The 111727-nt window shown below is 60.9% G+C and carries 107 protein-coding genes and 1 riboswitch (1 of these 108 cut by a window edge); of the genes, 29 read left to right on the forward strand and 78 right to left on the reverse strand.

Features of this window, described 5'->3' with window-relative positions:
* Window positions 1–535: 535 nt before the first annotated feature.
* From ACP7CZ_RS16695 to ACP7CZ_RS16870, 36 genes are all read right to left on the reverse strand, one after another.
* The gene (locus ACP7CZ_RS16695) at window positions 536–739 is read right to left on the reverse strand and encodes a cold-shock protein (protein WP_294167003.1); all 204 of its coding nucleotides are present in this window, start codon (window positions 737–739) and stop codon (window positions 536–538) included.
* A 782-nt stretch (window positions 740–1521) separates the two neighbouring features.
* On the reverse strand, window positions 1522–2658 hold the full coding sequence (gene flhB / locus ACP7CZ_RS16700; protein WP_054920172.1) for a flagellar biosynthesis protein FlhB: 1137 nt from the start codon (window positions 2656–2658) through the stop codon (window positions 1522–1524).
* 3 nt (window positions 2659–2661) lie between these two features.
* Window positions 2662–3447, reverse strand: coding sequence for a flagellar biosynthetic protein FliR (gene fliR / locus ACP7CZ_RS16705; protein WP_034126792.1), 786 nt, complete (start codon window positions 3445–3447; stop codon window positions 2662–2664).
* Window positions 3448–3451: 4 nt separating this feature from the next.
* Entirely contained in the window at window positions 3452–3721 is a 270-nt protein-coding gene (gene fliQ, locus ACP7CZ_RS16710; RefSeq protein ID WP_003192936.1) for a flagellar biosynthesis protein FliQ, read from the reverse strand.
* Window positions 3722–3725: 4 nt separating this feature from the next.
* Window positions 3726–4469 (reverse strand): flagellar type III secretion system pore protein FliP, encoded by a 744-nt coding sequence (fliP, locus tag ACP7CZ_RS16715; RefSeq protein ID WP_003192937.1) that lies wholly within the window; start codon window positions 4467–4469, stop codon window positions 3726–3728.
* Entirely contained in the window at window positions 4469–4903 is a 435-nt protein-coding gene (fliO, locus tag ACP7CZ_RS16720; protein WP_294166987.1) for a flagellar biosynthetic protein FliO, read from the reverse strand. The genes fliP and fliO overlap by 1 nt, the downstream gene beginning before the upstream one ends.
* A 1-nt stretch (window position 4904) precedes the next feature.
* Window positions 4905–5372 carry a flagellar motor switch protein FliN gene (gene fliN, locus ACP7CZ_RS16725; RefSeq protein WP_003192941.1) on the reverse strand — a complete coding sequence of 156 codons (468 nt, stop codon included), beginning with the start codon at window positions 5370–5372 and terminating at the stop codon, window positions 4905–4907.
* A 43-nt stretch (window positions 5373–5415) separates the two neighbouring features.
* A complete protein-coding gene (gene fliM, locus ACP7CZ_RS16730) occupies window positions 5416–6384 on the reverse strand; it encodes a flagellar motor switch protein FliM (RefSeq protein ID WP_014719344.1) in 969 nt (322 codons plus the stop codon).
* A 9-nt stretch (window positions 6385–6393) separates the two neighbouring features.
* The gene (gene fliL / locus ACP7CZ_RS16735) at window positions 6394–6894 is read right to left on the reverse strand and encodes a flagellar basal body-associated protein FliL (protein WP_019818373.1); all 501 of its coding nucleotides are present in this window, start codon (window positions 6892–6894) and stop codon (window positions 6394–6396) included.
* A 262-nt stretch (window positions 6895–7156) separates the two neighbouring features.
* Window positions 7157–8461: a flagellar hook-length control protein FliK gene (locus ACP7CZ_RS16740; RefSeq protein ID WP_197901372.1), complete on the reverse strand. Its 1305-nt coding sequence runs from the start codon at window positions 8459–8461 to the stop codon at window positions 7157–7159.
* A gap of 84 nt (window positions 8462–8545) precedes the next feature.
* Window positions 8546–8893, reverse strand: a complete 348-nt coding sequence (locus tag ACP7CZ_RS16745; RefSeq protein ID WP_014719347.1) for an Hpt domain-containing protein — start codon at window positions 8891–8893, stop codon at window positions 8546–8548.
* A 30-nt stretch (window positions 8894–8923) separates the two neighbouring features.
* Window positions 8924–10642, reverse strand: coding sequence for an ATP-binding SpoIIE family protein phosphatase (locus tag ACP7CZ_RS16750; protein ID WP_197901371.1), 1719 nt, complete (start codon window positions 10640–10642; stop codon window positions 8924–8926).
* Entirely contained in the window at window positions 10639–10944 is a 306-nt protein-coding gene (locus tag ACP7CZ_RS16755) for an STAS domain-containing protein (RefSeq protein WP_034126788.1), read from the reverse strand. The genes ACP7CZ_RS16750 and ACP7CZ_RS16755 overlap by 4 nt, the downstream gene beginning before the upstream one ends.
* 183 nt (window positions 10945–11127) lie before the next feature.
* On the reverse strand, window positions 11128–11577 hold the full coding sequence (gene fliJ, locus ACP7CZ_RS16760) for a flagellar export protein FliJ (RefSeq protein WP_003192954.1): 450 nt from the start codon (window positions 11575–11577) through the stop codon (window positions 11128–11130).
* A 3-nt stretch (window positions 11578–11580) separates the two neighbouring features.
* A complete protein-coding gene (fliI, locus tag ACP7CZ_RS16765) occupies window positions 11581–12939 on the reverse strand; it encodes a flagellar protein export ATPase FliI (protein WP_034126786.1) in 1359 nt (452 codons plus the stop codon).
* Window positions 12929–13693: a flagellar assembly protein FliH gene (fliH, locus tag ACP7CZ_RS16770; RefSeq protein WP_054920178.1), complete on the reverse strand. Its 765-nt coding sequence runs from the start codon at window positions 13691–13693 to the stop codon at window positions 12929–12931. The genes fliI and fliH overlap by 11 nt, the downstream gene beginning before the upstream one ends.
* A gap of 10 nt (window positions 13694–13703) precedes the next feature.
* Entirely contained in the window at window positions 13704–14720 is a 1017-nt protein-coding gene (gene fliG / locus ACP7CZ_RS16775; RefSeq protein ID WP_003192957.1) for a flagellar motor switch protein FliG, read from the reverse strand.
* Entirely contained in the window at window positions 14713–16488 is a 1776-nt protein-coding gene (gene fliF, locus ACP7CZ_RS16780) for a flagellar basal-body MS-ring/collar protein FliF (RefSeq protein WP_014719351.1), read from the reverse strand. Before fliF ends, fliG begins: the two co-directional genes overlap by 8 nt.
* Before the next feature lie 16 nt (window positions 16489–16504).
* Window positions 16505–16834: a flagellar hook-basal body complex protein FliE gene (gene fliE / locus ACP7CZ_RS16785; RefSeq protein WP_003192959.1), complete on the reverse strand. Its 330-nt coding sequence runs from the start codon at window positions 16832–16834 to the stop codon at window positions 16505–16507.
* A gap of 261 nt (window positions 16835–17095) precedes the next feature.
* On the reverse strand, window positions 17096–18472 hold the full coding sequence (locus tag ACP7CZ_RS16790; protein ID WP_070415488.1) for a sigma-54-dependent transcriptional regulator: 1377 nt from the start codon (window positions 18470–18472) through the stop codon (window positions 17096–17098).
* 7 nt (window positions 18473–18479) lie between these two features.
* The gene (locus tag ACP7CZ_RS16795; RefSeq protein ID WP_096143465.1) at window positions 18480–19691 is read right to left on the reverse strand and encodes a sensor histidine kinase; all 1212 of its coding nucleotides are present in this window, start codon (window positions 19689–19691) and stop codon (window positions 18480–18482) included.
* Between the two features lie 110 nt (window positions 19692–19801).
* Window positions 19802–21274: a sigma-54 dependent transcriptional regulator gene (locus ACP7CZ_RS16800; RefSeq protein WP_034126784.1), complete on the reverse strand. Its 1473-nt coding sequence runs from the start codon at window positions 21272–21274 to the stop codon at window positions 19802–19804.
* 169 nt (window positions 21275–21443) lie between these two features.
* Entirely contained in the window at window positions 21444–21740 is a 297-nt protein-coding gene (locus ACP7CZ_RS16805) for a flagellar protein FliT (protein ID WP_034126783.1), read from the reverse strand.
* Between the two features lie 25 nt (window positions 21741–21765).
* A complete protein-coding gene (gene fliS, locus ACP7CZ_RS16810) occupies window positions 21766–22170 on the reverse strand; it encodes a flagellar export chaperone FliS (protein WP_054898643.1) in 405 nt (134 codons plus the stop codon).
* Window positions 22171–22309: 139 nt separating this feature from the next.
* Entirely contained in the window at window positions 22310–23701 is a 1392-nt protein-coding gene (fliD, locus tag ACP7CZ_RS16815; protein ID WP_060764474.1) for a flagellar filament capping protein FliD, read from the reverse strand.
* 80 nt (window positions 23702–23781) lie between these two features.
* Window positions 23782–24132: a flagellar protein FlaG gene (locus ACP7CZ_RS16820; protein WP_060764473.1), complete on the reverse strand. Its 351-nt coding sequence runs from the start codon at window positions 24130–24132 to the stop codon at window positions 23782–23784.
* Window positions 24133–24206: 74 nt separating this feature from the next.
* Window positions 24207–25682 (reverse strand): flagellin, encoded by a 1476-nt coding sequence (locus ACP7CZ_RS16825; protein WP_060764472.1) that lies wholly within the window; start codon window positions 25680–25682, stop codon window positions 24207–24209.
* A gap of 398 nt (window positions 25683–26080) precedes the next feature.
* Entirely contained in the window at window positions 26081–27010 is a 930-nt protein-coding gene (locus tag ACP7CZ_RS16830; protein ID WP_003192977.1) for a ketoacyl-ACP synthase III, read from the reverse strand.
* 276 nt (window positions 27011–27286) lie between these two features.
* Window positions 27287–28891, reverse strand: coding sequence for a flagellar hook-associated protein 3 (locus ACP7CZ_RS16835; RefSeq protein WP_057976938.1), 1605 nt, complete (start codon window positions 28889–28891; stop codon window positions 27287–27289).
* 14 nt (window positions 28892–28905) lie between these two features.
* A complete protein-coding gene (gene flgK / locus ACP7CZ_RS16840) occupies window positions 28906–30951 on the reverse strand; it encodes a flagellar hook-associated protein FlgK (protein WP_294187728.1) in 2046 nt (681 codons plus the stop codon).
* A 10-nt stretch (window positions 30952–30961) separates the two neighbouring features.
* Window positions 30962–32221: a flagellar assembly peptidoglycan hydrolase FlgJ gene (flgJ, locus tag ACP7CZ_RS16845; RefSeq protein ID WP_054898649.1), complete on the reverse strand. Its 1260-nt coding sequence runs from the start codon at window positions 32219–32221 to the stop codon at window positions 30962–30964.
* A 4-nt stretch (window positions 32222–32225) separates the two neighbouring features.
* Window positions 32226–33335 carry a flagellar basal body P-ring protein FlgI gene (locus ACP7CZ_RS16850; protein ID WP_161793221.1) on the reverse strand — a complete coding sequence of 370 codons (1110 nt, stop codon included), beginning with the start codon at window positions 33333–33335 and terminating at the stop codon, window positions 32226–32228.
* Window positions 33336–33341: 6 nt separating this feature from the next.
* Window positions 33342–34037: a flagellar basal body L-ring protein FlgH gene (gene flgH / locus ACP7CZ_RS16855; RefSeq protein WP_034126774.1), complete on the reverse strand. Its 696-nt coding sequence runs from the start codon at window positions 34035–34037 to the stop codon at window positions 33342–33344.
* A gap of 53 nt (window positions 34038–34090) precedes the next feature.
* Complete coding sequence (gene flgG, locus ACP7CZ_RS16860; RefSeq protein WP_003192986.1) at window positions 34091–34876, reverse strand: flagellar basal-body rod protein FlgG; 786 nt, start codon at window positions 34874–34876, stop codon at window positions 34091–34093.
* A gap of 62 nt (window positions 34877–34938) precedes the next feature.
* Window positions 34939–35679, reverse strand: a complete 741-nt coding sequence (locus ACP7CZ_RS16865) for a flagellar basal body rod protein FlgF (protein ID WP_003192988.1) — start codon at window positions 35677–35679, stop codon at window positions 34939–34941.
* Between the two features lie 700 nt (window positions 35680–36379).
* A complete protein-coding gene (locus ACP7CZ_RS16870; protein ID WP_003192990.1) occupies window positions 36380–37945 on the reverse strand; it encodes a sigma-54-dependent phenylalanine hydroxylase transcriptional regulator PhhR in 1566 nt (521 codons plus the stop codon).
* A 256-nt stretch (window positions 37946–38201) separates the two neighbouring features.
* Here ACP7CZ_RS16870 and phhA point away from each other — a divergent pair, with 256 nt between their 5' ends.
* From phhA to ACP7CZ_RS16885, 3 genes are all read left to right on the forward strand, one after another.
* Window positions 38202–38993 carry a phenylalanine 4-monooxygenase gene (gene phhA / locus ACP7CZ_RS16875; protein ID WP_294187713.1) on the forward strand — a complete coding sequence of 264 codons (792 nt, stop codon included), beginning with the start codon at window positions 38202–38204 and terminating at the stop codon, window positions 38991–38993.
* Window positions 38994–39091: 98 nt separating this feature from the next.
* Window positions 39092–39448, forward strand: a complete 357-nt coding sequence (locus ACP7CZ_RS16880; protein ID WP_003192995.1) for a 4a-hydroxytetrahydrobiopterin dehydratase — start codon at window positions 39092–39094, stop codon at window positions 39446–39448.
* Window positions 39448–40641: an amino acid aminotransferase gene (locus tag ACP7CZ_RS16885; RefSeq protein ID WP_294187705.1), complete on the forward strand. Its 1194-nt coding sequence runs from the start codon at window positions 39448–39450 to the stop codon at window positions 40639–40641. The genes ACP7CZ_RS16880 and ACP7CZ_RS16885 overlap by 1 nt, the downstream gene beginning before the upstream one ends.
* A 179-nt stretch (window positions 40642–40820) precedes the next feature.
* On the opposite strand, the gene ACP7CZ_RS16890 is transcribed toward ACP7CZ_RS16885, so the two are convergent.
* Window positions 40821–41630, reverse strand: coding sequence for a UDP-2,3-diacylglucosamine diphosphatase (locus ACP7CZ_RS16890; RefSeq protein ID WP_014719368.1), 810 nt, complete (start codon window positions 41628–41630; stop codon window positions 40821–40823).
* Between the two features lie 137 nt (window positions 41631–41767).
* On the opposite strand from ACP7CZ_RS16890, the gene ACP7CZ_RS16895 reads away from it, so the two are divergent.
* Both ACP7CZ_RS16895 and ACP7CZ_RS16900 read left to right on the forward strand, forming a co-directional pair.
* On the forward strand, window positions 41768–42517 hold the full coding sequence (locus tag ACP7CZ_RS16895) for a helix-turn-helix domain-containing protein (protein WP_294187701.1): 750 nt from the start codon (window positions 41768–41770) through the stop codon (window positions 42515–42517).
* Between the two features lie 100 nt (window positions 42518–42617).
* Entirely contained in the window at window positions 42618–43499 is an 882-nt protein-coding gene (locus ACP7CZ_RS16900) for a DMT family transporter (RefSeq protein ID WP_054898654.1), read from the forward strand.
* Window positions 43500–43501: 2 nt separating this feature from the next.
* Here the strand turns inward: ACP7CZ_RS16900 and ACP7CZ_RS16905 are convergent, their stop codons facing one another.
* Complete coding sequence (locus ACP7CZ_RS16905) at window positions 43502–43789, reverse strand: SelT/SelW/SelH family protein (RefSeq protein WP_014719371.1); 288 nt, start codon at window positions 43787–43789, stop codon at window positions 43502–43504.
* A gap of 83 nt (window positions 43790–43872) precedes the next feature.
* Here ACP7CZ_RS16905 and ACP7CZ_RS16910 point away from each other — a divergent pair, with 83 nt between their 5' ends.
* Window positions 43873–46062, forward strand: coding sequence for a patatin-like phospholipase family protein (locus tag ACP7CZ_RS16910; protein ID WP_034126768.1), 2190 nt, complete (start codon window positions 43873–43875; stop codon window positions 46060–46062).
* Window positions 46063–46192: 130 nt separating this feature from the next.
* Here ACP7CZ_RS16910 and ACP7CZ_RS16915 read toward each other — a convergent pair whose 3' ends face one another.
* A complete protein-coding gene (locus ACP7CZ_RS16915) occupies window positions 46193–46627 on the reverse strand; it encodes a MarR family transcriptional regulator (RefSeq protein ID WP_294187698.1) in 435 nt (144 codons plus the stop codon).
* A gap of 121 nt (window positions 46628–46748) precedes the next feature.
* Complete coding sequence (recQ, locus tag ACP7CZ_RS16920; RefSeq protein ID WP_014719373.1) at window positions 46749–48878, reverse strand: DNA helicase RecQ; 2130 nt, start codon at window positions 48876–48878, stop codon at window positions 46749–46751.
* A gap of 276 nt (window positions 48879–49154) precedes the next feature.
* On the opposite strand from recQ, the gene ACP7CZ_RS16925 reads away from it, so the two are divergent.
* The 3 genes from ACP7CZ_RS16925 to ACP7CZ_RS16935 all read left to right on the forward strand — a co-directional run bounded on the left by ACP7CZ_RS16925 (window position 49155) and on the right by ACP7CZ_RS16935 (window position 53736).
* Window positions 49155–49742 carry a YecA family protein gene (locus tag ACP7CZ_RS16925; protein WP_034128344.1) on the forward strand — a complete coding sequence of 196 codons (588 nt, stop codon included), beginning with the start codon at window positions 49155–49157 and terminating at the stop codon, window positions 49740–49742.
* Between the two features lie 20 nt (window positions 49743–49762).
* Window positions 49763–50146 (forward strand): YbaN family protein, encoded by a 384-nt coding sequence (locus ACP7CZ_RS16930; RefSeq protein WP_019818414.1) that lies wholly within the window; start codon window positions 49763–49765, stop codon window positions 50144–50146.
* Between the two features lie 119 nt (window positions 50147–50265).
* Window positions 50266–53736, forward strand: a complete 3471-nt coding sequence (locus ACP7CZ_RS16935; RefSeq protein ID WP_294187691.1) for a hybrid sensor histidine kinase/response regulator — start codon at window positions 50266–50268, stop codon at window positions 53734–53736.
* A 124-nt stretch (window positions 53737–53860) separates the two neighbouring features.
* On the opposite strand, the gene rmuC is transcribed toward ACP7CZ_RS16935, so the two are convergent.
* A complete protein-coding gene (rmuC, locus tag ACP7CZ_RS16940; RefSeq protein WP_169918249.1) occupies window positions 53861–55225 on the reverse strand; it encodes a DNA recombination protein RmuC in 1365 nt (454 codons plus the stop codon).
* 175 nt (window positions 55226–55400) lie between these two features.
* Window positions 55401–55724: a hypothetical protein gene (locus ACP7CZ_RS16945; protein WP_034128342.1), complete on the reverse strand. Its 324-nt coding sequence runs from the start codon at window positions 55722–55724 to the stop codon at window positions 55401–55403.
* A 457-nt stretch (window positions 55725–56181) separates the two neighbouring features.
* Here ACP7CZ_RS16945 and ACP7CZ_RS16950 point away from each other — a divergent pair, with 457 nt between their 5' ends.
* The 4 genes from ACP7CZ_RS16950 (at window position 56182) to ACP7CZ_RS16965 (ending at window position 59339) form a co-directional block, all read left to right on the forward strand.
* Complete coding sequence (locus ACP7CZ_RS16950) at window positions 56182–56487, forward strand: hypothetical protein (protein WP_034128341.1); 306 nt, start codon at window positions 56182–56184, stop codon at window positions 56485–56487.
* A gap of 443 nt (window positions 56488–56930) precedes the next feature.
* Window positions 56931–57155, forward strand: coding sequence for a hypothetical protein (locus ACP7CZ_RS16955; protein ID WP_034128340.1), 225 nt, complete (start codon window positions 56931–56933; stop codon window positions 57153–57155).
* Window positions 57156–57433: 278 nt separating this feature from the next.
* Entirely contained in the window at window positions 57434–57916 is a 483-nt protein-coding gene (locus ACP7CZ_RS16960) for a hypothetical protein (RefSeq protein WP_054899027.1), read from the forward strand.
* Window positions 57917–58061: 145 nt separating this feature from the next.
* Complete coding sequence (locus ACP7CZ_RS16965; protein WP_003193026.1) at window positions 58062–59339, forward strand: OmpP1/FadL family transporter; 1278 nt, start codon at window positions 58062–58064, stop codon at window positions 59337–59339.
* Between the two features lie 64 nt (window positions 59340–59403).
* Here the strand turns inward: ACP7CZ_RS16965 and ACP7CZ_RS16970 are convergent, their stop codons facing one another.
* The 13 genes from ACP7CZ_RS16970 to cobO form a co-directional block, all read right to left on the reverse strand.
* Window positions 59404–59955 carry a glutathione peroxidase gene (locus tag ACP7CZ_RS16970; RefSeq protein WP_294187684.1) on the reverse strand — a complete coding sequence of 184 codons (552 nt, stop codon included), beginning with the start codon at window positions 59953–59955 and terminating at the stop codon, window positions 59404–59406.
* Window positions 59956–60105: 150 nt separating this feature from the next.
* Window positions 60106–61314 (reverse strand): MFS transporter, encoded by a 1209-nt coding sequence (locus tag ACP7CZ_RS16975; RefSeq protein WP_014719382.1) that lies wholly within the window; start codon window positions 61312–61314, stop codon window positions 60106–60108.
* Between the two features lie 54 nt (window positions 61315–61368).
* Window positions 61369–61773 (reverse strand): MarR family winged helix-turn-helix transcriptional regulator, encoded by a 405-nt coding sequence (locus ACP7CZ_RS16980; RefSeq protein ID WP_034128336.1) that lies wholly within the window; start codon window positions 61771–61773, stop codon window positions 61369–61371.
* A gap of 42 nt (window positions 61774–61815) precedes the next feature.
* Window positions 61816–62544 carry an adenosylcobinamide-GDP ribazoletransferase gene (locus tag ACP7CZ_RS16985; protein WP_054920193.1) on the reverse strand — a complete coding sequence of 243 codons (729 nt, stop codon included), beginning with the start codon at window positions 62542–62544 and terminating at the stop codon, window positions 61816–61818.
* Between the two features lie 2 nt (window positions 62545–62546).
* Window positions 62547–63122, reverse strand: coding sequence for an alpha-ribazole phosphatase family protein (gene cobC / locus ACP7CZ_RS16990; protein ID WP_294187681.1), 576 nt, complete (start codon window positions 63120–63122; stop codon window positions 62547–62549).
* Window positions 63119–64174: a nicotinate-nucleotide--dimethylbenzimidazole phosphoribosyltransferase gene (gene cobT, locus ACP7CZ_RS16995; RefSeq protein WP_294187678.1), complete on the reverse strand. Its 1056-nt coding sequence runs from the start codon at window positions 64172–64174 to the stop codon at window positions 63119–63121. The genes cobC and cobT overlap by 4 nt, the downstream gene beginning before the upstream one ends.
* Window positions 64171–64692 (reverse strand): bifunctional adenosylcobinamide kinase/adenosylcobinamide-phosphate guanylyltransferase, encoded by a 522-nt coding sequence (gene cobU, locus ACP7CZ_RS17000; RefSeq protein WP_060764462.1) that lies wholly within the window; start codon window positions 64690–64692, stop codon window positions 64171–64173. The genes cobT and cobU overlap by 4 nt, the downstream gene beginning before the upstream one ends.
* 550 nt (window positions 64693–65242) lie before the next feature.
* Window positions 65243–66694 (reverse strand): cobyric acid synthase, encoded by a 1452-nt coding sequence (locus tag ACP7CZ_RS17005; protein ID WP_294165457.1) that lies wholly within the window; start codon window positions 66692–66694, stop codon window positions 65243–65245.
* Window positions 66691–67680 (reverse strand): threonine-phosphate decarboxylase CobD, encoded by a 990-nt coding sequence (gene cobD, locus ACP7CZ_RS17010; protein ID WP_294165455.1) that lies wholly within the window; start codon window positions 67678–67680, stop codon window positions 66691–66693. The genes ACP7CZ_RS17005 and cobD overlap by 4 nt, the downstream gene beginning before the upstream one ends.
* The gene (gene cbiB / locus ACP7CZ_RS17015) at window positions 67673–68581 is read right to left on the reverse strand and encodes an adenosylcobinamide-phosphate synthase CbiB (RefSeq protein WP_034128329.1); all 909 of its coding nucleotides are present in this window, start codon (window positions 68579–68581) and stop codon (window positions 67673–67675) included. Before cbiB ends, cobD begins: the two co-directional genes overlap by 8 nt.
* Window positions 68578–69228 (reverse strand): 5,6-dimethylbenzimidazole synthase, encoded by a 651-nt coding sequence (gene bluB, locus ACP7CZ_RS17020; protein ID WP_034128328.1) that lies wholly within the window; start codon window positions 69226–69228, stop codon window positions 68578–68580. Before bluB ends, cbiB begins: the two co-directional genes overlap by 4 nt.
* Complete coding sequence (locus ACP7CZ_RS17025) at window positions 69225–70607, reverse strand: cobyrinate a,c-diamide synthase (RefSeq protein ID WP_103299625.1); 1383 nt, start codon at window positions 70605–70607, stop codon at window positions 69225–69227. Before ACP7CZ_RS17025 ends, bluB begins: the two co-directional genes overlap by 4 nt.
* On the reverse strand, window positions 70604–71215 hold the full coding sequence (gene cobO / locus ACP7CZ_RS17030) for a cob(I)yrinic acid a,c-diamide adenosyltransferase (RefSeq protein WP_034128326.1): 612 nt from the start codon (window positions 71213–71215) through the stop codon (window positions 70604–70606). The genes ACP7CZ_RS17025 and cobO overlap by 4 nt, the downstream gene beginning before the upstream one ends.
* Window positions 71216–71294: 79 nt before the next feature.
* Window positions 71295–71541: riboswitch (cobalamin riboswitch) on the reverse strand.
* A gap of 99 nt (window positions 71542–71640) precedes the next feature.
* Here cobO and ACP7CZ_RS17035 point away from each other — a divergent pair.
* The gene (locus ACP7CZ_RS17035; RefSeq protein ID WP_054920198.1) at window positions 71641–72954 is read left to right on the forward strand and encodes a PQQ-dependent sugar dehydrogenase; all 1314 of its coding nucleotides are present in this window, start codon (window positions 71641–71643) and stop codon (window positions 72952–72954) included.
* A gap of 123 nt (window positions 72955–73077) precedes the next feature.
* Here the strand turns inward: ACP7CZ_RS17035 and ACP7CZ_RS17040 are convergent, their stop codons facing one another.
* The 5 genes from ACP7CZ_RS17040 to ACP7CZ_RS17060 form a co-directional block, all read right to left on the reverse strand.
* Window positions 73078–73617: a C40 family peptidase gene (locus ACP7CZ_RS17040; protein ID WP_003193049.1), complete on the reverse strand. Its 540-nt coding sequence runs from the start codon at window positions 73615–73617 to the stop codon at window positions 73078–73080.
* Window positions 73618–73761: 144 nt separating this feature from the next.
* On the reverse strand, window positions 73762–74391 hold the full coding sequence (locus tag ACP7CZ_RS17045; RefSeq protein ID WP_003193051.1) for a C40 family peptidase: 630 nt from the start codon (window positions 74389–74391) through the stop codon (window positions 73762–73764).
* Window positions 74392–74600: 209 nt separating this feature from the next.
* A complete protein-coding gene (gene hda / locus ACP7CZ_RS17050) occupies window positions 74601–75305 on the reverse strand; it encodes a DnaA regulatory inactivator Hda (protein WP_014719395.1) in 705 nt (234 codons plus the stop codon).
* A 205-nt stretch (window positions 75306–75510) separates the two neighbouring features.
* The gene (locus ACP7CZ_RS17055) at window positions 75511–76584 is read right to left on the reverse strand and encodes an AI-2E family transporter (protein WP_003193054.1); all 1074 of its coding nucleotides are present in this window, start codon (window positions 76582–76584) and stop codon (window positions 75511–75513) included.
* 55 nt (window positions 76585–76639) lie between these two features.
* Window positions 76640–77680, reverse strand: coding sequence for a DUF2066 domain-containing protein (locus ACP7CZ_RS17060; protein ID WP_070415432.1), 1041 nt, complete (start codon window positions 77678–77680; stop codon window positions 76640–76642).
* Window positions 77681–78021: 341 nt separating this feature from the next.
* Here ACP7CZ_RS17060 and purM point away from each other — a divergent pair, with 341 nt between their 5' ends.
* The 7 genes from purM (at window position 78022) to ACP7CZ_RS17095 (ending at window position 86449) form a co-directional block, all read left to right on the forward strand.
* Complete coding sequence (purM, locus tag ACP7CZ_RS17065; protein WP_014719398.1) at window positions 78022–79080, forward strand: phosphoribosylformylglycinamidine cyclo-ligase; 1059 nt, start codon at window positions 78022–78024, stop codon at window positions 79078–79080.
* The gene (gene purN, locus ACP7CZ_RS17070; RefSeq protein WP_003193061.1) at window positions 79080–79730 is read left to right on the forward strand and encodes a phosphoribosylglycinamide formyltransferase; all 651 of its coding nucleotides are present in this window, start codon (window positions 79080–79082) and stop codon (window positions 79728–79730) included. The genes purM and purN overlap by 1 nt, the downstream gene beginning before the upstream one ends.
* Before the next feature lie 8 nt (window positions 79731–79738).
* Window positions 79739–80452: a DUF3108 domain-containing protein gene (locus ACP7CZ_RS17075; RefSeq protein ID WP_014719399.1), complete on the forward strand. Its 714-nt coding sequence runs from the start codon at window positions 79739–79741 to the stop codon at window positions 80450–80452.
* Window positions 80453–80815: 363 nt separating this feature from the next.
* Window positions 80816–81004 (forward strand): hypothetical protein, encoded by a 189-nt coding sequence (locus tag ACP7CZ_RS17080; protein WP_003193064.1) that lies wholly within the window; start codon window positions 80816–80818, stop codon window positions 81002–81004.
* 186 nt (window positions 81005–81190) lie between these two features.
* Window positions 81191–83116, forward strand: a complete 1926-nt coding sequence (locus tag ACP7CZ_RS17085) for an IucA/IucC family protein (RefSeq protein WP_054920200.1) — start codon at window positions 81191–81193, stop codon at window positions 83114–83116.
* A complete protein-coding gene (locus ACP7CZ_RS17090; protein ID WP_054920202.1) occupies window positions 83106–84326 on the forward strand; it encodes an MFS transporter in 1221 nt (406 codons plus the stop codon). Before ACP7CZ_RS17085 ends, ACP7CZ_RS17090 begins: the two co-directional genes overlap by 11 nt.
* Before the next feature lie 2 nt (window positions 84327–84328).
* On the forward strand, window positions 84329–86449 hold the full coding sequence (locus tag ACP7CZ_RS17095; RefSeq protein ID WP_294165431.1) for a TonB-dependent receptor: 2121 nt from the start codon (window positions 84329–84331) through the stop codon (window positions 86447–86449).
* Window positions 86450–86515: 66 nt separating this feature from the next.
* Here the strand turns inward: ACP7CZ_RS17095 and ACP7CZ_RS17100 are convergent, their stop codons facing one another.
* The 7 genes from ACP7CZ_RS17100 to ACP7CZ_RS17130 all read right to left on the reverse strand — a co-directional run bounded on the left by ACP7CZ_RS17100 (window position 86516) and on the right by ACP7CZ_RS17130 (window position 94298).
* Window positions 86516–87061 carry a DUF2058 domain-containing protein gene (locus tag ACP7CZ_RS17100; protein WP_014719402.1) on the reverse strand — a complete coding sequence of 182 codons (546 nt, stop codon included), beginning with the start codon at window positions 87059–87061 and terminating at the stop codon, window positions 86516–86518.
* A gap of 25 nt (window positions 87062–87086) precedes the next feature.
* Window positions 87087–87920, reverse strand: coding sequence for a nucleoside triphosphate pyrophosphohydrolase (gene mazG, locus ACP7CZ_RS17105; RefSeq protein WP_034128320.1), 834 nt, complete (start codon window positions 87918–87920; stop codon window positions 87087–87089).
* Between the two features lie 153 nt (window positions 87921–88073).
* The gene (gene relA, locus ACP7CZ_RS17110; protein WP_003193076.1) at window positions 88074–90317 is read right to left on the reverse strand and encodes a GTP diphosphokinase; all 2244 of its coding nucleotides are present in this window, start codon (window positions 90315–90317) and stop codon (window positions 88074–88076) included.
* A 120-nt stretch (window positions 90318–90437) separates the two neighbouring features.
* Window positions 90438–91790, reverse strand: coding sequence for a 23S rRNA (uracil(1939)-C(5))-methyltransferase RlmD (gene rlmD, locus ACP7CZ_RS17115; protein WP_034128319.1), 1353 nt, complete (start codon window positions 91788–91790; stop codon window positions 90438–90440).
* Window positions 91790–92692, reverse strand: coding sequence for a cysteine synthase CysM (cysM, locus tag ACP7CZ_RS17120; RefSeq protein WP_034128318.1), 903 nt, complete (start codon window positions 92690–92692; stop codon window positions 91790–91792). The genes rlmD and cysM overlap by 1 nt, the downstream gene beginning before the upstream one ends.
* A 105-nt stretch (window positions 92693–92797) precedes the next feature.
* Window positions 92798–93397 carry a tRNA-uridine aminocarboxypropyltransferase gene (locus tag ACP7CZ_RS17125; RefSeq protein WP_054920205.1) on the reverse strand — a complete coding sequence of 200 codons (600 nt, stop codon included), beginning with the start codon at window positions 93395–93397 and terminating at the stop codon, window positions 92798–92800.
* Window positions 93398–93404: 7 nt separating this feature from the next.
* Window positions 93405–94298, reverse strand: coding sequence for a LysR family transcriptional regulator (locus ACP7CZ_RS17130; protein WP_014719406.1), 894 nt, complete (start codon window positions 94296–94298; stop codon window positions 93405–93407).
* Between the two features lie 303 nt (window positions 94299–94601).
* Here ACP7CZ_RS17130 and speB point away from each other — a divergent pair, with 303 nt between their 5' ends.
* Together speB and ACP7CZ_RS17140 are read left to right on the forward strand one after the other, a co-directional pair.
* Window positions 94602–95552: an agmatinase gene (gene speB / locus ACP7CZ_RS17135; RefSeq protein ID WP_034128315.1), complete on the forward strand. Its 951-nt coding sequence runs from the start codon at window positions 94602–94604 to the stop codon at window positions 95550–95552.
* Window positions 95553–95715: 163 nt separating this feature from the next.
* Complete coding sequence (locus ACP7CZ_RS17140; protein ID WP_089041935.1) at window positions 95716–97098, forward strand: sodium:solute symporter; 1383 nt, start codon at window positions 95716–95718, stop codon at window positions 97096–97098.
* A 189-nt stretch (window positions 97099–97287) separates the two neighbouring features.
* Here ACP7CZ_RS17140 and ACP7CZ_RS17145 read toward each other — a convergent pair whose 3' ends face one another.
* Together ACP7CZ_RS17145 and ptrR are read right to left on the reverse strand one after the other, a co-directional pair.
* On the reverse strand, window positions 97288–97410 hold the full coding sequence (locus ACP7CZ_RS17145; protein ID WP_003193089.1) for a PA1414 family protein: 123 nt from the start codon (window positions 97408–97410) through the stop codon (window positions 97288–97290).
* Window positions 97411–97552: 142 nt separating this feature from the next.
* Window positions 97553–98446: a putrescine utilization regulator PtrR gene (gene ptrR / locus ACP7CZ_RS17150; RefSeq protein ID WP_069557109.1), complete on the reverse strand. Its 894-nt coding sequence runs from the start codon at window positions 98444–98446 to the stop codon at window positions 97553–97555.
* A gap of 104 nt (window positions 98447–98550) precedes the next feature.
* Here ptrR and ACP7CZ_RS17155 point away from each other — a divergent pair, with 104 nt between their 5' ends.
* Complete coding sequence (locus ACP7CZ_RS17155; RefSeq protein WP_054897829.1) at window positions 98551–99729, forward strand: MFS transporter; 1179 nt, start codon at window positions 98551–98553, stop codon at window positions 99727–99729.
* Here the strand turns inward: ACP7CZ_RS17155 and ACP7CZ_RS17160 are convergent.
* Together ACP7CZ_RS17160 and ACP7CZ_RS17165 are read right to left on the reverse strand one after the other, a co-directional pair.
* Window positions 99673–100071, reverse strand: coding sequence for a DUF2177 family protein (locus tag ACP7CZ_RS17160; RefSeq protein ID WP_072447469.1), 399 nt, complete (start codon window positions 100069–100071; stop codon window positions 99673–99675). The two genes, ACP7CZ_RS17155 and ACP7CZ_RS17160, sit on opposite strands and share 57 nt — an antisense overlap.
* A 159-nt stretch (window positions 100072–100230) precedes the next feature.
* Window positions 100231–101067 (reverse strand): CvfB family protein, encoded by an 837-nt coding sequence (locus tag ACP7CZ_RS17165; protein WP_054897831.1) that lies wholly within the window; start codon window positions 101065–101067, stop codon window positions 100231–100233.
* A 323-nt stretch (window positions 101068–101390) separates the two neighbouring features.
* Here ACP7CZ_RS17165 and ACP7CZ_RS17170 point away from each other — a divergent pair, with 323 nt between their 5' ends.
* The 3 genes from ACP7CZ_RS17170 (at window position 101391) to ACP7CZ_RS17180 (ending at window position 103438) form a co-directional block, all read left to right on the forward strand.
* Window positions 101391–101570, forward strand: a complete 180-nt coding sequence (locus ACP7CZ_RS17170; RefSeq protein WP_003193095.1) for a hypothetical protein — start codon at window positions 101391–101393, stop codon at window positions 101568–101570.
* Window positions 101571–101782: 212 nt separating this feature from the next.
* Entirely contained in the window at window positions 101783–102505 is a 723-nt protein-coding gene (locus tag ACP7CZ_RS17175; protein WP_057976196.1) for a TorF family putative porin, read from the forward strand.
* A 66-nt stretch (window positions 102506–102571) separates the two neighbouring features.
* Window positions 102572–103438 carry a DUF6279 family lipoprotein gene (locus tag ACP7CZ_RS17180; RefSeq protein WP_294165282.1) on the forward strand — a complete coding sequence of 289 codons (867 nt, stop codon included), beginning with the start codon at window positions 102572–102574 and terminating at the stop codon, window positions 103436–103438.
* Here ACP7CZ_RS17180 and copD read toward each other — a convergent pair.
* From copD to ACP7CZ_RS17205, 5 genes are all read right to left on the reverse strand, one after another.
* On the reverse strand, window positions 103435–104316 hold the full coding sequence (copD, locus tag ACP7CZ_RS17185; RefSeq protein WP_003193101.1) for a copper homeostasis membrane protein CopD: 882 nt from the start codon (window positions 104314–104316) through the stop codon (window positions 103435–103437). The genes ACP7CZ_RS17180 and copD overlap by 4 nt on opposite strands.
* Window positions 104313–104699 (reverse strand): copper homeostasis periplasmic binding protein CopC, encoded by a 387-nt coding sequence (copC, locus tag ACP7CZ_RS17190; protein ID WP_003193103.1) that lies wholly within the window; start codon window positions 104697–104699, stop codon window positions 104313–104315. The genes copD and copC overlap by 4 nt, the downstream gene beginning before the upstream one ends.
* 49 nt (window positions 104700–104748) lie before the next feature.
* The gene (locus tag ACP7CZ_RS17195) at window positions 104749–105576 is read right to left on the reverse strand and encodes a copper resistance protein B (RefSeq protein ID WP_294165460.1); all 828 of its coding nucleotides are present in this window, start codon (window positions 105574–105576) and stop codon (window positions 104749–104751) included.
* A 10-nt stretch (window positions 105577–105586) separates the two neighbouring features.
* A complete protein-coding gene (locus tag ACP7CZ_RS17200; RefSeq protein ID WP_294165273.1) occupies window positions 105587–107302 on the reverse strand; it encodes a copper resistance system multicopper oxidase in 1716 nt (571 codons plus the stop codon).
* Window positions 107303–107427: 125 nt separating this feature from the next.
* Window positions 107428–107817: a hypothetical protein gene (locus ACP7CZ_RS17205; protein ID WP_034128303.1), complete on the reverse strand. Its 390-nt coding sequence runs from the start codon at window positions 107815–107817 to the stop codon at window positions 107428–107430.
* A 153-nt stretch (window positions 107818–107970) separates the two neighbouring features.
* Between ACP7CZ_RS17205 and ACP7CZ_RS17210 the strand changes: the two genes are divergently transcribed.
* Window positions 107971–108240 (forward strand): hypothetical protein, encoded by a 270-nt coding sequence (locus tag ACP7CZ_RS17210; protein WP_054920226.1) that lies wholly within the window; start codon window positions 107971–107973, stop codon window positions 108238–108240.
* 106 nt (window positions 108241–108346) lie between these two features.
* Here ACP7CZ_RS17210 and ACP7CZ_RS17215 read toward each other — a convergent pair whose 3' ends face one another.
* A complete protein-coding gene (locus tag ACP7CZ_RS17215; RefSeq protein WP_003193110.1) occupies window positions 108347–109693 on the reverse strand; it encodes a DEAD/DEAH box helicase in 1347 nt (448 codons plus the stop codon).
* A 192-nt stretch (window positions 109694–109885) separates the two neighbouring features.
* Between ACP7CZ_RS17215 and ACP7CZ_RS17220 the strand changes: the two genes are divergently transcribed.
* Window positions 109886–111178 (forward strand): mechanosensitive ion channel family protein, encoded by a 1293-nt coding sequence (locus ACP7CZ_RS17220; protein WP_054920228.1) that lies wholly within the window; start codon window positions 109886–109888, stop codon window positions 111176–111178.
* Window positions 111179–111193: 15 nt separating this feature from the next.
* Here ACP7CZ_RS17220 and ACP7CZ_RS17225 read toward each other — a convergent pair whose 3' ends face one another.
* Window positions 111194–111727 carry the 3' portion of a TetR/AcrR family transcriptional regulator gene (locus tag ACP7CZ_RS17225; RefSeq protein WP_034128300.1) on the reverse strand. It continues 33 nt past the right edge of the window, so 534 of the gene's 567 nt are visible here — the last part of the coding sequence; its start codon lies off the right edge, out of view — the gene reads right to left on this strand; it ends in the stop codon at window positions 111194–111196.

The raw sequence follows: 111727 nt of genomic DNA on the forward strand, positions 1-111727 counted from the left end.
CGGTTCCCTCGATCATTCCCACGCTCTGCGTGGGAATGCCGCCTGGGACGCTCCGCGTCCCGAGCCAGGCGCACGACTTGAGCACTCTGCAAGGGTGACGCAGAGCGTCACGCGATGCGTTCCCCACGCGGGAGCGTGGGAACGATCAAGAGGCTTGATACCTGAGGCTAGAACAATAACGCGGTTCCCTCGATCATTCCCACGCTCTGCGTGGGAATGCCGCCTGGGACGCTCCGCGTCCCCAGCCAGGCGCACGACTTGAGCACTCTGCAAGGGTGACGCAGAGCGTCACGCGATGCGCTCCCACGCGGGAGCGTGGGAACGATCAAGAGGCTTGATACCTGAGGCTAGAACAATAACGCGGCTCCCTGGATCATTCCCACGCTCTGCGTGGGAATGCCGCCTGGGACGCTCCGCGTCCCGAGCCAGGCGCACGACTTGAGCACTCTGCAAGGGTGACGCAGAGCGTCACGCGATGCGTTCCCACGCGGGAGCATGGGAACGATCAAGCCAGCTCCCACATGTGATTCAGTTTTTAAACTGGCCGCACATTCTCAGCCTGAGGGCCTTTAGGCCCTTGCGTGATGTCAAATTCTACTTTTTGGTTTTCCTCCAGGATTTTTTGCCCCTGCGACTGGATTGCCGAGTAATGGACGAAAACGTCATCCCCGCTATCCTCCAGGGCAATAAAACCAAACCCCTTCTCCGCGTTAAACCATTTCACAGTACCCGCTGCCATTGCCGATCTCCTTACACTCACTCAGAACCCAACCCACCCCGGTGATGCACCCTGACGGGCAACGCATAGATGCCCTTGGGCCGATGGACCATTTGAAACCTCAGTTGCTTACCCACCGACAGCGCTGTGCAACGCCAATCCTTGCGATTGATAAATACCTCTTCTGCCTCATCATCCAATTCGATCAGCCAATCGCCCCTGACCCAGTCATAGGATTTGACAGTTCCTGTAGCCACCTTCAATCCCGCTCTCCCTGCATCTCGTTTACTACATACGCGCAGTGTTTGGTTCAGTCATAGAACAACGGGAAACATCCTTTGGCTACTGTCAAAGTTGACAGGTAGACGTGAGCTGCCGATGGGTGGTAGCGGTGGAACAGCAGAAGATTCATGCATCCGAGGGTTTCTTGCGCTTGCGGGGTTTTCGCGGTTTGGGAGGGGTGGGTGGAACGTTACCGTGTTGAGCGCCTGTCGACTGAACGGCAACCTCGTTGCCATCGCGATCCCGGGCAATAAAGCCGATGCCTTTGACCGCATCAAACCACCTGACCGTACCCCTATCCATCACCGCCTCCCGAGTCGTGCAGAGCTGCACGCCTCATCGCTGTATCAAACAGTGAAGGCGGCGTAATGGCTACTGTCAAAGTTGACAGGTAAACAGCACACCACTGTAGGAGCGAGCTTGCTCGCGAAGGTGGGTAACGATAACGCGGTAAGTCAGGATGAACGCGGCGACGGTGAGTTTTTCGCGAGCAAGCTCGCTCCTACAGTGAGCAGCAGCGTTCAGGAATCGCGACGCAGGTCCGGCGGGATCGGCAAATCCTTGAGCGGATCAGGCCGCTTGCCCTTGCCGGCGCGGTATTGACGGATTTGGTAAACGTAGGCCAGTACCTGTGCAACGGCCAGGTACAAGCCGGCCGGGATTTCCTGGTCCAGATCGGTGGAGTAGAAAATCGAGCGCGCCAATGCTGGCGACTCCAATAACAGAATGTCGTTGGCCACCGCGATTTCGCGGATTTTCAACGCGGTAAAATCACTGCCCTTGGCCAGCAGCATCGGTGCGCCGCCCTTCTCCGGGTCGTACTTAAGCGCTACGGCGTAGTGAGTCGGGTTGGTGATGACCACATCGGCGTCGGGCACCGAGGCCATCATCTTGCGCTGGGACATTTCCCGCTGCAGTTGGCGGATGCGTTGCTTGACCTCGGGGCGGCCTTCCTGGTCCTTGTGCTCGTCGCGCACTTCCTGCTTGGTCATCAGCAGTTTCTTGTGGCTTTCCCACAACTGGATCGGCGCATCCACGGCGGCGATGAGGATCAGCCCGGCCGCCATCCATAGCGCACTCCAGCCCACCACTTGCACGCTGTGGATGATCGCTGATTCCAGCGGCTCATGGGCAATGCGCAGCAAATCGTCGATGTCGGACGACAACACCGCCAGCGCCACGAACAGAATCAGGAAAAACTTGGCCAGGGCCTTGAGCAATTCCACCAGGGCCTTGGCGGAAAACATGCGCTTGAGCCCCGCCCCCGGGTTCATGCGGCTGAACTTGGGCGCCATGCTGCCCGCGGCAAACAGCCAACCGCCGAGGGCCACCGGGCCGATCAGCGCGGCCAGCAACAAGGTGATCAGGATCGGCTGCACCGCCAGCAGCGCGATTTTGCCCGAGTGCAGCAGGTACTGGCCCATGGCATCGGGGTTGAGCAACACTTCGCGCGGCAAGCTGAAGTTGTGCTTCATCATCTCCAGCAGGTCCAGCGCCAGGCCACCGCCGTAGATCAGCAAGGCGCCTGCACCGGCGATCATGGTGGCGAAGGTGTTGAGCTCTTTGGAGCGCGCGATCTCGCCCTTTTCCCTGGAGTCCTTTTTACGTTTCTCCGTGGGGTCTTCTGTTTTGTCCTGACCACTCTCGCTCTCGGCCATGGCTCAGCGCGCCCGTGCCAGGTCACGTAAGAACTGCAAGGCATCGGTGGCCAGCGGTTGATACTGATTGAGAATGTCAGCCAGGCCGACCCAGAAAATCCCCATACCCAACACCAGGGTCAGCGGGAAACCAATCGAGAAGATATTCAGTTGCGGCGCCGCACGGGTCATCACGCCGAAGGCGATATTGACCACCAGCAGCGCAGTGATCGCCGGCAGCACCAGCAACAGCGAAGCCCCCAGTACCCAGCCGAGGCGCCCCACCAGCTCCCAGAAATGGTTGACCACCAACCCCGAGCCCACCGGCAAGGTGGTGAAGCTTTCGGTCAAGACTTCGAACGCCACCAGATGACCGTTCATGGCCAGAAACAGCAAGGTCACCAGCATGGTCAGGAACTGCCCGATCACCGCCGCCGACACGCCGTTGGTGGGGTCGACCATGGACGCGAAACCCATGCCCATCTGGATCGAGATGATTTGCCCGGCGATCACAAACGCCTGGAAGAACAGCATGAGGGAAAACCCCAGCATGGCGCCGATCAGAATCTGTTCGGCAATCAGCAGCAAGGCGCTCAGGTCGAGGGCGTTCACCGGCGGCATCGGCGGTAGGCCAGGCACGATTACCACGGTGATCGCCACCGCGAAATACAGGCGTACACGACGCGGAACCAGGGTGGTGCCGAACACCGGCATGGCCATCAGCATCGCCGTGACGCGAAACAGCGGCAGGATGAACGAGGCCACCCAGGTACTGATCTGGGTGTCGGTCAAGGCCAGCAACGATTGCATCGGCTCAGCCGATCAACTGCGGAATACTGCCGTACAACTGCAGGATGTATTCCATGAAGGTTTGCACCAGCCACGGGCCGGCAACGATCAGGGTCACCAGCATCACCAGCAGGCGCGGCAGAAAGCTCAGGGTTTGTTCGTTGATCTGGGTGGCCGCCTGGAACATCGCCACCAGCAGGCCCACCAACAGGCTCGGCACCACCAGCACGGCGACCATCAGGGTAGTCAGCCACAGCGCTTCGCGGAACAGGTCGACGGCGACTTCTGGCGTCATAGCGCTATACCCCTCCGAAACTGCCGGCCAAGGTGCCAATAATCAGCGCCCAACCGTCCACCAGCACAAACAGCATGATCTTGAACGGCAACGAGATGATCAGCGGCGACAGCATCATCATACCCATGGCCATCAACACGCTCGCCACCACCAAGTCGATGATCAGGAACGGGATGAAGATCATGAAACCGATCTGGAACGCGGTCTTCAATTCGGAGGTGACGAACGCGGGTACCAGGATGGTCAGCGGTGCCTGGTCCGGGGTGGCGATGTCGGTGCGCTTGGACAGGCGCATGAACAGCTCAAGGTCGCTGGAGCGGGTTTGCGACAGCATGAAGTCCTTGATCGGGCCCTGGGCCTTGTCGATGGCATCCTGGGCTGTGAGCTTTTCCGCCAGATAAGGTTGCAGGGCTTGCTGGTTCACCTTGTCGAACACCGGCGCCATGATGAACAGTGTCAAAAACAGTGCCATGCCGGTGAGGATCTGGTTCGACGGCGTCTGCTGCAGGCCCAGGGCCTGGCGCAGGATCGAGAAGACGATGATGATCCGCGTAAAGCTGGTCATCAGCATGACGAACGCTGGGATGAAACTCAGCGCCGTCATGATCAGCAGGATCTGCAGGCTGACCGAATATTCCTGGGCGCCCGCCGCGTTGGTGCCCAGGGTGATCGCCGGGATCGACAACGGGTCGGCGCCCAGGGCCATCGGCGCGGCCAGCAACAGCATGAGCGTCAACAAAACGCGCATTACTTCTTATCCTTCTGATCCTTGCCCAGCAACTCCATCAGGCGCTGGGCGAATTCTGGCGTGGCGGCTTCGGTCTTGACCGCGTCCACCGGGGTCTTGAGTACATGCAGCGGGATGATGCGGCCGGGGGTGATGCCGAGCAGGATCTGCTCTTCGCCCACCTGCACCAGCACCAGCCGATCACGCGGGCCGAGGGCGCGCGAGCCCACCAGCTCTATCACTTGGCCGTTGCCCGGGCCGATGCGCTGCACGCGGCGCATCAACCAGGCCAGCAGGAAGATCAGGCCGATCACCAGCAACAGGCCCAGCACCAGTTGCGTCAACTGCCCGCCGACGCTGCCGACCGCTGGCGCCGCAGCCACCTGCGCCACCGGCTCAGCCGCCAAGGCGCTCAATGGCAGCGCCAGCAACAGTCCCGCCATCGAGTACTTCATCTCAGCGCAACTTCTTGATGCGTTCGCTCGGGCTGATCACGTCGGTCAGGCGGATGCCGAACTTCTCGTTGACCACCACCACCTCGCCATGGGCAATCAGGGTGCCGTTGACCAGCACGTCCAATGGCTCGCCGGCCAGGCGGTCCAGTTCGATCACCGAGCCCTGGTTGAGCTGCAAGAGGTTGCGGATGTTGATTTCGGTGCTGCCCACTTCCATGGAAATCGACACCGGGATGTCGAGGATCACATCCAGGTTCGGACCATCGAGGCTCACCGGGTCGTTGTTCTTCGGCACGCTGCCGAATTCTTCCATGGCCAGGCGGTTGCCGGCCGGCGCGGTGGCGGCGTCGGCGGCCAGCAGCGCGTCGATGTCGTCCTGGCCAACATCGCCGGTTTCTTCCAGGGCCGCAGCCCACTCGTCAGCCAGGGCCTGGTCTTCGGCGGAAGTGTTTTCGTGTTCGGTAGCCATTACATGTCCTCGGCGCAGCAAACAATCATGAATTGGGGTTGAATCAGCGGCGGTTGATCGGCTCAACCACTTGCAGCGCCAGGTTGCCCTTGTGGGAACCGAGCTTGACCTTGAATGACGGCACGCCGTTGGCGCGCATGATCAACTCTTCCGGCAAGTCGACGGGGATGATGTCCCCAGGCGCCATGTGCAAAATATCCCGCAGGCGCAACTGACGGCGGGCCACGGTGGCGCTCAGCGGCACGTCGACGTCCAGCAGGTCTTCGCGCAGGGCCTTGACCCAGCGTTCGTCCTGATCGTCGAGGTCGGACTGGAAGCCGGCGTCGAGCATTTCGCGCACCGGTTCGATCATCGAGTAAGGCATGGTCACGTGCAGGTCGCCGCCACCGCCATCGAGTTCGATGTGGAAGGTCGACACCACAATGGCCTCGCTGGGGCCGACGATGTTGGCCATGGCCGGGTTCACTTCCGAGTTGATGTACTCGAAATTGACTTCCATGATCGCCTGCCAGGCTTCCTTCAAGTCGATGAAGGCCTGCTCCAGCACCATGCGTACCACCCGCAGTTCGGTGGGGGTGAATTCACGCCCTTCGATCTTGGCGTGACGGCCGTCGCCACCGAAGAAGTTGTCCACCAGCTTGAACACCAGCTTGGCGTCGAGGATGAACAGCGCGGTACCGCGCAACGGCTTGATCTTGACCAGGTTGAGGCTGGTGGGCACGTACAGCGAGTGCACGTACTCACCGAACTTCATCACCTGCACGCCGCCCACGGCCACGTCCGCCGAGCGGCGCAGCATGTTGAACATGCTGATGCGGGTGTAGCGGGCAAAGCGTTCGTTGATCATCTCCAGGGTCGGCATGCGTCCCCGCACGATGCGATCCTGGCTGGTCAGGTCATAACTTTTGACGCTGCCGGGTTCGGCAGCCATTTCGGTCTGTACCAGACCATCGTCCACGCCATGCAACAGCGCGTCGATTTCATCCTGGGACAGCAGGTCTTGCACGGCCATGTCGTGATCCTACTGCAATACGAAGTTAGTGAAGAGCGCCTGCTCGACCACGACTTTGCCGAGTTCTTTCTGGGCCACTTCCTGCACGCTGGCAGTGACCTTCTGGCGCAACATTTCCTGGCCGACTGGCGTGGCCAGGCTGTCGAAGCTCTGCCCGGAGAACAGCATCACCAGGTTGTTGCGGATCACCGGCATATGCACCTTGAGGGCATCCAGGTCCGCCTGGTTGCGCGCCAGCAAGGTGATGCTCACCTGCAGGTAGCGTTGACGACCATTCTGGTTGTAGTTGGCGACAAAGGCCGGAAGCATCTGCTCGAAGATTGCCGGTTGCTTGACGTTCGTGGCAGTTTCGGCGGTGGGCGCCGGTTTGCTCGCACTGCTGTGCATGATGTACCAGGTGCCGCCCACCGAGGCACCGATCGCCAGGAGCAGGCCCAGCACAATCAACAGGATCAGCTTGAGCTTGCCTTTGCCTGCGGGGGGAGTTGCTGCGTCGTCGCTCTTCGCCATGCCAATAATCCGTCACTATTCGGGGATTCGTAGATCTATGGCAAGGCAAGAGCAAGTGTTATGCCAGAGTTGTCTGGCAGGCGCAGGAAGATGATCGTTCCCACGCTCTGCGTGGGAATGCATCTTGTGACGCTTCGCGTCACCGTGCGCAACGGTCGAAAACATCGCCGACTTCGGGACGCGGAGCGTCCGGGGTGGCATTCCCACGCAGAGCGTGGGAACGATCAGCCAGCTCCCACATTGACCGGGTTTGAGCAGGAAGTCAGGCGTAGTAGTCGACGGCGCTGGAGCCGATCACGCTCTGGCTCACGGGCGCTGCCACTTCGGCCACATCCACAGGGCCACCGGCGTCGCCGCTGTCAGCGCGCCTGCCGCTGCTACTGACGCCTCGCGCCTGGCTCTGCTGTTGCTGCTGGTCCTGGCCCCGCGACTGGTCGGAGACATTCACATCCACCTGCCCCATGCCCTGCTGGGCAAACATCTCGCGCAAACGGCCAGACTGGCTTTCCAGCGCTTCACGCACCACCGCATGGCCGCTCATGAAGTTGACCTGGGCCTGCTGGTCCGCCGTCATGTTGACCTTGATGTCCAGGCGCCCCAGCTCAGCGGGCTGCAACTGGATCTCAGCCGACTTGAGGTTGGCGCTGGACAGATACATCACGCGGTTGACCACCTCCTCGGTCCAGCCGCTCTGGTGCATGGCCAGGGGCGCATTGGGGACGGGCGGCAAGGCATTCGCGGTTTTCGGCGTGGCCGCCTGGGTCAGCGCAGCCAGGCGGTTGGCGAAGTCATCCACACGGGTGTCGCTGCTGGCGTTCTTGAGGTCCTTGAGGCCGTCATCGATCAGCGCGCCGAAGGCCTTGTCGCCTCCCTGGTCGGTGCTGTCCTTGGTGGCTTGCTGGTCGACCATGTTGGCCAGGCCGGCGGCAAAGCTCTGCGCGGCGGTCGGCTGGTCCTGAGTGGTGGGCGCGGCTTTCTGCGGCGCCTGGCTGCTGGCCGAGACATGACCGCCCTGCTCCATCGCCAGGCGCACGGCCGGCATCGAATCCAGCGGGTCGGCCTCAGGGTCGAAGGTTGGCTGCTTGGGCTCCTCGGTTACCGCGATGAGCGGCTGGGCGTTGTCATCTGCGGCCGTGACGGCAGGCGCTTGTACGGGCACAGGCACCGCCGCAGGCGTCACGGTAGCAACCAGCGCCGGGTCGGCAACCGGTTGCAACGCCAGGGACGGGTCGGCAGGTTGCTCGCCTTCACTGTCAGCGTGGTCGTCGCTCTTGGCCGGCTTGGCAGGCAAGGGATTGCCGCTATCGGCAACCGCTGGCGAGCTGGCGGCAGGTTTATCGTCGCCGGCGGCCGGTTTGGCGCTGGCATCAGAAGCCTTGTCGCGCACCGGTTTGGCTGGCGCGTCGTCGCTCTTGGCCTGCGGCTTGGCAGCTTGTTTGGCAAACACTTGAGCGAAGCCAGCGCCCTTGTCCCGCGGAGCCGCAGGCGCTACCGCAGGCGTGGCGGCAGGCGCTTGAGGCTTGGCCGCAGCGGCAGCCTGAAGAAGCGAATTGGGGGCGACTGGCATAAGTAAGGGTCTCCACTGCATGGGGTCGGGGATGCAGTCTGTGGAGGTAGAGCAAGAGTCGGGCCAAGTCAGGCCGATAAAATATCAAACCCCAGAAAACCGCTCCCGTTCATGCTCATAAAGCGGCCGAACCAGCGCAAACTCACGATCAATCTGATCCACCAACGCCCCCAAGTCGGAAGCAGACTTGAAGGACTCGGTCTCCAACCGCTCACACAACGTTGCCAACCGCAGCGCCCCCAAGTTGCCACTGCTGCCCTTGAAGCTGTGTGCGATGCGCCCCAACGTCTTGGCGTCGTCCCGCGCCTTGCGCAGCGCTTGCACGCGCTCTTCAGAATCATGCAGAAAGGTGTCCAGCAGCGTGGGGTATTCGCTTTCCATGACTTCCTGCAAACCCGACAACACCTCGGGGTCCATATGAATCTCAGCCACTTGCTCGCTCCTTGATCAAGAATCGGCGGATTATGCCAGAGCCGCCCAACAAAACTCCACGCAGACAGTGCGCCCGCCATCGGACCAGCCTACAGCGCTGCTCAGTTGACGCACCAAGCTCAGTCCCCGACCAGACAGACGGTCGATGTCCACGGGGCGCGCCAGCTCTTGCTCCACATCAAAACCCTGCCCGCTGTCTTCGAGGCGCAAGGTCAGTTTGCCGCCCTTGTCGGTGGGCACCACCTGCATATGCACGCGCACATAGCCGCTGTCCAACTGCGCCAGGCGCTCATGGCGCTGGCGATAATACTGCGCAAACCCTTGGGCATCGCGCTTGAGGCGTGAGTCCAGGCCCAGCACGCCATGCTCCAGCGCGTTGGAATACAACTCGGCCATCACACTGTAAAGCGCTCCGCTCTGCTCGCGCAGGCCGTGGATCTCCAACAGCAGCTGCAGCAGGTACGGCAGCGGGTTGTAGGTCCTGAGCGTCTGGGCGCGGAATTCGAAACTCACCGACCAATCCAGCGGGCATGACTGGCCGCTGTCGGCATACATCGGTTCTGCCGCCCGCAAGGGTTGGCCCGCCTGCAACGTGATCTCGACCATGCTGACGTCATCGCGCGCCTGGCCGCGAAAGGCCGCCAGGGCCTGCTCGATGTCCTCGAACAGGCGGTCGGGCTCGCGGTTGGCGGCGAACACCCGCTGCAAGCGCTCGGCACCGAACAGTTGATCGTTGGCGTCAGCGGTGTCCAACACGCCGTCGGAGAGCAGGAATACCCGGTCGCCCAACGCCATGGGCCAGACCTCGGTGCTGTCATCGAACGCCTCTGCCGACAACACCCCCAAGGGCAGGTGCCGCGACATCAATGGCGTGCGCCTGCCCGTGGCGACTTCATGCACATAGCCTTCGGGCATGCCGCCGTTCCACACCTCCACCGCACGCCGCTGGGCGCTCAGGCACAGCAAGGTGGCACAGCAGAACATGTCTACCGGCAGGATACGCTTGAGCTTGGCGTTCATTTCCCGCAGGGTCTGCGTGAGGCCATAGCCCTTGGCGGTCATGCCGTAGAACACCTCGGCCAGGGGCATGGCGCCGATGGCGGCCGGCAAGCCATGGCCAGTGAAATCCCCTAGCAGCACGTGCATATCGCCGGACGGTGTGTAGGCCGCCAGCAACAGGTCACCGTTGAACAACGCATAAGGCGATTGCAGGTAGCGGATATTCGGCGCGGCGTTGATGCAACCGGAATGGGCGACCTTGTCGAACACCGCCTTGGCCGCCCGCTGCTCATGCATCAGGTGTTCGTGATGCCTGGCGATCAGGTCACGCTGTTGCAAAACCGTGGCTTGCAGGCGGCGCAGGCGGTCCATGGCGTTGATCTTGGCCGCCAGGATCAAGGGGTTATAGGGCTTGGGCAGAAAGTCATCGCCGCCGGCGTCCAGGCACTGGGCCAGGGCTTCGCTTTCGCGCAGCGACGTGAGGAAGATGATCGGCACCAGCGCCTCCCCCGCCAGTTGCTTGATCTGCCGCGCGGCTTCAAAGCCATCCATGACCGGCATCAGTGCGTCCATCAACACCAGTTGCGGACGCTCGCGGGCAAACACCTCAATCGCTTCGGCGCCATTGCTGACAGTCAGCGCCTGATGGCCCTGGCGGCGGATGATGCTCGCCAGCAACAGGCGGTCGGCGGCGCTGTCTTCGGCGATCAGGATGGTCAGCGCCTCCAGGACAGGGGCCAGGACGCTCAATTGATATCGAACAGTTTGTCGAAGTTGGAGATGGCGAGGATCTTGCGCACGTCGTTGCTGCTGTTGATCACTCTGACTTCGGCGTCATCACCGCCGGCATGATCCCGTAGCAACAGCAGCATGCCTAGGGCTGAACTGTCCATATAGGTGGCATCCTTGAGGTCGACGATATAGGTCTCGGGGACCTTGTAGAAACGCTCGTAGGCTTCCCGAAACGCCTGGTGACTGCCGAAATCGAACCGGCCCTTGATTGCGATCGTCAACTTCTTCCCGTCCAGGGATACTTCTGACTCGACTGACATGTGACTGCTTCCTTGTCATTGCACTAGACACAAGGTGTAGCAGTTGAAGCGCATCTGAGCAACACAGTGAATCAACTGTGGGAGCTGGCTTGCCTGCGGTGGCGGCGTGTCAGCCACTGAATCTTTAACTGAACCACCGCCATCGCAGGCAAGCCAGCTCCCACACTGGATTTGTGGTGCCGGTTAGAACTGTTCTGGGCGGGGAAGGCGCTGGGACAATTCATCGAGCAGTTTTTGCTCGCGCTTGTCTTCGATGGCTCGCGCTTCGTCGATGTAGCGCTGCACCAGCTTGCGCAGCCCCTCGACCCGGGCAAACGCCTGTTGCCAGGCCTCGCGGGCTTTGTCGAGGTTGGCCTCGTGCCAGGCCAGGCTCTGGCGTTGCTGGCCGACGGCGGTTTCAAGCTGATTGAGAAAGCCCTGGTACCCCATCAACCACTGGCCGGAAACACCCTGGCTGCCGCGCTCGATCCACTGTTGTTGGTACTCGCCACGAAAACGCTCCAGGTCGCCCAGCTTGCTTTGGGCCAACCGCACCTGGCCCTGGAAGTAACCCAGGCGCTGTACGGCGGCTTTCTCGGCCTTTTCGGCCATGTCCACCACCGGGGCCAGGCGTGCGGCGCGGCTGTTGGCCATGGCTTAGCCGCCCGGCGCCGGGGCGAAGATGGACTGCAAGTGCGACTGGCTCTCGCCCATGGTGATCTTGTCGTTGAGACCCTGGCGCAGGTAGGTCACCAGTTGCGGCTGCAAGGCGATGGCCAGGTCGGTGTCGCGGTCGCCACCGGCCACATAGGCGCCGACGCTGATCAGGTCACGGCTTTGCTGGTAACGCGACCACAGCTGCTTGAACTGCTGGGCACGGGCCATATGCTCCGGCGTGACCACCGCCGGCATCACCCGGCTGATGGACGCTTCGATATCGATGGCTGGGTAATGCCCCTCTTCCGCCAGGCGCCGCGACAGCACGATGTGGCCGTCGAGCACACCCCGGGCCGAGTCGGCAATCGGGTCCTGTTGATCGTCGCCTTCAGACAACACGGTGTAGAACGCGGTGATCGAGCCGCCGCCGGCTTCGGCATTACCGGCACGCTCTACCAGCTTGGGCAGCTTGGCAAATACCGACGGGGGGTAACCCTTGGTCGCGGGCGGCTCACCGATGGCCAAAGCGATCTCGCGCTGGGCCTGGGCGAAACGCGTGAGCGAGTCCATCAGCAACAGGACGTTCTTGCCCTTGTCGCGAAAATATTCGGCGATGCGCGTGCAGTACATCGCCGCACGCAGGCGCATCAGCGGTGCATCGTCTGCCGGAGAAGCGACGACAACAGAACGCTTGAGCCCTTCTTCACCGAGGCTGTGCTCGATGAACTCCTTCACTTCGCGGCCCCGCTCGCCGATCAGCCCCACCACAATGATGTCGGCCTCGGTAAAGCGCGTCATCATGCCCAGCAATACCGACTTACCCACGCCGGTACCGGCGAACAGGCCCAGGCGCTGGCCGCGACCGACCGTCAATAAACCGTTGATGCTGCGAATGCCCACGTCCAGCGGCACGCTGATGGGGTTGCGCTTGAGCGGGTTGATGGTAGGGCCGTCCATCGGCACCCAGTCTTCGGCCTTCATGCCGCCCTTGCCGTCCAGCGCACGACCGGCCCCGTCGAGTACGCGGCCCAGCATGCTCATGCCCATGGGCAGGCGGCCAGTGTCGGCCAGCGGCACCACGCGGGCGCCGGGGGCAATGCCGGTGAGGCTGCCGACCGGCATCAGGAAAATCTTGCTGCCCGAAAAGCCCATCACCTCGGCTTCGACTTGCACCGGGTGGTAGCTGTTGTCGTTGATCACCAGGCAGCGGCTGCCCATTGCGGCGCGCAGGCCTTCGGCTTCGAGAGTCAGGCCGACCATGCGCAACAAACGCCCTTCAAGAACCGGCTGGCCGGGCAACTCAGTGGCCTCGGCGTAGCTGCCCAGGCGCTTGGCGAAGCTCGTGCGATCAAGGCGCATCGGTGGCGTCCAGGTCAACGCTCAGGTCAGGCTCGGCGGGGTGCAGGGCTTGTTCATGCAGTTGATCGAACAACTTGGCCATGATCTGGCTGATGCGGGTTTCCACCGTTGCATCGATGCGGCTGTGCTCGGTTTCGACACGGCAACCACCTGGCTGCAACGAAGCGTCTTCGACGATGCGCCAGGTTTCTTCATGGCGCTCGCGCAGGGCTTTGACCTGTTCGAAATCCTGGGGGTTGATGTACAGCCGCACATTGCCGACGCCCAGGGGCAGCAGCTTGAGGGCTTCGCGCATCACGCCTTCGATCTGGCTGGAATCGAGCACCAGTTCGCGCTGGATCACTTGGCGCGCGATGTGCTGCACCAGGCCAACCATGGATTTTTCCAGCTGCGAGTCCTGTTCGGCGATAGGGTCGAACAGGTTGCCCATCAAGCGCTCCAGGCTACCCAGCTTGGTGGCCAGCGCCGCCTCGGCTTCCTGGCGAACCTTGAGGGTGGTGCTGCGAAAACCGTCTTTTTCCCCCGCCGCGAAGCCTTCGTTGTAGGCCTCCTGACGAATGGTTTCCAGCTCTTCGAGGGTCAGTGGCTGGACTTCATCCAGTGGCACTTCTTCCATCTCTGCCGGAGGTTCTTCAACCGGTTCAGGCTCGGGCTCCGGCACATGGGGGTCGAAACTGGGCAGCGACCAGATGTCGAAGCCGCCGACATCCCGCGCGCGAATCAGATCGCTGGGCGCCTCATCTTTAGTCGACATGCAAGGCGCCTTAGATCATTTCTTCGCCGCCCTTCCCGCCGAGAACGATTTCTCCGGCTTCGGCCATACGGCGGGCAATGGTGAGGATTTCTTTCTGGGCGGTTTCCACGTCGCTGACGCGCACCGGGCCCTTGGCTTCCAGGTCGTCGCGAAGCAATTCGGACGCACGCTTGGACATGTTCTTGAAGATCTTTTCTTTGACGTTTTCGTCCGAGCCCTTGAGCGCCAGCACCAGCACGTCCGAGGACACTTCGCGCAGCAGCGCCTGGATGCCACGGTCGTCGACATCGGCCAGGTTGTTGAACACGAACATCAGGTCTTCGATCTGGCCGGACAGGGTGTCGTCGATCTCGCGGATCGAGTCCATCAACTGGCCTTCGACCGAGCTGTCGAGGAAGTTCATGATGTCGGCTGCGCGCTTGATGCCACCCAGGGTGGTGCGCGAGGCGTTGGAATTGCCGGAGAACTGCTTCTCCAGAATGGTGTTGAGTTCTTTGAGCGCCGCCGGTTGCACAGTGTTCAGCGACGACACACGCAGGATGATGTCCAGGCGCACTTTATGGTCGAAGTGGCCAAGCACTTCGCCGGCCTGGTCCGGGTCCAGGTAGGCCACCACGATCGCCTGGATCTGCGGGTGCTCGTAGCGGATCACGTCGGCCACTGCCCGCGGCTCCATCCACTTGAGGCTATCCAGGCCGCTGGTGTTGCCACCCAGCAGGATGCGGTCGATCAGGCCGTTGGCCTTGTCTTCGCCCAGGGCCGAGGTGAGCATCTTGCGAATGTAGCTGTCGGATCCGACGCCCAGGCTGGTCTGGTCGCCGACGATCTCGACGAACTCGCTCATCACCTGCTCGACTTGCTCGCGGTGCACATTGCGCATCTGCGCCATGGCCACGCCCACTCGCTGGACCTCTTTAGGGCCCATGTGGCGCAGCACTTGAGCAGCGTCGGTTTCACCCAGGGACAGCAGCAGCACGGCGGCTTTGTCGACCCGGGACAGCTTGGCCACAGCGGCTCGATCATTCATCTGCGTTAATCCACTCTTTCACGACCTGAGCCACACGGCCCGGGTCTTCTGCCACCAGACTCTTGATTGCGTTCAACTGAGCGTCATAGCCTTCGCTCGGGCTTGGCAACAGGATGCTTTGCGGGCCGCCGAGGCTGACGCGGTCGTTGGCCAGTTCGCCGTCCAGGCCGCCCATGCCACCCAACTCGACGTCGCCACCGGCCAGCGCCAGTTGCTTCTTGCCGCCGCCAGTGATGTTGTTGAGCACCGGGCGCAATACACCAAACACCAGCACCAGGATGAACAGCACCCCCAGCACTTGCTTGACGATGTCCCAGAACCACGGCTGGGTGTAGAACGCCGGGTCAGCGATCACTTCACCGCGCTCGGCGGAGAACGGCATGTTGATCACGCTGACGCTGTCGCCACGGCTGGCGTCGAAGCCAACAGCGTCCTGCACCAGACGAGTGAAGCGCGCCAGTTCGTCAGCCGTCCAAGGCGCACGGGTCACCGCGCCGTCCGCAGGGTTGACCTTGACCTGGTCATCGACCACCACCGACACCGACAGGCGATTGATCTTGCCCTGCTGCTGCTTGGTGTGGCTGATGGAACGGTCGAGTTCGAAGTTCTTGGTGGACTGGTTACGCTTGTCCGCAGGGTATGGCGCAAGCATCGGCTGGCCGGTGGCCGGGTCCATGATCTGCTGGCCGTTGGCGTCCAACAGCGGCTGGCCAGGCTGGATCGCGCCAGCCGTGGCGGCGGCGCCACCAGTGGTTTGCGGTGCCGAGGCCGGCGCGGGTGGCTGGTTGCTCAGGGCGCCTGGCACACCTTGGGGGCCATTGCTGGCGGTGCGTTGTTCGCTGGTGGACTGCTCGCTGCGCAGGGCCGGCTGGTCCGGGTTGAACTGTTCGGAGGTGGACTCGACGGCGCTGAAGTCCACGTCGGCCGACACTTCAGCCTTGTAGCGGTCGTTGCCCAGTACCGGTTGCAGGATGTTATGCACGCGCTGGGTGAGCATGCTTTCCATGCGGCGGCTGTAGTCGAACTGCTTGCCGGCCTGGGTCAGCGCGGAGTTTTCGGCCATGTCGGACAGCAGGTTGCCCTTCTGGTCCACCACGGTGATTTGCGACTTGCTCAATTCGGGAACACTGGTTGCCACCAGGTTGACGATCGCCAGTACCTGGCCAGGCTCCAGGGAGCGGCCAGCAAACAGCTCGACCAAGACCGAGGCGCTGGGCTTGCGTTCGTCACGCACGAACACCGAGCTTTTCGGAATCGCCAGGTGCACACGGGCGGCCTTGACGTTATTGAGGCTGGAAATGGTGCGCGCCAGTTCGCCTTCCAGGCCACGACGATAGCGGGTGGCTTCCATGAACTGGCTGGTGCCCAGACCCTGGTCCTTGTCGAGGATTTCAAAACCAATGTTACTGTCGGACGGCGCCACGCCAGCGGCGGCCAGTTTCATCCGCGCGCGGGCTACGTCATCAGCCTTGACCAGCAAGGCGCCGGAGTTGGGCTCCACGGTGTAGGCGATGTCGGCGGCGGCGAGGGTTTCCATGATCTGCTTGGAATCCATGCCCGACAGGCTGCCGTACAGGGGGCGGTAATCGGGTTGCTGCGACCACAGCACCACGGCAAAACCAATCGCCACGCTGGCGGCCAGGCCCACCATCAGGCCCACCTGACGCAGCATGGTCATTTCCGAGAGGTTTTCCAGGAACGACAGGCCAAACAACGGCGGTTTGCCGTCGGCCTTGGCGGGGAGGTTGTCGGAGACTGCTTCAGCCATGACTTAAATCTCGTCCTTAAACCGGCATCTGCATGATGTCTTGATACGCCTGAACCAGCTTGTTACGTACTTGGGTCAAGGCTTGGAAGGACACACTGGCCTTTTGCGAGGCGACCATCACATCGGTGAGGTCCACGCCGCTTTTACCGATCTCGAAGGCCGTCGCCAACTGGCTGGACGCCTGCTGGGTATCGCTGACTTTATTGATTGCCTGACCGAGCATGTCGGCAAAATTGCTTTGGCCCAATTCCGGCGCTGGCGCGACGGATTTCGGTTGAGCCATGGCATCCATTTGCATGGCGCGCATATCCAACATCAACCGATTGAACTCAATACCCTGGCTCATGACCTTCTCTCTCCGACGACCCGCAATTTTTTGACACTACGCAGCGGTTACTAGGGGTGGTAGCAACAAGGGTGCCAGCTCTGGAGCAACTCGTAAGAAAAGGCGACAAAGCTTGTCGAACTTGTTACCGCACGTTTTTGGTAGGAGCGAGCTTGCTCGCGAAGAACTCATGGACGCCGCGAGCATCCAGGAAGCACGCGTTATCGTTGACGTTTTTCGCGAGCAAGCTCGCTCCTACAAAAAAACGGTATGGGCGCGAAGTCAGGTGGCGAACAGATAGGCTTCCACATCCATACCGGCGTCGCGCATCTGCGCCAGCTTGTAGCGCAAGGTACGCGGGCTGATGCCCAGGCGCTCGGCCGCTTCTTTGCGGCGGCCACGTTCAGCGCGCAGGGTGTCGATGATCATCTGGAATTCGCGGCGGCGCAGGTCATCGCCCAAGGCACCGGCTGATTCAGCCTCGACGACCACTGGAGCCGGGGCCAGGCTCGGCAACGGCGCAGCGCCATTGCCCATGGCCAGGCAGAAATCCTGCGGCTGGATCAAACCGCCCTGCTGCAAAATCAGCGCACGCTGGATCGCGTTGTCCAACTCGCGCACGTTGCCCGGCCATGGGTAACTGACCAGGCACGCCTGCGCCTCGGGCGATAAACGCGCCTGGGCATGCTTCATTTTTTTGACGTGGTTGTTCAGCAGGCGCTCGGCCAGGGGAATGATATCCGCCGGGCGCTCACGCAATGGGCGCCAGGCCAGCGGGAACACCGACAACCGGTAGAACAGGTCTTCACGGAAGCGCCCCGCCGCCACTTCACCCGCCAAGTCGCGGTTGGTGGTGGCGACCACGCGGATATCCAGCTGGATCGGCTTGCGTGCGCCCACGCGCTCCACTTCACGCTCCTGCAATACCCGCAGCAACTTGGCTTGCAGGCCCAGGGGCATTTCCGAGATTTCGTCGAGCAGAATGGTGCCGCCGTCGGCTTGTTCGAACTTGCCGGCCTGGGCCGCGATGGCGCCGGTGAACGAGCCCTTTTCATGGCCAAACAAGGTGGCTTCCAGCATGTTGTCGGGGATCGCCGCGCAGTTGATCGCAATGAACGGTTGTTTGGCACGGCCCGATTGCTGGTGGATATAACGCGCCAGCACTTCTTTACCGGTGCCGGACTCGCCGGAAATCAGCACAGTGGAATCACTGCGCGCCACCCGCGCTGCCAGTTCCAGCAATTGCGCGCTGGCCGGCTCAAAGGCAATCGGGCCATCGCCGTCGGCTGCGGGCATCACGCCCAGGGCATGCCGGGCGACCAGTTCGATCAACGCCTTGGGTTCGAACGGCTTGACCAGGTAATCCGCCGCGCCCTGACGCATGGCATCCACCGCCCGCTCCACCGCGCCATGGGCGGTCATCAGCAGCACCGGCAGTTGCGGCTGGCGCACCCGCAGCAGGCCGAGCAACTGGTGGCCGTCCATGCCGGGCATGTTGACGTCGCTGACCACCAGGCTGAAGGTTTCCTGCTCGACCGCCTCCAAGGCTTCCTCGGCAGAGCCGACCGCACGGTAGTCATGGCCCGCCAACAGCAGCGTGTCAGCCAATGCTTCACGCAGGGCGCGATCGTCTTCCACCAATAAAACCTTGATAGCCATCATCCTCTTACTCCGCGCTTGCCGCGCTGGAAAACAGCGGCAAGGTCATCAATGCACAGGTGCCACGCCCCAGGCGCGAACGCAGCTGCAATTGTCCCTGATGGGCACGGGCCACTGCCTTGACCACGGTCAGGCCCAGGCCAGTGCCGTTGGTCTTGGTGGTAAAAAACGGCTCGCCCAGGCGCTGCAGCACCTGCGGGGCGATACCGCTGCCGCTGTCGCTGACGCACAGACGCAGGGTTTGTCCGCGGCTATACAGGTGCACTTTCAGGCGCGCCCCGGGGCCACTGGCCTGGGTAGCGTTTTCGATCAGGTTGAGCAGCGCGCCCACCAGGGTGTCGCGGTTGCACAGCAATTCGCCCTGGTGGCTGTCGCACTGCCAGCGCAGGTTGGCCTCCTGCACATGGGTCGCCGCTGCCGCTTGCAGCGACTGCATCAAACCGGCAGGGGTAACGCGATCGGTCAGCGGCAGTTCGCCGCGGGCAAATACCAGCATGTCACGTACTTGGTGTTCCAACTCATGCAGGCGCTCCTTGAGGCGCCCGGCAAAGCGTTGGTGGGTGGCCGCTGGTAATTGCTCGTCAGTCAAATGGCTGGCGTAGATCAATGCCGCCGACAACGGCGTACGAATCTGATGCGCCAAGGAAGCGACCATCCGCCCCAGGGACGACAGCCGCTCATGGCGAGCCAACTGATCTTGCAGGTGCCGGGTTTCTGTCAGGTCATTGAGTAGCACAAGCTGGCCTGGCTCGGCGTCCAGGGAACGGGTCGCAATGGACAGCCGGCGCCCGTCCTTGAGGGAGACTTCGTGGCCGTCGTCTTCACGGGGGGCAAAACAGCGGGTGATGACTTCACGCCACAGCTCGCCTTCCAGCGGCAAGCCAAGCAGGTCGCAGGCCGCCGGGTTGGCTTCGCGAACGCGGCCTTGGTCGTCGATGACGATCACGCCACCGGGCAACAGGTCCAGCAAGTTTTGCAGACGGTTGGCCAGACGCTCTTTCTCGGCCAGCTCTTGCATGCGCTGGGCGCTGACCACCGCCAGTTCGCCTTTAAGCTCGGAAACCCGGGCCTCAAGCAGACTGTAGGAGTCGGTCAGCTGGCTCGACATCTGGTTGAACTGCGAGAGCGCGTGCTCCAGGCCCTGGCGGGTCGGCGGCTCTACAGGCGAAACCAGCCCCTGGATGGCAGGGGCCGAAGATAGTTGGGCGGCGTGGGGCATGATGCTCTCTCGCTTGGCTGACCGTCAGTTAAACGGAACGTTGCGAGGGCTGTAGCAATACCCGTGCCGAAAAAAAACCACCTATAAATCAGGTAGTTGAAAAACAGGCGTCAATCATCCGCCTGTTCATCACCTTCTTTGCGGCTCATACCGTACTTGCGCATCTTCTCCACCAGGGTGGTGCGACGGATACGCAGGCGCTCGGCGGCCCGGGCGACGATGCCGTTGGCATCATCCAGCGCCTGTTGGATCAGGCCTTGTTCCAGGTTGCCGAGGTAGTCCTTGAGATCCAGGCCTTCGGGCGGCAACATCGCGCTAGCGCCGAAGTCTGGAGTATGGCCGTTGATTGCCACGCGCTCTTCCATGTCGCTGCGCAGGCTGTCCATCTGCTCGTCCTCGTCGTCGACGTAGCGGAATTTCTTCGGCAACTCGACCACGCCGATCACCCCGTACGGATGCATGATCGCCATGCGCTCCACCAGGTTGGCCAGCTCGCGGACGTTGCCCGGCCAGCCGTGGCGGCACAGGGACATGATTGCCGCGGAGTTGAAACGAATGGAGCCGCGCTTCTCGTGCTCCATGCGCGAGATCAGTTCGTTCATCAGCAACGGGATGTCTTCCACGCGCTCGCGCAGCGGGGCCATCTCGATGGGGAATACGTTAAGGCGGTAGTACAGGTCTTCGCGGAAGCTGCCAACCTCGATCATGCTTTCGAGGTTCTTGTGGGTGGCGGCAATGATGCGCACGTCCACGCTCTGGGTCTTGTTGCTGCCCACGCGCTCGAAGGTGCGTTCCTGCAATACGCGCAGCAGCTTGACCTGCATCGGCAACGGCATGTCGCCGATTTCGTCGAGGAACAGGGTGCCGCCATTGGCCAGCTCAAAGCGCCCGGCACGGCTGGTGATCGCCCCGGTAAAGGCGCCCTTCTCGTGGCCGAACAATTCGCTTTCCAGCAGCTCGGCCGGGATCGCCCCGCAGTTGACCGGCACAAAGGGCCCGTCGCGACGCTTGGAGTGATAGTGCAGGTTGCGCGCGACCACTTCCTTGCCGGTGCCCGACTCGCCGAGGATCAGCACGCTGGCGTCGGTGTCGGCCACTTGCTGCATCATCTGGCGCACGTGCTGGATGGCGCGGCTGGTGCCGACCAGGCTGCGGAACAGGTTGGGTTCACGGTGACGGCCGCGCTCGCGGGCCTGGTCGTACATCTCGCGATAGACCTGGGCACGGTGCAGGGAATCGAGCAATTTGCTGTAGCTGGGCGGCATTTCCAGGTTGGATAGCACGCGGCGGCGCTGGTCTTCCGGCAGGTCCACGGAAGAAATATCGCCCATTAGCAACACCGGAAGGAACTCATCCCAGGTAGACAGTGTCTTTAACAGGCCCAGAACTGCGCCAGGAGCGTTTACCGTCCCGATCAATACACAAATGACTTCACGGCTCGACGACAACGAGCTGACCGCCTGCTGCCAATCGTGGCTGCCGCAGGGCAAATTTTCTTCACCGAGAAAATTTAAAATCACCGCTAAATCGCGGCGGCGGACGCTATCGTCATCGATCAGCAGAATTTTGGTTTCACGCCACATGCAATAGCAACTTCCCTAGTAAAACTTCCTGCCCCGGAATGAGGGCAATCAAGACGTCTGTAAGATTTCTTACCTTCTAGACGTCTGAAATCTGAAAACAGCACTAGTTAAGTCAAAAATGATGGCATAGTCAAATATATGACGCGCCGTTCGGATTAACTGCGCCCTTTCAACCGAACAGATGGTAAACCTTTGACGCATTTTTCGCTTGGTTGATCTGCGACATCTCTTCGAAAATCGCCTGGCGCTCGCCGGTCGTCACCTCAAGCAACTGCTGGTAAACCGCCAACAGGCTTTCCAGCTTTCCACGCAGCGCATCCTCATCCACCGGCGCTTCGCTCAGCACCTGATCGATCACACTGCGGCAGCCCAGGTCGAGCTCGCTGATGGCATCCCAGTTGCGCGCAGCCAGCGCGTCGACCAGGGCTTCACGGGTTTCATCAATGCGTTGCAGTGCGTGGCTCATGACGAGTTCCTCAAGGCCCGTGGCCTTATTCTGCTGCGCCTTGTGGCGCGCCGATAGCATCCCAGCCTTCTTTTACGGTAATCATCAAGCGAGCGACTTCGTCGATGATCTCGGCGTCGTTTTGTTGGTTAGCCTCCATCAACCGGTTGGTCATGTACACATAAAGGCTTTCCAACTGCTGAACATAAGCCGGGTTATCACTCTTTTCAGCGTCCAGGCCATCGCGCAGCCCGATAACGATGTCGATGGCCTTGCCGAGCATCAAACCCTTCTGTGCGATGTCACCACGCGCCAGGGCGCCCTTGGCCTGGGACATGCGATCCAGGCCGCCTTCCATCAGCATCTGCACCAGGCGATGCGGGCTGGCTTCGGAGATCTGTGCGTGGGAATTGACCTTCTGGTATTGGCGAAGGGCTCGCATAGGGTTCATGTTTCTACCTCGTGACAGGCGACAGCGAAAAGGATTCTAGTAACCAATATGTCGACTGGGCCGCAAAAAGCTTTAACACCGGTCGTCTTTCGGTACGAAAAGGCCAGGCAGGTTGCCTGGCCTTTTGCGTGAGTGGCGATCAGTTATTGGTTTTAGGGTTGTTCAAGGCATTGAGCGTGGTCATGACACTGGTGCTTTGCTGGCGCAGTTGGGCAACCAGGGTGTCCATGGCGTTGTATTTGGCGGAGAGGCTGTTGGTCAGCAGTTCCATGCGCTCGTTCAGGGTTTCCTGCTGCTTTGCGATGTCCTTGAGACTGTCGGTCAACGAGGTAGAACGCGTTGCCAGAACCCCGGTAGAGGCCTTGGCAAAGTCATCCGTTGCACTTTTCATGCGCGCCAACATGCCGTCTTTGCCGCTGAACATACTGTTGATGTCGGCTGCATTAGTCTTGACTGCAGCGTCCCACTTTTTGTCATCGATTGTCAGCAAGCCGGTGGTAGAGCTTGTGCTCACGCCAAATTGAGCCAACGACTTGAAAGTGCCAGTCCCCGAAAGGGTATTGAATTCATTGCGGATCGCCGCCTGCAGCGAACGCATGGTCGAGTCACCCGTCAATGCCGCAGCCGTTGTGCTGCCGTCAAGATTCTTGGTGACCTTGGTTTCGGCATTCATTGCGGAGATCAAAGCATTGTAGGTATCAACGAAGCCTTTGACCCCGGACTTGAGCGCCGTGTTGTTGGTACTGACGGTGATCAGCGTAGCGTTTTTATCGCCAGAGGTGCCCGTCTTGTAAGTCGAAGGCGCCACCAGCTTGATGTTCACACCACTGAGCGCGCCCTCGATACTGTTGGTCTTGGACACAGACGCAACACCATCAATGCTGTACAGCGCATCCTTGGGCAGATCGACGACCGTTGAACCCACATCCAGGCCGGAGGTGCCGGAAAGCGTAAGGTCGGAACCGGTACCCATGGTGGTAGAGGTCAGGATCAATCGGGAACCATTGGAGTCGGTCTGGATATTGGCACTGAGCCCGGAAGTACCAAACTGGGTATTGATCGAATCCCGCACCTGCTGCAAGGTCGCGCCGGCTGGAACATTGACGCTGTAATCCTTGCCCGACTGAGAGATGGTCAAGGTGGTCGGCTTATCCGTAGCGTTCACCACAGAAGAGGTGCCACCGGAGAAGTTCTTGCTGGATAATTTTGACGCCTGGGCCAACTGGTCAACGATCAGTCGGAAGCTGCCGTTCGAAGCTGTGTTATTGGCAGTCATGGTCGCCGTTTTTTCATCCGAGGACGAGCCGGTCAATCCGGTGAAACTACTGTCTTTGGTCATGGCGTCCAAAGCACTACGAAACGCATCCAGTGCCGCCTGAATCTTGCCGATCGAAGACAGCGTGGTGGTCGCCTTCTGGGACGCGGTATTGATCTGCGTCTGCTTGGGCACCTTTTCGGCGTCCACCAAGGACTTCACGATCGCTTGCGTATCGATGTTCGAACCGATACCACTTACCGTTGAACCCGCCATCATCTATCTCCTGTTCGGTGGCTGCCGTTATCTTGACTTATTACGCCTCAAGACCTGACAGCAACAAATTTCATGCCAGCTCACACCTTGTCGTCAAACAACACGTTGCTTGCGCTGGAAAGGTTCTGTGCCAGTTTCAACGCCGTTTCCGACGGAATCTGACGGATCACTTCACCACTGTCGGTGGCAATGACCTTGACCACGACCCGGTGGGTCGAATCGTCAATGGAAAAATCCAGGCTGCGCTGGGCAGCCTGGACGAATTCGCGAATGTCGGTTACTGCTTTTTCCAGGTCCGCGCGCTCAGGCTCTTTGCCGGTTGCCGCTACTTCCTGAGCCTTGCTGCTGTTTTGATCGGCAGTTGCCTTGGGAGGCGCGCCTTGAGGGGCAACCGGCGGATAAGACTGGTTCAGCTTTACACTCATGTCCATGTCCAATCTCCTCTAAACCGAAAAAACGGAAGGGCACGTAAACGCGCCCTTCCGTTAGTTACCAAGCGCGCTGATTACTGAAGCAGTTTCAGTACAGCGGATGGCAGTTGGTTAGCCTGCGACAGGATCGCGGTGGAAGCCGACTGCAGGGTTTGCTGCTTGGTCAGTTCCGCGGTTTCGGCAGCGAAGTCGACATCCTGAACGGTGGAACGCGCAGCGGTAGAGTTTTTCTGGATGTTCTGCAGGTTGTCTGCAGTGGTAGTCAGACGGTTCTGGGTGGCACCCAGACCCGAACGAACGCTGTCGATGGTGCCGATGGCCTTGTCGATAACCGACAGTGCGTTTTGAGCCATATCAGCGCTGGTCACATCAGTATTGGCGATGGTGGTTTTGGTGGAAGCAGCAGTGGTAGCCGCAGCTGCACCGAACAGCCCCCCAACACCATCCCCCGACAAGGAGTAACCCTTGGAGGAATCCAGCGATACTTGGCCGGTGGCAGTCATCTTGGTTGTATCGGACAGAGCGGTGCCTGCGCCGGTAGGGTATGCACCGGAACCATCTTTGGATTTGATAGTGATAGCGGCCGCACTGGCAGCGCCGGCTGCAACAGCACCAAACTCGATGTTCTCACCAGTATCGGACTTGACCGAAAGCGTTTTCTTGGCTTCGTCGAAGTTGACACTGATACCCAGCTTGGCGGCGTTGGACTTCAATTGATCAGCCAAGCCAGCCTGGCTAGTTACGCCCGTCATTGTGACAGTCTGGCCATTGACAGTCATTGAAAACGTGGCAGCAGCGGCAGGTGTAGCGCCCGTGGTAAACGCGGCATTATCAACTTCAATCTGAACTTCAGTGCTCGCGGTAGCTGTGAGGCCGCCAATTGCACCATTCATTTTGCTGGCGATACTCTGCGCCGAAGCACCAACCGGGACAGCAATTGCACTGCTCACCTGGCCATTACCGGTCACGGTAATAGTGCCAGCTGCACTGCCGATACCATTCTCGGTAGGAGTAATTGCAACACTCTTGATCTGCTGCGAACCAATATTGTTGGCGGCAACGTTTTCCAGGCTCAGGTTGATGGTTTCGTTAGCATTGGCACCCACTTGGATAGCCTTGGTGCCATACGAACCGTCCAACAGTTTCTGGCCACCGAAAGTGGTGGTTTGCGAGATACGGGTCAGTTCTGCGGTCAGGGCCTGGTATTCGTCGTTGTTCGACTTACGGTCGTCGGCGCTCAGGGAGCCGGTAGCCGAGGACAGGGCCAGGGTACGCATTTTTTGCAGGATGTCGGTCGAAGCCTGCATCGCGCCTTCAGCGGTCTGAGCGATGGAGATGCCGTCGTTCACGTTTTTTACAGCTTGGCCCAGGCCGTTGATTTGGCTGGTCAGGCGGTTAGCGATCTGCAGGCCGGCAGCGTCGTCTTTAGCGCTGTTGATACGCAGGCCGGAAGACAGGCGCTGCATGGAAGTGGCCAGGGCGCCGCCAGCTTTGTTCAGGTTGCCCTGAGTCGTGATGGAAGCAATGTTGGTGTTTACTGTTAAAGCCATGACGAAATCCTCGTTGGATGGATACTGCGGCTTCCGGCCCTGGCAACCGCCGGGTGTGGCCTGAGAACCTACGTAATAGTTATCGTCGTGGTAGCCGGTTGCTTGAGGGTTTTTTTGATTTTTTTTACTAGCCCTGTGCCAGCCCTTGTATTTCAACGGCTTATAGAGGCGTGAAACGCCAGTAATCACGGGTTACTGGCGCCAAAACTCCGCCTTCAAGACGCCCCCCCAGGTAGGAGCGAGCTTGCTCGCGAAGAACGTTAACGATGACGCGGGCATTCAGAATGCACGCGGCGCCCTCAGGTTCTTCGCGAGCAAGCTCGCTCCTAAAAAGGGGGCGCAAAAAAAACGCCGATGATCATTCGATCATCGGCGTTTTTCATGAAGCCGCTAAAGCATCACGGACGATAGAGAATCGCCGAGCCCCACGACAGCCCCACACCAAAACCGCTGATTGCCACGCGCTTCCAGGTGGCGTCCATCACGTGTTTTTCCAGCAGCAACGGAATGCTCGATGACACGGTATTGCCGGTCTCGACCATGTCCTTGATGAACTTGTCCACCGGCGCTTCTTCAAAGCGGCGCGCCACGGCGTCGACGATGGCCGCGCTGCCCTGGTGGATGCAGAACGCATCAATGTCATCTGCCTTGAGGTCCGACTCATTGAGCAGCTCGTGCAAGTGTGCCGGCACCTTGAGCAAGGCGAAGTTGAACACCTGGCGGCCGTTCATGAAGAACACACCATCGCTGACCTTCAAGTGCGGCGCGCCGGAACCGTCGGTACCAAACTTGGATTTGCCCAGCAACCACGGCGCGTCCTCGCCCATCCAGGTGGCGGTGGCAGCATCGCCGAACAGCATGGTGGTGTTGCGGTCTTCCGGGTCGACGATCTTGGAATACGGGTCGGCGGTGATCAGCAGGCCGTTTTTCAGGCCGGCGGCTTCCATGAAGCCTTTCATCGCGTAGATGCCGTACACGTAGCCGGAGCAGCCCAGGGAAATATCGAAGGCGGCAACGTGAGTCGGCAGGCCCAATTTGTCCTGGACGATGGCGGCGGTGTGGGGCAAGCCCTCTTCATCGCCGTTCTGGGTGACGACGATCAGCGCGTCGATGGACTCGCGCTTCAAATCCGGGTTGTTGGCAAACAATGCATTGACTGCTTCGACGCACAGGTCGGAAGTCTCCTGTGCAGCTTCCTTGCGCGGCAGGAACGCCGAACCGATCTTGCCGATGATGAACTCTTCATCCTTGGCGAATTTGGCACCCTGGGCGTAGTTATCGATCCCGTCTGCCGGCACGTAACTGGCGATGCTTTTTATGCCAATCATTGTGGCTTCCCAATACTAAATAGCTGGAGAACACCCCTCGGACTACGCCGGGAGTGCTGACAATAAAGGGGATAACCCCATGAAAATCTCGCTGAAAGCCGCCCGATAAAGGCCCTGTGACGACTTATCCTTTTCACACGATACAGTGAAGATGCGCTTTATGACTCACAGGTCACTCAATTTTGCGCGCTTTGTGCAAAAACCGGCAACATTTCCAGGCCAGAAACGACAACGGCCTCCCCTGTCGCCAGGGGAGGCCGTTGTTCATTGCGACGATTACATGCGACTGAACAGGTTCAGCTGGGAGATTTTAACGAACGCCAGTTGCGAGGCCTGCAACATGGTTTGCTGCAACGTGAGGTTGATCGCGGCTTCGCCCATGTCAATGTTCGCCAGATCGCTCATAGTGCTTTTGTTTGCAGTGCCGATACTGATGTTCTCCGCCGACTGGATATCCAGTGCCGCTTCGCGGGCCCCGATGGAACCGCGCACGTTGTCGACCTGGGCCCGTGAATTGGCAAAATTACTGATGGAAGCGTCGAGCGCATCCTTGAGCTTGACCATCGCCGCCGGGTTGCCGTCGGCCGGTTGCTCCAGCGCCTTGCGCAGTTGGCTCAGGGTATCCAGCGCGTTCTGGGTCTTGGCCGTGCTGGCAGCGACCGCAAACTGATCGCCGGCTTGAGGTGTGCCGCTGACATCAAAGGTCACGCCTGCTGCCGTCACGGTCGTACCGCCACCGGTGTCGCCGGTGGCGATCGCTTTGCTGTCGGCACTGTAGGGCTGGGCATAGACTTCATACGCCGTGCCACTGGTGAACTTGATCACCGCCCCGCTGTTAGCCGGGAACGTACTGGCATAGGTGGCCGGGTTGCTCACCTGCGCATTCGTCAGCTGCGCAGTGGAGGCATTACTGGGCGTGCGCGAAACACTGAAGGTGTCGGGCTTGGCGGCCAGGCTGAACGAACGGTCCTTGACCAGCGCATCGGCGTCCGGCCCCGTCGCCATATCCTTGAGATCCACCGCAATATCAAAATTCACGCCGCGCAGGCTCACGGTGGAGCCGCCTTCCTTGGTGGAGTCAAAGGTGCCGTTGCCAGGGATTTCCGACGTGACGTCATTGCCGTTCTTGTCGGAGACCTTGTACTGGGTGCTGCTGGTAAAGGTCAGCTTGTAAGGCTCGCCATCGGCGAATTTATTCGTGTAGTCCGAGCCTGAAGTCACCAGGCCGGCCGACACTGAGACTTTATGATCATTGGGCACTGGCGCCGTTGCCGGCGGCACGATAGCAGGTGCGATCCAGGTCGCCTGGGTGCGGCCCGAGTTAACGGCACCATCCATGATGCTCTTGCCGGTGTCACCGGCACTGACTCTCAGGGAATCGGAAACCTGCAGGCTCAGCGGCGTTTCATCACCCTGATAGGTGTAGGTGCCGTCGCTGTTACGGCTATAGGGCGGCGTCGAGGTCTTGGAGCCGGAAAACAGATAGTTGCCCGAGGAATCCTTGCTGTTAAGCAAGCCCAGCACCTGGTCTTCAAGCGCACCGATCTGGCCGGCAATCGACTTGCGGTCGGCATCGCTGCGCGAACCGCCCGCTTCAATGGCCAAGGTACTGGCCGCCTGCAGTGCCTCGTTGATTGCACCCAATACGCTTTCCTCGTTGGTCAACGAGTTCTTCAAACTGGTGATATTGCCGTTGAACTGCCCGAGCATGTCCTTCTGCTGTTGCAGCAACAACAACCTCGCCGCCGCCACCGGGTCATCCGCTGCGGTTTGCACGCGCACACCGGAACTGGCCTGCTCCTGGGCCTTCACAACGCTGGAATAGTTGTCCGTGTACTTGGCGGCACTGGTTTCAAAATACTGTGCAGTGGAAATACGCATCGTCCCAGACTCCCTTAAAGACTATTGATCAGCGTGCTGAAGGTTTCTTGCGCAGCCTTGATGATCTGCGACGAGGCGGTGTAGTACTGCTGGAATTTGATCATGTCGCCCGCCTCTTCATCGAGGTTGACCTGGGACACGGAGTTGCGCGCATCCTGGTTGGCCTTGAGCAAGGCGCCCGTGGCCGTGGTGTCGGTATTGGCCGACGCGGCCTTGGCTCCGACGGTCGACACCAGGCGACTGTTGGCCGCCACCAGGCTCACTCCGCCGCCACTGCCATCGGACAGGCCGACGGTGGCTTTGGTTTGCAGGTCGAGCAACGCCTGGGCGTTACGGTTATCCGACTTGCCCGAGGCGTTGAAGGAAAACGTGGTGCTGTCGCCAGCGGCGGGCGACCCGGCGACCGTGGTATCGAACTTGAAGCTTTTGGCCGGCACCAGCAGCGTGCCGTTGGCATCCCGCATCGGTACATCGACCGTGATTTTGTTGCCTTGGCCCGGCACGATGGTGCCGGTGCCAATCGGGTTGCCCTGGGCATCGTTGAGCGTGTAGCCCTGGGTGCCGTCGGCGGCCGGCTTGCCGAATACCATCTTCACTGGCATCGAGTGCTCAATGCCGGTACGCAGTTGCGCGGTGTCGGCGCCGCCATGAATATCGATAGGCAGGGTCAGGGTCGGCGGTGTAAAAGTGCCGGTACCCTGGTTGGTCTTGCTGCCCTCGCCCAGCAATGGCCCGGCGAACGCGATTTTATTGGCGTCCGTCAAAGTCGTGCCGATGTTGGTCGCACCGCTGGCGGTAGGGCTGACTTTGAAACTATCGCCCGCCGCCATCGGCCCCTTGCCATCCAGCGCCAGGGTGAACCCATCGATCACCGGCGGCGGCGCGGTATTGGTGTCGAACGCGCCCATGGCCTTGCCGTCGGAGCGCACCACCGTGTAGTTGTTGCCGCTGGTAAAGGTCACTTTGTAGTCGTAGGTCGACAGCTTGCTGGTGTCCGCAATGGTCACATTCAAATTGCCGGAGCCCGCGCTGTTGCCCAGCGCGCCCTGACTGCGCTGGGCAATGGCCGCCGCGCTGTTGATGTCCTTGAACAGCGATGAGCCGAAGTCACCGTTCAAGTCCAGGCCCTGCCCCAGTTGGCTGTTGATGGTATCGGCTGTCGCCAGGGCGATACGCCCCAAGTCATTGATGGCCGGCATCAGGGCATCACTGCGATAACGCAACAGGCCGCCGATGCTGCCCCCACTGAGCACGTTGCCCAAGTCGATCGCCGTACCGCCGCCAGCATTGAGCGCAATGGTGTACTGGCTTGGGTCGCTAGCGCTCGGCACTGCCGAGAGGGTGTTGGACCGGTCGCCCAATACCAGGGATTGGCCCGTGCCGGTGCTGACGCTGAACACACCATTCTGTTCACTGGTGGTCACACCCACCAGTTCATTGAGCGAGCGCACCGCCTCGTTACGGGCATCCAGCAGGTTGGCCGGGGCGCTGTTGCTTGAGCCCTGGGCCTGGGTGATCTGCTTGTTGAGCGAAGCAATCGAGGAGGTCAACTGGTTGACCTGGTCACTCATGGTGCTCAACTGGCCATTGATCGACTCTTTCTGTTGAGTCAATTGGCTGGAGATGGCGTTGAAACGGTTACTCAGGGTCTGGGCGCTGGTCAGCAGCACTTGCCGGGCAGACACGTCGCTGGGGTTGGCCGCGGAGGTCTGCACAGCGGCAAAAAACGCGCTGAGCACCGAAGACATGCCGGTTGTCTTGTCCGACAAAGTCTTGTCGATGGCGCTGGCCTGGCTGGAATAAGCCTTGGCATCGTTATTGAGCGCCGTGCTGTTCTGGTAGGCCGCGTCCAGGAACTCGTTATAGACCCGACGCACATCCGCCAGCGTGGTGCCGCTGCCAATGTACACACCGCCGTAGGGGTTGTTGGCACTCGCATTTTGCGTGGTCTGCTGGCGCGAATAACCCGAGGTGTTGGCGTTGGCGATGTTATTACTCAAGACCGACAACGATCCTTGAGCGGCATTGAGCCCTGACATCCCGATACTGAGCAAACTCATGGTTCAGACCTTATAAATGTGTGGTTGCGCCAGCGGCAGCGTAGTTCTGGTAACTGTTCATGTTTTTTGCGATCTGCGAAATCTTGCTGGCGTAATCCGGGTCGGTTGCATAACCGGCTTTTTGCAACTCGCGTACAAACTGTTCCGGGTTGTCGGCTGATTTCACAACTTCTTTATAGCGATCATGGCTTTGCAGCAGGGTCACGAGGTCGTGGAAGCTGTCCTGGTAGGAGCTGTAGGAACGGAATTGCGCCGTTTCCTTGACCATCGCCCCATCGCGAAACTCGCTGGTGATCGCCCGGGCCTGACCACCCTGCCAGCTCTGCCCGGCCTTGATGCCGAACAGGTTGTGGCTGCTGCTGCCGTCCTCGGCGCGCATGACTGATTTGCCCCAACCGGTTTCCAGTGCCGCCTGGGCCACCAGGTACTTGGGGTCGATACCAATCCGTGCGGCAGCGGCCTTGGCCATCGGCAACATGGTGGCGACAAATTCATCCTGGGAGCTGAAGGCTTTCTTGGCCGGCGCCAGCGGTGGCTGGGCAATGGCGCGGCCATACACCTGCATGCGCCCGCTCGGCACGGCAAAGCTACGCGTGCTGCTGTTGATGACCGTGTCGTCGGCAGCGCTGTTACGCAGGGGCGCGGATTTGGCTTCGACCGGAGCGTTCGGCACGATACCCGCCAGCAGGCGGTCGGCCAGCTTGCTGGGCAAGGCGATACGACGCTGGTTCATCAGTTCCATGTCGTTGGCATGGGTGCTGGCGCCCTCAGGCACGGCCACGCGATACGCCCACAAAGGCCGCTGGCCATTGGAGCGGCCCAACGGGCCTTCGGCCTGGGTACCGGCGGCAATCTCGGTCGGCACATCGACTTTCTTCACCGGCGCATCCGCCGCCGGGCCTTGCAAGGTGGCGGCCTGAGCCTCCACCGGCTTGTTCTTCTGCATCTGGCGCATCAGCACATCGGCCAGGCCGATACCGCCACCTTCGCGGGACATCGACACCGCCAGTTGCTGGTCGTACATTTCCTGGTATTGCTTGGCGGCCGGGGTGTTCAGCGGGTTGTCCTTGCCCAGGGCCTCGGTGGCCGAACGCATGGACTTGAGCATCTCGTTCAAAAACAGCGACTCGAATTCCTGCGCCACTTTGCGCAGGTTGCCTTCGCTGTTTTTGTCGTCACCGACCTTGAGCTGGTTAAGCCGGTTCAGGTCGGAGTAAGACCCCGAGTCCGCCGTGCTGCTGATGCCGCTCTTGCGCATATCCATGGCCATGGCCTCAGATCACGATCAGGTCGGCTTGCAACGCGCCGGCCTGCTTCAAAGCTTCGAGGATCGCCATCAAGTCGCCGGGCGCAGCGCCCACCTGGTTCACCGCGCGGACAATCTCATCCAGGGTGGTGCCGGGGCCGAACTTGAACATCGGCTTGGCTTCTTGCTGGGCATTGACCCGCGAGCGTGGGACCACGGCAGTCTGGCCACCGGACAACGGCCCAGGCTGGCTGACGATCGGGTCTTCTGTGATGGTCACCGTCAGGCTGCCGTGGGTTACCGCCGCTGGCGAGACCTTGACGTTCTGGCCGATCACGATGGTGCCGGTGCGCGAGTTGATGATGACTTTCGCCACGGCCTGGCCGGGGTCCACTTCAAGGTTTTCCAGAATCGACAGGTAGTCCACGCGCTGGCTTGGGTCCAAAGGCGCAGTGACGCGAACCGAGCCGCCGTCGATGGCCTGGGCCACGCCAGGGCCGAGCATGTCGTTGATCTTGTCGACCACGCGCTTGGCGGTGGTGAAGTCGGAGCGGTTGAGGTTCAAGGTCAGGCTGTTGCCCTGGTTGAAACCACTCGGCACGGTGCGTTCAACCGTGGCGCCACCGGGGATACGCCCAGCCGACGGCACGTTGACGGTGATCTTCGAACCGTCGCGGCCTTCGGCGTCAAAACCGCCAACCACCAGGTTGCCCTGGGCGATGGCGTAGACGTTGCCGTCGATACCTTTGAGCGGCGTCATCAGCAAGGTGCCGCCGCGCAGGCTCTTGGAGTTACCCATGGACGACACGGTGATATCCACCACCTGCCCCGGCTTGGCGAACGCGGGCAGATCGGCGCTGATCGACACCGCCGCGACGTTCTTCAACTGCACGTTGCCCGAGCCTGGCGGCACCTTGATGCCGAACTGGGAGAGCATGTTGTTGAAGGTTTGCAGGGTGAACGGCGTCTGGGTGGTCTGGTCACCCGTGCCGTTGAGCCCCACGACCAGGCCATAGCCGATCAACTGGTTGGAGCGCACGCCGGAAATACTGGCAATATCCTTCAGGCGCTCGGCCTGGGCCACAGCACTCAAGGCCAGCAAAAGCGCCATCGCCATCAGCTGTTTGAACTTCAAAATGGCCACCTAGAAAGGGAACAGCGGGCTGAGGAAGAAGCGGTCGAACCAGCCCGGCTGGCTCGCATCGGCAAACGAACCGGTGCCCGAGTAGGTAATGCGTGCATCGGCAATGCGCGTCGACGGCACGGTGTTGTCGGTGGAGATGTCATCGGCGCGGACCATGCCGGCGATGCGCACCAGCTCGTCGCCGGTGTTGAGGGTCATCCACTTTTCACCGCGCACGGCAATGATGCCGTTGGGCAATACATCGGCGACGGTCACGGTGATCGAACCGGTCAGGCTGTTGCCCTGCCCGGCCGCGCTCTTGCCGTTGGTGGCGCGGTCGCCGCTGTAGCCGGCGTCCAGGCTCAGGTCACCACCGCCCAGCGGGTTGTTGGTGTTCAGGCCGCCGCCGAACAGCGAGGTCAGGCCGATGCTGGTCTTGCTGTTCTTGCCGATCTGCGAGTTGGCGTTCTTGCTGGCCTGGGTCTTCTCGTTCAGGGTGATGGTGATGATGTCACCGACCCGGAACGCCTTGCGGTCGCTGTACAGGTTCTGCTCGAAACCGGCCTGGTAGATCGAGCCATTGTTGGCCGCCGCAGGCAGCGGTGTGCGTGGCAACACCGGCGCGTAGTACGGGTCATTGGGCTTTGGCGTGGGGGCGACACAGCCCGCAAGCACGGCGATCCCACTCAATGCCAACACACAAACATAGCGATTCATGACCCTAACCTCACGGTGTTGCAGGCACCCTCAAGGGCGCCCCATAGACTTGATTACAGATTCTGCGTAACGAACGAAAGCATCTGGTCGGCGGTGGAAATCACCTTGGAGTTCATCTCGTAGGCGCGCTGGGTGGTGATCATGTTGACCATCTCCTCAACGGTGCTGACGTTGGAGGTTTCCAGGGTGCTTTGCAGCGTGGTGCCGAAGCCGTTCAAGCCAGGGGTGCCGATTTGCGGCGCGCCACTGGAGGCGGTTTCCAGGAACAGGTTGTTGCCCATGGCCTGCAGGCCGGCCGGGTTGATGAAGTCGGCGGTTTGCAGGTTGCCGATCACCTGGGACGCTGGGTTGCCAGCGACGGTGATGGACACGGTGCCGTCGTTGCCGACGGTGAAGGTCTTGGCGTCGGGCGGCACCACGACAGCAGGCTCCAGGGCGAAACCGTTGGCGGTCACGATCTGGCCGTTGGAGTCCAGGTGGAAGGTGCCGTCACGGGTGTAAGAAGTGGTGCCATCCGGTTGCAGCACTTGAAAAAAGCCCCGGCCGTTGATCGCCATGTCCAGGGGCTGGCCGGTTTGCTGCAGGTTGCCGGCGCTGAAGTTTTTCTGGGTGCCGACGATCTGCACACCGGTACCCAGTTGCAGGCCCGACGGCAGTTCGCTGTCCTGGGTCGATTGGGCGCCCGGTTGCTTCTTGATCTGATAGAGCAAGTCCTGGAACTCGGCGCGGTCACGTTTGAAGCCCGTGGTCGACACGTTTGCCAGGTTGTTGGAAATGGTCGTCAGGTTGGTGTCCTGGGCGGACAGGCCTGTCTTGGCAACCCATAGAGCCGGAAGCATGCTGTTCTCCTTCGTGCGCCGGATGGTTGGCGCTGCGTTGCAAATTAGTTAATGGGCTTGGATCAGCTCATCTGCATGACGCGCGTCATGGCCTGGTCGTCTTCTTTAGCGCTGTTCATCATCTTGATGTGCAGCTCGAACTGCTTGGCCAGCGCCAGCACTGCGGTCATTTCTTCCACGGCATTGACGTTGCTCGCCTGCAGGAAACCCGAGGTCAGCCGCACGTTCGCGTCAGCCTGGGCCGGTTGGCCATCCTTGGTGTGGATGGTGCCGTCCAGGCCCTTGGTCATGTTCTTGAGGTCAGGCTGGACCATCTTGATACGGTCCACTTCCGCCATCACCCGCGGGCCTTCGCCCATGGCGCGGATACTGATAGTGCCGTCCGAACCCACTTCGATTTTCTGCTGGGGCGGCACGGCGATCGGGCCACCGTTGCCCATGATCGGCATACCGTTGCCGGCCCGCAGCACGCCCAGGGCATCCACGTTCATGCTGGCGCTGCGCACGTAGGCTTCGCCGCCATCCGGGGTCTGCACCGCCATCCAGCCGTCGCCGCTGACGGCTACGTCCAGGTCGCGACCGGTCTCGATCATCGCGCCCGGTGAAAAGTCGGTAGCCGGACGTTCGGTCATGGCAAACGCCCGCGCCGGAAAGCTGTCACCGAACACCGGCATCGAACGCGCCTGTTCCAGGTCGCGCTGGAAGCCGTTGGTGGAAATGTTCGCCAGATTGTTGGCATGGGCCTTCTGCGCCAGTGCATTCTGGCTGGCGCCGGTCATTGCCACATAAAGGTACTTGTCCACGCTCTATCCTCTTTCTGACGGACGCTTGCCGCCCACCGCTGTACTGAGGAGGCTTAAGCAATTTGCGAACCAACTTTTTAAAAGAGGCTAAAGTCCAGGCGGGGCAGGGGTTTCGTGGAGTAGCTGAAAGAAGTGAAGGGAGAAACAGTCGAAAAAACGGCGGACTACTGCCGCCTGCGGCAAACACCGGCCTTAAATCCGGTACAGATCAAAGCCGGCTTGCCTGCGATAGCGGTGGTTCAGTGACAGACTCATTGACTGACATGCCGCCATCGCGGGCAAGCCCGCTCCCACAGGGGATTGATGCCGGGCGCTGATGCCGTGGGCAATACCCAACCAATGTGGGAGCTGGCTTGCCTGCGATAGCGGTGGTTCAGTGACAGACTCATTGACTGACACGCCGCCTTCGCGGGCAAGCCCGCTCCCACAGGGGATTGATGCCGGTCGCTGATGCCGTGGGCACTACCCAACCAATGTGGGAGCTGGCTTGCCTGCGATAGCGGTGGTTCAGTCACAAATTCATTGACTGACACGCCGCCATCGCGGGCAAGCCCGCTCCCACAGGGGATTGATGCCGGGCGCTGATGCCGTGGGCAATACCCAACCAATGTGGGAGCTGGCTTGCCTGCGATAGCGGTTGGGCAGGCACTGATATGCCAACTGACAGTCCGCTATCGCAGGCAAGCCCGCTCCCACCGTTTTAACTACGATCGGCCTTGAGCACTTCGTAATCACGCAGTTTGTTGGCAATGGTGGTGTGCGACACCCCCAGGCGCTTGCCCAACTGGCGACTGCTCGGGTGTTCGGCGTACAGGCTTTCCAACACCGCCTTTTCAAAGCGCCCGACGATATCCTCCAGGCTACCCTCCAGGGAAAAATCGCCCAGCGGCTGACGCACGCCATAATCCGGCAACCGAATATGCTCAACCTTGACCGTGCCGCCTTCGCACAACGACACCGCCTGGAACAGCACGTTTTCCAGCTGCCGCACGTTGCCCGGCCAGTGGTAGTGGCTGAGCTTGTCCATAGCGGCGGGGGCCAACTTGGGCAGAGGACAACCGATCTGCCGACTGGCCTGGTCGAGAAAGTGCTCGACCAACGGCGCGAGGCCATCCAGGCATTCGCGCAACGGCGGGATATGCAGCGACAGCACATTCAGCCGGTGATAAAGGTCCTGACGAAACTCACCCCGGGCGCAGAGTTCCGACAAATCTACCTGGGTCGCGCAGATCACCCGCACGTCCAGGTACACCTCTTCATCACTGCCCACCCGGCGAAAACAACCGTCCTGCAGAAAGCGCAGCAGCTTGACCTGCAAGCGCGCGCTCATTTCTCCCACGCCATCGAGAAACAAGGTACCGCCCGCCGTCAGCTCAAGCAGGCCCAACTTACCTTCCGCCCGCGCCCCTTCAAATGCGCCGGGGCCATAACCAAACAGTTCGGTCTCGGCCATCGACTCGGGCAACCCCGCGCAGTTGAGCGCCATCAACGGCGACTGCCCGCGCGGGCTGGCCAAGTGGCAGGCCCGGGCCAACAGCTCCTTGCCGGTGCCGGTTTCGCCTTCTATTAATAGTGGCGCATCCAGCGGCGCCATGCGCCGCGCTTCACGTACCACTGCGGCCATGACCTTAGAGCTCTGGAAGATGCTGTCGAAACCGCGCAGCTCTTGCTTGCGCACGTTATAGATACGCTCACCGACACGGTCGGCACGGTGCAGGGTGAGCACGGCGCCGGCCATGGCTTCACTGTCATCGTGCTCGGAGGATTGCAGGGGCGCGATGTCCGCCAGAAATACGTCACCCTTGACCTTGACCCGCAGGCCATTGATTCGTGACTTGCTGGCGCGCACCAGTTCCGGCAGGTCAAAATCCTCGGCATAACGCGACAGGGGAATCCCCGGCACTTCATCTACCCGTACGCCAAGCAACTGCGCCGCCGCACGGTTGGCGGCCACGATGGAGCCGCCCATATCAATGGACAGCACCGGGAATTCCAGGGCGCCGAGCAACGCATTGAGCTCCATATGCCGCCGCTCGCTGGGCATCAGCCCTACCCGCTTGACCCCGAACACTCCGGCAATCGCCTCGAACTGCGGGCGCAACGCCTGGAACTGCATGTTCACCAGATTGGGGCAGAACAGGTAGATGGCATTGCCATGCTCGCCGCCGACTTCGCCCTTGGCGACGTTGACGCCGTACTCCACCAGCAGATTGAGGATGTCCCGCAGGATGCCGATGCGGTTCTGGCAGTGCACTTTGATACGCATGGAAAGACTCGAAAAGGGAGTAGGCGCCGCGGCTTTTTGTCGCTGGGCGCAGATAGTCGTCAAGATTATGTGACAGCGCGTTGGCTTTTCCCAGCCCATAGCTGCGACTAGCGCGCCTGTCGTAACGAATACTTTACGATAATCGGTAATTTTTCCTACGCCAGTCCGTTAAGGCTGGTGGAATCCGCCGCCTATCCGGTTATCAATAGGAGCATCCCAGGACATAACAAGAACGAATGCCTAGCAGGAGAGCCGTATGAAGCAGACGCACTACGTGGCCCGCGAGCCCGATGCGCAAGGTTTTATCCACTACCCGCCAGAAGAACATGCGGTGTGGAACACCCTGATCACTCGCCAATTGAAAGTGATCGAGGGCCGCGCCTGCCAGGAATACCTGGACGGTATCGACAAGCTCGGCCTGCCTCTGGACCGCATTCCCCAGTTGGGCGAAATCAACAAGGTGCTGGCCGACACCACCGGCTGGCAAGTCGCCCGCGTGCCGGCGCTGATCCCCTTCCAAACCTTTTTTGAATTACTGGCCAGCAAGCAGTTTCCGGTGGCGACTTTTATTCGCACCCGTGAAGAATTGGAGTACCTGCAAGAGCCGGATATTTTTCACGAGATCTTTGGCCACTGCCCGCTGCTGACCAACCCCTGGTTCGCTGAATTCACTCACACCTACGGCAAGCTCGGCCTGGCGGCCACCAAGGAGCAACGGGTGTACCTGGCGCGCCTGTACTGGATGACTATCGAGTTCGGCCTGGTGGACACGCCCCAGGGCCGGCGTATCTACGGTGGCGGCATTCTGTCGTCGCCTAAAGAAAGTGTGTATTGCCTGTCGGACGAGCCCGAGCACCAGGCCTTTGATCCGCTGGAAGCGATGCGCACCCCCTATCGCATCGACATCCTGCAACCTTTGTACTTCGTATTGCCCGAGCTCAAGCGCCTGTTCGACGTGGCGCAGGAGGACATCATGGGTATGGTGGAGCGCGGTATGCAGTTGGGTCTGCACGCACCGAAATTCCCACCCAAGCCCAAAGCCGCGTGAACCTTGCGTTTTAAGGCCAGGTGAGTCTGTTCCCTGGCCCCGCGTTGCTTTAGGGTAACGCCACTGACCTTCAATCATTCGAATTCAGGACACCTTCCATGACCACCTTGAACCAAGCCCACTGCGAAGCCTGCCGCGCCGATGCCCCGCAAGTCAGCGATGAAGAACTGCCGGTGCTGATCAAGCAGATCCCTGACTGGAACATCGAAGTGCGCGACGGCGTGATGCAGCTGGAAAAGGTTTTCCTGTTCAAGAACTTCAAATTTGCCCTGGCTTTCACCAACGCCATGGGTGAAATCTCCGAAGCCGAAGGCCATCACCCAGGCCTGCTCACCGAGTGGGGCAAAGTCACCGTGACCTGGTGGAGCCACTCCATCAAGGGCCTGCACCGCAACGACTTCATCATGGCCGCGCGCACCGACGAAGTGGCCAAGACCGCCGAGGGCCGCAAGTAATGCATTTCGATGCCATCGACCGCGTGCCCGGCGACCCGATCCTCGGGCTGATGGACCTGTATACTCAGGACGCCAACCCGAACAAGTTCGACCTGGGCGTAGGTGTCTATAAGGACGACCAAGGCCTCACGCCGATTCCTCACTCGGTGAAGCTGGCGGAACAGCGCCTGGTCGACACTCAAGTGACCAAAACCTATATCGGTGGCCATGGCGATGCAGCCTTCGGCACCCTGATCAGCCAACTGGTGCTCGGCGCCGACTCAGCCTTGCTGCGCGACCGCCGTGCTGGCGCCACGCAAACCCCAGGCGGCACCGGTGCCCTGCGCTTGAGCGCCGACTTTATCGCCCACAGCCTGCCGGGCCGTGGCGTGTGGCTGAGCAACCCGACCTGGCCGATCCACGAAACCATTTTTGCCAAGGCCGGGCTCAAGGTCAGTCATTACCCTTACGTGGGCAGCGACAACCGCCTGGATGTGACGGCGATGCTGGCAACCCTGTCCAGCGTGCCCAAGGGCGACGTGGTATTGCTGCACGCGTGCTGCCATAACCCGACCGGCTTTGACCTGTCCCAGGATGACTGGCGCCAGGTCTTACAGATCGTGCGTGAACGCCAGTTGCTGCCGCTGATCGACTTCGCCTACCAGGGCTTTGGCGATGGCCTGGAGCAGGACGCCTGGGCGGTGCGCCTGTTTGCCGCCGAGCTGCCGGAAGTGCTGATCACCAGCTCCTGCTCGAAGAACTTCGGCCTGTATCGCGACCGCGTGGGTGCATTGATCGTGTGTGCGGCGGATGCTGAAAAGCTCACCGATGTGCGTAGCCAACTGGCGAATATCGCTCGCAACCTGTGGTCGACACCGCCGGATCACGGTGCCGCCGTGGTGGCGACCATCCTCGGTGATGCACAGTTGAAAAAGCAGTGGAGCGAGGAAGTCGAGGCCATGCGTTCGCGGATCGCTCAGTTACGCTCCGGATTGGTGGAAGCGCTTGCGCCCCATGGCCTGGCCGAGAAATTCGCACATATCGGCGCGCAACGTGGGATGTTTTCCTATACCGGCTTGAGTGCCGAGCAGGTCAAGCAACTGCGCGAGAAGCACAGTGTGTATATGGTCAGTTCGGGGCGGGCTAACGTGGCTGGGGTTGATGCGACGCGCTTGACGTTGCTGGCTCAAGCCATCGCCGACGTTTCCAACTGAAGAAACAGGATTACGTGTGGGAGCTGGCTTGCCTGCGATGGCGGTGGTTCAGTTGCAGATTAATTGCCTGACCCGCCGCCATCGCGGGCAAGCCCGCTCCCACATTTGAATCGTGGGGTGTCAGGTAGATCAGCGTCGGCTGTCAGGCCGTCACGGGAGCAAGCTCCCTCGCCACAGGTTCAGCCAGCGACCATTTCAGCCTTTAGCAGTGCCTCTTTGGCCTGCGCATCCGCCAACCGATACAACTCGATATGCCCATCCCAGTGCTCGATCAAGGCCGTGCACGACTCCACCCAATCCCCGCAGTTGAGGTAATCCACCTCGCCCACCTTGCGAATCTCGGCATGGTGAATATGCCCGCACACCACCCCGTGCAATTCCCGCTTGGTCACCTCGTGGGCAATCGCCTCTTCGAAATCGCTGATAAAACTCACCGCCGTCTTGACCTTGTGTTTCAGGTACGCCGACAGCGACCAATAACCGTAGCCATACCGCGCACGCCAGTGGTTCAGCCAGCGGTTCAGCGTCAGGGTGAACTCGTAGGCCGAGTCGCCGAGGAAAGCGAGCCAGCGGTGATAGCGCGTGATCACATCAAACTGGTCGCCATGAATCACCAGCAAATGGCGGCCATCGGCGGTGACGTGCACAGCCTCATCGACCAATTGGATATTGCCCAGGATCAGCTTGGAATAGCGACGCAGGAACTCGTCATGGTTGCCGGTGACATAGATCACCTCGGTGCCACGCTTGGCCATGGTCAGCAAGCGGCGGATCACGTTGGTGTGGGCTTGAGGCCAATACATGCCGCCGCGCAGTTTCCAACCGTCGATGATGTCACCGACCAGGTAGACCTTGTCGGCATGGTAGCCCTTGAGAAAGTGCGACAGGTGTTCGGCCTGGCAATCCCGAGTGCCCAGGTGCACGTCGGAAATCCACAGGGTTCGCACCCGTTGCTTGCGGCTGGGCTTGGTGAACTCGGCACGGGTCATGGGTATCCCTCGACGCTGTTTTGGCGAGCTTGCGCCTTGGCGATTAATAGCCCATGACAAGCGTGCGTCAGTCTGATGACAGCGCCTGCGGCCCGCCAAGCGTTGTAGACTGACGGCTTGCCGCCCTGGAGACCGCGATGAGCCCGACCCTCACGCTACGCCACTACCTCGAAGCGCCCATTGCCCACAGCCATGACCATGCGCAGTTGGTGTTCGGCCTTTCCGGGCGCCTGGACCTGGAAGTCGATGGCCGTGGCAGCCAGGTACGCGAAAGCAGCGTGATGGTGCTGCCCTTCTCCGCCCACCACGCCTGCATCAGCCGCGATGGCAGCCGCTGCCTGGTGCTGGATGTGCCGACCGAGCACTGGGTGGTGCAATCCTTGGGCGAACATGCCGATGCCAGCCGCCGCTTGCTCGACCAACCCGCGCGCCTGGCGCTGGATGCCCGGCAACACCAGTTAGTGCAGTGGCTGGCACAAAGCCCGGTGCACGACCCGCTGATCGTCCAGCAAGGCGCTGTGTTGTTACTGGCCAGCCTCAACCACCCTCAAGCTCAACCGCTGCCTGGCCGGCGTCTGCCTTATGCCGCGTTAAATAGCCATATCGAGCGCCATGCGGCGCGTCCGCTCCAGGTGGCCGACCTGGCGCGGATTGCCGATTTGTCCGTGCCGCGCCTGCATGCGCGGTTCATGGCGGAGTGCGGGCAAACGCCGATGGACTATCTACGCAGTCGCCGCTTGCACTTGGCGCTCAGGCTTTTACGCGAAACCTCCCTACCCATCGGCGAGATTGCCGAGCGCGTCGGCTACGCCTCGCAAAGTGCATTTTGCGCCGCCATGCTTCGGGCGTTTGGCGCCTCGCCCGGTGCATTGCGTCGAGCGGGCTAGCAAGAGTCTTGCGCTAAAAATCACCCCACCCGCGACAGACGCCCACCCGCCAACCCTCTAGACTGCGAGGCTGTCACCCCCTGTTGGATCAAGGATCGCAATGACTCCCCGCTCAGCCCTCGGCGCCCTGCATATCGGCGCATTGATGTTTGGCCTCACCGGCGTGTTCGGCAAGCTGGCGGCGGCCTCCCCCGCCATCATCGTATTTGGCCGGGCGGCGTTTGCCGTGCTGGCGCTGGCGGTATTTGCGCGCTTTGCCAGCAACGCTCCCTGGAAAAAACTGGAGATGCGTGACTGGCGCCGGCTGCTGGTCAGCGGCGTGTTGTTGGCTGCCCATTGGGTGACGTTCTTTATCGCCGTCAAAGTCGCCGGCGTGGCCGTGGCGACCTTGGGGTTCACCGCCTTTCCGGCCTTTACGGTGATCCTTGAGGGGCTGATTTTCCGCGAGCGTATTCGGGCCAATGAAGTGCTGCTGGTGGTGCTGGTCACCGTTGGCCTGGTGCTTGTGACCCCGGATTTCAATCTCGCCAGCGAAGCCACGGGCGGCCTGCTGTGGGGCATCGCCTCGGGCCTGTTGTTCTCGTTGTTGTCGCTGAACAATCGCGCCAGTTCCGGGCGCATTCCAGCGGTACAGGCCGCGCTGTGCCAGAACGTCGTGGTCGCCGCGTGCCTGCTGCCCGTGGCCGCGCCGGGGTTGGCGGATGTGCGAGGGATAGATTGGCTGTGGATCGGGCTGCTGGGGGTGTTTTGTACCGGCCTCGCCCACAGCCTGTTTGTCGCCAGCCTTGCCGTAATCAAGGCGCGCACCGCTTCGGTGGTGTTTGCGATGGAACCGGTCTACGGCATCACCGTGGCCTGGCTGTTGTTTGCCGAAACCCCGACCCTGCGCATGCTGCTGGGCGGCGCCTTGATCATCGTCGCCATCGTGCTCTCCGGCCTGATGGGCAGCGCCAGCCAGGCCAAGCAACCGGCGCCGGCCTGACTTCAGACGGTACGGTCGTTATGCCCGAGGTCGCGCTGGGGGTCGATCTGGTCGCGCACTCGCTGCTTGAGCACCTTGGCCTCGGGAAAACCGCCATCGGCCTTGCGCTCCCAAATCTGCACGCCATCGCAGGTAATGCGAAAGGCCCCGCCGGTGGCCGGTTCCAGTGCCACGCGCCCCAAGTCATCGGCGAAGGTGCTGAGTAGCTCCTGGGCCAGCCACGCGGCGCGCAGCAACCACTGGCACTGGGTGCAATAGGTGATAACGATCTCGGGTTTGCATGCAGACATCATTAAGCGGCTCCTGGCGTAACAGGCTCAGCGAATCGGGTGGCTATAATAGCGGCCTTTGTCGCCCAGCCACGAGATTGATGATGCGCCGCCTGCTGTCTTGCCTGTTCCTGTGCCTTGTCCCCCTACTTGCCGACGCGGTAGAAGCCCCCCGCCCGAAAATCGGTCTGGTGCTGTCCGGCGGGGCTGCCCGTGGCCTGGCGCATATCGGTGTGCTCAAGGCGCTTGAAGAGCAAGGTATTCATATCGATGCGATTGCCGGCACCAGCATGGGCGCGGTGATTGGCGGGTTGTACGCGTCAGGCTACAAGATCGACGAGCTGGAGAAGTTGGCGCTGGGTATCGACTGGCAGCAGGCCCTGTCTGACGCGCCACCACGTGAAGACGTACCGTTTCGGCGCAAACAGGATGACCGGGATTTCCTGGTCAAACAAAAACTCAGTTTCCGCGACGATGGCAGCCTCGGCCTGCCGCTGGGCGTGATCCAGGGCCAGAACCTGGCACTGCTGTTGGAAAGCATGTTCGCCCACAGCAGCAACACACGTAATTTCGACAAGCTGCCGATCCCATTCCGCGCCGTGGCCACCGACATCACCACCGGCGAAAAAGTGGTGTTCAGCAAAGGCCACCTGCCCCAGGTGATACGCGCCAGCATGTCGATCCCCGCGGTGTTCGCCCCGGTGGAGCTGGATGGCCGCCTGCTGGTAGATGGCGGCATGACCGACAACATTCCGTTGGATGTGGCGCGGGAGATGGGCGTCGATATCGCCATCGTGGTCGACATCGGCACCCCGCTACGCTCGCGCAAGCAATTGGCAACCGTGGTGGATGTGCTCAACCAGTCCATCACCCTGATGACCCGGCGCAACTCCGAAGAGCAGCTCAAGGCCCTGAACCCCAAGGATGTGTTGATCCAACCACCGCTGGCCGCTTATGGCGTCACCGACTTTGGCCGCGCCAAGGACATGATCGACGCTGGCTACCGCGCCACCCGTGCCCTCGACGTACGCCTGGCACACCTGCGCCCTGCCGAACCCATCGACGCCGACCTGGTAGCCGCGCGCACGCCGGGCGAACGCACCCCGGTGATCACCGCGATCCAGGTGGAGAACGACTCCAAGGTCAGCGATGACGTTATCCGCTACTACATTCGCCAGGGCCTGGGAGAACCTTTGAATCTGGGCCGCCTGCAATCGGACATGGGCACCCTGTACGGCCTGGATTACTTCGAGCAGGTGCAATACCGCGTAGTGAAAAAGGGCCAGGACAACACCCTGGTGATCAGCGCACGCGGCAAGCGCAGCGGCACCGACTACCTGCGACTGGGCTTGAACCTCTCGGATGACATGCGCGGTGATAGCGCCTTCAACCTCGGCGCCAGTTACCGTGTGAACGGCATCAACCGCCTCGGCGCGGAATGGCTCACACGGGTGCAGATTGGTGATCGGCAGGAGCTCTACAGCGAGTTCTACCAGCCCATGGACACCGGCTCACGCTACTTTGTGGCCCCCTATATCAGGGCCGAGGCACAGAATGTCGAGCTGATCCTGGACAACGACCCCATCTCCGAATACCGCCTGGAACGCTATGGCTTTGGTTTGAATGTGGGCCGGCAGATCGGCAACAGCGGCGAGATCCGCTTTGGCGTGGGCGAAGCCTGGGGCAAGGCGGACGTGCGCATTGGCGACCGCGACCTGCCGAGCGTGAGCTTCAGCGAAGGCTTCTATGAACTCAAATATTCCTTCGACTCCCTGGACAACGTGTACTTCCCCCACAGCGGCGAAGACATCGGCCTGGCCTTTCGCGAGTTCGAACCCGGCCTGGGCTCCGACCAGCGCTACCGCCAGTGGGAATTCAAGCTGGACAAGGCCATGAGCCACGGGCCGGACACCTTGATACTGGGCGGTCGTTACGGTCGCACACTGGATAATTCGGATGTGGTGATTTCCAGCTTCCTGCTGGGGGGCGCACGGCAATTGTCGGGCTTCCGCCAGGATGCGATTTCGGGACAGAACATCAGCCTCATGCGCGCGGTGTACTTCCGCAGGCTCACCCCCCGTTCTTACCTGCCGCTGGACTTCCCGTTGTACCTGGGTGCATCCCTGGAACGGGGCCGGGCGTGGAACAACGATAACGAGTTCGACAGCGGCTATATCAACGCCGCGAGTATTTTCCTGGGGTTTGATACACCACTGGGGCCGCTGAATTTCAGCTATGGGTTCAATGATGATAATCAGAAGGCGGTGTACTTGAACCTGGGCCAGACGTTCTAGGAAAGGATTGCCAAGGACTTTTGTAGGAGCGAGCTTGCTCGCGAAAAACCCACAGACGCCGCGTTTATTCAGGAAGCCCGCGTTATCGTTGGCGTTTTTCGCGAGCAAGCTCGCTCCTACATTTTGCAGATCAGGACTTTTCCAGGTTCGCCAGGATGTGCTCATGCACCCGCATGCACACCCGCAGGTCTTCTTCATTTACGCCCACGAACAATTCATGGCGCAACGCCGTGGCAATGGCTTCGATCTGGTCGATCAACGGTTGGGCGGTGTCGCACAGCAGGATACGTTTGGCACGACGGTCTTCCACTACGGCCTGGCGTTGCACCAGGCCCTGGCCCTCGAGGCTGTCGAGCAGACGAGCCAGGGTGGGCCCTTCCACGCCGACACTTTGGGCCAATTCACGCTGGGTGGGTGCTTCGACAAAACGGGCCAGGTGCAGCAGCACCAACCAGCGCGCCTGGGACAAGCCCAGCCCCGCCAGGCGGCGGTCCAGTTCGGCGCGCCAACCTCGCGACATTTGCGCCAACTGCATGCCAAAACGGTGTTGATCGGTTAACGGCATAAAAAACTCGTGTTTAAGACTGAAAATAAAGTATGGCTAATTATTAGTCAGCTAAGCATGAGCCCTGCCCATAGGCAAGGCCCGCTATGTACTGATTCGTTACATTGTCGTAATTGGCACACTAAATTTCGAATTCAGACTGCAAAGCGGCACGCACGCAGTACAAAACGCCTTCCGGAACACGCCCGGTAAACAACGGCGCAATTTCGGTGACAGCTGGCAATTCGCCTTCTCCATCGAGAAAGGCGTCCTGGATTTCACCGAGCAAATCCTCAGGTAAATCAAGGGCCTGCTCCAGGGACAATTGCTGCTTGCCGATGGCTTCGGCAAGCAAGGTGTACACGTTTTTTTCCGAGCATTGCAGTTGGCCTGCGATCTGGATCGGGGTCATGCCGGCACGGGCCAGGCTGATCAGTTCGTGGCGAATATCGGCGATTTCCTTCGGCGCTTCGGCCTGACCGCCGAGCACTTCCAGGAAGGCCTGGCCGTAGCGCTCCAGTTTACGCGCGCCCACACCGCTGACCCGGGCCATCTCGGCCATGGTGGTGGGCTGCTCGCGGAGCATCTCCAGCAGGGTGGAGTCGGGGAAGATAACGTAGGGTGGCACGCTGTGCTCCTGCGCCAGTTTGCGCCGCAGGGTGCGCAAGGCTTCCCATTGTTCGCGCTCTTCACCCCGCACCAGTTGGCTGGCCTGGCTGGTGCTGCTGCTTTTGGCGGTGGTCTGCGGCTTGAGGTCACGGCGCAGTTCCAGGCTCACTTCGCCCTTGAGCAACGGCCGGCAACTGTCATTCAGGCGCAGCCCGCCGTAGCCTTCGATATCGATGTCGACAAGCCCACGGGCAACCATCTGGCGAAACAGCGAACGCCACTCACCTTCGGCGCGAGCTTTACCGACACCGTACACCGAGAGTTTTTCGTGGCCGAAGCTGCGGATTTTTTCGTTGTCCTTGCCCAGCAGGACATCCACCAGATGGCCCACGCCATAACGCTGGCCGGTGCGATAGATCGTCGACAACGCCTGGCGCGCCGGTTCGGTGGCGTCCCAGGTTTGCACGCCGTCGATGCAGTTATCGCAGTGGCCGCAGGGCTCAGGCATGTCTTCGTCAAAATACGCCAGCAGGGTCTGGCGGCGGCAGCGGGTCTCTTCGCACAACGAAAGCATGGCATCGAGCTTGTGCTGCTCCAGGCGCTTGTGGCGCTCGTCGCCCTCGGAGTTCTGCAGCATCTGCTTGAGCATCACCACGTCTTGCAGGCCGTAGACCATCCAGGCATCCGCCGGCAGGCCATCGCGGCCGGCACGCCCGGTTTCCTGGTAATAGGCCTCAAGGGACTTGGGCAGATCCATGTGCGCCACGAAACGCACGTTGGATTTGTCGATGCCCATGCCAAAGGCAATGGTCGCCACCATGATCAGGCCTTCCTCGTTCAGGAAGCGTTTCTGGTGCGCTGATCGCGTTTCATTGGGCAGGCCGGCATGGTAAGGCAGCGCCGGGTAGCCTTGTTCACAGAGGAACGCCGCGACCTCGTCGACTTTCTTGCGCGACAGGCAATACACGATGCCCGCGTCACTGCGCCGCTCGGACAGGAACGCCAGCAACTGCTTGCGCGGCTGCTCCTTGGGCACGATGCGGTAGAAAATATTGGGCCGGTCAAAACTCGACAGGAAGCGCTCGGCGTTCTGCAAATGCAGGCGCTCGACGATCTCTTCGCGGGTGCGCTTGTCGGCGGTAGCGGTAAGCGCGATACGCGGCACATCGGGAAACAGTTCTGCCAATTGGCCAAGCTGCAGGTATTCGCGGCGGAAATCGTGGCCCCATTGCGACACACAGTGGGCTTCGTCGATGGCGAACAGAGCGATCTCAAGGCTCTGCAAAAAAGCCAGCATGCGTGGCTGCACCAGGCGCTCCGGCGCAAGGTAAAGCATTTTCACCTCGCCACGTTTGATGCGTGCAGCAAGGTCGCGCTGCTGCTCGGCGCTGAGGGTGGAGTTCAACGACGCGGCGGCGACACCGAGTTCTTCAAGGGTGGCGACCTGGTCGTCCATCAACGCAATCAGCGGCGACACCACCACGGCCAGGCCATTGCGCAACAGCGCCGGCACCTGGAAGCACAGCGACTTGCCGCCACCGGTAGGCATCAGCACCAGGGCATCGCCGCCACTGGCCACGCGCTCAATGATCGCACCCTGGCGGCCACGAAAACTGTCGTAGCCGAAGATGTCCTTGAGGACGCGTTGAGCCTGCTCGAGCATGTAAAACTCCAAAATGGTGCCGAAATCCCTCAATACAGGCTGGCCGAAAATATCCGCGCCCACGAAAAATAATCCGTAAGCGAAGTTTTCCCGGATTGGCGCTGGGCCTGCAGGGGCATCACAAAACGCGGCAGTATACCCGAGCGTTATCCACCAAAGGGCGCGACTGACGAATAGACGCACCAGGCTAAAACCGGGCAAATATGCCGTGCGGCTGGCCTGGGCGCTCAAGAAAGCCTAGAATTCAGCATCGTTTATTCCCAAGGTAGCCCTTCAATGTCCTTCGCTGAGCAACTAACCCGCCTGCAAGCCTTCCTCGACGCCGATGAGCTGCATGACGAGGCGCTGGACTACGTGGCCGCCCACGGCTACCTGACCGCCCTGTCGATCTGCTCCGACCCCGTCCCGGACCGTGAATGGATCGACGCGCTGTTCGCTGAAGAGCCTCATTACAGCGACGCCGCCCATCGCGAAGAAATCGAATCCACCCTGATCGCCCTCAAGGCCCACATCGCGCGCCAACTGGCCTCCGACGAAGAGTTCGAGTTGCCGTGCGAGCTGGACCTGGGCGACGATCCGGATGACTCCGACCTGCGCGGCTGGTGCATCGGTTTCATGGAAGGCGTATTTCTGCGCGAAGCCGCCTGGTTCGAAACCGCCGAAGAAGAAGTCAGCGAAATGCTGCTGCCGATCATGGTCGGTTCGGGCCTGTTCGAAGAGGAAGCAGAGTTCTCCGACATCGCCGCCGACGCCAACCTGATGGACGACATGATCGTGCAGATCCCGGAAGCCCTGACCGCGCTGTACCTGCTGTGCAACGCGCCTGACGAAAAACCGGCGATCCTCAAGCCACGTCACCACTGAGTCGCTTGCCCGTGGAACCCATGGGCAACCGTCCACTGCTCCTGCGCTATGCGCTGCTGGCCATCGGCTGGCTAAGCGTAGCGCTGGGAGTCATCGGTATTTTCCTGCCGGTACTCCCGACCACACCCTTCCTGCTACTCGCCGCCGCCTGCTTCGCTCGCAGCTCCCCGCGCTTCTACCACTGGCTGGTGGAACACCCGCGCCTGGGGCCCTGGGTGCGCGATTACCTGGACGGCAATGGCATCCCGCTCAAAGGCAAGGTCTACGCCATCGGCTTGATGTGGCTGAGCATCTCGATTTCCTGCTACCTGGTACCACTGCCATGGGCACGGGGCTTTATGCTGACCAGTGCGGTGCTGGTGACGATCTACATCCTGCGCCAGAAAACCCTGCCGCCACGCTGAGCGCCGCCTGCGACATTCGATCCCACACGACCTTGGTCGACACTGACTAACACCAGGCATCATGCGAGACTGTCCAACCGGGCCTGGAATGCCCGGGTGTTCTTATGCTCGGAGTTACCATGACGCTGTCCAGCGGGCTGATCGCCGCCGTTGCCCTGGCCTATATGGCCACTATGTTTGCCATCGCCTTTTACGGTGACCGCCGCCATGCGCCGCTGCCGCCGCGCGTGCGTGCCTGGGTGTATAGCCTGTCGCTGGCGGTGTACTGCACCAGTTGGACCTTCTTCGGCGCCGTAGGCCAAGCGGCCGAACAGCTGTGGGCATTCTTGCCGATCTACCTGGGACCTGTGCTGTTGCTGGTGCTGGCACCCTGGGTGCTGCAAAAGATGATCCTGATCAGCAAGCAGGAAAACATCACCTCAATCGCCGACTTTATCGCCGCCCGCTACGGCAAATCCCAGTCCCTGGCGGTGGTGGTGGCGTTGATCTGCCTGGTCGGCGTGCTGCCCTATATCGCGCTGCAGCTCAAAGGCATCGTGCTGGGCGTGAACCTGCTGATCGGCGCCGGCCCCGACACCACCGGCACCCGCGCCCAGGACACGGCCTTGATTGTGTCGCTGGTATTGGCGCTGTTTACCATCGTGTTCGGTACACGCAACCTCGACGCCACCGAACACCACCGCGGCATGGTGCTGGCGATTGCCTTTGAGTCGCTGGTCAAGCTGTTCGCTTTTCTCGCCGTCGGTGCGTTTGTCACCTACGGCTTGTACGACGGTTTCGGCGATCTGTTCAGCCAGGCCATGCTCGCCCCGCGCCTTGAGGAATACTGGAAAGAGACCATCAACTGGCCTTCGATGGTGGTACAGACCGGCGTCGCCATGATGGCGATCATCTGCCTGCCGCGACAATTTCATGTGACGGTGGTGGAGAACATCGACCCCCAGGATTTGCGCCTGGCCAAGTGGGTGTTCCCGGCTTATTTGATCCTCGCGGCACTGTTTGTGGTGCCCATCGCCCTGGGCGGCAAGATGCTGTTGCCCAGCTCGGTGCTGCCGGACTCCTATGTGATCAGCCTGCCAATGGCCGAGGCCCATCCTGCCCTCGCCGTGCTGGCATTCATTGGCGGTGCATCGGCGGCCACTGGCATGGTCATCGTAGCGAGCATCGCCTTGTCGACCATGGTTTCCAACGACATGCTGCTGCCCTGGCTGTTGCGCCGATCCAGCGCCGAGCGGCCATTCGAAGTCTTCCGTCACTGGATGCTGTCGGTTCGCCGGGTGAGCATTGTGATCATCCTGCTGCTGGCGTACGTGAGCTACCGCTTGCTGGGCTCCACCGCCAGCCTGGCGACCATCGGCCAGATCGCTTTTGCCGCTGTGACCCAACTGGCCCCGGCGATGCTCGGCGCCCTCTATTGGAAGCAGGCCAACCGGCGTGGCGTGTTTGCCGGTTTGGCCGCCGGTACTTTCCTGTGGTTCTACACGCTGGTCTTGCCAGTGACCGCGAAAAGTCTGGGCTGGTCGCTCAGCCTTTTCCCCGGCCTGACCTGGATGCATTCCCACCCGTTCGGGCTGTCGGTCACGTCGCTGACCCTGGGCACCGTGTTCTCCCTGGCAGGTAACTTCACCCTCTTCGTGTGGGTGTCGATGCTGTCGCGCACACGGGTTTCCGAGCACTGGCAGGCAGGCCGTTTTATCGGCCAGGAAATCAGCCAGCGTGCGAGTGCGCGCTCCATGCTGTCGGTGCAGATCAGCGACCTGCTCAGCCTGGCGGCACGCTTCGTCGGGGAAGAACGGGCCCAGCAGAGTTTTATTCGCTTCGCCTATCGCCAGGGCAAAGGCTTCAACCCCAACCAGAATGCCGATAACGATTGGATCGCCCACACCGAACGCTTGCTGGCCGGCGTACTCGGGGCCTCCTCGACGCGGGCGGTGGTGAAAGCGGCAATTGAAGGGCGGGAAATGCAGCTGGAGGACGTGGTCCGTATCGCAGACGAAGCCTCGGAAGTGCTGCAGTTCAACCGCGCTCTGTTGCAAGGTGCCATTGAGAACATCACCCAGGGCATCAGCGTGGTGGACCAGTCGCTCAAGCTAGTGGCCTGGAACCGGCGCTACCTGGAACTGTTCAACTACCCGGACGGCTTGATCAGCGTCGGCCGGCCGATTGCAGACATCATTCGATACAACGCCGAGCGCGGCCTGTGTGGCCCTGGTGAAGCGCAGGTGCACGTGGCGCGTCGCCTGCACTGGATGCGCCAGGGGCGTGCGCACACCTCCGAGCGCCTGTTCCCCAACGGCCGGGTGATCGAGTTGATCGGCAACCCGATGCCCGGCGGCGGGTTTGTCATGAGCTTCACCGACATCACCGCGTTCCGCGAAGCCGAACAAGCGCTGACCGAGGCCAACGAGGGCCTGGAGCAGCGGGTGACCGAGCGCACCCATGAACTGTCGCAACTGAACGTGGCCCTCACCGACGCCAAGGGCGTGGCCGAATCCGCCAGCCAGTCGAAGACGCGGTTCCTGGCGGCCGTGAGCCATGACCTGATGCAACCGCTGAACGCTGCGCGGTTGTTTTCCGCCGCCCTCTCGCACCAGACCGATGGCCTGTCCGGCGAGGCACGGCAGTTGGTGCAGCATCTGGATAGCTCACTGCGCTCGGCCGAAGACCTGATCAGCGATTTGCTGGACATTTCGCGCCTGGAAAACGGCAAGATCAACCCACAACGCCAGCCCTTTGTTCTCAACGAGCTGTTCGACACCCTGGGAGCAGAATTCAAGGCGCTGGCCCAGGAGCAACACTTGCGCTTCCGCTGGCGCGGCAGCCGTTTGCGAGTGGACAGCGACATCAAGCTGCTGCGGCGGATTTTGCAGAACTTTCTGACCAATGCATTCCGTTATGCCGACGGCCCGGTGCTGCTGGGCGTACGTCGTCGCAAGGGCGAACTCTGCCTGGAGGTCTGGGATCGCGGGCCTGGTATTGCGCCCGATAAACAAAAGGTGATCTTCGAAGAATTCAAGCGCCTGGACAGTCACCAGACCCGTGCCGAAAAGGGCCTGGGGCTGGGCCTGGCGATTGCCGACGGCCTGTGCCGCGTGCTGGGCCATCGCCTGAGCGTGCGCTCCTGGCCGGGCAAAGGCAGCGTCTTCAGCGTGTGCGTGCCGCTGGCCCGTAACCAGACCAGCGTGCAACCCAAGGCGCCCGCAGAAACCGGCCTGCCCTTGAGTGGCGCACGCGTGCTGTGTGTGGATAACGAAGACAGCATCCTGATCGGCATGCGCAGCCTGCTCACGCGCTGGGGCTGTGAAGTCTGGACGGCCGCCAATCAGGCCGAATGCGCGGCATTGCTGGCCGAGGGCATCCGCCCGCAACTGGCGTTGGTGGATTACCACCTGGACCACGGCGAAACCGGTACCGAGTTGATGGGCTGGCTGCGTGCGCAACTGGCCGAGCCGATTCCCGGCGTAGTGATCAGTGCCGATGGGCGACCGGAGATGGTGGCCGAGGTGCATGGGGCGGGGTTGGATTACTTGGCCAAGCCGGTGAAGCCGGCGGCGTTGCGGGCGCTATTGAGCAGACATTTGCCCCTGTAACGGGGTTGTATTCGATCTATTTGTGGGAGCGGGCTTGCTCGCGAAAGCGGTGTGTCAGTTTTAGATGTGTTGACTGACACTATGCTTTCGCGAGCAAGCCCGTTCCTACAATTTAGCCCCGTATTTATTCCGGGAGATGCGCCACGCCATCCGAATCGGTCATCGCCCGCTCCAGCAGATCCGCCGGCAAGCTCTTGCTGGCGCGGGCACCGAGCAACCTGAGTTGCTCGGTACGGCTGACCAGGTTCCCACGCCCATCCGTCAGCTTGTTGCGCGCCGCGCTGTAGGCCTTGTCCAACTGTTGTAGCCGGTTGCCCACTTCGTCCAGGTCCTGGATAAACAGCACGAACTTGTCATACAGCCAACCGGCACGCTCGGCAATTTCCCGTGCGTTCTGGCTCTGGCGCTCCTGCTTCCACAGGCTGTCGATCACGCGCAGGGTGGCGAGCAAGGTCGTGGGGCTGACGATTACGATATGGCGGTCGAAGGCTTCCTGGAACAGGTTGGGCTCGGCCTGCAATGCCGCAGAAAAGGCAGCCTCGATCGGTACGAACAGCAGGACGAAATCCAGGCTGTGCAAACCCTCCAGGCGCTTGTAGTCCTTGCCGGCCAAGCCTTTGACGTGATTACGCAAGGACAGCACGTGTTGCTTCAAGGCGGCCTGGCCAATCACCTCGTCATCCGCCGCAACGTACTGTTGATAGGCGGTCAAGCTGACCTTGGAGTCGACCACCACCTGCTTGTCGCCCGGCAACATGATCAGCACGTCGGGCTGGAAACGCTCGCCATCCGGGCCTTTGAGGCTGACCTGGGTCTGGTACTCACGGCCCTTCTCCAGGCCCGCGTGCTCCAGCACCCGTTCAAGAATCAGCTCACCCCAGTTGCCCTGGGTTTTCTGGCCCTTGAGGGCGCGAGTCAGGTTGGTGGCTTCGTCCGACAGACGCAGGTTCAATTGCTGCAGGCGCTCAAGCTCTTTGGCGAGGGAAAAGCGCTCACGGGCTTCGTTCTGATAGCTTTCTTCGACACGCTTCTCGAAGGACTGGATACGTTCCTTGAGCGGGTCCAGAAGTTGGCCCAGCCGCTCCTGACTGGTTTCGGCGAAGCGTTGCTCACGCTCGTCGAAGATCTTGCCGGCCAGCTCGGCAAATTGCGCACGCAGCTCGTCCCGTGAGCCTTGCAGGTCGGTGAGTCGTTGCTGATGACTCTCTTGCTGCTCGCGCAATTCGGCGCTCAGGGCAGCGGCCAAGGCGTCAAGGCGACGCAGTTCGGTTTCCTTGGCGCTGCGGTCGAGGTTCCAGGCGTGCGCGGCATCGCGGGCGTTATCGCGGTCGATCTGCAACAACTCGACTTCACGGCGCAGCGCCGCCAGGTCGGCTTGTTTGGCGGCATTGGCCTGGCTGAGGTCACTGATCTCATCGCGACTGGCGTCCAGTTGCGCGGCGAGCCCTTCCTGGGCCAGTTGCGCGGTTGCCAGGCGTTCTTCCAGCAGCTCCCAACCGGTGGTGCGTGCGGTCAGACGCCGCTGGAGTTGCCAGCACAGCGCCAGTAGCGGCACGGCTGCACCCACAAGACCCAAGGCGATACTGGTCCAGTCAAACACCATAGCCATTTCTGCCATCACCGAAAAAGATCAAGGTTAACCAAGCCTAAGGCCGGAGGACAGCTCAGTCTTCGACCTGGCCCAGTTCGCGCTGGGCGCGACGGTCGCCGGCGCGAGCAGCCGAACGCAACAAATCGTGGCCGATGCGCCGGTCACGGGCATTTCCGCACTCGCGGCACATCAGTTGGCCAAGACGGCTCTGAGCGGCCACCACGCCTTCGCGGGCGGGCTGCTTGAGCAAGCGTCCGGCGAGATGCTTGATATTGGTGCTCTGCCCCAGGCGCGGGCTGTCGAGCAGCCACAATGCGACCTTCAAGGAAAAACGCTTGGGTGCGGTAACAGTTTGGGGCGTGTCGGTAACAGAAGGTGATACTGAGCGAAACTTCATAAAGCACTGTGGGGCAGAACGGAAGGCGCGCCACTCTACTCTTTTTTTCGTACAGGTAAAGCTGAAAAAACCGTGCACGCCCGTCCTAGAGCAAGCGCTCGGGACAATCCACAGAAGCTGTGGATAACTCAGTGGACAACCCCCCTAGAACAGGCGCAAAGCCCCATGGAACGGGGGCCGCAGTCAAACTGACGATTTTTTCACCAATAAAAAAAAGCGAGATTTTTCATTGACTTAAATTTTGATTACAGGCAAATGGGCGCACTTGCACACCAGTGACAGCAGGGTTACACCCTTGGCCACAAATGTGCACAAGTCCCGATCGACTGGTTATATCGGCGGCGTTTTTTGATTCAACACCGGTTAAACATGTTACTGACCGGGCAAACCCGAGGGCTTTTCAAATCCGCCTCGGCTCGCCACACTGCGCCACCGACAATGCAAACCAGTAGGGCCGATGAAAGGAATTCTGTTATTCGCCGGGCTGCTACTGGCCATCTGCGCGACCTCCCTGGGAATCAATGCCGCGCTCCCCTCTCCGGACGGCGCACTGTTCGCCATTGCTATCTTGCTGTCAGCAGCCTTTACCGCCGTGGTCCTGTGCATCGAACTCAGTGACGGAAAGATCAATGACATGCGCGAAGTGATCCACATGATCGAGACCGGCCAGTCCTTGCGATTGACGCTCGCCGCCTATGGGCTGGGGTGCGCCCTGGCCGCGTCCATGACCGTACTGGTCTATCGCGAGTTGCTCGGCGGCTGATCGAAGTTTTTTTGCCATCGGCCTTCCCTTCCCTGTTTCAATCCGTTACTATCCGCGGCGTTAGTACCAAGCTGAAAGTCAATTCTGGTCGAATACGTCCCCTGAACCACATGGGATCGGCCACCTCGATGGTTTCCAGGTATTCCTTGCGACGACACTGCCTTTGAACAAGCAAAGGGTGTCGCGAAGTTCCAATACTCTGACCGAACCAACCTGCAAATTGATCAGGATCTTCACCCCGGGCCCAGAACCTTTGCCCCTGTTGTGTTGCCTGCCCTCCTAAGTACCTACCTGCCAGCCCAAGCGCGCCTAATTCCATAGCGCTTCAAACTGGCTGCTTTGTTCCAGTCGGGTTCTTCGTTTGATCAATGGTGATCAGCGTTACTGGAACGTTTTAACGTTGCACGGTTCTTATCCGTGTCATTTGTAGGAACACCAATAATATGAACGCTCAAATCCACACTCAGGATGCCATTCGCGCCCTCACCAACGCTTTTGCCCCAATGAACTGCCTGATCATGGCTGCTCGCAAAGGCTGCTTCAGCTTCACCCTGGTCAACGAACACGGCATCGCTCGTCACAGCGAACGCCTGTACCCCGATCAATACTCCAGCGCAGAACCGCTGCAGGCCGTGATCGATCGTACCCGTCAGGCACTGACCGCCTGATCGACCCGCGTCGCTGAAACCTCAAAAACCCTGTTTGAACAACAGGGTTTTTTATTGCCTGGAATTTGGCCTTGAGTCCGTGGCGCTAAGTACAAATCGATATAAACGTTATAACCGATTGCAGAAGATGTTTTAAAAACAGTCCTTTACATCAGGAATATGACACTACACTTCAAGTCAAGCGGCATGATCCGCTTACGACGGGCCTGAGATCCGATTCATTGCTGCCAAGCCCCCCTTCTCAGGCTCGTCCACTCTTTGTAAGGACTGAGGCTCGTATGGGTATTGCCGCCAGTGAATTGTGTCGTTATGTGATCCGGCCGACGCTGATGTACCTCGGCCGTCACAGCTCTACAGCCGAATCCCTGCTGCTGGGCATTGCCGCCAGCCAGTCAGAACTGGGCTCGGCGCTGCATGACCGGCGCGGCCATGGCCTCTACAGCATCACCGAACCACGCCACCGCGCCCTCTGGGATGACTACCTGGCCCTGGACCCGGAGCGCGCCAGCCTGGTGCGCGGGCTGGCCAGCCAACATGCGTTCCTCAGCGCGCCTCAGTTGGAGTTGACCGTGAACCTGCGCTACGCCACGGCCATCGCCTGGTTGCTGGTGGAACAACAACGCCCCGCCCTTCCCGCACCCGGCGATGTGCTGGCCATGGCGCGTATCTGGAAAGAAATATTCCATCCACAAGGCCGCCTGCGAGATTTCACCCAAGCGTGGCAAACCTGTGTAAGCCCCATGAAACAGGCAGCTTGCTGACCGGGCAAATTGCAAGATTCGGCAAAAAACGGCAATTTTGGTCGGATTGTCCTACAAAACCGCTCTATCTCCTGCATTACAGCCTATAGCGCGATGTGAAATTTATTGATACTTTCCGCAGCGGTGATCACACGGAGTTCTAATAATGAAAAAAGTAATGCTCAAGACCACACTTAGCCTCGCCGTTGCCATGGCATCCTCCCAATTGTTCGCCAGCGGCTTTGCCCTCAACGAACAGAGCGTCAGCGGGATGGGTACCGGTTTCGCAGGTCGCTCTTCTTCTGCCGATGATGCGAGCACTGTGTTCGGTAACCCTGCCGGTATGGCACGCCTGGAAGGCCAACAGATCACCGGTGGCGTTGCAGCCATTGATGCCTCCACCGATATCAGCAATGTCAGCGGCCGCTCCGCTGGCAGCAACAAAGGCGATATGGTGCCTTTCACTGCCGTGCCTTTCGGTTTCTACACCAATAAGCTCAACGACCAGTGGGCTGTCGGCTTCGGCGTCTATGCGCCGTTCGGCCTGGTAACCGACTACGAAAGCGGCTTCCAGGGCCGTGGCTTTGGCAGCAAGAGCGAAGTGAAAGTCATCACCTTGCAACCGACCGTCAGCTACGCCTTCAACGACCGCGTTTCCGTGGGTTTTGGCCCGACCATCAACCGCATTGCCGGCACCCTGGAATCGGACCTGACGCTGAACCCTCGCGCGCCAGACACCAATATCAAGATCAAGGGTGACGACACCGCGCTGGGCTTCAACATCGGCGTACTGGTCCAAGCCACCGATACCACCCGTGTCGGCCTGACCTACCACTCCAAGGTCAGCTACAAGCTGGACGGCCACACCGAAGTCACCGCACCGACCGCGACCTCGCCGTTCCTGCGCAGCAACCGCTATGACGCCTCGCTGAAAATCGACACACCTGAGTCCTACGACCTGTCCGTCACTCAAGACCTGACCGACGCTTGGAAACTCTACGCCGGTGCAACCTGGACACGCTGGAGCCGCCTGAAAGACATCACCGTCAAGAACGAAGGCGTCAGCGGCGCTACTGGCGGCGCGCTTGCCCCAGGCCTGGTCAGCACAATCAAGGAAGACCAGAACTGGCACGACACCTGGGCCTACGCCGTGGGTACTTCGTACCAGCTCACCAAGCAAGTGGTACTGCGTACCGGCCTGACATTCGACCAGTCGCCTACCAACAACACGGATCGCTCACCGCGCATCCCGACCGGCGACCGTACTATCTTCAGCCTGGGCCTGGGCTACCAGGTCATGGATAACATGACCATCGACCTGGCCTACTCCTACCTGAAGGAAGAGGACGTCAAGATCTCGCGCTCCAACCAATTGGCCAGCTACAACGCCAAGTATGAAAACAGCGCCAACGGTTTCGGCTTGGGCATGACCTACAAGTTCTAACCGCAGTCGTATAAAAAAGCCCCGCTCTCCTGTGAAGGAGGCGGGGCTTTTGTTTGGCTGGCGGTCAGGATTTGGAAGCCAATGCCTGTTCCACCGCCTTGATCAGCTCCGGACTGTCCGGCTTGGTCAGGCTGGAAAAACTGGCAACCAGATTGCCCTGGCGATCCACTACATACTTGTAGAAGTTCCACTTGGGCGCGGCGTCGGCCTGCTGTGCAAGCACCTTGAACAGGTGCACCGCATCCGGCCCCTTGACCTTCTGCGGCTCGGTCATGGTGAAGGTCACGCCATAATTCACGTAGCAGACCTTGGCGGTTTCTTCCCCGGTCTTGGCTTCCTGTTTGAAGTCATCGGACGGCACGCCGATCACTTCCAGACCTTCGCCCTTGTAGCGCTGATACAACGCTTCCAGGCCCTTGAATTGCGGGGCAAAGCCGCAGAAGCTCGCCGTGTTGACGATCACCAAGGGTTTGCCAGCGAATTGCTGGCACAGGTCGATGGATTCCTTGGCCCGCAGCTTGGGCAGTTGGCCCTCCAGCAACGGTGGGCAACTGGCGGCCATCGCCACGCTGCCAATAGCCATCAGGACGGGTACAGCGAGCCAGCGCATCTGCATGTCAAAAGTCCTTGAGTCAGTTCAGACCCACAACTTAGCAGATCGCCATGCCCAGTTGCATCAACGCCAGGCCGCCCCGTTGCCAACCCCAGCAGGCCAGCAACAACAACCCCAGCCCCACAGCCAACAGCATAAGACGCGCTGTCATGCTCATGCCGCCTCCATCTGCGCCTGAATGCGCGCCACCGGCCGCTCACGCACCGGCCAATTCAGCGCGGCGGCAAGCAGGCTGAGCAAAATTGCCACCTGCCAGATCAAATCGTAGCTGCCGGTTCGATCATAGACCACCCCGCCCAGCCACCCGCCGAGGAACGAGCCCAGTTGGTGGAACAGGAACACGATCCCGCCGAGCATCGAGAGGTTGCGCACCCCAAACAGGGTCGCGACGGTGCCATTGGTCAGCGGCACCGTGGACAACCACAGGAATCCCATCGCCATGCCAAACAGATACGCCGTGACTTCGGTGACCGGCGCCCACAGGAACAACACAATCACTACCGCCCGCAACAGATACAAGCCGGTGAGCAGACGCGGCTTGGACATGCGGCCACCGAGCCAACCCGCCGTGTAGGTGCCAAATACGTTGAACAGGCCAATCAAGGCCAGCACCGTGGTGCCCACCGTGGCCGGCAGGTGCTGGTCGACCAGGTACGCCGGCAAGTGCACACCGATAAACACTACTTGGAAACCGCACACAAAAAAGCCGAAGGACAGCAGCCAGAAGCCGGAGTGGGAGCAGGCCTCTTTCAGCGCTTCGCCCAGGGTTTGCTGGCCCACCGTGACCGCCAGCGGCCGGTCCTTGAGCATGGCGACCAGCGGCAGGATCAACGCCACCATCAAGCCCAGCGCCAGCAAGGCGGCCGACCAGCCCAGCCAACCAATCAAGCCGAGGGTGCCGGGCACCATGGCGAACTGGCCGAACGAGCCGGCGGCGCTGGCAATGCCCATGGCCATGCTGCGTTTTTCTGGCGCAACGGCGCGGCCAACCACGCCGAGAATCACCGAGAACGAGGTGCCGGACAGGCCAATGCCAATCAGCAAACCTGCGCTCAACGACAGTGACCACGCGGAGTCGGACATGCCCATGAGCACCAGGCCGACGGCGTACAACACCCCGCCGACAAACACCGCCTTGGTCGCGCCGAAACGGTCGGCCAAGGCCCCGGTAAATGGCTGCGCCAAGCCCCAGATCAGATTCTGCAAGGCGATGGCAAAGGCAAAGGTTTCACGCCCCCAACCGAATTCGCTGCTCATCGGCGCCAGGAACAGGCCAAAGCCATGCCGTACGCCCAAGGACAACGCCAGGATCAGCGCACTCCCTAAAAGGACCCAACCACTGGTGCGCCACATCGAGGTCATTTCTTATTCTCCGTTCGCGGGTATATACCCGCTTGTAGTCGAACAAACCGCCATTCAGGCGAGTTCATCCAGCAAGGCCAACAACATTTCGCGCTTTTCGGCGCCGAGCTTATCAATCAATTTCTGTTGCGCCGCTTCCCAAGCCGGTAACGCGGCAGTCAGCCGCTCTTGCCCTGTGGCAGTCAACACCACCAGGCGGTTGCGCAAATCGTCACCCTCGACCAACTGCACCAGCCCCTCACCTTCCAGGACGCGCAGGTTGCGCCCCAGGGTGCTGCGATCCAGGCCCATGGCGTCCGCCAGGCTGGAAATGCTCGGTTGATCGAGGCGCTGCAGGTTGCACAACAGAGAATACTGGGCAACGTTGATCCCGAAGCCGTCGAGAGCGCCGTCGTAGTGCCTGCTGACGCCACGGGCAGCGCGTCGCAGGTTGGTGCATAAACATTGGGAGGCAAGCATAGAGCGTGTATATACCCGGAGTTAATCAATTGCAAGAAAGCGTTACAGCGCCAGCCCGACCAGCACCGCGACTTCAAGCAGCTCCAGCAGTGCGCCAGCAGTGTCGCCGGTGGTACCGCCCAGACGCTTGACCATCAACTGGCGCAGCCACACGAAACACAGTGCCGCCAGCAACACCGCGATGCCGCCGCTGAAACCGCCGATCAGAATGCAGGCCAACCCGCTGAGGATCAGCACCTGTTGGCCGACAATTCGCGGCAGATGGTCTGACAGTGCCTGGCCCAATCCGCCCGCCCGCACATAGCGCGTGCTGAGAAACAGCGCCAGCATCGAAGCGCGTCCGATCAGGGGCGCCAGGATCAACGCGGCGCCATTGTGTTGTTCGATCAATGCCACCAGCGCGCTGAACTTGAGTAGCAGCACCAAGCCCAGGGTGACCACCGCAATCGGGCCGCTGCGCGGGTCTTTCATGATGCTGAGGGTGCGCTCGCGGTCGCCAAAACCACCCAGCCAAGCATCGGCGCTGTCGGCCAGGCCGTCCAGGTGCAGGCCACCGCTGAGCAACACCCAGGCTGTGAGCAGCAACGCGGCGTGCAACAGCAACGGGGCGCCCTGCAACACCTGGTTGAGGCCCCATAACAGCACGCCGAACAGCAACCCAACCAGCGGATAAAACAACAACGAACGGCCCAGTTCTTGAGGTTGCGGCATGCCCGGCAAGCGAATGGGCAGGCTGCTGAGAAATTGCAGGGCGATCCAGAACGGCAGCATCGTCAGAGTCCTTCCTTCAACACACCATCGGCTTCAACCTGCAGGCCGAACAAGGCACCGTGACCCACTTCAACATTCAGCAGTTGCTCACGGGGCAACCCTCGCGCCTGAGCCAGCAGCAGGCGCATCACACCGCCATGACAGACCAACAGCACGCGCTGGCCCGCGTACGCCTGATGCAGCCGGGCGACAGCGCCAAGCACGCGCTCGGAAAACTGGATGACAGGCTCACCCTCCGGCGGCGTGAAGCCATAGGGGTTGGCCCAGAACAAGCCCAACCCTTCGGCATCGGTATCCATCAACGCGGCCGCACTCTGCCCTTCCCAGGCGCCGAAGTGAAGCTCCTGCAAGTCAGGCTCCAGACTCACCGGCAAATCAAGTTGCGTCCCCAGCTCCCGGGCGAACAGAGCGCAGCGTTGCAGCGGCGAGCTGATCAGCCGATCCCAGGGCCCTTGCCCCACCACTGCGTCGCGCATCTGCTGCCAGCCGTTGGCGGTCAGCGCATCGTCCAGGCTGCCACGCAGGCCGCCGCCCAGCTCGGTTTCGCCGTGGCGCAGCAGGTCCAGGCGCAAGGTCATGCGGGGCGATCCGCCACGGCGGCTTCGGCGAAGGTCGCCATCTGCCCGTGCAGCGCGCATGCCAGACGCAACAAGGGCACCGCCAACGCCGCGCCGCTGCCTTCGCCCAGCCGCAGGCCCAGTTCCAGCAACGGTTGCGCATCGAGGCTGTGCAGCACATGGCGATGACCCGGCTCGGCACCCCGATGGCCGAACACCAGCCATTCGCGGCATGCCGGGTTCAAGCGCACCGCCACCAGCGCGGCCACGCTGCAGATGAACCCATCCACCAGCACCACCATGCCTTCCTGGGCGCAGGCCAGGTAGGCGCCAACCAAGGCTGCAATTTCAAAACCGCCGAGATTGAACAGGGTTTGCAACGCATCGCCGCGCTGACCGGTGTGCAACGCCAAGGCGCGCTCGATGACCGCGACCTTATGGCTGACCCCTGCGGCGTTCAAACCGGTACCAGGGCCTGTAAGGTCAGTGACCTGGCAATCCAGCAATGCGCAGGCCAAGGCACTGGCGGCGGTGGTGTTACCGATGCCCATCTCGCCGCCGATAAACAGCTGCGCGCCGCCTGCCAGGGCGCGGTGTGCGCTGTCTCGCCCGGCTTGCAGGGCCAGTTGCCCCTGAGACTGAGTCATCGCCGGGCCATGCACGAAATTGGCCGTGCCCGCGCCGATATTCAGGTGACGAACGCCGGGCAAATCCAGGGACGGCGTGACCGTCCCAAGGTCAACCACTTCCAATTGCGCTTCCAGTTGCCGCGCCAACACACTGATTGCCGCACCACCGGTGACAAAGTTTTGCAGCATCTGCCCGGTCACCGCCTGGGGAAATGCCGACACGCCTTCAGCGACCACGCCGTGATCGCCGGCAAAAATCACGATCCACAGGTGATCCACCGACGGTTTGACCTGGCCCTGCAAACCCGCCAACCGCACCGCCAGGGCCTCCAACTGGCCGAGGGAGCCAGCGGGCTTGGTCAACTGCTGCTGACGCGCCAGCGCCTGTTCGTGGGCTGTGGCATTCACCGTCTTGCAGGGGTTGAGCCACCAGGAGTCGGTCATAACGCAGTACCTTTCAAAGTCAGGGGCAGGCCGGCAACCGTCAGCACAACGCGCTGACATTGCTCGGCCAAGGCTTGATGCAGCCAACCGGCTTCATCCACATAACGGCGAGTCAATTCGCCCAGCGGCACGACACCCAGACCGGTCTCGTTGCTGACAAAAATGATTTCTCCCGGCAGCGAAGCCAGGGTTTGCAACAGTTGATCACGCTCGCACGCAAGGCGCGCCGGGTCTTCGAGCATCAGAAGATTGGTGAGCCATAAGGTCAGGCAATCCACCAGCAGGCAGCGATCAGTGGCGGCGTTCTCTCGCAGCACACGCGCCAACTCGATGGGCTCCTCAACCAGGCCCCAATGGTCGGGGCGACGCTGGCGGTGCAAAGTGACACGCTCGTTCATCTCACCATCGAGCGGCTGGCTGGTGGCGATATAAATGACGGCAAGCCCGCTCTCTGCTGCAAGCTTTTCGGCCAGACGGCTCTTGCCCGAACGGGCGCCGCCGAGGATCAATTGATACATGCAAAGGCCCCTGGCAAACGATGTGGCGAGGGAGCTTGCTCCCGTGACGGCCTGACAGCCGACGCTGATCCAGCTGACGCACCGCGACCCAAATGTGGGAGCTGGCTTGCCTGCGAAGACGGCCTGACAGTCAACACAGTTGGACCGTGTACATATCCATTTCTGCGGTAACGGCCACTTAGGGTTCCGCTTTTACAGCGGCTCACTTTTGAAAAGCGCAAAAGTAAGCAAAACGCTCTTGCCCCACCACTCGGCACCTCGCCCAGGCTCGGTGTGCCCGTAATCCGCCAGTGATTTGGGGGGCCGCCGCCACGCGCCATCCATGGCGCGGGGCGGCTAAACCGGCATCCCTGCCGGTTTACCCCCCAAATCACTGTGGAATTCCGGCCAGCGTGGTTTAACGGGGCGCCTAAGATCAAGATCAAAAGCAGATCAAGATCAAGGGCGGCTCGCTTCGCATCGTGGTTACCGTTGAGCACTACAGCGTTGTGTAGATACACATGGCTATCGCAGGCAAGCCAGCTCCCACAGTTAGATGGTGTGAACACCGTCAGATCCCACATAGCTTGCGCAACAAATCGGTGTCCAAGTGGTGCTCCACCAAGTCCGCCAACCGCTCGATATCGCGCTCGCGCAAGCCGTGATAATCCACCTCTTGCACATCCTGCAACCCGGCCCAACGCAGCAACGCGCTGCACGCAGCCGGGGTCTCGAACAGGCCGTGCAGGTAGGTGCCTAGAATTTGCCCATCAGGGCTCTGCGCGCCATCGCTGCGGCCATCGTCCAGCAGTACCGCAGCGCTTGCCAAGGCAGCGCCGCAAGTCACCCCCGCATGGATTTCATAACCGCTGACGTCGGCATCTTCCAATACCAGACGCCCACGCACATTGCGCAGTTGTTTCTCTTGTTCCAGGGTTGTGCTGAACGCCAGCAACCCAAGGCCGGCACTGGAGCCCGCAAGCCCCTCCAGGCCCAATGGGTCATGGACTTGCTCGCCGAGCATCTGCAAGCCGCCGCAGATCCCCAGTACTTTGCCGCCATAACGCAGATGCCGCGCCACGGCAGTATCCCAGCCGTTGGCACGCAGATAGGCCAGGTCACTGCGCACGCTTTTCGAGCCCGGCAGGATGATCAGGTCAGCAGCAGGTATCGCCTGGCCCGGCCCGACGAACTGCAAGTCCACCTGGGGGTGCAAGCGCAGCGGGTCGAAGTCGGTATGGTTGCTGATGCGCGGCAGCACCGGCACCACCACCTTGAGCACCTGGGCGGCCTTGTCGATCTGGCGCTGGTCGATGCCGTCTTCCGCCTCCAGGTGCAGGTCCATCACGTAGGGCAGCACGCCGACTACCGGTTTGCCGGTCCGCGCTTCGAGCCAGTCCAGGCCTGGTTGCAGCAACGCGATATCGCCGCGAAAACGGTTGATGATGAAGCCCTTGACCCGGGCCTGCTCACTGGGCGACAGCAGCTCCAGGGTGCCGACCAGATGGGCGAACACGCCGCCGCGGTTGATGTCCGCGATCAACAGCACCGGGCAGTCCACCGCTTCGGCGAAGCCCATGTTGGCAATGTCATTGGCGCGCAAATTGATCTCGGCCGGTGAGCCCGCGCCTTCGACGATCACCACCGGGTAGGCCTGGCTCAAACGCGTGTGGGAGGCCAGCACCGCTTGCATCGCAATGGCTTTGTAGTCGTGATAGGCCACAGCATTCATGCTGGTGACAGCACGGCCATGGATGATCACTTGGGAGCCGGTGTCGCTGTTGGGCTTGAGCAACACCGGGTTCATGTCGGTGTGGGGTGCCAGGTTGGCAGCCTGGGCCTGCACCGCCTGGGCACGGCCGATCTCGCCGCCTTCGGCGGTCACCGCGCTGTTGAGCGCCATGTTCTGCGGCTTGAACGGCACCACCGCGACACCCTGGCGTACCAGCCAGCGACACAGCGCAGTCACCAGGGTGCTTTTACCGGCGTCGGAGGTGGTGCCCTGCACCATCAACGTGGTCATGTGGCGTCCTTGTAGGCGGCCAGGGCTTCGTCAAGGCGCAGCCAGTCGGCGTCGGTGCCGGGCAGGCCCAAGCGCACGCTGCTGTTGTGCACAAACAAGCGCAGCAGGATGCCGCGTTGGGCCATGAACTCGTACAGCCGTTCAGCGTGGGGGGTAATCAACCACTGGAACAATGCGCAGCCACCGTGAGGTTGAAGGCCGCGGCGCTCAAGCAACTCGAACAGACGCTGGCCGGCTGCGATGCAACGGCTGCGCTGGCGCGCATGCCCGTCGGTGTCGCGCAGGCACACTTGGCCCAGCACCCGCGTCGGACCACTGACAGCCCAGGGCCCGACCTGTTCGGCCAACAGCTTGAGCAACTTGCGCTCGGCCAGCACAAAGCCCAGGCGCACGCCGGCCAGGCCGAAGAACTTGCCGAATGAGCGCAGCACGATCAAGCCGACCTGATCGGCATGGCTGGCCAGGCTCAAGTCCGGGGTCACGTCAATGAACGCCTCGTCCACCACCAGCCAGCCACCGCGCTGGGCCAGCCGCGCATGCCAGTCCAGCAGGCGTTGCGGGCTCAGGCTCAAGCCGGTGGGGTTGTTGGGGTTGACCACGACCAGCACGTCGAGGCTGTCGAGAAAGAAGTCGACTTCCTGCTCCTGCACTTCACGCACCACATAACCGGCACGGCGCCAGGCTTCGGCATGCTCGGCGTAACAGGGCGAAAGCACGCCGACCTTACCGGAACGACGCAGTCGCGGCAGCAGTTGGATCGCTGCCTGGGAACCCGGCACCGGCAGCAACGGGCCAGCACCGTAATACTCGCTGGCAGCCTTCTCCAAGCCGTCATCGGTTTCCGGCAAGCGCGCCCAGGCACGCAAGGGAATCTCGGGAATCGGCCACAGCCAGGGCGCCAGGCCGCTGGACAGGTCGAGCCAATCCGCTTCGGCAATGCCGTACTCAATCGCGGCCTTACGCAGCCGACCACCATGTTCAAGCATAGATTTGCGCCCCCACGCACAGGACCAGCAGCCACAGCCACACGCCGCGCTGCACCAGTTGCCAGCCGCGATCAATGGAATCGGCGTCGGCCGGCGGGCCTTCGCCCAATGGCGGGCGCTGATGCACCTCGCCGTGATAAATCGCCGCGCCGCCGAGCTCCACACCCAAGGCACCGGCCCCTGCCGCCATCACCGGGCCGGCGTTGGGGCTGTCCCAGGTCGGCCCCTGGGTGCGCCAGCATTTGAGCGCCAGGCGGGTTTTACCCAATAGCGCGTAGGTTAAAGCCACCAAGCGCGCAGGAATATAGTTGAGCACATCATCGATCCTGGCGGCTGCCCAACCGAAGCGCTCAAAGCGCTCATTGCGATAGCCCCACATGGCGTCCAGGGTGTTGCTCAGACGATAGAGCACCACGCCCGGCACACCGGCCACCACGAACCAGAACAACGCGGCGAATACCGCATCGCTGCCGTTCTCCAGCACCGATTCGGTGGCTGCGCGCGCGACTTCAGTACGGTCCAGTTCGCTGGTCTGGCGGCTGACCAGGTAACTCACACGCGTGCGCGCTTCGTCCAGGTCATCACGGCGCAGAGCCTGGGCCACCGGCGTCACGTGCTCGCCCAGGCTGCGCATGCCCAAGGCGCAGTACAGCGCCAGGATCTCCAGCAGCCAGCCGATATAAGGCGCCCAAGACAACGCCGTGGCCAGCAGGGTCAGCGGCACCACCGCGATAAACCACGCGGTCACACCATGGCTGCGCCAGCCACGCCCGCCAGTATTGAAACGTTGCTCGATGCGCCCGGCGAAATTGCCGAACGCCACCAGCGGATGCCAGCGCCTGGGCTCACCCAGCAGCGCATCCAGCGCCACCGCAGCGACACACAGCAAGGCCACACTCATTGACTCACTCCCCACTTGTTTTCATACAGCATGTCACTTAGCGGTCGCGGCTCGGCCCAGCCCTCGAGCTGCAACATCGGTGCCGGGTAAAACTCTGCCACCGGGCCCAGGCACAACACTGCCAGGGGCTTTGCACCGGGTGGCAAACCCAGCAACTCGGCCAGGGCCTGGGGGTCGAACAGCGAAACCCAGCCCATGCCCAACCCTTCCACGCGCGCCGCCAGCCACAGGTTCTGGATGGCGCAGGAGAGCGAGGCCATGTCCATTTCCGGCAAGGTGCGGCGCCCGAAGATGTGGCGCTCGCGATCGTCCATCAAGGCGGCGACCAGTACCTCGGCGCAGTCGCTGATGCCTTCGACCTTGAGCTTCATGAACGCATCGGAGCGCTCGCCCAAAGCTTCGGCGGTGCGCACGCGCTCTTCTTCCACCAACTGTTGAATCTGGCTGCGCAACGAACGGTCGCTGATGCGGATAAAACGCCACGGCTGCATCAGGCCGACACTGGGCGCCTGGTGCGCGGCGTGGAGCAGGCGTTGCAGCAGTTCAGGCGCGACGCTGCCACCGCGGAAGTGGCGCATGTCGCGGCGTTCGGCGATGGCGCGATAGACGGCCTCGCGATCGGCTTGGGGGAAAGCGTTGTCAGTCATGGCCTCATCGGGGGCAAGCCCCCTCCCACATTTGGAATGCATTCCCCTGTGGGAGCTGGCTTGCCTGCGATAGCTGTCTCAAGGTCTGGCGCGAACAACGCGGCCACCGCGCCAGGATTCGACGGAAAATAAAAGTGCACATAGGACGCCGTCATCCGCCCTTGTCGATAGACCGCCTCGGCACCGCGCCCACCGTTAGGGCTAAGCCCACGGGCAATCGGCTCCCATTCGGTACTGGTCAGAGAATGATGATAGGTATGCCCACGCAAGGTCCCCTCCGGCAGCTCGACACTTTGCAGCGCCAGGGCCGCGAGTTTCTTCTGCATCACCGCATCGCCTTGCAACAAGCCAACCAGTTCGGCGCGTGTACCGTCCACATCGGTCAAGGAGTCGAGCAGATAGAGCATGCCGCCACATTCAGCGAGCAGTGGCTTGCCAGCGGCGTGATGAGCACGAATTGCGCCCAGCATCGAGGTATTGGCCGACAATGCCTGGTGGTGCAGTTCCGGATAGCCGCCGGGCAGATAGAGGCTGTCAGCTTGAGGCAATTGGCGATCATGGATCGGTGAAAAGAACTTCAACTCGGCGCCCATCGCCCGCAGCAAATCCAGGCTGGCGCCGTAGGTAAAGGCAAAGGCTTCGTCACGGGCCACGGCAATCCGCACACCGACCAGCAAGGGCTCGGCCTCGACCACTTGCGGCGCGGCAAAGGTTACCGGCGGCGGCAGGGCCACTTCGCAACTGCTGCCCAACGCCTGGGCGGCAGCATCCAAGCGTATATCAAGGTCATTCAGTTCGCTGGCTTGCACCAGGCCCAGGTGGCGGCTGGGCAGTTCGATGCCGGTCTCACGGGATAACGCGCCGTACCAACGCAAGCCCTCGGTGAGGCTGCCTTCAAGCAATTGCGCATGGCGCAGGGTGCCGACGCGATTGGCCAGCACGCCGGCGAACGGCAGGTCGGGCTGATAGCGCGCCAGCCCCAGGGCCAAAGCGCCGAACGTCTGGGCCATGGCGGTGCCATCGATCACGCCCAGCACCGGTACACCGAAGTGCCGCGCCAAGTCAGCGCTGGAAGGCGTGCCGTCGAACAGGCCCATCACGCCTTCGATGAGGATCAGGTCAGCCTCCCCCGCGGCCTCCCAGAGCAGGCGGCGGCTTTCCTGCTCGCCCACCATCCACATGTCCAACTGGTACACCGGCGCGCCACTGGCACGCTCGTGGATCATCGGGTCGAGAAAGTCCGGCCCGCATTTGAACACGCGCACCTTGCGTCCCAGGTTGCGGTGCAAACGGGCGAGCGCGGCGGTGACCGTGGTTTTGCCCTGGCCGGACGCCGGAGCGGCGATCAATACGGCCGGGCAATGACGGGGCTGATTCAAAGTTCGACGCCTTTCTGTGCCTTGATACCGGCCTGGAACGCGTGCTTGAGCATGCCCATTTCGGTGACGGTGTCGCCCATTTCGATCAGCTCAGGCTTGGCGCCACGGCCGGTGACCACCACATGCTGCATGGGCGGGCGGGCTTGCAGGTCGCTGAGTACCTGGTCCAGGTCAAGGTAACCGTGCTTGAGGGCGATGTTCAGTTCATCCAGCACCACCAAGCCGATAGAGGGGTCATTCAACATGGCCCGGGACACCGCCCAAGCCGCTTCGGCAGCGGCGATATCGCGCTGGCGATCCTGGGTTTCCCAGGTGAAGCCTTCGCCCATCACATGAAAGTGCACCTGCTCGGGGAAGCGGCGGAAAAACAATTCTTCGCCGGTGCTGTTACGCCCCTTGATGAACTGCACCACACCGCATTGCATGCCATGCCCCATGGCCCGGGCCAACATGCCGAACGCCGAACTGCTCTTGCCTTTGCCGTTGCCGGTCAGCACCAGCAGCAGGCCGCACTCATTGGGGGAATTGGCGATGCGCTCGTCAATCACGGCTTTTTTGCGCAGCATGCGCGCCAAGTGGCGTTCGTCGCGGTCGGGGGAATCAGTCATGGCAGCTCTCCGTTGGGGCTGGACAAAAACGGCGGGCAGGAAAAAGAAAAAACAGACAGCCAAGCATCGCCCACCGTGATGCTGTTGGATGATCCAGGCCGGTCTCCGGGCTCATGAGTGGCGCTTTTGATAGCAAGCAGCCGAGGGTGCGCCTTCCCATATCGCACGCGATACAGTGGCAAACAGCACCGTCTTGACTCATTTACCGTTGCGGGGGCAGCGCCGGAATCGCGGCGGCACTGTGTACAAGTGCGCTCACTCACCGGCTTCCCTGTTTCACTCTGTCGACGCACGCGCCACAGAGCACCTGGAACAAGCCGCGAAGGTTAGTGGGTTGGGGGTGGAGCGTCAATTAAAGCTGGCCTTGTACTTGAACCATCTGCCGTTCGTGCTTCTCTACCCCTACAGGTATCAAGGAGAAAACCATGCCTAAAACCCGACTCGCCCTACTGATCATGCTTGCAGGCAGCCTCGCCGCGTGCGGCGAAAGCTCGACCCTGCAGGTCGCCGATGGCACCGGTCCCTCGCCCAAGTTGCCGGAGCCGAACAAGACGCTGATCCCCACCGTCAATATCGCCCCGGCCATCGGCTGGCCCGAAGGCGCCAAGCCCATCGCCGCCGCCGGTACCCAAGTGGCCGCGTTCGCCGAAGGCCTGGATCATCCGCGCTGGCTCTACGTGCTGCCCAACGGCGACGTGCTGGTGGCCGAGACCAATGCACCGCCCAAGCCGGACGATGCCAAAGGCGTACGTGGCTGGGTGATGGAAAAGGTCATGGATCGCGCTGGCGCCGGGGTGCCGAGCCCGAACCGTATTACCTTGCTGCGCGATGCCGACCATGACGGTGTGGCAGAAACTCGCACGGTGTTCCTGGAGAACCTCAATTCGCCGTTTGGCATGACCTTGGTAGGCAACGACCTGTATGTGGCCGATTCGGATAAGTTGCTGCGCTTCCCCTATCAGCCGGGTGAAACCGCAATCACAGCCCCAGGCGCCAAGGTGGTGGATTTACCCGGTGGCCCCTTGAACCACCACTGGACCAAAAATGTGGTGGCCAGCCAGGACGGCAGCAAGCTGTACGTGAGCGTCGGCTCCAACAGCAACGTCGGCGAAAACGGCCTGGAAGCCGAACAGGGCCGCGCCGCCATTTGGGAAGTCGACCGCGCCAGCGGCCAACACCGCATTTTTGCCTCCGGCCTGCGCAACCCCAACGGCATGGCGTGGGAGCCACAGAGCGGCAAGCTGTGGACGGCGGTCAACGAACGCGATGAGATCGGCAGTGACCTGGTGCCGGATTACATCACCTCGGTCAAGGATGGCGGCTTCTACGGCTGGCCTTTCAGTTATTACGGCCAGCATGTGGATGTGCGTGTCACCCCGCAGAACCTGGACATGGTCGCCAAGGCCATCGCTCCCGACTATGCGGTAGGCCCTCATACTGCGTCGCTGGGGCTGACCTTCGCCGAGGGCAGCAAACTGCCCGCTCCCTTCAGTAATGGCGCATTTATCGGCCAGCATGGTTCCTGGAACCGCAAGCCGCACAGTGGCTACAAGGTGATTTTCGTGCCCTTCGAAGGGGGCCAGCCGAAAGGGCAACCGGTGGATGTGCTGACGGGGTTTCTTGATAGCGATGAGAAAGCCATGGGCCGGCCGGTCGGCGTGGTGATAGATCAGCAGGGGGATTTGCTGGTGGCCGATGATGTGGGCAATAAGGTTTGGCGAGTGTCGGCTGTTAAGTAAATCGCCACACACCAATGTGGGAGCGGGCTTGCCCGCGATTACGGTGGCCCAGCCAACCAATCCGTTGACTGACACACTGCATTCGCGGGCAAGCCCGCTCCCACATTTTGGAGTTTTATTGATTCAGGGGTTACGCGCCAGATTCCCTGGCAACACGCGCTTGGCACTCAGGTAGGCATTCTGCCAATACGCTTTGGATAGCGTATCCAGCTTCACCGTACCGCCGGTTTGAGGCGCGTGTACGAAGCGGCCCTCCCCCACATAGATGCCCGCATGGCTGACCCGCGAACCACCACCGGTAGCGAAGAACAGCAGGTCGCCGGTTTGCAGGTTTTGTTCGCTGACGTCCTGGGCACGCATCACGATCAATTCACGGGTGGTGCGCGGCAATGAGATGCCGGCAGCGTCGCGGAATACAAAGCCGATCAGGCCACTGCAATCAAACCCCGAGTCCGGTGTGTTGCCGCCCCAGCGGTAAGGTGTGCCGACCAGGCCCAGCGCACGAAAGAGCACGTCTTCGGCAGCAGGCGAGAAATTCTGGGTGGCATAGTTGAACACCGGCTTAGGCTTGACCGCGACGGGCGCGGGCGGCGGTGTACGACTGGCGCAGGCGCTGAGCAGCGCGGCGCAAACAATAAGCATCAGGCGGGCCGAGGTCGACATGTGCAGAACAATCCTGGTCTGGATGCGGCTTTCGCTGCCGAACGTTGAAAACCAGAACGCGCAAGCAAAGCTCGCGCGAACGGATGACAACAATGTCCAGGGATTCTAGCGCTTACACGTCAAACTTCAAGTATCACTTTAACTTTACTTACTAGCGGTAACCGTAGTCGGAGCCATGGCGAGTGCACGCTTGGCTTCGATGAAGGTTTTGCTCCAGTAGCTGTCACCCAGGTTATCGACCCGAACACCACCACTGCGGCGGCTGCTGGAGTGGATAAATTGGTTATCGCCCAGGTAGATACCGGCGTGACTGACACGACCGCGGCCACTGGTACTAAAGAAAAGCAGATCACCGGGCTTGAGGTTGTTGCGCGCGACCAACGGTGCATTCACGTTGATCATCTCGCGTGTAGAGCGCGGCAGATTCATGCCGGCTTCTTCACGAAACAGGTAGCCAATGAAACCACTGCAATCAAAACCGGCTTCCGAGGTGCCGCCGAAACGGTAACGGGTACCGATCAAGGACATGCCGCGCTCAAGGATACTATCGGCCAGAAGAGGCAGTTGGTAAGGCTTGCTGTCAGAGAACTCGGCGAGTTCTTTTTCGGTTGCCACCTCTTCTTCATAAACAGAAGCAGACTGTGCAGCAACGAACTTTGCCTGATTTTGAACCTGTGGTTTTTGCTGTTCTGCCACCTGCTGAGGGTGGGAGGCGCAACCAAACAACAGGGTAACGAGTGCGAGAGGCACGAGGGGTGCGAAGCGATTTAGCATGGGCACGACCGTGGCTGATGTGTAAAGAAGCCGAGACTATGCCCTCTATCACATCGATTTGCAAATTCAATCGCGATCTATGTGACTTATCGTTTCGACTATGCCATCTAAGCCGTGATTCCATTTTTCGGTTCAGTTGCGTAGCCCCTCGGGCTCAAACGCAGGTTTTCTGACGCCTTGAAAATGCCGACACACGGGAAATCAAGACCTTACCAGCCCAAAGTTTCTTTCAGGAAAGGGATCGTCAATTTTCTTTGTGCCTGCAAGGAAGCCTGGTCGAGTTGCTCAAGCAAATCGAACAGCGCGCTCATGCTGCGAGTGCCACGGGTGAGGATAAAGTGCCCGACTTCGTCGGTCAGGTGCAGGCCACGACGGGAAGCGCGCAGTTGCAACGCACGCAGCTTGTCCTCATCGGATAACGGGCGCATCTGGAAGATCAACGCCAGGGTCAGGCGCGACTTGAGGTCAGCCAGCTTCACCGGCAGTTCACGCGGCGAGGTGGACGCAGCGATCAGCAAGCGCCGGCCGCTATCGCGCAAGCGGTTGAACAGATGAAACAGCGCCTCTTCCCACTCCGGCTTGCCGGCCACTGCCTGCAGGTCGTCGAGACACACCAGTTCATATTGCTCAAGGTTATCGAAGATGCCGATCCCGCGGTCCATCAACTCGGCCAAGGGCAGGTAGACCGCCGGCTCGCCCGTCTGCTCGAAACGCAGGCACGCGGCCTGCAGCAGATGGGTACGCCCCACGCCATGCTTGCCCCACAGATAGATCAGGCTTTCAGTCCACCCGGCGTCGGCTTCGCAAAGCCGCTCCACATAGCCGAGTGCAGCGGCATTGGCGCCTGGGTAGTAGTTGATAAAGGTAGCGTCATCACGCAGACGCACACCTAGGGGCAGCTGAATCGGTTTCATGCTGACTGAACGGCTCCCATCGAACCGTTAGTGGCCTCTATGTAAAGTTTGCAAAGTTTATACCCGTGACGCCGGGCGCACAATGCAGCAGACCACAAGCAAAATCAAAGGTTTGCGTTAACCCGGAGGTTTTACGCAGTTTGTTTGACGCACCCCGGGGCCAGAAACAACAAACCCGGCCTGGACCGGGTTTGTGACACCGCGATTACAACTCGGGCTCATCCACCCCGGTATACACGTCCGAATCCTTGTACAGGTCGTGCACATGGCGCACCAGCACCATGATCACCGCCGCCACCGGCAGCGCCAACAGGATGCCGGTAAAGCCGAACAGCTCGCCACCCGCCAAAATCGCAAAGATCACTGCCACCGGGTGCAGGCCGATTCGATCGCCCACCAGCAGTGGCGTCAGCACCATGCCTTCCAAGGCCTGGCCCACCATGAACACTGCGACAATCCCCAGCATCGGGTACAGGTCGCCGCCGAACTGGAACAGCCCGGCCACCAGCGCCGCGCCGATGCCGATCACAAAGCCCATGTAGGGCACGATGGCCGCCAGGCCCGCGATCAAGCCGATCAACAGCCCCAGCTCCAAGCCGATCGCCATCAGGCCGGCAGCGTAAATCACCCCCAGGGCCAGCATCACCAGCAACTGGCCACGCACGAACGCACCCAATACCTCATGACACTCCGCTGCCAGGGAAACAACACGTTCTTCCCGGTCGCGGGGGAGCAGGCTGCGGATCTTGGCCATCATGATGTCCCAGTCTCGCAGCAGGTAGAACGCCACCACCGGGATCAGCACCAGGTTGGTCAACCAGCCGATCAGCGCCAGGCTCGATGCAGTCGCCTGGCTGAGCACCACCGTAACGATATCGGTGGTCTTGTCCATGTGCTCGCTGATGGCTGCCTTGACCTTGTCGAACTTCCAGAAGCCATCCGCCAGCCCGAACTTGGACTGGGCCCACGGCATCGCCGTGTGCTGCAACCAGTCGAGCATCTGCGGCGCCAGCTCATAGAGGCGAAACAGCTGCTTGGCCAACATCGGCACCAATATCAACACCAGCGCCGTGATGATCAACGTGAACAGCGCAAACACCGTGATCACGCCCCAGGTGCGCGACATGCCGACTTTTTCCAGGCGATCCACCACCGGATCGAACAGGTAGGCGAGCAGCAGCGCCACCAGGAACGGCGTCAGGATCGAATGCAGCAAGAACACAAAAACGCACAGCAGGACAATCCCGCCAAGCCACACCCAACGACGCGTATCCGCCATAAACCACTCCATCTGTTTTTTACGCCCTTCTTCTATATAGAAGGAGGAACACTATTTACCAACGAAAACGCAATTGCGCCTGGGGCTCAGGTGCAACAGCCGGTTGCGTGCCATCGATCACGGCTGGCTGGGCCGGGGCTTCGCCAGCAGGAATTTCCTGCAGCTTGGCCAGGCTCAATTGGGTGCGCAGTTGTTCGGCGCTGCCATTGACGCGATACACAATCCGGTTGCCATCCACCCACTGCGGCTGGCCGCCAAAGGGCTCCAGCAAACGACCCAGGGCGGCGTAGCGCTCAAGGTTCATGCCTTGTACCTCAAGCAGTTGCTCAGTGCTCACGCCCGGCTTGACCGCAAAGCGTGGCGCCAGCTTTTGGCTGACCGCCAGCAATACCGCATCGGCGAGCGCGGCAGTGTCAGCGCCTTGGGCGGTGCCCTCCTCAGCCTTGTCGCCCAGCCACAGGCGCCATTTGGCCTGCCATTGACTGCCTTCCTGGCGCGCATGCACCGCCAGCAAAGCATCGGCACCGTAACGCTCGGAGGCTGCGCGCAAAGGCGTGGCGTCGGGGCTTTCAAGATTCGGCGCGGTGGCGACTACCTGTTCATCCAGGTCTCCCAACGGCAAGCGCAGCGGCAGACCCCTGTGTTGCGCGGCTCGGCGCAGGGCCTGGGCAACGGCCTGGCCATCGCCGACCAGGCTGCTGCCTTCAGTTGAATCGTTCAGCCACCAACCCAGGATCGACGGCCGGTTGCTGCCCCAGATCGACAGGCCCGCATCCCGCAAGGCGCGGTCGGTGCTGACCGGGTCGAAGTCTACTTGCAGGCTTTCCGGCGGGCCGGCGTCGTAGCCGTACTGGCTGATGATTTGTTGCGGGTCTTTGCGGATCGCTGCCAGGCCCGGGCCATCGGCGGCCTTGGCGTCGCCGGTCAGGCGGATCACCAGGGTCTGCACGGCACGCTGGGTGGCTTGGTCGCGCTCTTGGGGCGACTGGCTGCTGACTGGTTCAAGTACTTGATAGAGGCCATTGAGGGTTTCGGCATGACTCGCCAGGCTGACCAACGACAAGCAGCCTACAAAGAAGAATTTACACAGACGCATGGAAGATTCCCGAACGACAAATTTAGCGGTTGGAACAGACCGCGTGATCTCGGTTTGGCAAGGCTGTGACACAGCGACCGGTAAAACATTCACAGGGTCCCGGTAAGTTTTCATACTGTCATAACGCTAGCGAGCTCAAGGCTATACCTTAATACGCACGATTACCGGCCCGATTTGCATTTTTTTGAGCTCATATGCCCTGCCCGTCGGCCCGAGGATGGCCGCTGCCCCTCAAGCCTGATAAAATCGCGCGCCTTCGCAGACCGTCAACGGCAGGGCCCTTTCCAAAAGCCCCCGCCCGCCCGGTCGTTACCCAGAAATCCCCCCTAAAGGCCTGGATCATGAGCAAGCAACCCTCCCTGAGCTACAAGGACGCCGGTGTAGACATCGACGCCGGTGAAGCATTGGTCGAACGCATCAAGAGCGTCGCCAAGCGCACTGCGCGCCCTGAAGTCATGGGTGGCCTGGGCGGTTTTGGCGCCCTCTGCGAAATCCCGGCCGGCTACAAGCAGCCTGTACTGGTGTCCGGCACCGACGGCGTGGGCACCAAGCTGCGCCTGGCCCTGAACCTGAACAAGCACGACAGCATCGGCATCGATCTGGTCGCCATGTGCGTCAACGACCTGGTGGTGTGCGGCGCCGAGCCGCTGTTCTTTCTCGACTACTACGCCACCGGCAAGCTCAATGTCGAGACCGCGACCCAGGTCGTGACCGGCATCGGCGCCGGCTGCGAGTTGTCGGGTTGCTCCCTGGTCGGCGGTGAAACCGCTGAAATGCCAGGCATGTACGAAGGCGAAGACTACGACCTGGCCGGCTTCTGTGTCGGTGTGGTGGAAAAAGCCGAGATCATCGACGGCTCCAAAGTAGCTGCTGGTGACGCCCTGCTCGCCCTGCCATCGTCCGGCCCGCACTCCAACGGCTACTCGCTGATCCGCAAGATCATCGAAGTGTCCGGCGCCGACATCGAGAACATCCAGCTCGACGGCAAGCCACTGACCGACCTGCTGATGGCGCCGACCCGCATCTACGTCAAGCCACTGCTCAAGCTGATCAAGGACACCGGCGCCGTCAAGGCCATGGCCCACATTACCGGTGGCGGCCTGCTGGACAACATCCCGCGCGTACTGCCAAAAGGCGCCCAGGCGATTGTCGACGTGGCCAGCTGGCAGCGCCCGGCTGTCTTCGATTGGCTGCAGGAAAAAGGCAACGTCAACGAAACCGAAATGCACCGCGTGCTGAACTGCGGCGTAGGCATGGTGATATGCGTTGCGCAGGAACACGTTGAAACCGCACTGAACGTGCTGCGTGAAGCCGGCGAGCAACCTTGGGTCATTGGCCAGATCGCCACTGCTGCCGAAGGCGCAGCCCAGGTTGAACTGAAGAACCTCAAGGCTCACTGATGCCCCAGACCTGTGATGTCGTGGTGCTGCTTTCCGGCACCGGCAGTAACTTGCAGGCCCTGATCGACAGCACGCGCACCGGCGACAGCCCGGTGCGCATCGCTGCGGTGATTTCCAACCGCAGCGACGCCTACGGTCTGCAACGCGCCCGTGACGCGGGTATCGATACTCGCTCCCTGGATCATAAGGCGTTCGACGGTCGCGAGGCCTTCGACAGCGCCTTGATCGAACTGATCGACGCCTTCAACCCCAAACTCGTGGTCCTTGCGGGTTTCATGCGCATCCTCAGCGCAGATTTCGTCCGGCACTACGAAGGGCGCCTGCTCAATATCCACCCTTCCCTGCTGCCCAAGTACAAAGGCATGCACACCCACCAGCGCGCCCTCGACGCCGGCGACAGTGAGCATGGCTGCAGCGTGCACTTTGTGACCGAGGAACTCGATGGCGGGCCTCTGGTCGTACAGGCAGTGGTTCCGGTAGAGTCAGGCGACTCGGCGCAGACGCTTGCGCAACGGGTTCATACCCAGGAACACAGGATTTACCCGCTGGCTGTTCGCTGGTTTGCCGAAGGACGGTTGATTCTTGGCGACCAGGGTGCATTATTGGACGGCCAGTTACTCGCGGCCAGCGGCCACTTGATTCGAACCTAGGAGATTTTATGCGTCGCGCCCTGCTTTTCGCTTTTGCGCTGTTCGCTTTGCCTGCCGTACAAGCGGCAGACCTTCACCCCTTCTCCGTCAGCTACACCGCCGACTGGAAACAACTGCCCATGAGCGGTTCGGCTGAACGCAGCCTGAGCAAGAATGGCGACGGTACCTGGACCTTGAATTTCAAGGCCTCGATGATGATTGCCAGCCTGACCGAAACCAGTGTGATCCTGTTCGACAAGGACACCCTGCAACCCAAGAGCTACAGCTTCGAACGCGGCGGCCTGGGCAAGGCGAAGAAGATCAACCTGGACTTCGACCAGAGCGCCAAGAAAGTCACCGGCTTTGAAAACAAAGACCCGGTCAATGTCACGCTCGAAAGCGGCATGCTCGACAAGTCCACCTACCAGCTTGCCCTGCAACGCGATGTTGCCGCCGGCAAGAAGAGCATGAGCTACCGCGTGGTTGAAGGTACAGATACCGATACCTACGACTTCCGCGTGATCGGCTCGGAAAAGGTCCAGACCAAGGTCGGTTCGATCGACGCGATCAAGGTCGAGCGCGTGCGCGACCCGTCGCAGAGCAAGCGCATCACACAGATGTGGTTTGCCAAGGACCAGGGCGGCATTCTGGTTGCCCTGCGTCAGGTCGAGACTGACGGCAAGGAATACAACATCATGCTGCAGGATGGCACCGTTGACGGTAAGGCCGTCAAAGGCAGCTGATTGCTGATGCACCGAAAAGAGCCTCGCTGAATGCGGGGCTTTTTTTTGCCTGGGATTTTTAGGGGACGACACTCCCGCTATCGCAGGCAAGCCAGCTCCCACGGTGGAATGCATTCCAAGGTGGGAGCTGGCTTGCCTGCGATAGCGGTGCCGAGGTCAACCTAGCCAACCTGAACATGAAACTTTTGTCATAAAGCCGCTGCGATGGCGACGCAATGCCTTGGTTTACAAGGCTTGCAGCATTGTTGCGTTCCCCGCAATGAATTATTGCGCGCAAAATCAGTTTACTTAGCAAGCTAACAAATCATATAACAGAGGCCTGCGACGACTTGCCGCAGATCAACCAGAGATTGGAGCAAGCAGATGACTGTAAAAGTAACTGAACGCGACGATGAACATATGTCCCATGAAGCAGTAGGCCACGGGATTCACATCTGGGATGTCCATCAGCAAGACGTATTGGTCGGCATGTTTCACAACGAGAGCGACGCCCACAACTATAAAAACGAGCTCGAAACTCTCGAACTGCAACGCCAGGCAAAAAGCTCCTGAAGCTCTGAAATCATGTGGACGCCCGGCCCACGCAGCCGGGCCGTTTACGAGAAACCGCGCCTTTGGGGCGCGGTTTTTTTGTCAATAATCGCCATAAATTAATGTAACAAAAACACACACAAATAATGATTCTCGATATCATTCGTTCGCTTTTCATTCAGGCTCACGAATCAGGGAATCAATTAGATGCATGGAAATAGCAGCAAGCCAGAAAACGCGTTACTGGAACGCTGGAGCGAAGCACTTGCCACTGCGCAATTTAAGGCCAGCCACGTCAGCCTCGAAGCCCTGATCAATACGCTGGCACCTGCCGCCGAACGTAGCTTCCAACGCCTGATCCAAGCATTGTTTCGTGAAAGCCTGCTGGACCCCAGCACTCTCCTTTATGACGAACATGGCCATTGCTCGCTGACACTGGCTTGCCAGGCCCGATTGCGTTTCGAACATTTGCACCCTGGCCGCATGGCAAGCTGGGACCTGCGTGGCGAAGTCATCCTGTTGCGCGAAGGCCAGCCCGAACAGAAAATCCAGTTCCCCTCACAGTTGTTGACGTTGCTTAACGCCAGCCTCGAGTCGCCTGCCGACCGGGAAGTGCTCAACCGCCTCAACGTAGAGATCGACGACAGCTTCATCAACGACACCTTGTGCCTCGCCTTCCATGAGCAATGGACGCTCAAGCTGCATGCGTCAATGGACCCGGTGCATCAAGACAACCTGCTGAGTCATCTCAAGAACAGCCCGAGCGTTATCAACCCGACTTCCGTGCTTGAACAGTGGGGAACATTGGGTCACCCATGGCACCCCAACTACAAGACCAAGCTGGGCCTGAATACCGCACAAGTCATCAACTATTCGCCGGAGTTCGAAGCACGCTTCCCGGTGCTGCTGTGCGCGCTGCATCGCCAGTTTGCCCATGTCGAAAAGTTGGCCGGTACCGCCGACTACTGGCAGTGGTGGAGCGAGCACTTCCCGCAGGCAGCACGGCAATTGACCGCAGCCCTGCAAGCGCAGGGCCTTCAGGCAGACGATTATCTGCCGTTGCCTGCCCACCCTTGGCAGGCACGCCAGGAGTTGCCTCAACTGTTCGCCAACGAAATCGGCGACAAACTGCTGGTGCTGACCGATATCGTCGCGTTTACTGCCCACCCCACCATGTCATTCAGAACCGTGTTGCCTGAAGGCCGTCGCGATGCACCGATGGTCAAACTGCCCGTGTCACTGCGCCTGACCAGCGTACAGCGCACCGTATCGCCGCGTTCAGCGCGCATGGGCCCACGGATCAGCCATCTGCTGCTGAGCATCCTGGAACGCGAGCCTGCGATTCAAAAATGCCTGAACATCGTTCCCGAGCGGATCGGTGTGCATTTCCAGCCACAACCGGCCAATGACGAGCACTCCCGCCACTTGGCGGTGCTCTATCGCGACAATCCCCAGAGCCAGCTCCAGCCGGACGAAATGGCCGTGCCGGTGGGCAGCCTGTTTGCCATTGATCAACACGGCCAGCCGCTGCTGCGCCAATGGGTGCGCCTGAGCCAAGGCAAGGATGACGCGGCGGCCATGCTCGCCTTCTTCCATGATTACGCGGCGATCAGTGTGCCGGCGCTGCTGGGCATGTATTTACGCTACGGCATCGCTTTTGAGGCCCATCAACAGAACTCCTTCATGGTGATGGCCGCAGACGGACAATTGAGCCGTCTTCTGTTGCGCGACTTCGGCGATATCCGAATCGACCGCAAAACCTTGCACGCCCACGGCCTGGACATTGAACTGCACGACCCGAAGATGACGCTGTACGACGACGCAGGTTTCGTACGGGACAAGCTGCTGCACACCGTTTTCATGTGCCATCTGGGCGAGCTCATCCTGCTTGCCGCGCGCCACTTCGACATCCCCCAGGCGCTGCTCTGGAATGAACTGTCAGCTCAGGTCAGCCAGTGTTTTGACGACATGCGCTCGCAGGTTGATCCGCAGCGCTGGGCCACCGAGCGCGAAGCACTGCTGGAGCAAGCATGGCCGGCCAAGTCGTTCATGCGCATGCGCCTGCTGGAGAGTCATGCCGATATCGTCGGGCGGTTGCCTAACCCGTTGAGCGCGGCCGCCAATGCCGACTAACAACACAGCGCTGCGGCTGCTGGTGGTGATTCAGTTGGTGTCGATGGGGGCGATGGAAATGAGCGGCCCGTTCTGGCCGCTGCAAATCCAGAAGTTGCTGGGCACTGCAAATGCCCAGTACACCGGCCTGCTGTCTTCGCTGGTGTATGCCGGGCCGATGATGGCAGCGATGATTCTCACACCCATGTGGGGGAAGCTGGGCGACCGTACCGGCCATAAGCCCATGATCATCCGCGCATTGCTGGCACTGGCGGTGTGCCAGGCGCTGGCTGCGATAACGCCTGATCCGTGGTGGCTGGTGGTCATCCGCGTGGTGCAAGGTGCGTTGGCCGGCTTCATTGCAGCGGCCCAAGCCTACGCACTGGCCTGCTGCGGCGAGGGTGGGCGCGGGCACATTCTTGCCAGGCTGCAATCAGCCACCGCTGTAGGCTCCCTGGCCGGACCGGTATTGGGCGGCTGGCTCATGGACATATCCGGTTTCGCATTGCTGTGCTACAGCGCCACCGTCGTCTGCCTGTTGTGCGCGATAATCAGCGCGTTTTTACCCAGCGACTCACCACGATCGAGACCTGCCCGCACGTCCAAGCCTGCCGCACTCCCCAGAGGCTGGATTGGCGCGATGCTGGGGATCATCGTATTGATCCAGGCAGCCAGGATGATGCCGCAACCGTTTTACGCCTTATATGTCGCCCAGGTTTTGCACGCGCCCGCGTGGCTGATCGGCGCCAGCTATGGCGCCAGTGCCTTGACCCTGGCACTGTCCGCGCCGTTGTGGGGCCGCCTGTTCGATCGACATCAGCCAGCCCATACGCTGCGCATCATCGAGTGGGTCACCTGGGCCTGCGCGCTCACGCTGGCCTGCACGGCGCTGGCCAGTGAGTGGTTGGGGTTCATCGCCAGCAGGCTGCTGTGGGGCGTGTGGCAGGGGGCTTTGTTGCCCGTGGCCTACACACTGATCGCCACTACCGTAGCGCACAGCCAGCAGGGTTTTGCCCTGGGCATGGGCAACAGCGCCGCGAAAGCTGGTGCGCTGTGCGGCGCATTGTTGGGCGGTATCGGCATGGGGTGGGTAGGCCTGGCACACAGCTTCTGGCTGGTCGCACTGACCTATGCCTTGGCCGCCGTGAGTATCCGCGCCATCCGTTCGTTTGCGCGAGCGCCTGAGACATCCGATTTTTCTGTCAATACTTCTAATAACTCTGAGACATGATCATGAACACATCGCAATGGGCAGTACTGCTGCCACTTCTTGGGTCAATAAGTGCCCCTGCCTGGGCCGATCAGACAGAGCAGACACAGGCAGCCCCGACCAGTCTGCAACTGCAGACGACAGTGGTATCGGCCACGCGCAGCGAAACCAGCATTGCGCAGATTCCAGGCTCAGTGCAGGTGATCAATGAAGCGCAAATCCGCCAGCAGACCGGGGCAGGACGTCGGGTTGCAGATATCCTCGGCCAACTGGTGCCTGGCATTGCCCCTTCCAGCGGCGGCATGAGCAACTTCGGCCAGACGCTTCGCGGGCGCAATACCCTGATCCTGATCGACGGGGTTTCGCAAAACGCCACGCGCGATAACTTCCGCCAGCTCAACAGCGTGGCACCGGAAAGCATCGAGCGTATCGAAGTGATCTCCGGCGCCAGCAGCGTCTACGGCGCAGGCGCATCGGGCGGCATCATCAACATCATCACCAAACGCAACCAAGGTGAAGACCTGGCGTTCAGCAGCAAGATCGGCATGACCGCCGGCAACAACCTCAGCCACAAGGGGTTCGCTTACCAGGCGTTCCAAAGCGCCACCGGGCGCAAAGGCCCGGTGGACTGGTACCTCTCGGGCAACACCGTGCAGCGCAACGATCAGTTCGACGGTAATGGCAAGCGCATTCCCCAGGACACGTCCCAGGGCAGCAACATGGACACCGATACCTACGACCTGCAAGGTCGCTTCGGCTATGAGCTTGATGACGACAAGAAGATCAGCCTGTCGCTGCAAGACTACAAGGACGAACAAGACACCCGCTACACCAAGAACCCCCGCATCACCAGCAACGCAGTCGCCGTAAAAGGCCTGGACCTGGGCGACCAACCCTACACCCACAACCAGGCGGTCAACCTCAACTACGCCGACAAGGATTTCTACGGCCAGGGCCTGCAGATCGAAAGCTACTGGCGGCGGGCCGACGCCCTGTTCTTTCCAGACCTGTCCCGAGGCCGGGCAGGCGTGTCAGATAACAACAGCGTGCAGGACGTCTACGGCCTGCGTGCAGCGGTCGATACCCAGATGCCGGACATCGGCCCGGCAACGGGCAACCTGGTATGGGGCGCGGACTACGACCATGAAACCTCACGCCAGCGTGGCGACCAATACCGGGTCAATGGCCTGACCTACACGAAAACCGGTACCACGTTCGAACTGGGTCCAGATATCGAGACCACCACCAAAGCCATCTTTGGCCAGCTCTCCTACGACATCGACAACTGGACCTTGCGCGGTGGCGTACGTCGCGAATGGATTGAAAGCAAGGTCTCCGACAGCATCGCATACGGCGAAATCGTCCAGACCGGCAACCGCGCGACACTGCCCGGCGGCACGCTCAAATACGATGACACGCTCTATAACCTCGGTGCGGTGTACCACCTGACCGACAACCAGGATGTGTTCGTCAACTTCAGCCAGGGCTTTTCCCTGCCGGATATCCAGCGCTTCCTGCGTGACGTGAACAGCAAATACGATATCCAGGACCTCAATGCCCAGGCCTTGAAGGTCGACAGTTACGAGCTGGGCTGGCGTGGCGACTGGGACAAGTGGCAGGCCAGTGTCACCGCGTACGAAAACACCTCGGATGTCACGCAGTTCTATGATGCCAATGATCGTGTGCTGCGCCTGATCAATCAGAAAGAACGCGTGCGTGGCGTCGAAACCGGCCTGACCTATAACATCAGCGACCAATGGTCCGTCGGCGGTACTTACGCTTACGCCAAAGGCGAGACCCAGCAGAACGGCAAGTGGATCGACCTGCCTGCCACCCGCATCTCCCCCGCCAAGACCACAGCCTTTGTCGGCTATGAGCGTGACGACTACAGCCTGCGCTTGCAGGGTATGCGCCTGGCCAATTATGACGCGGCGGCCAAAGACAACAACGGCCGCGATATCCAGGGCTACACCCTGGTCGACCTGCTGGGCTCGGTAAGGCTACCGGTAGGCCGCCTCGAAGGTGCGGTGTACAACCTCACCAACCGCAACTACCAAAACATGTTCGCCCAGGCCAACGCCCGCGCACCGTACCCGAATGCCGAGGGTCGTACCTTCAGCCTGAGTTACGCAGTGGATTGGTAACCGGCTGGTGCTGCACGCTTAAAACACAAACCCCGCCTTTTGGCGGGGTTTGTCATTTCCAGCGGCTTACCACATCAGATCATCAGGGATCTGGTAAGCGGCGTACGGATCGTCTTCATCCGGCACCTGGCTTTCGGTGAGGATGTTGAGCTGCACGATACGCTCCGGAGCGCGCTCCTGGATTTTGAGCGCCGCTTCGCGCGGGATCACCTCGTAGCCGCCACCGTGGTGCACGATCGCCAGGGAGCCGTTGCTCAGCTTGTTGCGCATCAGCGTGTTGACCGACAGGCGCTTGACCTTCTTGTCATCCACGAAGTTGTAGTAGTCCTCGGTGGTCAGCTTGGGCAGGCGCGAGGTCTCGATCAGTTGCTTGACCTGGGCGGTACGCGCCTTGGCCTCGGCTTTTTCCTGCTGCTGACGGTTCAGCTCCTGGTCACGCTTGACCTTCTCGGCGTGTGCCTCAGCGGCCAGGCGCGCCTGGGTATCATCGACTTCGGCCTGGCCCTTGTGGACCAGGCGCTGCTGTTTCTGTTTCTCTTTGCCGACCTGCTTGGCCTGCTTTTGGTTGACCAGACCTGCTTTGAGCAACTGGTCGCGAAGGGAAAGGCTCATGGTGCTTACTCACTTAGGCAACTGCTCAACCGCAGCTGGACACATTCTTTTCCTGACGTTTGGCTTCACCCCAGAGGGCGTCCAACTCTTCGAGGGTGCAATCTTCTATGGGTTGGTGTGTATCGCGCAATGCCTGTTCGATAAATCGGAAACGTCGTTCGAACTTGGCATTGGCACCGCGCAAGGCAGTTTCCGGGTCGACCTTGAGGTGACGGGCCAGGTTGACCGCGGCAAACAGCAGGTCGCCGACTTCATCGGCGATGGCCGCCGCATCGTTATCGGCCATGGCTTCGAGCACTTCGTCCAACTCTTCGCGCACGTTGTCCACCACCGGCAACGCGGAAGGCCAGTCGAAACCAACCTGGCTGGCGCGCTTTTGCAATTTGGCCGCACGGGACAACGAGGGTAAGGCGGTGGGCACATCATCGAGTAGGGAGAGTTGCTCGGGAACGTCGGACTTTTCTGCGCGCTCCTCAGCTTTGATCTGCTCCCAGCGCTCCTTGACCTGTTCTTCGCTCAACTGCGGGATATCCAGCGGTGCGTACAGGTCGCCGGTTGGGAACACGTGAGGATGCCGGCGAATCAACTTACGAGTGATGCTGTCGATCACGCCGGCAAATTCGAAGCGCCCTTCTTCCCGGGCCAGTTGGCTGTAATACACCACCTGGAACAGCAGATCGCCCAGTTCGCCTTGCAGATGGTCAAAGTCGCCGCGCTCGATGGCGTCGGCCACTTCATAGGCCTCCTCCAGCGTGTGCGGGACGATGGTCGCGTAGGTTTGCTTGATGTCCCACGGGCAGCCGTACTGCGGGTCGCGCAGGCGGCTCATCAGGTGCAGCAGGTCTTCGAGTGAATACATCGTATCTCTTTCCGCTGAAAATCCAATGTGGGAGCTGGCTTGCCTGCGATGCTTGCGACTCGGTGCTTCAGTTAAACCGAGGTGATGCTATCGCAGGCAAGCCAGTTCCCACAGAAAACAACTCCACATGTCAGTCGGCTGTCATCCTGCTAATCATGGGGTGCGGTTGCGCCGGGTTTCGATGATGTTCGGCAACTGGGAAATCCGCCCCAGCAACCGTCCCAGTGCGTCCAGCCCCGGAATCTCGATGGTCAGGGACATCAATGCAGTGTTGTCTTCCTTGTTCGAACGGGTGTTGACCGCCAGCACGTTGATCCGCTCGTTGAGCAGCACTTGCGAGACGTCACGCAGCAAGCCGGAACGGTCGTAGGCACGGATGATGATGTCGACAGGGTAAGTGAGCACCGGCACCGGACCCCAGCTGACCTGGATGATCCGCTCCGGTTCGCGCCCGCCCAGTTGCAGCACCGAGGCGCAATCCTGGCGGTGAATGCTCACGCCACGGCCCTGGGTGATGTAGCCGACAATGGCGTCGCCCGGCAACGGCTGGCAGCAGCCGGCCATTTGCGTCATCAGGTTGCCCACGCCCTGGATCTGGATATCGCCACGCTTGCCCGGCTTGTAGCCAGTGGCTTTGCGCGGGATCAGCTCCAGCTGTTCGTTGCCGCGCTCCGGCTCGACCAGTTGCTGGGCCAGGTTGACCAGTTGCGCCAGGCGCAGGTCGCCCGCGCCGAGGGCGGCGAACATGTCTTCGGCGATCTTCATGTTGGCCTTTTCGGCCAGCTTGTCGAAGTCCACCTGAGGCAGGCCCAGGCGCGCCAGTTCGCGTTCAAGCAAGGTCTTGCCAGCGGCGACGTTCTGGTCACGTGCCTGCAGCTTGAACCAGTGGACGATCTTCGCCCGCGCCCGCGAGGTGGTGATGTAGCCCAGGTTCGGGTTCAGCCAGTCGCGGCTCGGCGTGCCGTGCTTGCTGGTGATGATCTCGACCTGTTCACCGGTTTGCAGGCTGTAGTTGAGCGGCACGATGCGCCCGTTGATCTTGGCGCCGCGGCAGTTATGCCCGATTTCGGTGTGCACGCGGTAGGCGAAGTCCAGCGGCGTGGCGCCCTTGGGCAAGTCGATGGCGTGGCCGTCAGGCGTGAAGATATAGACCCGGTCCGGCTCGATATCCACCCGCAGTTGTTCGGCCAGGCCGCCGATGTCGCCGAGCTCCTCGTGCCATTCCAGCACTTGGCGCAGCCAGGAAATTTTCTCTTCGTACTGGTTGGACCCGGCCTTGACGTCGGTGCCCTTGTAGCGCCAGTGCGCACACACCCCCAGCTCGGCTTCTTCGTGCATGGCGTGGGTGCGGATCTGCACTTCCAGCACCTTGCCTTCAGGGCCGATTACCGCCGTGTGCAGCGAGCGATAGCCGTTTTCCTTGGGGTTGGCGATGTAGTCGTCGAATTCCTTGGGAATGTGCCGCCACAGCGTGTGGACGATACCCAGCGCGGTGTAGCAGTCGCGCATTTCCGGCACCAGCACGCGCACCGCACGCACGTCGTAGATCTGGCTGAAGGCCAAGCCCTTGCGCTGCATTTTGCGCCAGATGGAATAGATGTGCTTGGCGCGGCCGCTGATATCGGCGTCCACGCCGGTAGCCTGCAACTCCGAACGCAACTGGCCCATCACGTCGCTGATAAAGCGCTCGCGATCCAGGCGCCGCTCGTGCAGCAACGTGGCGATCTGTTTGTATTGGTCGGGCTCAAGGTAGCGAAAGGACAAATCCTCCAGCTCCCACTTGATATGGCCGATGCCCAGGCGATGGGCCAGTGGCGCGTAGATGTCGAAGACTTCGCGGGCCACACGGTTGCGCTTTTCATCATCGGCGGTCTTCACCGCACGGATCGCGCAGGTACGCTCGGCCAGCTTGATCAGCGCGACGCGCACATCGTCGACCATCGCTACCAGCATTTTGCGCAGGTTTTCTACCTGGCCCTGGGTGCCCAGCACCATGGACTGACGCGGGCTGAGGCTGGCACTGATGGCGGCCATGCGCAGCACGCCGTCGATCAGCTTGGCCACCACCGCGCCGAAACGCTGGCTGACCAGAGGCAACGCAATGTGCCCTTCGCGCACGCCGCGATAGAGCACGGCGGCGATCAGCGAATCCTGGTCCAACTTGAGATCGGCGAGGATCTCGGCGATTTCCAGGCCAGTGCGAAAACTTGAAGTGCCTTCGGCCCACAGGTTCTTGGCCGCATTGTCTTGCTGTTCAGACTCACGAGCGAACTCGCAGGCTGCTTTCAAGGCTTCACGGTCCAGTGCCGGGTCGACACTGACGGCATGATCCAGCCATGCCTCGAGATTGATACTGCCGTCGGTGTTGATCGGCTGGTGTGCTCTCACCTGTACCATCTTGCTTACCTTCCCTACGACGCACCTTCGATGCGCCAAAATCATCGCCGACTTTACTGCGAGCTCCGTGGCAGTGTTCAGGCCCTGGAGAACGCAGGCCAGTCGGATTAAACGGGCATCCTAGCCCGCTTCAAATAACGCCATGGCCTCGACATGCGCGGTCTGCGGAAACATGTCGAGGATCCCGGCACGCTTTAGCCGGTAGCCTTGCTTGACCAACTCAACCGTGTCCCGCGCCAGCGTGGCTGGGTTGCAGGACACATACACCAGGCGCTTGGCCCCCAAGGCTGCAAGTTTGCGCACAACCTCCAGGGCACCATCGCGGGGTGGGTCCAAGAGTACCGCAGAAAAGCCCTGTTTGGCCCATTCTGCGTCGGTCAAAGGCTGGGACAAATCGGCCTGAAAAAACTGTGCGTTATGCAAATGGTTGCTGACGGCATTGAGGGCCGCACGGTCCACCATGGCCTGTACGCCCTCCACCGCCACCACTTCGCGTACGTGGCGAGCCAGTGGCAGGGCGAAGTTGCCCAGGCCGCAAAACAGGTCCAGTACCCGTTCGTCGGCTTGTGGCGCCAGCCATTGCAGCGCTTGGGCGACCATCGCCTGGTTGACCCCGGCGTTGACCTGCACAAAGTCGCCCGGCCGGTACGCCAGCTCCAGATCCCACGCCTCCAAACGGAAGCCCAAGGCCTGACCCGGCTCGACGGGCTCCGGCTGCCCTTCCCCGTGCAGCCACAATTGGGCGTCATGGAAGGTGCAGAATTCCTTGAGGATCTGCAGGTCAGCCTCGGACAACGGCGCCATATGCCGCAGCAACACGGCGATGGACGAACCGCTGAACAACTCGACATGCCCCAACGCCTGCGGTTTACTCAAGCGACGCAGCATCGTTGGCAAACGCTGCATGATCGGTTGCAAGGCCTGTACCAGCACCGGGCAATCATCGATAGCGACGATGTCCTGACTGGCCACGGCGCGAAAACCCACTTCGAGTTTCTTTGCCTTGGCGTCCCAACGTACGGCCACACGGGCGCGGCGCCGATAACCGAACTCCGGCCCGCTCAACGGCGCTGCCCACTCCTGTGGCTCGACACCGGCCACCCGGGACAATTGCTCGGCAAGCATGCGCTGTTTCAGGGCAAGTTGTTCTTCATGGGGCAGGTGCTGCACGCTGCAACCGCCGCAGCGGCCAACATGGGCGCAGGGTGCCGGGCGACGCAACTCGCTGGCCTGGAACACCCGCTCGGTGCGCGCCTCGACCACTTTGCCATGGGCGCCCAACACCCGTGCTTCCACCTCTTCGCCGGCCAACGCACCGTTCACAAACCAGGTGCGGCCTTCAAAGAACACGATGCCCCGGCCATCATTGGCCAGACGCTCGATGGTCAGGCGCTGTTTCTTGCCCACGGGTATCTGTGGGGCCCGGCTGCCGCCCGTCGGTTGGAAGCGCAGGCCTCTCTCGTGCTTGGCCATCAGTTGGGTTCGTCGAAAATGCCGGTCGACAGGTAACGGTCGCCTCGGTCACAGATGATCGCGACGATCACCGCGTTTTCCACTTCTTTGGACAAGCGCAACATACCGGCCACGGCGCCACCGGAGGACACGCCGCAGAAGATGCCCTCTTCACGGGCCAGGCGGCGCGTGGTGTCTTCGGCTTCGCGCTGGGCCATGTCGATGATGCGGTCTACCCGCGTCGCGTTGTAGATCTTCGGCAAATACTCTTCGGGCCAACGACGAATACCCGGGATGGCCGCGCCTTCCATCGGTTGCAGGCCGACGATCTGGATCGCCGGGTTCTGCTCCTTGAGGTAGCGCGAGTTGCCCATGATGGTACCGGTGGTGCCCATGGAGCTGACGAAGTGAGTGATGGTGCCCTGGGTCTGGCGCCAGATCTCCGGGCCGGTGCTGGTGTAGTGCGCCTCGGGGTTGTCGCCATTGGCGAACTGATCGAGCACCACGCCACGGCCTTCGGCGGCCATGCGCTCGGCAAGATCACGGGCGCCTTCCATGCCTTCTTCCTGGGTCACCAGGATCAGCTGGGCGCCATAGGCGGTCATCGCCGCCTTGCGCTCGGCGCTGCCGTTGTCGGGCATGATCAGCACCATCTTGTAACCCTTGATCGCTGCGGCCATGGCGAGGGCGATCCCGGTGTTACCCGAGGTGGCTTCGATCAGGGTGTCGCCGGGTTGGATCTGCCCACGCAACTCGGCGCGGGCGATCATCGACAGCGCCGGGCGGTCTTTGACCGAGCCGGCCGGGTTGTTGCCCTCGAGTTTGAGCAACAGGGTATTGCTGGTTTCACCCGCCATGCGTTGCAAGCGGACCAGGGGCGTGTTGCCGACACAATCGGCGATTGTTGGGTACTGCAAGGTCATGGCGTATTCGCAATCCAGACTGCGGGGCGCACATCATACCGGGAAAGGCCGGCGGGCCATATCACGCAAAGTGTGGTGCTTATGGCTTAAAGGCATAAGCCGGGTTTATGTCGGGTCGCCATGGTTGCGCTGGAATACTTCATCGCCCATCGCAGCAATCTGCCCTTCGATCAGCGCTTCAAAGGGTTTGAGCAGTGGCTCGAAGGACGTCGGCGCTTCCAATACCTGCAACGCTTGCGTGATCGCTTCGACCGTCGACAAGGCGCCAGGCCCCGGCGCCTTGCGCAAGCGATAGCGGGAAACGCTGCCTTCAGCCAACGTCACCCGGGGCAATGCCGCCAGCAAAGGGTTGAGGTGCAGCAGTTTGCGCGCCTTGCGCCAGGTGCCATCGGGAACCACCAACAGCAGTGGCTGATCGTCAGGTGCGTAGGCGTGCAGCGGCTCGGCGTCATCCGCCGGAAACAACAGGCGTGCCCGATAGCCAGGCGGGTTCAATAGCGTCGCCAGGTCATCAAACACCTCCCCCACCACCAACTGCGCGTTGTTCAGGCCCAACGCCGCCAACCGTGCAGTATTGAGCGCATGGCCGACCTCGCTCGGGTGCTGCAACACCAACACACGAGTGCGGCTGTCAAGGTGGGGGATCAGCGCACAAAGGCAGTGCGTGGTCGGGCGCAGGCAGCGCGGGCAATGGGGTCGGGACATGGTGTTTTCAGGCCTGGTTGAGCTGGGTCTTGAGCAAATCGCGGAAGGTCTGGATCAGTGGCTCGCGGCTGCGGCCACGGCGCATGATCAGCGAAAACGGCGCCTGGTAGCCGAAAGTCGCCGGCAGCAAAACGCGCAGATCGCCCTTGTCAGCCCAGGCCTGGGCGTAGTGTTCGGGCAGGTAGCCAATATAAGCGCCCGACAGCACCAGAATCAGTTGCGCCTCCATACTTTCCACCGTGGCAGCGCTGTGCTTGAAGCCGTGGCGCGCCAACTCCGCCTGGCTCCAGTAACCCCGCCCGACCATGCGTTGCTGGGTGATCACTTGTTCCGGGATGCGCCGCTCGTTGAACAATGGGTGCCGGTTGCTGCAATACAACCAGTGCTGTTCGCGGTACAGCGGCATGTAGACCAGCCCGCTCATGCGGTTGGAGAACGCACCGATGGCCAGGTCCAGGCGGTTGTCCTGCACCCCCAGTTGCAATTCGTAGGGGCTCATCACCGACAGGTGCAAATGCACTGCCGGGTGCTCCAGGCTGTAGGCGCCAATCACTTCGGCGAACGGCAAGGCCTTGTCGCTGACGGTGGAGTCGAGAACTCCGAGCTTGAGGGTGCCGCGCAATTCGCCTTTCAACGCGGCGGCGTACTGCTCGAAACCTTCGAGTTCGCCCAACAGGCGCAGGGTTTCCTGATGAAACAGCTCGCCCTTGCTGGTCAGGCTGAAGCCGCCACGGCCACGATGGCACAGCACCAGGCCCAAGGCTGACTCGAGTTGGCTCATGTAGGTGCTGATGGCCGACGTCGACAGGTTGAGCTCATGCTGGGCGTTGGCAAACCCTTGGTGGCGCACGACGCTGACGAAGATGCGCAGGAGTTTCAGGTCGGGCAAGGCGTTGGCCATGGGGGCTCCAATGAAGCGTGACGCAGAGCATCACAGGATGCATCCCCACGCAGAGCGTGGGAACGATCAACTGTAGGAGCGAGCTTGCTCGCGAAAAACCTGAGGACGCCGCGTACATTCTAGGGCTGCGCATCATCGTTGACGTTTTTCGCGAGCAAGCTCGCTCCTACAGGGATCAGGGAGTTTAACTCAGGCTTTAGTTTAGAAAAATCTGAACTAAGTATTTGCCTCTGCCGATTCTTCCTAAGCCAGGCTTTTCGCAGAATCGGCCATCAATAAACAAAACAACGATGAGGCAATCCCGTGGACAAGATTTTCCACCAACCACTGGGCGGCAACGAAATGCCGCGCTTCGCCGGCATCGCCACCATGATGCGTCTTCCCCACCTGCAAACCGCCAAGGGCCTGGACGCCGCCTTCGTCGGCGTGCCTCTGGATATCGGCACCTCGCTGCGCGCCGGTACGCGCTTCGGCCCACGGGAAATCCGCGCCGAGTCGGTGATGATCCGTCCCTACAACATGGCCACCGGCGCCGCACCGTTCGACTCACTGTCGGTGGCCGATATCGGCGACGTGGCGATCAATACCTTTAACCTGCTCGACGCGGTGCGCATCATCGAAGAGGCCTACGACGAGATCCTCGAGCACGACGCCATCCCCCTGACCCTGGGTGGCGACCACACCATCACCCTGCCGATCCTGCGGGCGATCCACAAAAAACATGGCAAGGTCGGGCTGGTGCACATCGATGCCCACGCCGACGTCAACGACCATATGTTCGGCGAGAAAATTGCCCACGGCACCACCTTCCGCCGCGCCGTGGAAGAAGGCTTGCTCGATTGCGACCGCGTGGTGCAGATCGGCCTGCGCGCCCAGGGATATACCGCCGAAGACTTCAACTGGAGCCGCAAGCAAGGCTTCCGCGTGGTCCAGGCCGAAGAATGCTGGCATCACTCCCTCGCGCCGCTGATGGCCGAAGTGCGAGAAAAAGTCGGCGGCGGCCCGGTGTACCTGAGCTTCGACATCGACGGCATCGACCCCGCCTGGGCACCCGGCACCGGCACCCCGGAAATCGGCGGGCTGACCACCATCCAGGCCATCGAAATCATCCGTGGCTGCCAGGGCCTCGATCTGATTGGTTGCGACCTGGTAGAAGTTTCGCCGCCTTACGACACCACCGGCAATACCTCGTTGCTGGGCGCCAACTTGCTGTACGAGATGCTCTGCGTACTGCCTGGCGTCGCGCATCGCTGATGAGGCGAACGCGCTGAGAACAATAAAAACCGCGTCTTCACACTCATAACCAAGGGGGGTCGCACAGATCCCCGACAACGATGTACCTGACTTTCGCTCGCGTGTTTACCGAGCCAGCTGCCGCCTGATCGCCCATAAAAAATATAATCGGAGAACCGCCGTCATGGCTTTGGATTTATTCGTCGTACTCATCTACGCCGCCGGCATGCTGGTGCTCGGCTACTACGGCATGCGTCGCGCCAAGACCCACGAAGACTACCTGGTCGCCGGCCGCAACCTCGGCCCATCGCTGTACATGGGCACCATGGCCGCCACGGTGCTGGGCGGTGCCTCCACCGTCGGCACCGTGCGCCTGGGATATGTGCATGGTATTTCGGGTTTCTGGCTGTGCGCCGCGCTCGGCGCGGGCATCATTGCCCTGAACCTGTTCCTGGCCAAGCCCCTGTTGAAGCTGAAAATCTTCACCGTCACCCAGGTCCTGGAAAAACGCTACAACCCCATGGCCCGCCAGGCCAGCGCGGTGATCATGCTGGCCTATGCGCTCATGATCGGCGTGACCTCGATCCTGGCCATCGGCACCGTGCTGCAAGTGCTGTTCGACCTGCCGTTCTGGATGTCGGTACTGGTGGGCGGTGGCGTGGTGGTGGTGTATTCGACCATCGGTGGCATGTGGTCGCTGACCCTCACCGATATTGTGCAATTCGTGATCAAGACCGTCGGCCTGATGTTCATCCTGTTGCCGATCTGCCTGTACCGCGTCGGTGGCTGGGATGAACTGGTGGCCAAACTGCCGGCGTCGAGCTTCAGCTTCACCGCTATCGGCTGGGACACGATCATCACCTACTTCATGATCTACTTCTTCGGCATCCTGATCGGCCAGGATATCTGGCAACGGGTCTTCACCGCCCGTGACGAAAAGGTCGCCCAGTACGCAGGCACTTTTGCCGGCTTCTATTGCATCCTGTACGGCCTGGCCTGTGCGCTGATCGGCATGGCTGCCCATGTGCTGATCCCGGACCTGGACAACGTCAACAATGCCTTCGCCGCGATCGTCAAAGCTTCGCTGCCGGACGGCATTCGCGGCCTGGTCATCGCCGCCGCGCTGGCCGCCATGATGTCCACCGCCAGCGCCGGCCTGCTCGCCGCCTCCACCGTATTGACCGAGGACCTGCTGCCCCGCCTGCGCGGCGGCAAGGCGTCGAGCCTGAGCATCAACCGCCTGTTCACCCTGTTGACCGGCATTGCCGTGCTGGGTATCGCATTGGTGGTGAACGATGTGATCAGCGCCCTGACCCTGGCCTATAACCTGTTGGTGGGCGGTATGTTGGTGCCCTTGATCGGCGCGATCTTCTGGAAGCGCGCGACCACCTCGGGCGCAATCACGTCCATGAGCCTGGGCTTTGTGACCGCGCTGGTATTTATGTTCAAGGATGGGTTGGATGCAAATACGCCGATCTACTACAGCCTGGCGGTGGCGCTGGTGAGCTTTGTACTGGTGAGCCTGCTGTCGCGTCGGCCGGCCAAGGTGGCGGCTGCGGTGGTTTGAGCTATAACAGGGACGGGGATATTTTCTTCAGCGGGCGCGACGTCGGAGGTCGCGCCCGTTTTTTTCGCCTGGTGCAAAACAACTGTGGGAGCGGGCTTGCTCGCGAAAGCGGTGTGTCATTCAACCTTATTTTGGCTGATACACCCTATTCGCGAGCAAGCCCGCTCCCACATTTTTTAAACCGCGTGATTAGCGGCGACGTGGCCGACGTTGCTCGTCATCCGTGCGAATCGGCACCGGTTGCAGCGGAGGCTCGATCAAGCCCAATGCAACGCCGAGGTCGTGGAGCCAGTTTTGGATTTTCTCTTTCATGATTGCCCCCTTTGAGGGTAGTGCTGGCCGGCGTGAGTACTGTCGCCGTTTCCTACAGTGATAGTAGCCCTAAGTCCTAGGTAATGCTTGAAGGAAACCACAACGAACTATTACTGAATTGATCCGAATCCTGACGGATCGTTCAAGCAATGGCACGTGTGTCTTGCACGCATCGCGGGTTGCCGTCTTGCTGCAGGTCGATCCATGCATTGAGGTTAGCGCCGAGCATGCCCTTTCGCCACATCAGCCAGGTGGTCGCAGTGGCAAAAGGCCCAGTCAGCGGATGAACGGACACGCTGTCCTTGCCGGGCAGGCTTGCGAGCATGGACTCAGACATCAACGCCACGCCGGAACCTGCGATCACGCAGGCGAGCATGCCTTGGTAGGACTCGATCTCGATCGCCCGCCCCATCGCCACACGCTCATGGGAAAACCAGGTTTCCAGGCGCGTGCGGTAGGCGCAACTGCGCCGGAACGTGAACACTGCACGGCCCGCCACATCCTGGGGGCCACGCACCGGCGGATGATCGGCCTCGCAAATCAGCACCAGGCGCTCTTCGCACAGCGGTACGCCATCCAGGGTGGCGATGGTCAGCGGGCCGTCGACGAAGGCTGCGTCCAGGCGCCCGGTAATCAGCCCTTCCAGCAACTCCCCGCTGGGCGCCGACTGCACCTGCAGATTCACCATGGGGTAAGTCTTGTGATAGCGCGCCAGCAGCTTCGGCAAATGAACCGCGGCGGTGCTGTACATGCTGCCCAATACGAAATCACCAGCCGGTTGCCCGCCTTGTACGGCGCCGTGGGCTTCATCGTGCAGCGCCAGCAGGCGGGTGCTGTAGTCCAGTAGTACCTTGCCTGCCGGAGAAAGCTGCAAACGCTGGCGCTCGCGCACGAACAGATCGACACCCAGTTGCTCTTCCATTTGTTTAAGCCGGGTCGACAGATTTGAGGGAACGCGGTGCAGGCGCTCAGCGGCGCGGGTGATGGAGCCCTCTTCCGCCACGGCCTGGAAAATGCGCAATTGACTGAACTCCATTATTTTCTCCAAAACTGAACAAGTTACTCACTATTATTCAATTTTACAGAAAGTCAATCCGTCTTAGCCTGCAAGGCATTCGCTTCTTTGCAGGAAACCTGACCATGTCCCCGCTGATTCGTTTACTCGCCAGCTTCGTCGCCCTGATGATGGCCATGGGCATTGGCCGCTTCGCCCTGACTCCGCAAATGCCGCATTTGCTCAGTGAAGGCCAGATCGACCTGACCGGCGCCGGCCTGATCGCAGCCGCCAATTACCTGGGCTATTTTGTCGGCGCGGTGGACTCGATCTTTGCCCGCAGCCATCAGCATGTGCGCGGGCGCCTCTACGGCGGGCTGTGGTTGTGCGTATTGCTGACCCTGGCGTCCTACTGGGCTAACGGGTTCTGGCCGCATTTGTTGCTGCGTTTCGGCACCGGGGTCGCCAGTGCCTGGGCCCTGGTGATGATTACCAGCCTGAGCCAGCCACTGGCGATTGCCGCCGGCCGCCCGCGCCTGGGTGCGCTGGTGTTTGCTGGGCCGGGGTTGGGGATTGTGCTGACGGGGCTGCTGGCGCTGGTGTCGAACCTATCAGGGCAAAGCTCTGCCGCGCTGTGGTTGATCTACGGGACGGTGGCGCTGGTGATGTTGCTGGCGATCCTGCCGTTTCTACCCAAGCCGACCCTCACCGTGACACAGCCCACCAGCGCGGGGAGCAACGGCAGCATCGCGCACTTGTGCTGTATCTATTTCTTGTACGGCCTGGGCTACATCATCCCGGCGACCTTTCTGTCGCAAATGGCCAGCGCACAATTCCACGGGGCCTGGCAGGCCGACTTGTTCTGGCCCTGCTTTGGCCTGGCGGCCGCGCTGGGAGTGGGGGTGGCCAGCCTGCGCCGCAAGCACCCGAACACCACCCGTCGCTGGCTGATGGCGACTTTATGGCTGCAAGCGGCAGGGGTGTTCGCCTGCCTATTCGGCAATGGCTGGGGCTTGGCGTTGGGCGTTTTACTGTGCGGTGCGCCATTTCTGGCCTGCATGCAGTTGGTGATGGCGCGATTAAGGGAGGTCGCGCCCCATGGCTACCAACGCAGCACGGGGTTGTTGACCGCCAGCTTCGCCGTCGGCCAATTGAGCGGCCCCCTGTTGGCATCGGTCAGCAGCCATCTCAGTGGCGGCCTGCAACCGGCGTTGGTCGTTGCCGGTACCGGGTTGTTATTAGCCGGTTCAGTACTGATCAACCACCCTCTACCGCCACGGCCGATTTGCACACAAATGGCCAACAGTGCAGCAAATGGCGGTTAGGCACGTGCCCCACGCCATGTCCATCAGCGCCAACCCAGCGGACCAGCCTTGAAGCGTGGCCCAGTTGCTCAGGTCATAGGTGCCGTAGGCCACCAGGCCAAGCAAGGCGCCCAAACGCGCAGCGCGCTGCCAACTGGCGCTGGGCAAGATAACCAGCACCACGCAACCGAGGACGTACAGGAGATAGAACAATACGGCAGGCAACAGGCGTGGCTGATCAAGCATCAGCGCGCCAAGCAGGGATTTGTATGTGGGCCCCATGAGCACACCGAGCCAAAGGCCGTCGAGGACCAGGAAGGCGAGCAAGGTACCGAGGTAGGCATACAACGACTTTCTTGACATGAGCAAGCCCTACTGTGAAGGCAAGCTTGTTGTGGCGAGCAAGCTTGCTTGCGTTGGGGTGCGAAGCGCCCCCAAAAAAGCTTGCGACTGCTACGCAGTCGAGCGGGAGCAAGCTCCCTAGCCACAACAAGCTCGCTCCTACAGGAGAGCGAAGCGTACTCAGCTTAGTTCAATGCGATCCGCATGAATCACGATCTGGCCCTGCTTGTAGAGCGCACCAATGGCCTTCTTGAAGTTGCCCTTGCTCACGCCGAACAAGTTACTGATCACCGCCGGGTCGCTTTTGTCGCTGACCGGCAGGCTGCCATTGTTGTCGCGCAACTTGGCGAGGATCTTCGAGTTCAGGCTGGAGGCCGCTTCCTGGCCCACCGGCTGCAGGCTCAGGCTAATGTTGCCATCGGCGCGGATCTCTTTGATAAAGCCCTTCTCTTCCTTGCCCGGGCGCAGGAACTTGAACACTTCGTTCTTGTGGATCAAGCCCCAGTGCTTGTTGTTGATGATCGCCTTGAAGCCCATGTCAGTGGCTTCGGCCACCAGCAGGTCGACTTCCTGGCCCACCTGATAGTTCGCCGGCGTCTTGTCCAGGTAACGGTCAAGGCGAGCGGTGGCGGTGATGCGCTTGGTGTGCTTGTCGAGGTAGACGTGCACCACGCAATATTCACCCGCGGTCATCTGGCGTTTTTCTTCCGAATAAGGCAGCAGCAGATCCTTGGGCAAACCCCAATCAAGGAACACGCCAATGCTGTTGACTTCCACAACTTTCAAACTGGCGAATTCACCGACTTGAACTTTGGGCTTTTCGGTGGTGGCGATAAGTTTGTCATCGCTGTCCAGATAAATGAAAACGTTGAGCCAGTCTTCATCTTCACTGGGAATATCTTTAGGGATATACCGATTAGGCAAGAGGATTTCCCCATCTTGCGCACCATCGAGGTACAAACCAAAGTTAGTGTGCTTGACCACTTGCAAGCTGTTGTAGCGCCCGACTAAAGCCATTTCCAATACCCTCATTGCGTGGGCGGCATTCTACCCGAGTTGTGCCCTGCACGCGCACGCGCCTGAAAAATCGCGGCTCGCATGGCGTTCCAGTAGCATCGCCCCACTCGTCTGATCGTTCGGTTCACTTTGAGCAGGCCATCAGCGTATCCAAAGGCGTTGGGTTTCCAGCTAAAACAGTAAGTTAGCGCTTTATTTCAGCGCTGAACTTCGGCTATTTCCAGCCGCGAGCACTTATTCTCGAGGGATATTTGCCAAGCAATTGTCAAGTATTTCCTGTACCATAGCTGGCCAAGTTAATTTTCTACAGGTTAGTGGCCGCCATGCGTGTAAAAGCATCCAACAGCAAAGCAAAGCCAGCTCCCGCCGTTGAAACCAGCGAATCGATCAACAGCCAGATTGCTGCGTTCCTCAAGTCCGGCGGCGAAATCCAGCAAATTGCCAAGGGCGTGAGCGGCCAGACTTTCGGCCCGTCCAAGCAGATCAGCCTGGGCAAGAAGTAATAGTCATACCCGCGCACTGCATCTGGTCCCTAAGCGTCTTGCCTTCGAGGCGCTAGGACTAGAGTTGCCACCCCCTCCCGAGACCCTCAATACGCAGCTAATCGACGAACGGGCCTCAATGCCTGGCATTCGCCGGTATCCTTGCACACGTCTAGCACGGGCATCTGCCTGAATCTTTCCGTTACTGCTCCTCGCTTTTCATGGAGTGAAGCATGCTTAAACGCTGTATTTTCGTGGTCAGCATCCTGGTCGCCAGCCCTTTGGCCGAAGCGCATATCTTCCAGCGCGAATTGGGTGACTTCGACCTGAAATTAGGTACAACCCCCAGCCGCACCATGGCCCAGGGCCTGGTCAAGCCGACCGCCCCTGGCAGCGACTCGTTCCACGGAGGCCTGGACCTTACCCACGACAGCGGCCTGTATTTCGGCCAGTTTTCCCCGAACATGGGCCTGTCGTCGGCCAATAACCTTGAAGTCGACTCCTACATGGGCTTCAAGCGTCCGTTCGACCAGACCCTGGGCTACGAAGTCGGCTTGATCCACTACAGCTACCCCAAGCTCAGCCCCCTCGACAGCCAGGAGTTCTACGGCGGGCTGAACCTGTTGGGCAACCGCTTTGGCGTGTCCTTCAGCAACGACCCCGACCGCCAGGACAGTACCCTGTTTGCCGACCTGGGCGGCACCCAGCCTTTCGGCATCGGCGTCAGCATGAAGTACACCACCCATCAACTGGGCACACCGGTCTCGGTAGAGAACGGCGCCATCAGCAGTTTCAGCGATTGGTCGGTGCAGTTTTCCCGGGCCTGGAAAGGCATTGACCTGGACCTGATCTACAGCGGCTCCAGCCTCAGCGGCAGTGACTGCTCGGCCTACTCCGGACACAATTCGCAATGTGACGGGCTGTTGACCTTGAAGGCCGCGCGGTCGTTTTATTGATGGGCTGAACTGTCGCACCTCGCGCAGGTTCACATGCATTAACGCCCTCCATGCAAGGACCTGCCCATGTTGCGCCGGCTCAAATTCCTGATGGTACTGCTGACCCTGAGCCTGGTGCTCGCCGGCTGCAATCGCGTGGGCCTGGCCTACCGTAACCTCGACGTGATCATCCCCTGGACCCTCAACGACTACCTGGACATGAATGCCGGGCAAAAGAGCTGGTTCAACGACACCCTCAAGGAACACCTGGCCTGGCACTGCACCACGCAATTGCCTGGCTACCTGGACTGGCTCGACCGCCTGCAACAGATGGTCGACAGCAACCAGGTCACCGACGCCGCATTGCAAACCCGTACAGTCGAAGCCAAACAGGCAATTGCCGAGATTGCGCGGGAAATCACGCCCTCAGCCGTGCAATTGCTGCAAGGCCTGGACGATCAGCAGGTCAAGGACATGAGCGATGCCCTGGCCAAGGACCTGCGCAAACGCCAGGACGAATACCTCAAGCCGCCGCTGGCCCAGCAGATCAAGGAACGCGCCCAGCGCATGAGCAAGCGGCTGGACGCCTGGATCGGCCCATTGAGCCCGGCCCAGCAAAATCGCGTGACGGCCTGGTCCGCCGAGTTGGGCGCGCAAAACCAAGCGTGGATCGGCAACCGCGCCCATTGGCAGGCGCAATTTATCGAGGCGCTGCAACAACGCCACAATGCCGATTTCCCGCAGAAAATCCAGCAACTGCTGGTGGATCGCGAAAGCCTGTGGACCCCGCAATACCGCGCCGCCTACGCACAGACCGAAGCCGCCGCGCGCAGTTTGCTCGTGGACGTGATGGCCCAAAGCTCCCCAGCGCAGCGCCTGAAACTCACCCAAAAAATCGACAAGGTCCGCAGCGACTTCCAGGCGCTTAAATGCCTGAAAAGCGCACAGTCTTAGTCAGGCGCCAAGGTGCCCAGCCAGGCCACCAGGCCAAGGATGAGCACCACAGCGCCAAACTCCAGGGCCATGCTGCGCCGTAACGCACGGATCGCCACGTTATAATCGCCCGCCGCGATAGATTGTTGCAGAAGCGGCGTCAGGTGAAAGCGATTGAGCGCCGCCAAGGCCAGCATCACGCCGAACAACCCCAGCTTCAGGCATAGCAGCACCGCATAGACTCCGCCGTTGATGCCCCCCAGATTCGGCCCGACAACAAACAGATAATTGGCAACGCCAGTGCCGATCAGCACCAAGACAAATCCCGCGCCAATGCGCTCAAAGCCTGCCAATGCGCTGGCCAGAACCTGCACTCGATCATCCTGTGGCAACGGCGCAGGCATCAACAACAAACCGAATGCCGCCAACGCCCCCACCCAACCCGCCGCTGCCAACAGGTGTGCACTGTCGCTGACGATATGCCACACACCTTGCACGCCTTCGTGCATTACGCCGTGCCCTGTCCACACCAGGGTGGCCAACGCCACGCCAGCCGACAGCGTGGCCAGCGCCAGATGAGTGCTCAGTGCCGCCAGGACCAGCGCCGCGATACGCACCCACCACGTCAGCCCCAAGTCGGTCTGCCACAGCATCATCTGTACATGCGGCCATAGCGCCTGCCAATCAGTGGCGCCGCTCATGGATTGGGTCATGACCAATAGCGACGCCACCGAAAACGCCAGCCCCAAGCCGCCCGTCAATCCCATCCATGCCCTTAGATTGAGCCATCTACGTTGCTCAGCGTGCAGACCATAAAGGCCGAACAGTCCCAATCCAAATAGCATCATCAGGTCGAGATAGAGCGCGAAGCGCAATGCGATGGAGATCAGCTCACTCATGGCTGCACGCTGAACACCACATTACCGGTGATCGGATGTGTATCGGACGACACGGCACGCCAATCCACCCGATAGCTGCCGGTGGTAAGTGCGGAGACCGGCTTGATCAACATCACCTTGGGGTCGCTGCTCGCCGACACGCTGGCCTTCACCGGCATCGGCGAATTGGGCATGCCCGGCATGTCGGTCATGATCAACTTGGCCCCGGAAAACTGGGTCAGCAGGTTTTCTGAGAAATGCAATTCAATCACTGCGGGAGCGGCGCCCTGTGCGCCTGCCGCCGGAATGGATGACAGCAGCTTGGGGTGGGCCGAAGCGGGCAGGCTAAGACTTAAACCTACCCACAGCGCAGCACCCAGCAGCGTGGTTTTCAACATAGACATGCAAGACTCCAGGCCGCGCCAGGCGGCGAATAATAAAAAGGGAAACCCGTCAGAACCACAAGCGCACGCCGACGACCCAGCGCAGTTGATTGATGTCTTCGTCTTCGTCCCGTGCGTATTGCGCGGTCTGGCCATAAGTGCGGTTCCAGCTGAGACCGACATAAGGCGCAAACTCGCGGCGAACTTCGTAGCGCAAGCGCAGGCCCAGTTCACTTTCCGCCAAGCCCGAACCAACGCCGCGTTGCGGATCGTTCTGCGCATAGAAGTTGAGTTCGGCGGTCGGCTGCAGGTTCAGGCGATTGGTGAGCAGAATGTCGTAGTCACCCTCAAGGCGTGCGGCGGTATGCCCCGATTCGCCGACAAACAACGTGGCTTCGGCCTCGAAGTTGTAGAGCGCCATGCCTTGTAGGCCAAAGGCCGCCCAGCTCTGGCTGGCACCGGGCTTGAAGTCCTGGCGCACGCCGCCGACCACATCCCACCAAGGGCTGATTGCGTGCCCCCATAACGCTTGGGCTTCGGCACTTTCAGTGCGGCCGGCGCTGCGTTCGCCTTCACTGCGTAGCCACAACCGGTCGATGTCACCGCCGACCCAACCCTTGATGTCCCAACTCTGCGCGTTGCCGTCGCCGCCCTGCCATTCCAACTGGTTGACCAGCAGCATCGAGTTGACGCCGCTGTCATGTACCTGATGCCCTCCCGGCGCGTTGTACACCGCTGCGCGGTCTGCGTCGGTCAGCGCCGGAATCGGCGTACGGCTTTGCGTCAACGCTGGCGTCGCCGGGCTCATGCCCTGAAATTCATCCTCGGCCGCCAACGCCCATGGGGCGAACCCCAGCGTGGCGAACGCGATGCAAAGGGACGAGACGCAACGGTTCATGCTCGCTTCCTTATTCATGCACGCGCACCTCACGGAACATGCCCATTTCCATGTGGTACAGCAGGTGGCAGTGATAGGCCCATCGCCCCAAGGCATCGGCGGTGACGCGGTAACTGCGACGGGAGCCCGGTGGCATGTCGATGGTGTGTTTGCGCACCAGGAACTGGCCGTTTTCGTCCTCCAGGTCGCTCCATAAGCCATGCAGGTGAATCGGGTGGGCCATCATGGTGTCGTTGACCAGCACCACCCGCACACGCTCGCCATAAGTCAGTTGCAAAGGCTCGGCATCGGAAAACTTCACGCCATTGAACGACCAGGCGAACTTTTCCATATGCCCGGTGAGATGCAATTCGACGGTGCGCGAGGGATCGCGGCCATCGGGGTCTTCAAAGGTACTGCGCAGGTCGGCATAGGTGAGCACCCGGCGGCCATTGTTGCGCAGGCCGATTCCAGGGTCGTCCAGCTTGGGCATCGGGTTCATCGCCTGCATGTCTACCAGCGGGTTGTTCTGCTCGCTGGCGGGGTGTTTCTGCATCGCCATCGCGCCCATGGCGCTGTGATCCATGCCTTCCATGCCCGGCATATCGGCCATGGCACCGTGGTCCATGCCGCCCATGCCCATGTCATCCATCGTCAGCCACGGGCGCGGATCAAGCGGCGGTACTGAGGCGGTCGCACCCATCTGCCGGGCGAGGGTGCCACGGGCATAGCCTGTGCGGTCCATGGACTGGGCAAACAGGGTGTAGGCCTCTGCCACAGGCTCGACCAGCACATCGTAGGTTTCCGCCACGGCGATACGGAACTCGTCGACGCTTACCGGCTTTACCGGCTGGCCATCCGCGGCGATGACGGTCATCTTCAACCCTGGAATGCGCACATCAAAATAGGTCATCGCCGAGCCATTGATAAAACGCAGGCGAATCGTTTCCCCCGTCTTGAACACTCCGGTCCAGTTCTGCCCAGGCGGCTGGCCGTTGAGCAAGTAGGTGTAGGTCTCGCCGCTGACGTCCGCAAGGTCGGTGGGGTTCATCTTCATTTGCGCCCACATCAGCCGGTCGGCAGCCGTGGCCGACCAGCCCTGCTTGCCCACATCCCGGATAAAATCGCCCAGGGTGGGTTTGTGCAGGTTGTAGTAATCAGACTGCTTCTTGAGGGTCTTCATCAGGGCGACGGGGTCTTCGTCGGTCCAGTCCGACAGCATCACCACGTAATCGCGCTGGTAGCTATAAGGCTCGGGTTCCTTGGGATCGATAACCAGCGGGCCGTACACGCCCTGCTGCTCCTGAAGCCCGGAATGGCTGTGGTACCAGTGGGTGCCGTGCTGCTTGACCTTGAATTGGTAAACGTAAAGGCCGCCCGGTTCGATGCCCTTGAAGCTCAGGCCGGGCACGCCGTCCATGGTCGATGGCAACAGGATGCCGTGCCAGTGGATCGAGGTGGGCTCGCCAAGACGGTTTTTCACGCGCAGGGTCACGGTGTCGCCTTCGCGCCAGCGTAACAGCGGGCCGGGCAGGCTGCCGTTGACGGTCAACGCGGTGCGCGCACGGCCGGTCAGGTTGACGGGAGTCTGGTCAATAAACAGGTCAAATTCGCTGCCGGCGAGCACCGTGGGCTGGCCGGGGCTGGTCAGTGCCCACACAGGGGGGCGCCAAAGCCCGAGCCCACCCAGCAGGCCGCCTGCGGCCAGGCCTTTGACGAATGTGCGTCTGGAGGTTGTGGAGTGCATGCCAATTCAAGTCCGTGAGTTGAATGGCAGCAGATTAGGAGTCGCCGGCTGTCAGCAACCTTAGCGACGGATTACCGATTCGACAGGTTCACCCGGCTCCCTCGGGGCGCCGGGGCACAAGAAGATCAGGCGATCTGCGCTTTGGAGGCCACTTCAGCGAACGTTGCCGGATCAAGCGCGTCCTCCTGCTCATCCAACACCTGACGTGGATGATCATTGCCTGGAATCGAACTGTCGATCAGCGCCAGCAATTGCGCACCCAGCGCCGTCAGAATGAAATTCTCGCCATTGCCGCCCTCTTCCTCAGGCCGCGACTCGATAAAGCCACGCTTGAACAGCAGCGCCTCGTAATCGGCAGCGGTCTTCTTGAGTGCGTCCAGGTTGCCAGTGTCCTCGCCGGCCGTCGCCTTCTCGGCCGCTTCTTGTTCGGCGTATTTGCGCGGGGCAAAGCTGCCTTCGCCGTTCTGCACTTCATGCAGCAGACGTTCGATCAGATCCCAATTGTAAGTCGTCATCCTGATTCCTCCTGCAGGCCGATGGAGTTAGCCCGTCTAAGGGAGTGACACGTTCCGGCACTGGCCGTTCAACCGAACGGACGGGCGTCATTTCTCTGAACTTTCCAGAGGTTCGCCGCCTCAACTGCACATCACTGCCAAGGAAGTCCGACCATGAAAACCTTGATGAAGCTGACCCTCGCCGCCACGCTGTTGAGCGCCCTGCCCGCCTGGGCCTGCACGCCCGAGGAGGCCACGGCCAAGCGGGAGGAGCTGGCCAAGGAAGTGACCAAGCTCACAGAGCAGAACCCGACCAAGGCCAAGGAGATGAATGACCAGTTACAGAAGATGGACCTGGATACCGAAAGCGCCGAGTTTCCCGACAAGTGCCAGTTGATCGATGCGCGGCTCAAGGAGCTCAGAGAGGCTGCGCGGAAGCATTGAGCACAGCGCGACGCAGAGCGTCTCTGGAGGCATTCCCACGCGGAGCGTGGGAACGATCATGGCGAAAAAAAACCGGACATTGTCCGGTTTTTTTATGCCCGCCTGCTTATTCGGCAGCCGGAGCTTCTGGCTTGCGGCGCTTGAGCGGCGCCATGCCGTCCTTGCTGACGAGCGACAGATTGTCGGTCTTCGGCCGGTTGGCGATCTTGCGCTTGGTCGGCGACTTGGCGCCGGTTTTCTTCTTGTCGCCCTTGGCGTCGGTCTTTTTCTTCTTCACGCCAACGGCCTTGCCCGACGCCTTGACCTTCTTCGGCCCGGTGTACGTGCCTTTGACTTCCTTGATGGTGCGGCGCTCGAACGACTGCTTCAGGTAGCGTTCGATGCTCGACATCAGGTTCCAGTCGCCGTGGCAGATCAGCGAGATAGCCAGGCCATCGTTGCCGGCCCGTCCGGTACGGCCGATACGGTGCACGTATTCGTCGCCGCTGCGGGGCATGTCGAAGTTGATCACCAGGTCCAGGCCGTCCACGTCGAGACCGCGTGCGGCAACATCGGTGGCCACCAGGATCTTCACGCCGCCCGCCTTGAGACGGTCGATGGCCAGCTTGCGGTCCTTCTGGTCTTTCTCGCCGTGCAGCACGAACGCCTTGTATTCCTGCGCAACCAGGCGCCCGTAGATACGGTCGGCGGCGGCACGGGTGTTGGTGAACACGATGGCCTTCTGGTAGGTCTCGTTGGCCAACAACCAGTTCAGGATCTGTTCTTTGTGCACGTTATGGTCAGCGGTGACGATCTGCTGGCGCGTGGTGGCGTTCAGGTCGCTGACGTTGTTGACCTGCAAGTGCTCAGGGTTGTTCAGCACCTTGGCGACCATATCGCGCAGGGTCGAACCACCGGTGGTGGCGGAGAACAGCATGGTCTGCTGGCGGTTGACGCACTCACCGACCAGACGTTGCACATCATCGGCAAAGCCCATGTCGAGCATGCGGTCGGCTTCGTCGAGCACCAGCACTTCGACTTCCTTGAGGTCGAGGTTGCCAGCGTTGAGCTGCTCGATCATGCGCCCTGGGGTGCCGATCAGGATGTCCGGTACCTTGCGCAACATCGCGGCCTGGACCTTGAAGTCTTCGCCACCGGTAATGATGCCGGACTTGATGAAGGTGAACTGCGAGAAGCGCTCGACTTCCTTCAGGGTCTGCTGGGCCAGCTCGCGGGTCGGCAGCAGGATCAGGGTCTTGATGCTGACGCGCACTTTGGCCGGGCCGATCAGGCGGTTAAGTACCGGAAGGACGAAAGCGGCGGTCTTGCCGCTGCCGGTTTGCGCCGTCACCCGCAGGTCACGCCCTTGCAGCGCGAGCGGGATGGCCGCTGCTTGCACAGGCGTAGGCTCGACAAATTTAAGCTCGGCCACGGCTTTAAGCAGGCGTTCGTGCAGGGCGAATTGGGAAAACACGGGTGCTACCTCGAAGAAATACAAAATATCAGCTGCATAGGTTACCGGTTTCGGGCGCCCAAACCGAGTTTCTTTACGCGAACGGGGCTAATCAGCTGCTTTTTTGTCAGCGATTTTGTCCAGAGCGTCAACTTTGTTGCACTTAAATGCTCTAATCGCCCCGTGTTGTCTTACAGAAGAATCGGTTCACTCATGGATATCAAACAGCTCTGGCTCAACGTCCAAGACCTTTGGGGCGCCCTCGATGAACACCCGGTCCTGCATTCCAGCCTAGGCTTGCTGGTGTTGCTGGTGGTGGCATTGGTGGTGGGAAGGGTCGCCCGTTACCTCATCCTGCACGCGGTCAAATTGCTCGGCCGGCAGCCGGCCCTGCACTGGCTGAACGACCTGCGGCATAACAAAGTCTTCCATCGCCTGGCGCAGATGACGCCATCGCTGGTGGTCCAGTTCGGCCTGTACCTGGTGCCGGACCTGAGCAAGACCGCCATTCTGTTTATCGGCAACGTCGCCCTGGCGATCACCATTCTGTTCATGGTTTTGGCCATGAGTGCCCTGCTCAACGCGCTGCTGGATATCTACGCACGCACCGAACACGCACGCACCCGCTCGATCAAAGGCTATGTGCAACTGGCGAAAATGGTGCTGTTCGTGTTTGGCGCGATCATCATCGTCGCCACCCTGATCGACCGCTCGCCGCTGTTGCTGCTCTCCGGCCTGGGTGCGATGTCGGCGGTGATTCTGTTGGTGTACAAGGACACCCTGCTGTCGTTCGTCGCCAGTGTGCAATTGACCAGCAACGACATGCTGCGCGTCGGTGACTGGATCGAAATGCCTCAGGTCGGCGCCGATGGCGATGTGGTGGATATAACGCTGCACACGGTGAAGGTGCAGAACTTCGACAAGACCATCGTCTCCATCCCCACCTGGCGCCTGATGTCCGAGTCGTTCAAGAACTGGCGTGGCATGCAGGCCTCCGGTGGGCGCCGTATCAAGCGCAGCCTGTACATCGACGCCAGCGGCGTACGCTTCCTGAACGACGAGGAAGAAGTGCGCATGACCCAGGTGCACTTGCTCAGCGGCTATATCAGCCGCAAGCAGGCCGAACTCAAGGCCTGGAACGAGGCTCAGGGCCACAGCGCGCAACTGTCGGCCAACCGTCGGCGCATGACCAACCTCGGCACCTTCCGCGCCTACGCCCTGGCGTACCTGCAAAGCCACCCGGACATCCAGCCCAACATGACTTGCATGGTGCGCCAGATGCAAACCACCGCCCAGGGCGTGCCGCTGGAGATCTACTGCTTTACCCGCACCACGGCGTGGGGCGATTACGAGCGGATCCAGGGCGATATCTTCGATTATCTATTGGCAGTGTTGCCGGAGTTCGGGCTGAGCCTGTATCAGCAGCCGAGCGGCAACGACCTGCGCGCCGGCGTGCTGCCGGCGTTGGCCGGAGCCACGCAGGTACCCATCGCCGAAACGGCATGAGTAATGCAAACGGGATTACGGCAGTGACGCCGTAATCTCCTTGCGGCAAACCTCAAGCACTTCATCGGCCAGTGCGGAATCATCCGGGCACGCCCGCGACAACATGATTGCGCCGATGGCATGGGCCATGCTGTCGAGCATTTTCGCGCGCACGCCTTCTTGTGGCGTCTCATGAGCTGCGTTGTACTTTGCTTCCAGGGCCTGCAGGGTATTTTCCAAACCGTCGGCAAAGGTCGCCTTCAGCGTGTCCGATTGACGGGCGGCATCGGCACACAACGCCGCCAATGTGCATCCGCCGCCGCGATGGTCGCGGTGCTGCCTGGACAGGTAAACCTCGAAAAACTGCTCCACCTCCATCTCCGCGCTGTCGGCCAGTGACTGCGCCAGACTGTTAGCGGCTGCTTCCGCCATCAAGTCCGCCTTGGAACCGAAGTGCTTGTAAAAGCCGCCTTGGGTAAAACCGGCCGCAGCCATCAACTCGGCCACGCCCACCCCATCGAAACCCCGCTCGCGGAACAGCTCCGAAGCTGTCGCGACGATATGGGCCCG

The sequence above is a fragment of the Pseudomonas sp. DWP2-2 genome (assembly GCF_049897065.1).
GTDB classification, from domain to species: domain Bacteria; phylum Pseudomonadota; class Gammaproteobacteria; order Pseudomonadales; family Pseudomonadaceae; genus Aquipseudomonas; species Aquipseudomonas paracarnis.

What these genes read in the sequence shown, in the direction of transcription:
- ACP7CZ_RS16695 (WP_294167003.1), bottom strand. Translation starts at nt 739, where the DNA reads ATGGCAGCGGGTACTGTGAAATGGTTTAACGCGGAGAAGGGGTTTGGT.
- flhB (WP_054920172.1), bottom strand. Translation starts at nt 2,658, where the DNA reads ATGGCCGAGAGCGAGAGTGGTCAGGACAAAACAGAAGACCCCACGGAG.
- fliR (WP_034126792.1), bottom strand. Translation starts at nt 3,447, where the DNA reads ATGCAATCGTTGCTGGCCTTGACCGACACCCAGATCAGTACCTGGGTG.
- fliQ (WP_003192936.1), bottom strand. Translation starts at nt 3,721, where the DNA reads ATGACGCCAGAAGTCGCCGTCGACCTGTTCCGCGAAGCGCTGTGGCTG.
- fliP (WP_003192937.1), bottom strand. Translation starts at nt 4,469, where the DNA reads ATGCGCGTTTTGTTGACGCTCATGCTGTTGCTGGCCGCGCCGATGGCC.
- fliO (WP_294166987.1), bottom strand. Translation starts at nt 4,903, where the DNA reads ATGAAGTACTCGATGGCGGGACTGTTGCTGGCGCTGCCATTGAGCGCC.
- fliN (WP_003192941.1), bottom strand. Translation starts at nt 5,372, where the DNA reads ATGGCTACCGAACACGAAAACACTTCCGCCGAAGACCAGGCCCTGGCT.
- fliM (WP_014719344.1), bottom strand. Translation starts at nt 6,384, where the DNA reads ATGGCCGTGCAAGACCTGCTGTCCCAGGATGAAATCGACGCGCTGTTG.
- fliL (WP_019818373.1), bottom strand. Translation starts at nt 6,894, where the DNA reads ATGGCGAAGAGCGACGACGCAGCAACTCCCCCCGCAGGCAAAGGCAAG.
- ACP7CZ_RS16740 (WP_197901372.1), bottom strand. Translation starts at nt 8,461, where the DNA reads ATGCCAGTCGCCCCCAATTCGCTTCTTCAGGCTGCCGCTGCGGCCAAG.
- ACP7CZ_RS16755 (WP_034126788.1), bottom strand. Translation starts at nt 10,944, where the DNA reads ATGTCAGTCGAGTCAGAAGTATCCCTGGACGGGAAGAAGTTGACGATC.
- fliJ (WP_003192954.1), bottom strand. Translation starts at nt 11,577, where the DNA reads ATGGCCAACAGCCGCGCCGCACGCCTGGCCCCGGTGGTGGACATGGCC.
- fliI (WP_034126786.1), bottom strand. Translation starts at nt 12,939, where the DNA reads ATGCGCCTTGATCGCACGAGCTTCGCCAAGCGCCTGGGCAGCTACGCC.
- fliH (WP_054920178.1), bottom strand. Translation starts at nt 13,693, where the DNA reads ATGTCGACTAAAGATGAGGCGCCCAGCGATCTGATTCGCGCGCGGGAT.
- fliG (WP_003192957.1), bottom strand. Translation starts at nt 14,720, where the DNA reads ATGAATGATCGAGCCGCTGTGGCCAAGCTGTCCCGGGTCGACAAAGCC.
- fliF (WP_014719351.1), bottom strand. Translation starts at nt 16,488, where the DNA reads ATGGCTGAAGCAGTCTCCGACAACCTCCCCGCCAAGGCCGACGGCAAA.
- fliE (WP_003192959.1), bottom strand. Translation starts at nt 16,834, where the DNA reads ATGAGCCAGGGTATTGAGTTCAATCGGTTGATGTTGGATATGCGCGCC.
- ACP7CZ_RS16790 (WP_070415488.1), bottom strand. Translation starts at nt 18,472, where the DNA reads ATGGCTATCAAGGTTTTATTGGTGGAAGACGATCGCGCCCTGCGTGAA.
- ACP7CZ_RS16795 (WP_096143465.1), bottom strand. Translation starts at nt 19,691, where the DNA reads ATGCCCCACGCCGCCCAACTATCTTCGGCCCCTGCCATCCAGGGGCTG.
- ACP7CZ_RS16800 (WP_034126784.1), bottom strand. Translation starts at nt 21,274, where the DNA reads ATGTGGCGTGAAACCAAAATTCTGCTGATCGATGACGATAGCGTCCGC.
- ACP7CZ_RS16805 (WP_034126783.1), bottom strand. Translation starts at nt 21,740, where the DNA reads ATGAGCCACGCACTGCAACGCATTGATGAAACCCGTGAAGCCCTGGTC.
- fliS (WP_054898643.1), bottom strand. Translation starts at nt 22,170, where the DNA reads ATGAACCCTATGCGAGCCCTTCGCCAATACCAGAAGGTCAATTCCCAC.
- fliD (WP_060764474.1), bottom strand. Translation starts at nt 23,701, where the DNA reads ATGGCGGGTTCAACGGTAAGTGGTATCGGTTCGAACATCGATACGCAA.
- ACP7CZ_RS16820 (WP_060764473.1), bottom strand. Translation starts at nt 24,132, where the DNA reads ATGGACATGAGTGTAAAGCTGAACCAGTCTTATCCGCCGGTTGCCCCT.
- ACP7CZ_RS16825 (WP_060764472.1), bottom strand. Translation starts at nt 25,682, where the DNA reads ATGGCTTTAACAGTAAACACCAACATTGCTTCCATCACGACTCAGGGC.
- ACP7CZ_RS16830 (WP_003192977.1), bottom strand. Translation starts at nt 27,010, where the DNA reads ATGATTGGCATAAAAAGCATCGCCAGTTACGTGCCGGCAGACGGGATC.
- ACP7CZ_RS16835 (WP_057976938.1), bottom strand. Translation starts at nt 28,891, where the DNA reads ATGCGTATTTCCACTGCACAGTATTTTGAAACCAGTGCCGCCAAGTAC.
- flgK (WP_294187728.1), bottom strand. Translation starts at nt 30,951, where the DNA reads ATGAGTTTGCTCAGTATCGGGATGTCAGGGCTCAATGCCGCTCAAGGA.
- flgJ (WP_054898649.1), bottom strand. Translation starts at nt 32,221, where the DNA reads ATGGCCATGGATATGCGCAAGAGCGGCATCAGCAGCACGGCGGACTCG.
- flgH (WP_034126774.1), bottom strand. Translation starts at nt 34,037, where the DNA reads ATGAATCGCTATGTTTGTGTGTTGGCATTGAGTGGGATCGCCGTGCTT.
- flgG (WP_003192986.1), bottom strand. Translation starts at nt 34,876, where the DNA reads ATGCTTCCGGCTCTATGGGTTGCCAAGACAGGCCTGTCCGCCCAGGAC.
- ACP7CZ_RS16870 (WP_003192990.1), bottom strand. Translation starts at nt 37,945, where the DNA reads ATGCGTATCAAAGTGCACTGCCAGAACCGCATCGGCATCCTGCGGGAC.
- phhA (WP_294187713.1), top strand. Translation starts at nt 38,202, where the DNA reads ATGAAGCAGACGCACTACGTGGCCCGCGAGCCCGATGCGCAAGGTTTT.
- ACP7CZ_RS16880 (WP_003192995.1), top strand. Translation starts at nt 39,092, where the DNA reads ATGACCACCTTGAACCAAGCCCACTGCGAAGCCTGCCGCGCCGATGCC.
- ACP7CZ_RS16885 (WP_294187705.1), top strand. Translation starts at nt 39,448, where the DNA reads ATGCATTTCGATGCCATCGACCGCGTGCCCGGCGACCCGATCCTCGGG.
- ACP7CZ_RS16890 (WP_014719368.1), bottom strand. Translation starts at nt 41,630, where the DNA reads ATGACCCGTGCCGAGTTCACCAAGCCCAGCCGCAAGCAACGGGTGCGA.
- ACP7CZ_RS16895 (WP_294187701.1), top strand. Translation starts at nt 41,768, where the DNA reads ATGAGCCCGACCCTCACGCTACGCCACTACCTCGAAGCGCCCATTGCC.
- ACP7CZ_RS16900 (WP_054898654.1), top strand. Translation starts at nt 42,618, where the DNA reads ATGACTCCCCGCTCAGCCCTCGGCGCCCTGCATATCGGCGCATTGATG.
- ACP7CZ_RS16905 (WP_014719371.1), bottom strand. Translation starts at nt 43,789, where the DNA reads ATGTCTGCATGCAAACCCGAGATCGTTATCACCTATTGCACCCAGTGC.
- ACP7CZ_RS16910 (WP_034126768.1), top strand. Translation starts at nt 43,873, where the DNA reads ATGCGCCGCCTGCTGTCTTGCCTGTTCCTGTGCCTTGTCCCCCTACTT.
- ACP7CZ_RS16915 (WP_294187698.1), bottom strand. Translation starts at nt 46,627, where the DNA reads ATGCCGTTAACCGATCAACACCGTTTTGGCATGCAGTTGGCGCAAATG.
- recQ (WP_014719373.1), bottom strand. Translation starts at nt 48,878, where the DNA reads ATGCTCGAGCAGGCTCAACGCGTCCTCAAGGACATCTTCGGCTACGAC.
- ACP7CZ_RS16925 (WP_034128344.1), top strand. Translation starts at nt 49,155, where the DNA reads ATGTCCTTCGCTGAGCAACTAACCCGCCTGCAAGCCTTCCTCGACGCC.
- ACP7CZ_RS16930 (WP_019818414.1), top strand. Translation starts at nt 49,763, where the DNA reads ATGGGCAACCGTCCACTGCTCCTGCGCTATGCGCTGCTGGCCATCGGC.
- ACP7CZ_RS16935 (WP_294187691.1), top strand. Translation starts at nt 50,266, where the DNA reads ATGACGCTGTCCAGCGGGCTGATCGCCGCCGTTGCCCTGGCCTATATG.
- ACP7CZ_RS16945 (WP_034128342.1), bottom strand. Translation starts at nt 55,724, where the DNA reads ATGAAGTTTCGCTCAGTATCACCTTCTGTTACCGACACGCCCCAAACT.
- ACP7CZ_RS16950 (WP_034128341.1), top strand. Translation starts at nt 56,182, where the DNA reads ATGAAAGGAATTCTGTTATTCGCCGGGCTGCTACTGGCCATCTGCGCG.
- ACP7CZ_RS16955 (WP_034128340.1), top strand. Translation starts at nt 56,931, where the DNA reads ATGAACGCTCAAATCCACACTCAGGATGCCATTCGCGCCCTCACCAAC.
- ACP7CZ_RS16960 (WP_054899027.1), top strand. Translation starts at nt 57,434, where the DNA reads ATGGGTATTGCCGCCAGTGAATTGTGTCGTTATGTGATCCGGCCGACG.
- ACP7CZ_RS16965 (WP_003193026.1), top strand. Translation starts at nt 58,062, where the DNA reads ATGAAAAAAGTAATGCTCAAGACCACACTTAGCCTCGCCGTTGCCATG.
- ACP7CZ_RS16970 (WP_294187684.1), bottom strand. Translation starts at nt 59,955, where the DNA reads ATGCAGATGCGCTGGCTCGCTGTACCCGTCCTGATGGCTATTGGCAGC.
- ACP7CZ_RS16975 (WP_014719382.1), bottom strand. Translation starts at nt 61,314, where the DNA reads ATGACCTCGATGTGGCGCACCAGTGGTTGGGTCCTTTTAGGGAGTGCG.
- ACP7CZ_RS16980 (WP_034128336.1), bottom strand. Translation starts at nt 61,773, where the DNA reads ATGCTTGCCTCCCAATGTTTATGCACCAACCTGCGACGCGCTGCCCGT.
- ACP7CZ_RS16985 (WP_054920193.1), bottom strand. Translation starts at nt 62,544, where the DNA reads ATGCTGCCGTTCTGGATCGCCCTGCAATTTCTCAGCAGCCTGCCCATT.
- cobC (WP_294187681.1), bottom strand. Translation starts at nt 63,122, where the DNA reads ATGACCTTGCGCCTGGACCTGCTGCGCCACGGCGAAACCGAGCTGGGC.
- cobT (WP_294187678.1), bottom strand. Translation starts at nt 64,174, where the DNA reads ATGACCGACTCCTGGTGGCTCAACCCCTGCAAGACGGTGAATGCCACA.
- cobU (WP_060764462.1), bottom strand. Translation starts at nt 64,692, where the DNA reads ATGTATCAATTGATCCTCGGCGGCGCCCGTTCGGGCAAGAGCCGTCTG.
- ACP7CZ_RS17005 (WP_294165457.1), bottom strand. Translation starts at nt 66,694, where the DNA reads ATGACCACGTTGATGGTGCAGGGCACCACCTCCGACGCCGGTAAAAGC.
- cobD (WP_294165455.1), bottom strand. Translation starts at nt 67,680, where the DNA reads ATGCTTGAACATGGTGGTCGGCTGCGTAAGGCCGCGATTGAGTACGGC.
- cbiB (WP_034128329.1), bottom strand. Translation starts at nt 68,581, where the DNA reads ATGAGTGTGGCCTTGCTGTGTGTCGCTGCGGTGGCGCTGGATGCGCTG.
- bluB (WP_034128328.1), bottom strand. Translation starts at nt 69,228, where the DNA reads ATGACTGACAACGCTTTCCCCCAAGCCGATCGCGAGGCCGTCTATCGC.
- cobO (WP_034128326.1), bottom strand. Translation starts at nt 71,215, where the DNA reads ATGACTGATTCCCCCGACCGCGACGAACGCCACTTGGCGCGCATGCTG.
- ACP7CZ_RS17035 (WP_054920198.1), top strand. Translation starts at nt 71,641, where the DNA reads ATGCCTAAAACCCGACTCGCCCTACTGATCATGCTTGCAGGCAGCCTC.
- ACP7CZ_RS17040 (WP_003193049.1), bottom strand. Translation starts at nt 73,617, where the DNA reads ATGTCGACCTCGGCCCGCCTGATGCTTATTGTTTGCGCCGCGCTGCTC.
- ACP7CZ_RS17045 (WP_003193051.1), bottom strand. Translation starts at nt 74,391, where the DNA reads ATGCTAAATCGCTTCGCACCCCTCGTGCCTCTCGCACTCGTTACCCTG.
- hda (WP_014719395.1), bottom strand. Translation starts at nt 75,305, where the DNA reads ATGAAACCGATTCAGCTGCCCCTAGGTGTGCGTCTGCGTGATGACGCT.
- ACP7CZ_RS17055 (WP_003193054.1), bottom strand. Translation starts at nt 76,584, where the DNA reads ATGGCGGATACGCGTCGTTGGGTGTGGCTTGGCGGGATTGTCCTGCTG.
- ACP7CZ_RS17060 (WP_070415432.1), bottom strand. Translation starts at nt 77,680, where the DNA reads ATGCGTCTGTGTAAATTCTTCTTTGTAGGCTGCTTGTCGTTGGTCAGC.
- purM (WP_014719398.1), top strand. Translation starts at nt 78,022, where the DNA reads ATGAGCAAGCAACCCTCCCTGAGCTACAAGGACGCCGGTGTAGACATC.
- purN (WP_003193061.1), top strand. Translation starts at nt 79,080, where the DNA reads ATGCCCCAGACCTGTGATGTCGTGGTGCTGCTTTCCGGCACCGGCAGT.
- ACP7CZ_RS17075 (WP_014719399.1), top strand. Translation starts at nt 79,739, where the DNA reads ATGCGTCGCGCCCTGCTTTTCGCTTTTGCGCTGTTCGCTTTGCCTGCC.
- ACP7CZ_RS17080 (WP_003193064.1), top strand. Translation starts at nt 80,816, where the DNA reads ATGACTGTAAAAGTAACTGAACGCGACGATGAACATATGTCCCATGAA.
- ACP7CZ_RS17085 (WP_054920200.1), top strand. Translation starts at nt 81,191, where the DNA reads ATGCATGGAAATAGCAGCAAGCCAGAAAACGCGTTACTGGAACGCTGG.
- ACP7CZ_RS17090 (WP_054920202.1), top strand. Translation starts at nt 83,106, where the DNA reads ATGCCGACTAACAACACAGCGCTGCGGCTGCTGGTGGTGATTCAGTTG.
- ACP7CZ_RS17095 (WP_294165431.1), top strand. Translation starts at nt 84,329, where the DNA reads ATGAACACATCGCAATGGGCAGTACTGCTGCCACTTCTTGGGTCAATA.
- ACP7CZ_RS17100 (WP_014719402.1), bottom strand. Translation starts at nt 87,061, where the DNA reads ATGAGCCTTTCCCTTCGCGACCAGTTGCTCAAAGCAGGTCTGGTCAAC.
- mazG (WP_034128320.1), bottom strand. Translation starts at nt 87,920, where the DNA reads ATGTATTCACTCGAAGACCTGCTGCACCTGATGAGCCGCCTGCGCGAC.
- relA (WP_003193076.1), bottom strand. Translation starts at nt 90,317, where the DNA reads ATGGTACAGGTGAGAGCACACCAGCCGATCAACACCGACGGCAGTATC.
- rlmD (WP_034128319.1), bottom strand. Translation starts at nt 91,790, where the DNA reads ATGGCCAAGCACGAGAGAGGCCTGCGCTTCCAACCGACGGGCGGCAGC.
- cysM (WP_034128318.1), bottom strand. Translation starts at nt 92,692, where the DNA reads ATGACCTTGCAGTACCCAACAATCGCCGATTGTGTCGGCAACACGCCC.
- ACP7CZ_RS17125 (WP_054920205.1), bottom strand. Translation starts at nt 93,397, where the DNA reads ATGTCCCGACCCCATTGCCCGCGCTGCCTGCGCCCGACCACGCACTGC.
- ACP7CZ_RS17130 (WP_014719406.1), bottom strand. Translation starts at nt 94,298, where the DNA reads ATGGCCAACGCCTTGCCCGACCTGAAACTCCTGCGCATCTTCGTCAGC.
- ACP7CZ_RS17140 (WP_089041935.1), top strand. Translation starts at nt 95,716, where the DNA reads ATGGCTTTGGATTTATTCGTCGTACTCATCTACGCCGCCGGCATGCTG.
- ACP7CZ_RS17145 (WP_003193089.1), bottom strand. Translation starts at nt 97,410, where the DNA reads ATGAAAGAGAAAATCCAAAACTGGCTCCACGACCTCGGCGTTGCATTG.
- ptrR (WP_069557109.1), bottom strand. Translation starts at nt 98,446, where the DNA reads ATGGAGTTCAGTCAATTGCGCATTTTCCAGGCCGTGGCGGAAGAGGGC.
- ACP7CZ_RS17155 (WP_054897829.1), top strand. Translation starts at nt 98,551, where the DNA reads ATGTCCCCGCTGATTCGTTTACTCGCCAGCTTCGTCGCCCTGATGATG.
- ACP7CZ_RS17160 (WP_072447469.1), bottom strand. Translation starts at nt 100,071, where the DNA reads ATGTCAAGAAAGTCGTTGTATGCCTACCTCGGTACCTTGCTCGCCTTC.
- ACP7CZ_RS17165 (WP_054897831.1), bottom strand. Translation starts at nt 101,067, where the DNA reads ATGGCTTTAGTCGGGCGCTACAACAGCTTGCAAGTGGTCAAGCACACT.
- ACP7CZ_RS17170 (WP_003193095.1), top strand. Translation starts at nt 101,391, where the DNA reads ATGCGTGTAAAAGCATCCAACAGCAAAGCAAAGCCAGCTCCCGCCGTT.
- ACP7CZ_RS17175 (WP_057976196.1), top strand. Translation starts at nt 101,783, where the DNA reads ATGCTTAAACGCTGTATTTTCGTGGTCAGCATCCTGGTCGCCAGCCCT.
- ACP7CZ_RS17180 (WP_294165282.1), top strand. Translation starts at nt 102,572, where the DNA reads ATGTTGCGCCGGCTCAAATTCCTGATGGTACTGCTGACCCTGAGCCTG.
- copD (WP_003193101.1), bottom strand. Translation starts at nt 104,316, where the DNA reads ATGAGTGAGCTGATCTCCATCGCATTGCGCTTCGCGCTCTATCTCGAC.
- copC (WP_003193103.1), bottom strand. Translation starts at nt 104,699, where the DNA reads ATGTCTATGTTGAAAACCACGCTGCTGGGTGCTGCGCTGTGGGTAGGT.
- ACP7CZ_RS17195 (WP_294165460.1), bottom strand. Translation starts at nt 105,576, where the DNA reads ATGAACCGTTGCGTCTCGTCCCTTTGCATCGCGTTCGCCACGCTGGGG.
- ACP7CZ_RS17200 (WP_294165273.1), bottom strand. Translation starts at nt 107,302, where the DNA reads ATGCACTCCACAACCTCCAGACGCACATTCGTCAAAGGCCTGGCCGCA.
- ACP7CZ_RS17205 (WP_034128303.1), bottom strand. Translation starts at nt 107,817, where the DNA reads ATGACGACTTACAATTGGGATCTGATCGAACGTCTGCTGCATGAAGTG.
- ACP7CZ_RS17210 (WP_054920226.1), top strand. Translation starts at nt 107,971, where the DNA reads ATGAAAACCTTGATGAAGCTGACCCTCGCCGCCACGCTGTTGAGCGCC.
- ACP7CZ_RS17220 (WP_054920228.1), top strand. Translation starts at nt 109,886, where the DNA reads ATGGATATCAAACAGCTCTGGCTCAACGTCCAAGACCTTTGGGGCGCC.